Consider the following 115,343-nt stretch of genomic DNA (forward strand, 5'->3'; position numbering starts at 1 on the left):
CTGTTGGAGAAATAGCAGAAAACTTTGCAAGAGTGCGAGCAACCGCTAAAGAGGATGCTTATCAACTTGCGAAGGGGAATGGTGGTTCGGGAGTTAAGGGTACGGGTGAAGCTCTGGGGAATAAAAAAGTAGCAGCAGGAGAAGAGATTATTGCTCAAAGGGTACTGAAAGCAGAACTTGATTTAACACCAAAACTTACACCATACAAATCTTTAAGTAGGGGTCAGCAGAAAAAAATAAAAGAAAAGATTGAAAATCGTACAGTAACAAAAGAAGAATATAAAAGATATCAATGGGATAAAAGATTTTCAAAAAGAAGAGCTGCAGGGGTTAATGAATTTTGGAAGCAAGAAAAGAAAAGAATTTTAGATGGAGAATCTACAACAAGGGATTGGACTAATGAACAGATACAAGAGATTTTAAAAGGAAAAAAACCTCAATACAATGGGAAATCAATAATTGGGCATCATACTTACAATGCTATGAATTATCCACATATATGTAATAGAGGAGAATTAATTTATCCTGTAACTGGCAGGGAACATTTAAAGGGTTGGCATGGCGGAAGCTATAGTAAAAATGCACCTGGTAGACCTGTTAATCCAAACTATTTAGAAGAATTTTAATGGAAAGGAGAATAATAGATGAGTAAAATGGCAATTAAAATAAGCTCTAATGGTTTATTTAGTAAATGTATAGTACCATTAAGAAAGTACACTGGTTTAGGAATTACAGAGATAAAAAATAAAATTGAAAACAAAGATTTTTTTGCCGAAACAGATGCAAATGATATTGATGATATGGAAAATTTAAAAGGATTAGTTGATAACTTGTTGAAGTTAGGTGCGGAAGTAAAAATATTTGATAGCGATGAATACGGTGAAGGAATTTTCGATTACCAAGAAATTTCTTACGGCGAATTTATAAATAATATTGACCGGTTAAAAGAAATTATGGAAGAATTACAGGATTACGATGATGCTTTGTCTGACGAAGTTTAATTGGTCTTAATAATTATTATTTTGAAAATATATGTTAAGAGCTTGTGTTAGTAAAGCAACATAAGCGAGTGATAAAGCTCATGGTTCTAAAATCATAAATACAAAAGCACATAAGAAAAATGGATGAAAAAGAATGTATTTTTGAAGTGGATAGCAAAATATATGGTGTTTGAAAATATATACTCCATGATGGTTATACCATCATGGAGTACTGTGTGCAACGATAGAATAGAAAACGAAGTACGAGCTTAGGCGAGATGACATTAAACACATGGAATGTATATTAAACTAACGAACTCGTACAAACTCGTAAGTTTTAACGTAGTAATTGTCATGACATACAATAGGTGTCATACTGTTATTACAAAACTTACAAATTTAATGCTACTTTAAAGCACTTGATTGTCAGTTAAAGACAACAAGTGCTTTTTTGCGTTTTAGCGTAGAAATTTAAAAGAGCACTATAATTTTATAAGTGCATTAAGTGTTAAATTTTTATTGTTGTTTTATAGACTGTAGTGGCTGTGAACAGTGTACGACGATAGTAGAGGAAAAAATAAAGGGTTGTGTTACTTTTTGAAGTCATCGTAAAGTACGTTTTAACGGATGGACGTTATGCACATGTTATCCGCAAAAAACGGGTAAACGTTACAGGGACTTTAATTGCTGTAACGGGAAGGGGCTCAATATGGGAGAGAAAGTAATTGGTTATGTACGAGTTTCAACAGAAGGACAAGTTGTTTAGTGCAAAATGAAAGTGGTTCTTACGCACTTTTGGTGAATTGCTCTTTTGTGTACTACATTGATATAATAAAAGACAAGGAGTGAACCATGATATACCCTATCCCTTGGTTAAGTCCAGATCCTTTTCTCGAATTGATAGATGTATCTACAAAAGACCGACATCTTCGTTTCACTGTAAAAAGTAATCGTATTTCCGCAAACTGTCCATCTTGTCATTCTATTTCTTCTCGTCGTCATAGTCGTTATACCCGCCTTATACAAGATCTTCCTATTACAGATCAAACCGTCATTCTTCTTATTTTACACAAGTGGTTTTGTGATAATTCTTGTTGTTCTATTAAGGTTTTTACAGAACGATATGAATGGGTAGCCCCCAACGGACGTCGCACACTTCGTGCAGAAAAAGTTTTACGAAAAATTGCATTTTCTACAAGTTGCTTAGCTGGAGAGAAAGTTGCTCGTGCCATCCATCTTCCAATCAGTCATGATGCATGACGATCCATTGTTCGTAAAGCTCACATAGATACAATCGGTAAAATTAGACACTTACTAGCTTTATCATTTTAATCTAGAAGATTCTCCTTTTTAAAAGAAGTAAAGGAAGGGATGGAATAGTTTCGTTTGAGCATCGATAACTATAAGAACTGAATCATGTGTTATATTAAAATTAACGATAAAAATGTTACTTTTGTTTTCAAATAACAGAATATTCAATCTGTTATTTATCAGTTTACAACAAAGGTATTCTTCCTATGGAATATGTATAATTGTGGTAATATTTAGATAAAAGAAGAGTGTCGAGGAGGATGTAGTGTATGAGCACAGGTGTTTTCGCGCATGAAGTAATTATGGAACAACTCCATGATTTGTACCAATTGATGTTATCGCAGCAATTAATAAAAGCGACACAATTAAAAAAAGAAATAGATGAGAAAATAGAACATATTAAGCATGCAGAAGAAAAACAAAATCAGAATGTACTATTATACTATTCTTTGCTAGATTTTAAATACAAACTACTGACTGACAGATTAAGTATTAGAAAAGACAGTTTCGATGTAATTGATTCTATTGATGAAACAAACGATAAGCTTACAGCTTATTACTATCACTCTTTCAAAGGTGAGCATGCTTTAATGTTTAGTGATTATAATGAAGCTAGCAGACAATATGAAGAAGCTGAAAGGTTATTAGAATATATTTCTGATGAGTTAGAACATGCTGAATTTAATCAAAAACTCGCTGTATTACATCACACTTCTAAAATGTTAACATCGATTGAATATGCGAATAAAGCAAAAGAAATTTTTGCAAAACATGCTGGATATGAAGTGAAAGTGGCGTCTTGTGAAAATACATTAGGAACTGCTTGTATATTTTTAAAACAATTCGAACAAGCTGAAGAACACTTGAATCGATCCATCGACATTTTACAAAAACAGAATGAGGAAAAACTAATTTTAGTAGTTAGACATAATTTAGGATTATTATATGCAATGCAAAACTTATCTCCATTAGCGATTCGTCATTTATCTGAAGTTACAGAAAAAAATCCAAATCATTTTAAAGCATTGTTCTTACAAGCACGTGAACATTATAAGCTACAAGAAACAAATATTGCGCAAGAACTGATTGAAAAAGGATTGAAAGTTTGTGATGAAATAGGAAATGAAGAGTATGTGTACCATTTCAATATTTTACGTTTATTAAATGAAAACAAACCTATTGAACTAGTAGAAGAAGAAGTGAAAAAAAGCATTTCTTATTTCAAAAAACAAGGGTTATGGGAGTTTGTTGAAGAATATGGAGAGTTGTTAGCTGTTGCGTTTCGTAAATTACATAATCATGAAAAAGTTAGTGATTACTTCAATGTATGTTACGAAGCGAAACAACAAATAATTAGTAAAGGAGCATTAAAATGATGAAAAAATTTGTATTCGCAACGTTAGGATTGGTAATGGCTTTAGCGATTGGGTGGAATAACGAAGGTGATACACAACATGCTCTGCAAAAAGAAGAAATCATACAGTACTCGCATGCTGATCATTTTTAATTGATATAACAAAAGAGTGATTATTTGAACTGCACTTCAATTGTTAGATATAGCTAATAATTGGGGTGCAGTTTATTTATTAAGGGGATTTTTAGGACGAATCTTTATTTTAAAATAGATATTATCAATGTTCACTATGAATTTCTGCAAATAACGGCGTGTAAGTATAGAAAGCAACAGTTCTACCGAGCGTTAGCCCGACTTTAGGATGTTTCAGCAAAGTTCGAATCATTCCAGCGCTTTCACAGCTTTTAGAATCCATTTTTGAAAACTGCTTCGATGCAAAAAGAATATGCCAGTCCCAAGATTTTAAATCTGGTTCACTGAGTATTTGTTGGAGGATACTTTGAACACCTAGTGCTATCAACTGTCCAGCAACAAGTGTTACATACTGAAAGCTCGAATAGAGATCAATGCTGGCCATAATCGTAATAGAAAGCGTCAGCGTAGCGAGGTGCTCATGATGATTGATATAATGCCTCATCAGCAAGCTCCTAAGCGGTCGCATTAAATGATAAAAACTGTCGTTTATGGATTGTTGTGAAATCGTTTACATATGTTCCTATTTTCTTGGTACCCAATCTCATTCTAAAAAACAAAGTTTCATTTTTAACAACAGGAAACATTTTTAGTGCTAGAATTAAGGGACAATCAGTCTAAAGAAGATGGAGATATTGATTTTTGATTATGCTCGTGTTAATACAGAAGAATATAGACTATCTCATGAAGGAAATTACTGAAATAACGGATTCAACAAAACAACATTGTATGGATACTTAGAGAAGGCTTGAATATGAAATGGATTACAGTCGTAATTTGCTATTTTGTGATTTATGACCGAGCATATATTGAGTGATGTGAAAGCTATGCATAGGATGAAAAAGGGACAAAGTGATTTGCAAAATTAGAAAGAGTACATCTACTGAGTGTTTGAGTCTGTAGCATAAAATAAGGGTCTGTTAGGAATCTAGTATTCTCTAGGTTATACTTCATATATTTGTACCAGAACCAATAGGAGAGAAGAGATGAGATGAAGATGAAGATAGAAATCATTAAGAAGAAAGTTTTATTTGCTGAATTAGAACCATTAGGGAAAATTATTTTAGGCAATATTTTTCTAGGGCTAGCTTACGCGAAATGGATGAAGCCAAATGGGATTATTAATGGTGGTGTTACTAGTATTGCGATGATATTAGAAAAGGTAACAAGTATTCGAATTTTCTATTTGACGATAGGAGTCACCGTACTACTTTTAGTTTTTTGTTGGATATTTTTAGGGAGAGAGAATTTTTTGAAATCCATTATTAGCAGTATTTGTTTCAATATATTTTTTACACTTTTTTATTTGTTACAGTGGGATATTCAAGTTAATCTAGTGGTCGATTTTTTATTAGCAAGTTTGTTTATTGCAGTTGGTTACTACTATTGTATTTCATCAAATGCTTCTACTGTTGGGATAGATGTTATTGCATTGGCTATAAACAAAAAACATCCTGAATTTAGTATTGCTCGAGGCATTCGCTATATAAATTTTATCGTGCTAGCTTTAGGGTTAGTAACTTATGGGGTCAAATCAGTAGTAGTGGGTATATGCTTCAGCCTAGTAAATTCTTATATACTAGACCTTTTTTTAAGGAAGAATATCAAACAGAAAATATGAATAGCACAAGATTAGGAATGCAGGGAAAAAGCTTTTAGATGAAGGAGTGTTTTATAAGGTCATTATTGGAGTGATTTCTAATAGGAAAGTGTACATATCGCTAGCAAGCTAAGAAAACACATTCCACATTAAAATGAAAAAAACGCTATTCTTTCTATTAGAATTACAAGGAAGGATGGTGCTTTTTGGTTTCGGTGCAAAAACTTCAAGATACACGCAAGTAACTAGGAATATAAGGAACACGATGACTATTATATACGGTCAAATAACCAAAAAGTGACATTTAAATAATGTTCACAACGTATCGATTTCTACGATTATACAAGAGACTTTAAAATATATGAATGTGAAGATTATTCAGGTTGTCCATTCAAAGAGAAAAGTACAAAAGCGAAGGAAAATCGTCAAGTACACTACAACCTAGTATATGAGGAATGAAAAGTAAAACGAAAAGTCTTTGGTCTAAGAGATTCTCCAATAAATGATATATTAAAAACAGAAGCAATGAAAGTTTAGAGAAAGAAATTAAAAGTATAACGGATCAAAAAAGGTGTAATATTATTAGTTTATTTTTATATGTTAGCAGGAGATGATAAGTGGATCAAACCTGACAGAATGATAGTGTGTTTTTTAGAAAAAGCACTTCACAGAAGAGTTAAAATTGAAGAAGCTCAAAGTATCTTAGAAAAGGTTACTCACATATTTATGAAAAAATATCCAAATATCACCCGTATATTTTGAATTATTATATATAGAATTGAAAAACAATAATGGTCATTAAACAAACATGAGGATTTATGGATATATTTCGTATCTCTTAGAGAGTTTTGTATAAATACTCAAAAGTAAAATCTCATGTTCCCATAGTCAAACCTTCTGTTGAGTAGTAGTTCCGTTCATCGTATATACCGTTTTATATAATGTGAATGAAAACGAAAGAAAAAGAGTACATCATGGTTCACTCCATTTCATTTATTATATCAATGTAGCACACAAAAGAGCAACTCACCAAAAGTGTAGAAGAACCACTTTCATTTTGCAATAAACAAGATGGTTTCGCCTAATTTAAACTTTATATAAACTACTTGTAATGGCTCATATAGAGCAATGGATTTAATCTCATGAGAGAATGATGAAGAGGAGTATTGAGGGATTTTTATATTACACTTAGAATGTAAAAATCTATTCAAGAAAACTGTTGAGACATTGGGAAAACTATTTGATGATAGAGAACATATCCCGTATGATGTAATTGGAATTATGATTGTTAACATTGTTAATAAAATGCAAGAACTCATTGAACAAGTTTAAAGGATGCTTAACAACAGTGAGGCATTGCTTATTTTTTTGAATGAATTTTTTAGGAAACATAGAAAAGTATTTTGATGAAATATATGCTTATCTGTTAGATGGAAAAAGTATTGTTAATCGTGAGAAAACATATGTGGATGAAATAGCAGACACCCTATTTATGTATTTTGACAGAAAGAGATTTTTAATGTTATTTTTTGGAATGGGAAGTATTTACAAGTGAAGTGAGTGTTAATTCTATCCGTTGGATTTAGATTATCCTGTTTATCTATCGATTAAAGATCTCGAAAAAGCTCTTCTAAAGTAATACCTAATCCATTTGTTATTTTTGCTAAGCTTTCTATTGTAACGTTTTTTTCGCCACGTTCAATAGCACCTATGTGGTTAGTATGTATATTTGATAATTCTCCTAACCGCTCTTGGCTTAAATTTTGTTCTTTTCTTAAAAGGCGAATGCGTTCTCCTAATTTTTTGATGAGTTCCATATTTTCAACACCTTATCAACGTATAACTAATTTTTTTTATTATAACATTTATGAGTGTGGTAAGCATTCTATTTGTGACTGAAATGAGGAGAGTGCTAATTTATTTGATTGCTTCATTATATAAATATTTCTTTTATTAACGTTGTATAGATACTTAAATGTTGATATCTTAGTAAATTTGCATTAGTATTAACAAGGATATATAACTGACAAAAAAGTCGTGATTTATGTCAAAAGCGCTTTTTTTGTCTTTTTTTGTTTTCAAATGGATGGAATAACACCCTATTTTGTATGACTGAAAAGGTTTTTTTGTTAGTTGTTAAAAGAAAATGGAATGGGATACAATAAAATATACAAGAAGATACGTATCAAATTCTGTATAGGAGGAAAGAAAGATGCCGATTTATCGCAAGGGTGAGTTTTTTAATGGTCCTGGTGGTTTCGCAGCTGGCGCTCGTATGGCAAGAGTTTTAGATGCAAATGGAGAAGAATATCGAGTGGAACATACTTGGTCGAATGAAATTTGCCCAGATGCAGCTGCAACATATATAAATAACATATGCCCAGCAGCTCCTGATACAGTGATTGTTCAAGATGTTCGTACATTAGATATAGAAAGAGATACACGATTAGGACCAATTGACGCATTCGTTTTTGGTTTTCCATGTAATGATTTTAGTATCGTAGGAGAACAAAGAGGAATAGAGGGTGACTATGGTCCGCTGTATAGCTACGGTATCCGTGTATTAATACATCATCAACCACAATGGTTTATTGCCGAAAATGTTAGCGGATTACAAAGTGCAAATGATGGTGGTGCATTTGTTCAAATCTTACGTGAAATGCAAGAGGCTGGGTATACAATTACACCACACTTATATAAATTTGAAGAATATGGTGTTCCACAAGCAAGACATCGTATCATTATTGTTGGAATTAGAAATGATATGAATGTTGAATATCGAGTACCTGCACCAACTCATGGTCCAGGTAGAGAACATCCATATGTTACAGCTTCACAAGCGTTAGAAGATATTCCAGAAGATGCTCCGAATCATGAATTTACAAGACATCAGCAGAGGGTAATTGATATGCTAAATCATATTCCACCGGGTGAAAATGCTTGGTATGAGGGAATTCCAGAACATCTTCGTTTAAATGTAAGAGGTGCAAGATTAAGCCAGATTTATAAGCGATTACATCCTCATTTACCTTCTTATACGATTACAGGAAGCGGAGGAGGAGGTACTCATGGCTATCATTGGGATGAGCCTCGTGCATTAACAAATCGTGAACGAGCTAGAATACAGACATTCCCAGATGATTTCGTATTCTCAGGTGGAAAAGAGAAAGTTCGTCAGCAAATCGGAATGGCTGTACCTCCAAAAGCGGCGAAAGTCATTGTAGAATCTGTATTAAAGACAATGGCTAGTATCGAGTATGAATATACGCAACCGAAATGGGATATAAATGTGTTATTAGGGCAACAAGAAGTGCCAGTGCTTGTATAAATATAATAAAAGAAGAGGTTCTTCTTTTAAAAGGAACGACCTCTTCTTCTATTAGTCTAGAGTGATTGCTCGATGTAATGCTGAAAATGTAGTATATCCTTTATTGTTAACTGCACGTAAAAATAATGATACTCGTTCTTCTTTTGATAGATTCTTTTCCATGCAATAATCTAAAAATCCTAATAAAGTTTTGGCGTTCATGATGAATCCTTTTACTTCCCGACCAGCAATGTGATTTTTTGTTTTCTCGGTAATTTTCTTCAAGTTTTTCTCTCCACCAATTTGGTCAGCGGCAATGTAACCGAAAAAGCCTACATTTCTACCTGCGTAACCTTCATAGTTTGGGATGTATTCACTTGCCATATGAGAAGCCAGATTTGATGGGAGAGAGAATTTACTACTGCGGTAATTTTTAGCATCGATTAACCCCAATCCATCTTGTCCATATAATAAAATAATTTCAATTTCTGTTTGGTCACCTGTTGTAGATTTTGGACGCATGATGACTTGAAATCCTAATTCTTTTAAAATCTCTCCAGTCTTATCTTCAAATGCATGGTTATCTTCTTCAGATAGATATGCTTCATAAAAGTCTTCGTTTGAGAAGGAGTAACCTTGTTCTTCTAATTTTTCTTCAATAATTGATAAAGCATCATTTGGATTAAATCCTGCCACTTCAAGTAATTCTATTGCTCTGTCTTTATTATTCTCGGATAGAACAGATAGTTCTGATAAAGCTTCTTGAATAAGGAGTGTGCGTTTTCCTCTGTTTGTAGCAGGTTTTTTATCATGAAAACGTGTTGCTTTGTAGCTCTCTATATCCAATCCATTATTTTCTGCCATTCTTTCTAAAGAGAATTGATAACGGTTGTTAAAAGGATAACGATTATCGTATTCCTTTATTTTATTTGCTGCTTCTATAGCATTTGAAGGATTCGTACGTAAACATTCTCCACGAATGTATTCTACTAATCTCGTGTAGTCGCAAAGTAGCATAAATGTATGCGCTACATCTGAATGAGAAACTTCAAAATCACGAGCAGCGCTGTCAGAACGACTGCGATGTTCATATTGCTCAGCAATATTGATCTTTATATTTCTTTTTTCGTGTGCATTTGCCTTGCGAAATTGAAGAATACGCTGTGTAACCACATCTAATTGATTGTCGTTCGATGCGGTTAGTACAAAATATGTTATTTCTTCCTTTGTTACATAATAGTCTAAGGCAATTTGGTTGGTTAACTTAATCAGGAATCGAGCCGGCCGAATTTTAAAATGGGAGCAAAATTTTGGTCTGAAACCTGATTCCATAAAATAAGCATTTGGGATTTGTAACGTAAGAATTTGCTTAGATATATTTTCAAATACATTTTTTCGATTGAGTAATGCTTTACCTACTTTAGTAGGTACTAAATATCCATTTTCATTTATGTATACATAAGCGAATGTTTTTAACATAGCTACCCATGTGCGCCCACCTGAACCATCATTACTAATAGTAGGTGCTTTTAGTCCTTTATTGCCTAATACTTCTTCATATTTTTTATGAAGTTCTCGATTTCCTTTCCAAGGATTTTGAAAATCGTTTGTTGCTTCTTGGAGTGCACTAAGTGCTAATGCATGAAATTTTGGGTCTCTCTCTGGGCGAGTAATAAACCATACTTTTCGTTCTGCCATTACTGTTCCTCCTGTTTCTTGATGGAATCCAATATACGCTCTCTAGTACTTGTTGATTGCTAATGTCTATTGCAGGGATATCCTTCATTACTACGAAGTATCCTTTTAAGGTTAGAATAAGTTTTTTTCATTTTCTAATGTTGAGGCTACACTCTCTTCTGTTGATAACAGGGCAAGAACTTCTGTAATTTTGATGACATCTTGGTCGAATAACTTATCTAAAGAAGGAGCATTCCTGTTAGAAGATTTTTCGGAGACTTGAACAAAAAGGCCCCTCTTGGTATGATGCGGGGTGTCAAATCTGCAGAATTGACATCCAATTTGTTAACCAAGGAGGACTCCATATGAATTTTAAACAAAACCAGAAAATAAATCAAGTCACTGAGAAAATGCTTGTTGGAGGAATCGGTATTGCGAAGCGGTCACATTTCGCTTGCTTTGTAGATGATCGTGAACGAATGCTCCAAAAATCATTTTCAGTTTCTCAATCTCTTGAAGGTTTTGAGTTGTTCTATCAACGTCTCCTAACGGTTATGAAAAAACAGAAGTTTACTGGCCATTACTGATTTAATCCCGCTGATTTTCATGAAGAACGCGGTATTCCTTTGGTTATAGCAAATCCTATGCAGATCAAACGGTCAAAAGAATTAGATGACAATCTACTAATTAAAAATGATCGCAAAGATGCATTCGTGATCGTTCGCTGTATTAAGGATGGACGTTTTAATTACCCTCGTATCTTGAAGGACATGGGAGCTGAACTTCGTGTTGGTAAACATGTAGAAGAAAACTATCAGAATTTGAAATTGGAGGAGGGGGTACCTCCCTCCTCCAATTTCAAATTTCCGCATGACAAATAGATCTGATGATTTTCTTTTTTCGCAAGGTCTATTATGATATACTAGTTTCACATGATTACGAATGTGTTGAAGCGGTTTCGTAATCATAAGATATGTTGTGTGTAATAAGATGAAAAGCCACTTTCAATACCTTATTCACACATGCGATGGATGCAACTTTATGACATTTGTTATAAGGTTGCATTTTTAATTTATCATAGTAATCTACGAAATGATTGTTTCCAAATCGTCGTTGGCGAATCATATTTTGTATTGTAAAACACAGTATTTTGCGTAAATGACGATGGCCACGCTTTTTGATTTTATCCCTGTAAAATAACGTGCCCGATTGAAAACGGCTTATATCAATGCCTGCGTAAACATTCAATTGCTTATGATTATCAAATCGGCTTATATCACCCATTTCTCCGATCAAACGAACGGCTGGATTTTCACCTATGTAAGGATGCTTATTAATATTTGATATTCGTTTCGCCTTCTGAAAGCTTAACCATCCTTCCAATTCATGTTTGTCATTGTCTCAAAATAGCTAGGTATCTTTTCGCATAATCTTTTAATTGTTCACACTGAATAGCATTTTTATCAACAACTGGATAGGACTCTTGTGTAGCTTCTATTAACTGAATTGTTGTTTTAGGAGCTAATTTTTTATCTGTATTGACGAGTAGTCGATTTCGAATAACGGTTTTAGAGAGATGTTTGACACAATCCGCATGAGGAAATAGCTGTAAAATATCTAAAAATAGCTCGGACTTTTGTGTGAAAAGCGATTCCAGCTCTGGAAAAGTCAGCTGTAGTAGCCTATGCATTCGGCTTCAAATCACCTTCAATTCTTCATTTGGTGGTGAAGTGAGTTTGGGCCAAACGGTGGGTATTACTCTTAACCGTTTTATGCATGCGCATAGAAATTGTTTAAAGCTTCGACTCGAGTGGATTTAATAGACAGTATGAAAACCATAATCATTCATAAACCGCTCTAATTGCCTAGAATATACCCTCGTCGCTTCAAATACGATGGCTGGAGCTTGACCATCACCATCACTTCGTACCAAAGTAACGATCTGTTCATATAACTTTTGGAGATGTGTTTGATTATGTAGGATTTCCCCCTCAAAAATGCAAGATTGCGCTGAGCTATAAATAACCATATAACTTTTCCATATACTGACATCGAAAGCAATTACACTTTGCATAAGCATACTTCCTGTTTTTTGTGCGAATTCGAGGCTCTAGGGCTGTCCTGACCTATTCTTCACGTCTGCTAATCTTAGTATGTTTTAAGTGGAAAAATATTGGGATTGATTGGTATAATTCAAATAAGATATTTACAAAGAACTATATTACATCAGGAGGGCAAAATGGGAATTGAAAGACTACAAGAAGAAATAGTGACAGAAGAAATAGAAAATTTAAGATCCTTAGTAAGGTCAGTTAAAAAAGAAGCAAGTATTTTTTTATTAGAAAATAAATATGGGCAAGGAAATTTGTTAAGCCAAACAATATTTCAAATTGCCGCATTAATAGAGAACTTACCAGAGAAAAAATCAATTATTGAAGATTTGGTAAATGTTAAACAATATTCCTCCATGGTTCATGAAGAAACGTTTATAAATTTAGCAGAAAAATATAAAATAGATATGCATTTCGATGAACCGTTAAAGCTTATTGTTACAAAATGTTATTGTAGTTTACCTTTGGAAAAATTTAATAAAATGTGTGTGATAGCAAGTGTAAATAAAGAAAAGCAATATGAAGTATTACGAGGGAAAATGATTGAAAAAACTCTAGAATTTGATGAACAAGATAAAAGGGATATAGAAACGGCAATGGGAAATCTGGTTGAAGCAGGAAGAAACTACATTATCAATTTGGAGAAAGTCAATGATGATATTATTATGACTGCGCATTTTGAAACTAGAACAAGAACATTTACTACTATTAAATCAGGGAAAACGATTGCAACCATTAATGTTAAGCCGACAACAAGGGCGTCAGCAAAATATAACATTAAAGAAAATCGTATTTCATTAAGATATGGCACATCCAATAAAATTAGAAATGCGATGTTGGAATCATTTGGACAAGTTTTCTTTAAAGATAATAATCATTTTAAAGGTGATAGTTATCAGATATATAAATTGGATGATGTGAAGAATGATGATTTTTCAATACGTATTGACGAGGAACTACAAGACAAGGTTTTATCAGCTAACATTATAGAAGAAACGTTAAAGTTTAATTTAGAAGATAATGAGGTAGTATTAGTTGTAAAGTCAAAAGATGTAGAGGAGACATTGGAGCTTTTATCTAATGAGCATGTTCAATTAAAAGCTCAGCCTAGGGAAAGTGTAGTTATCCAAATCAAAATAAAAGACGGTGAACAACAAGATAAAATAAAAACGTTAAAAGTAAAAATTTCAAGCAATAGTAAAATTCATTTTGACCCACGTTATACAGAAATTGTTCATAAATGTCTTCAGAACTGGGGGATAGAGATTGGAAGTTAAAGAGAAAGAGCTATTAAAAAAAGTATTGACGTATTTGGATAAAAATGTTCATTATATCATGGATCATAAAGAGTATGATTTGATAGAGAGTAGCTTAAGGGATAAATGGTTTATTGCTTTAACAATGACAAGTACAACATGTCCTATCTGTGAGGATTTGTGTCATCTTGCGTTTGATGAAGATGATGATTTTGTGGTTTGTCCGAATACGCATGAAATAATTGATATTACGGATGAACAACGTTTTAAATATAGATTTAAGTTAGATGAATTTTTGTGCGAATTGCAAAAAGAATGGAAGATTGAAAGAAGAGAAGGTTCATGGAAAAGCTTCTCTTCTATTGGTTCAACAAGCTACAAAGAAGATAAATGGTTGATAATGTTTGGATTAGGAAACGAAAAAGTGAATAGTATTAGAAACATTATGGAACTTCGAACACATTTTCCACAAGACTATATTTTACTAATTGTTAATGAATTTTTAAGTTACGAAGAACCTCAAAAGCAAATATTAAATAATATGGGTGTGTTTTTAGCGTCTTGGGAAGAGTCATTAGAGTCAACATTCAATCATATTTACAGTGAACAAGATCAGGTTTTATTACTAACTAAGGGTATTTTAAGTGCGGGTGCAAGCAAGGATACGGAAATTGTTATGTCAGCACTGAAACATGCTGCTACAACTGCACAAGGAACAGAATTTGAAAGGCAAGTATATAATGTTATTCGTCAATTATTTCAAATTGCAATGCCCTTTGGTAGTAAATACACAGGGTTTGGAATTCCAGATGGCGTCATAAGCGAAGGGAAAAGCAATCCATTTCCTGTCATGTTTTATGATTGTAAGTCTTTTAAAGGGGAAGATTATCGTCATAAGTCAGAGATACCAATGCAAGTAAATTACTATGAGGATTTTTTAGAGAATTTTTTTTCAAAAGAACATGCATATCGAAATACAGGGTTTATTATTTTTGCTAATAAATATTCCGATGACGCACAAAGTAGTATCATAGGTTCTCCACATTGGCAATACGTACGTGAGAAGTGTACAGTATTTTTTATGAATGTGAAAGCTTTGGAAAAAGCAGATGAGATGGCTAAAAATTTTTTTGTACAAAGTGGTTTTAATAGTTTCGACTTTTTTCAGGTGTGTTTCGAAAACAGAACTGAATTATTTAATGACAGAGAAACTGAACAATATTATCAACAGATATTTAAGGACTCTCTTTATAGTAATCTTCGTTTTATAGACGATGTAAGAATAGAGTTGGCACTGATAACAGGTATTGTGAATGCAATAAATAATTTAAATAATAAAGATGGTTTGAGTAAAGATTTAAAAATAGTTATAAAGAATTCTATGCATGAGAAGAAGAAGATGCGTGTACACAAACCCGTGATATCTGTATTTTTGTCAGAATTTATAGAAATGATGAATACTAATGAGTTAATAAATAAGTTTCATCCACTATCCATATTGCTAGTCATGAACCGTTTCGATGATGATTTACGTAGTGCAGTAGGCGAAGCTAAGTATGATGAAACATTAGATGAGGTACAAAATAAAATAGAAGAGTCATTAGTTTAAGTTTTTTGAATTAGATGAATACTATAAGCTTAGGGGAGAAAATTACAGTGTTTTGTGATAAGTTAAATGCTCTCTATACGTTTAAAGTGTTTAATATCACATTATTCAAAAAACAAATTGGGTTGTACACTTGAAATGAGATTCACTGTGACATAGCGTTATAGAAATAATAAGGTTTTGTGCGTTTATATCTATATATAATAATTTAAAAAATAATAAGAAATGAAAGAAAAAGTAACTTGGAGGAATTCAAATGCCAATCTACAATAAACTAGTACGCGATCGCATTCCAGAAATTATCGGAAATAATGGAAAAACATTCACAACAAGAATGCTTGATGAACAAGAATACATAGAAGAAGTGTGTAAAAAAACGCAAGAAGAGTTAGCGGAGTATGTGGAGGCGGAGAGTAAAGAGCATAAAGTAGAGGAGTTAGCGGATTTATTAGAGCTTGTAAATGCGTTAGCGCAGCATGAGGGTGTAACGCTTGAAGACGTGGAGAAAGTGCGTAAACAAAAAGCGGAAAAGCGCGGTGGTTTTAGGGAGAGAATCTTTTTAGTTGAGGTACATGATGACTAATGTTCAGCTTGTTACAAACAATTTGATTCAAAAGTTAGAGCGTTATATGGAAGATGCTAAGGCGATCTACATTTTGACGTCATTTGTGATGAAATCTGGTGTTGAAGTATTAACTGAAGCGTTGCAAAAAGCAGCAGAAAAGAATGTGGATATTAAGGTTTGTACAGGAGATTATTTATATATTACACAGCCTGATGCTTTGGAAAAGCTTTATCATATCCATCCGAATATCGAGATTCGTTTGTGGAAGAGTGCAGGGAAGTCGTTTCATCCGAAAGCTTATTTGTTCGAGCATGAAAGTGATGGAGTGATGATTGTTGGTTCTTCTAATATGTCTCGCTCAGCATTAACAAGTGGTGTGGAATGGAGTTTGCTTGTGAAAGAGAGTGTTGGAAAAGAAGCTTTTTCAGAAGCAATTAATCAATTTTTACATATTCATATGAATGAGGCTACTCAATCCGTTAATTTAGAAACAATTAAACAATATCGCCAAGAATATGAAGAGTTCCATCAAACACATTCTAACTTAGTTCGAACATGGACAAAGCAAGAAGAGATTGAGATGATGATTCCTTCTGGGCAAGAGGGATATGAGATAAAATCAGGGGCACAAATCGAGGTCGAGCCAACTGCGCCATATGAAACGAAAATTGCACCACGTTTTGCGCAAGTTCCTGCTTTAGAGCAATTAGAAAATACGCTTGAAGAGGGGTATAACAAAGCGATGATTGTTATGGCAACAGGGCTTGGAAAAACGTATTTAGCTGCTTTTTTCGCTAAACGTTTTAAAAGAGTGCTATTTGTTGCACATTTAGAAGAAATATTGAACCAAGCAGAGCAATCTTTTCAACGTGTGATACGTGATAAGACAACAGGAATTTATAATGGTAAGAGAAAAGAAGGAGAGAAGGATGTTGTTTTTGCGTCTATTCAAACATTGAGTAGAAAGCGTCATTTAGAAAACTTTTCTCCAGATGATTTTGATCTCATTATTGTGGATGAATTCCACCATGCGGCAGCAAATAGTTATCAAAAGGTGCTAGATTATTTTAATCCCAACTTTTTACTTGGGATAACAGCTACGCCAGATCGTAATGATTTCCGTGATATTTATTCGATTTGTGATGGAAACGTTGCGTATCGCATTGATTTTATGGAAGCGATTCAGCGTGGCTGGTTATCTCCGTTTCACTATTATGGTGTGTATGATGATACGGACTATTCCCAAGTGCGCTGGATTGGAAATAAGTATGATCGTGAAGAGTTAGCCGAGGTACAGTTAAAAGAAGAGTTAGCTGACAAGATTTTAGAAGCATGGAAGAAGTATAAGAAAACGAGAACAATTGTATTTTGTTCTAGCATTAGGCAAGCAGTCTTTCTATCTACATATTTTAATCAAAACGGTTACAATACTATTTCGCTTCACTCTGAAACGAAGGATATTTCAAGAGAAGATGCGATTAAGAGGCTGGACCGTAACACGCTAGATGCAATTTTCACGGTTGATTTGTTTAATGAAGGTGTAGACATTCCGTCTGTTGATACATTACTATTTGTACGCCCAACAGAATCGTTAACAATTTTCACACAGCAAATTGGACGTGGATTAAGGTTGCATGAACAAAAAGAGCATTGTGTGGTTATCGATCTAATTGCTAATTATCGAAATGCGGATGTGAAAATGCAGATGCTTCGTGTAGAAGGATTAGCGAAAAAAGATGGAACTCAACCTATTTTGCCAGAGGGTTGTGTCATAGAGTTTGAGCTAGAAGCAAAACAGCTATTAGATGAACTTGTCAAAAAGAGAATGCCGCGAAAAGAAAAGTTATTACATAGTTATCAAACGGTAAAAATGGAATTAGGGCGTAGACCAACATATTTAGAATTGCATAAGCTTGGTACAGAAGAGAGTAAAGAGTATCGCCAAGAATTTAAATCTTATGTTGGCTTTTTAGCGTGGGCTAATGAATTAACAGCACAAGAAAAAGAAGTGTTTATACGTTATGAAGCGTGGTTACAAGAAGTAGAGAAAACAGGAATGGCTAAAAGTTATAAAATGTTGCTGCTATCAACAATGTTACAACGTGGAAAAGAGAAATGGTACCATCCGATATCGCCAAAAGAAGTTGCACCATTTTTCCATCATTACTTAATGGAGAAAGAATATCGCAAGCGTATTGATTTTAGTGATAAACAAGCGCAACGTATGTGGGAATATGATGCAGAAAAGGTTAGTAAATTAATTGCAACAATGCCGATGACGAAATGGAGCGGTAGTTCAAAAGGATTGTTATCTTTTGATGGAAGTGTGTTTTCTATAAACATGGATATTCAAAAAGAAGATGAGCATCTTTTATTTGAATGGACGAAAGAGATTTGTGAGTATCGTCTTCATACTTATTTTGAGAGGAAAACGGTCATATCGAAATAGGCGTGGGTATTTTTTTTAAGATGGATATAGAAGAAATCATTTAGAGTACTGGTATACCACAAATTTCCTTTGCTAACAAAGGAAGAAGGGCAATATTTAAAGGGAGAAATGAAGAATATATAGTGATGAAAAGGCATCCTCAATTTAAAATGTACCCTATAGAATAGACATTTTGAAAAAAGTCTGTTCTATAGGGTCATAGCCATCAACTTAAGAAAACGAATAAAATAATGAAATTAGGACACCCTTTCATGCAGTACTGCATGAAAGGGTGTTTTAATTTATGACTATAAACAATGACACACCAGTTGAGGAGTTACGCATGCTTGGTGAAGAATTTCGAAATAAATTCTCTATTCATCACCTACAAGAGCTTGCGTATCAAACAGGTATGATTCAACGAAAACGAAAATTTTAGGTACAGAACCTTGTATCACTCTGTGTATTTTTAGGACAAACAATCAGTTCCGAGTCTTTAGTTAGTCTTTGTACAAAATGAAATGAGGCCACCGGTACATGCACCTCAGCGGATGCACTTAATAAGCGTTGGAACGAGAGAACTGTAACTTTTCTCAAAGAGTTATTTCTATATGTCTTCCAGCAAAAAAATTGGCCCACACAATCGCTAGCCAGTCGCTTTACACGAATTCGCATTTTGGATTCGACATCTTTTCAGCTCCCGTCTTCCTATGCGAAAGTTTTTAAAGGATTTGGCGGTGGAGGATCTGAATCAGGTGTAAAAATTCAATTGGAATACGAACTACTATCGGGAGAATTTTTAGGAATGACCGCAGACCATGCAACTAGCAACGATGCAAAATATGGACAAGAACGCACGAAAACTCTGCAAGCTCAAGACCTCGTACTTCGCGATCTTGGGTATCATGATATTGGTGATTTAGAGAATATCGCACAGTGCAAAGCTTACTATATATCTAGGATTCGTTGGAATACGCAAGTGTACCAAAAAGGAGAAGCTGGAAATTGGATTTTATTACATATAGAATCCTTAACGAAGAATTTAGAAGAAGGAGAAACGCTAGAATTGCCAGAGGTATATATCGGATTAAAGTACAAGCATCGAACTCGCCTTCTCTTATATCGTTTAAAGCAGAATGAATGGGAGAAGCGCTTGGAACATCATGAAAAAATGAAAAAGAAAATGCCAAAGTCTGCGAACAAAGTAAATCTATTAGTTACCAACACTTCGTCAGAGAAACTGCCAGCCACAGAGGTGTATGCTTTTTATTCATTACGATGGCAAATAGAAATTCTATTTAAAACATGGAAATCTATATTTCGTATTCATGTAAGTAAAAGAATAAAACTAGAACGATTTCAATGTCATTTGTATGGCCAACTCTTGCGTTTATGTTTAGTCGCAAGCGTTACTTATCAAATGCGAAGGCTTTTATGGGAGAAACAGGGAAAAGAAATGAGTGAGTTGAAATGTGCTTATATGGTGTAGATTTATCTAAAAAAAATACACGCCGCACTTTTTTTAAGTTGATGGTTATGCACATAGGGGCGTTTTTTGACTGGATAACTACATTTTATGCATTGGATCCTGGTGTAAATGTAGATTGAGAAATATGATCTCAATCTACATTTTGTTTTAACTCCTTTATCGTGTATTAAATATTAAGTTCATGATGTAGCTCGTTATGAAATGTTTTAACAATAAGTTTATATCCCTCACCGTAATCCCTCAAAAATAATACTTCCCACTTTGTAAGTCATTCAAATTGAGTTATAATCAACTTGTTTAATATTTTAATTAATCTAAATTTTCTAAAACATTTTTATTAAACAGGGGGAAGGTGATGAATGATGCAAAAGGAGAGAGGGACCGATTACACAGTAGAGGTGACGGCTGATGTTTTGATGAATATATTAGATCATTCATCGGATGAGATTTATGTTTTAGATAAGGATACGCGTATTGTTTATGTGAATAAAGTTTGCGAAAGACATTATGGGTTAAAGCCGAGTGAAGTAATCGGACGGCTGAATGAGGAATTTGTGTTGAATAACTATTGGAAGCCGTCCATTGTTCCGATTGTTTTTAAAGAAAAGAAGCCTGTAACGATTAAGCAAACGACTTATATTGGCGGGGAGTTAATTACAACAGCTATACCTATTTTGAATAAGGAAAATGAAATTGAGCTTGTTGTGACGACAGCTCGTGAGCAAAATTATAAAACAATTATCATGGCCCCAGTAGAGCAAGAAATGGAGCATTCACATGATGACAATTTATTTGGACAAACGATCCTTACAAATAATGAAAAAATGAAAAACTTAATCAAATTTTGTGAGAAGGTTGCTTCTACGGATACGACGGTGTTGATTCAAGGGGAGTCAGGAACGGGAAAGGGGGTATTGGCGAATTATATTCATCAAATGAGCAAGCGGAGAAAAGGACCGTTTTTAACTGTCAATTGTGCGGCTATCCCGGAAGAACTTTTGGAGTCCGAGCTATTTGGATATTCTAAAGGGGCATTTACAGGAGCGAAAAGAAGCGGACAAGTGGGACTTTTTGAAACGGCTAATCATGGGACAATTTTTTTAGATGAAATTGGCGAAATTTCTTTGAAAGTTCAAGCAAAGATTTTACAAGTGATTCAAGAGCGACAATTTATTCCTGTCGGAGGAAGAAATCTAAAAAAAGTAGATGTTCGTATTATTGCTGCGACGAATCAAAATTTGTATGAAATGGTGCAACAGAAACAGTTTAGAGAGGATTTATACTACCGGCTTAATGTTATTGATATAAAGTTACCACCATTAAGGGAACGAATGGAAGATGCGATTTCTTTAACATATTATTTTTTAAATAAATTTAATAAAAAATATCAAGTGAATCGCATTGTTTCGCAAGATGTGCTCGATATGATTAGTAGATATTTGTGGCCTGGAAATGTGCGACAGCTTGAAAATGTAATCGAACGATTAGTGGTGACAAGCGACTCTGTTATTCAATCATCTGATTTACCGGAAATGATTCTTCAGGCTGCTGAGACGAAACAGTTTTATTCGCGCCCAACTGCATTAGATGCGGCAATAAGGGAATTGGAAGAGCAAATGGTAGTCAACTCGTATAAGAAGTTTGGAAGTACAAGGAAGGTAGCTGCTGATTTATCAATCAGTCAGACGAGAGCTTCTAAATTAATACGTAAATATTGTAAAGATGCGATGTAGGTGCTAAAGAGGCAATGCTTTCAAGCATTGCCTCTTTTCGTTTTACTAGTAAAGTGAATCGAAAATAACTCGTGTGAGTTTCATTCACTTCGTTTTTTATAAGAAGAATTTGAAAGAATAGCAGAATGATAGGTTGAATAATGAAATGAAATTTGGCATGTATTTTGCATTAAAAAAGATACATATTCGCAAAAAACAAAAATGAAAGGGGTTTCAATTATGGCGTTCAATAAAGTGCAAAACGCTACTACCCGAACATTTGAAAGAGTGCTTCCGTATGATTTGTATACAAATCCAGAAGTTGTAAGAGAAGAAAAAGATAAGATTTTTTCGACATCATGGCAACTTGTTGGTCATGTGAGTCAGGTGGAAAATGCAGGTAGTTTCTTCACGACAGAAGTAGCGGGGGAACCCATTCTTGTCATTCGAGGTAAGGATGAGATTGTGCGAGCATTTTATAATGTTTGTCCGCACCGGGCAACGAAGTTAGAAAAAAATGAGGCAGGGCAGAAGAAAATTTTACAATGTGGGTATCATGGCTGGAGTTTTCATTTAGACGGTAAATTGAATCGGGCTCCTAATTTTAAAGGGGATGATCAGGCTTGTGTCGCGAGTGCTTGTTTACGTTCGGTACGAATGGAAATTGCAGAATCATTAATTTTTGTAAACTTAGATGATAACGCTGCCCCTCTTATGGAATCGTATGGTGACTTTTTTGAGAAATTAAGTAAATTTTCGTTTCTTAGTGAATTGAAGAAAACGCATGATAAAAAACGAGTCATTAAGGCAAATTGGAAGGCTTTTATTGATAATTATTTGGAATGTGATCACTGCCATACTGCACATCCGAGTTTTGTGGCGACATTGGATATGAAGGATTATCAAATTATTACGTGTGAGAATTATTCTGTTCAAGGTTCGATGGTAAAGCCGAACAAAAATTACGGGTCTGTGAATTTAAATGAGGCGGAAATGCAAGGAGGCAGCTTCTATTGGTTATGGCCAAATCTTATGATTACAATTTATCCTGGTCCTGGCAATATGGCGACGATTCAAATGATTCCGATTGATCATGAGACGACATTAGGCGTGTATACGTACTATTTTAGAGATGAAAATTTAACACAAGAGGAAAAGGATTTAGTTGCTTTTGCAGAACAAGTGAGAAATGAAGATGTCGAGCTTGTCGAACTGGAGCAAGTTGGCTTTCGTTCTCGTGCATTTCAAAAAGGAATTTACTCTTCATCTGAACAAGCCGTTGTGCAGTTTCATGAAATGGTGTTAGAGGCTTTAGAAAAATAATGTTTAATGGTTGGGGGAGAAGGAGAATTGAAAAAGCATTTGTTCATTAACGGAAAACAAATGGAGACAAAGGAGTATGCTCCACTTTACTCACCGTATACAAGGAAGAAGATTGCAGAAGTTGCGGTGGCAAGTCGGGAGCAGGTGAAGCAAGCTATTACGGTAGCTGATGAAGCAAAGTCTGTCATAGCCAATATGCCGGCATATCAACGAGCTGAGATTTTAGAAAATGTTGTTAACTTATTGAAGGAACAAGTAAATCAAGCAGCTGAAATGATTGCGCAAGAAGCGGCGAAACCAATTGTCTTTGCGAAAGCGGAAGTAGTACGTACCATTGAGACATATAAGTTTGCGGCTGAAGAGGCGAAAAGAATTCATGGGGAAACCATTCCGTTTGATGCGGCATCTGGAGGGGGCGGTAGATTCGGGTATACGGTTCGAAAACCGATTGGTGTGATTGGAGCGATTACCCCGTTTAATTTTCCTATGAATTTAGTTGCTCATAAGGTAGGGCCCGCTATTGCGGCAGGTAATACGATTGTGTTGAAACCAGCTTCTCAAACCCCTTTGTCCGCTTTATTTATTGCTGAGTTGTTCCAACAAGCGGGATTGCCAGATGGTGTATTCAATGTTGTGACAGGGGCGGGAAGAACGGTAGGAGACGCAATTGTAGAGGATGACAGGGTCAGTATGGTTACTTTTACTGGAAGTCCTAGTGTAGGAATTGGAATTCGCAATAAAGCTGGATTGAAACGCACAACATTGGAGCTTGGTTCCAATGCGGCCGTTATTATTGACCGGGGTGTAAATATTGATAGTATCATAGAGCGCTGCGTTATGGGGGCATTCTCTAATCAAGGGCAAGTATGTATTTCACTGCAAAGAGCATATGTTCATGAAGAAGTATACGAAGAGTTTGTTACAAAGTTTGTAGAAGCAACGAAAAGACTAAAGCTAGGCGATCCGCTTGATTCAGAAACAGATATTTCTGCTTTGATTTCACCAGAAGATACGGATCGTTCTCTAAGCTGGATTGAAGAAGGAAAACAAAAAAATGCTAAGGTTGCGATAGGTGGAAATATGCAAGGAACAGTACTTGAGCCAACGGTTATGTTGGATGTTGCACCGGAATTAAAGGTGTCTTGTCAGGAAGTATTTGCTCCTATTGTGTTAGTAAATAAGGTAGCATCTGTAGATGAGGCTATTTCTTATGTGAATGATTCGCGTTATGGGCTCCAGGCAGGAATTTATACAGAAAACGTAACACATGCTTTGAAAGCAGCGGAAGCATTGCACGTGGGGGCAGTTATGATTAACGATGTTCCAACATTCCGCGTTGATCATATGCCTTACGGTGGTGTGAAAGAAAGTGGTACAGGAAGAGAAGGAATAAAGTATGCCGTTGAAGAAATGACAGAATTGAAATTAATTGTTTGGAATCAAAACGAATGCGGTAGTTAATTTAAGGGGAAGAAGGGTTTTTCATGAAAACATTGAAAGTAGCTGTTATTGCTGGAGACGGAATTGGTCCTGAGGTAATGGATGAAGGTGTGAAAGTACTGCAAACAATTGCAAATGTAAGTCAGCAATTTAAGTTTGAATTTACGTATTTTCCATGGGGGTGCGAATTTTATTCCAAGCATGGAAAAATGATGGATGATGATGGGATTGAACAACTTAAGGCATTTGATGCGATTTATTTAGGTGCTGTAGGATTTCCTGGAGTACCTGATTATATCTCGCTTTGGGATTTGCTTTTGAGAATTCGTCAAAGTTTCGATCAATATGTAAATATACGTCCTGTCACTTTATTAAAAGGTGCTCCTTGCCCGTTAAAAGATGTAAAGCGTGAAGATATTGATATGCTCTTTATTCGGGAAAATAGTGAAGGAGAGTATGCGGGTGCCGGCGATTGGTTATATAAAGGGAAAGAACATGAGGTCGTTTTACAAAATAGTGTGTTTTCTCGTAAAGGAACGGAGCGCATTATTCGTTATGCATTTGAAATAGCTCGAAAGGAAAGGAAATCTTTAACGAGCATTAGTAAAGGAAATGCCCTGAATTATTCAATGGTTTTTTGGGATCAAATTTTTGAAGAGATTAGTAAAGAATATCCGGATGTGAAAACAGCTTCTTATTTAGTAGATGCAGCTGCAATGTTGATGATTAAAGAGCCGCACCGGTTTGAAGTTGTTGTGACATCGAACTTATTTGGTGATATTTTAACGGACTTAGGGGCGGCTCTTGCCGGTGGTTTAGGCTTGGCAGCAGGAGCGAATATTAATCCTGAAAGACAGTATCCATCGATGTTTGAGCCAATTCATGGTTCGGCGCCCGATATTGCAGGGCAACAAATCGCCAATCCTTTGGCGGCAATATGGTCAGCAAGCCAAATGCTCGATTTTTTCGGATATGAATCTTACGGAAAATTAGTATTAGATGCATTGGAACAGACTTTGGTAGAAGGGAAAGTTTTGACACCAGATATGGGGGGAACTGCTTCTACATCAGATGTTGGAAAACGTATAGTGGAGATTTTAACATCTCTTATTCTTACCCAAACGCATGAAAGAGTGTAAGTAGAGAGGGATGCTTCCATACTCGGCAGGGGATATGAAAAATTTCTTGCCGAGTTTATGTCATTCTTTTTATAGAAAGACAATGAATCTATTGAATGTATTTTTAAAAGCGCTTTCAAATGAGTGTTCGTAAATCACGTTGTATTTTATCCTGCCATTTATAACACATAATGTTTGAAATAGATAAGAAAAACTGCTTGTAATCGCCAACTATTAATGGGGGCGGACGGATGGAAGGTTCACTTTATTATTTATCCCGCTATTTTAGGGCAGTAAGACTCCCGCCTCAAGATTCAGAGAGAAGTAAGGAAGATAGGGGGGAGTAGGGCTGCCCGTAACCGTAACAGCCCGATTGGTGAGGGCTCATAATCAGTGGGGATGAAGAACCCCCCAATGATTAAAGTTTCACTTTATTTTTTCATGAAATTCACAGTATGAAGAGAATAAATAACTAGAAAGAGTCTTGTCCATTTTGAAGAGGAGGAGCTTTTCATGAAGAAAGTGTTCGTTTGGATATTAGGATTGCTTCCTGTTATTGGTTCATTCACTGTTGTAAACAGAGTGAAGCCATATGTATTTGGTTTACCTTTCATTGTATTTTGGGCGGCTGCCTGGCTAGTTTTAACTTCTGTCTGTTTATATGTGATGAGCATTATTCAAGATCGGCAGGAGGAGGGGAAGCTTGATGAATAGTGCTATATTTATATTGATAGGCACTTTTTTACTTACCTTTTATTTAGGAATGCATGCTCGTAAAGGGCGAGAAATGCAGCTGGAACAATGGGCGGTAGGGAATCGGAATTTTGGTTCTGTTATTATGTTTGTGTTAATGGCTGGCGAAATTTTTACGACGTATGTATTTCTTGGTGGAAGCGGTGGGGCTTATCGAATGGGAGGGCCGATTATTTATATTTTTAACGCATTTTGTTATATTGTCCCATTTTGGATTCTTCCCCCCATTTGGCGCTATGCAAAGAAACATACACTTCTTACGCAGTCTGACTTTTTTGCGAAAAAATATAATAGCAAACCTCTAGGTTTATTAGTAGCGGTCGTTGGGATTGTTTCCATGATTCCTTATATCGTTTTACAGTTAAAGGGGCTTAAGATTATTGTATCGGAAGCTTCATATGGTATGGTTTCCCCTAATTTAGCCGTTTGGATTGGCATGATTGCCGTCACTATATTCGTTTCACTGTCCGGTATACACGGTTCAGCATCCACAGCCATCTTAAAAGATATTCTCCTGCTTATTGTCATTTTATTTTTAGGTATTTATTTACCTTATCATTATTACGGCGGTATTAAGCCAATGTTTGAAACATTAGATGCAACTAAACCGGAGTTCTTACTGATTCCGAAAGAAGGGTACAGTATATCGTGGTATATTTCTACTTGTATTACGATCGGGTTAGGACAATATATGTGGCCACAATGTTTCGGGGCTAGTTTATCATCAAAGGATGAGCGGACATTGCGAAAAAATGCTGCTATTTTACCGCTGTACCAAATTATATTAGTGTTCATCTTATTTATTGGCTTCACAGCCCTGTTACAAATTCCAAACTTACAAGGGGCAGATACCGATTTGGCGTTATTTAAAATTGCAAAAGCAACCTTTGATCCGTGGGTAGTCGGAGTAATCGGAGCGGCAGGTATTTTAACAGCACTTGTTCCATGCTCTATGTTATTACTGACAGCATCAACCATTTTGTCAAAGAATATTTATAGGACAATGAGACCAAATACAACGGATGCACAAATTGGACGATTAACTCGTATATTTGTTCCGATTGTTGCACTAATCGCTGTATTTTTTACGTTTTATGGTGGAAGCAGCATTATTGCATTGTTGATCATGGCTTATAGCTTTGTATTACAATTATTTCCACCTCTGTTTTGTAGCTTATGGAAAAGGAATCCGATTAATAGAGTAGGTGCTTTTGCAGGGATTATAGCTGGCGTCATTGTCGTTGCATATATCACTATAAAACAAGCGACGATGGGAACATTCTTTCCGCAAGCTCCGCAGTTTATAAAAGACATTGATGTCGGCATAGCGGCTCTTGTAGTGAACATAGTAATCATGTTTGTTGTCAGCGTTGTTACAAATAAAGGAAAGGAAAAACTAGAGCCTGAGATTACGTTGCAAAAAACAGTATAGATTCTTAAAGAAGAAACCCGGCTGAAAGAAACGATATGTTTTCAGTTGGGTTAGATTTTTTTATGAGAGTACATGATTAAGAACATAAAAAATGAAACCTCTCTGTAAGTGTCGAATATTCCTCGCTTTCTATTTAAAAATAATTCCCCAATACTAATCTTTAATGCGAATGAAAATTAAGATATGTGCATTTTTTGAATTTTCACTACAAACATAGAAGTGTTAAGAAAAAATAAAGGGATTAAGGGGAAAGGTGGAAATGCAGCATGAAGATTAAACAGTTTATGAGTGTTTGTTTTGCCGCTAGTTTTACAGTAGGTTTTGTAAGTGGTAGCGCGACGGAAGTAAAAGAGGATAAGGTATACGAAGTTGGGATACAGGAAAAACACAAAATGTTGAGCTGAAATTGGAAAGTGCGGAATTTGTCTTACCAGAACAATTTACGAAGTAAACACATGATAGAATCTTTAACAATCAAATCGATGAGCAAGGGCTGTTAAATTACTTTAAAGCTTTAAAAACAGCATTCCAAAAACATGTGAAATTTGGAACGAAGGTAATATCCAAAAATGGAGATAAAGCGCCAGTTGAATGAAAAGCAAAACCAATTATATTGAACGATTTGAGATCTAAAGTTCAAAGTGATGAGAAATATCATTGAATGAAAACGGATTCTTACAATGTGGCGGTTCTCTTATTAAGGGGAAGCAGTAGAAAGAAATGTAGTCTCTTATATCAAGCTTTATAAAGTAGAGGTCTGTGAAATTCATTATTATTCCGAAACTACAAACATTTTAGAATTTGTTCAATATTGAACGATTTGTTTGCAAAATCTTGTGCTATGATTAACCTGTAATTGAAATGTAGCCCTTACATTTGGGACAAGTATTGGTTATAGCGGTGTAGATAAAAGTTGTTAGATGGACGCATTGAAATTCTAAAATATGAAAGGAAGATCGCATATGAAAGCAGTAGTGGTTAATAAAAACAGCAAAGCAAACATTGAAGTTATCGAAAAAGAATTACGTCCGTTACGCGCAGGCGAAGCGTTAGTAGATGTAGAATATTGCGGAGTTTGTCATACTGACTTACACGTTGCAAATCATGACTTTGGTAACACAGATGGTCGTATTCTTGGACACGAGGGCATAGGAATTGTAACGAAAATTGCAGATGATGTTACTTCGCTTCAGGTTGGTGACCGTGTAAGTATCGCATGGATGTTCCAATCTTGTGGTCGTTGTGAATATTGCGTAACTGGTAGAGAAACATTTTGTCGTGAAGTTAAGAATGCGGGTTATACAGTAGATGGCGGTATGGCTGAACAATGTATCGTTACTGCTGATTATGCGGTAAAAGTACCAGAAGGATTAGATCCTGCTCAAGCATCATCTATCACATGTGCCGGTGTAACTACATATAAAGCGATTAAAGTATCCGATATTAAACCTGGCCAATCTATCGTAATCTACGGTTGTGGTGGATTAGGTAACCTTGCTGTCCAATATGCGAAACATGTATTTGGTGCAAAGGTTATTGCAGTAGATATCAATGACGACAAATTAGCATTGGCTAAAAAGGTTGGTGCTGATATGACAATCAATCCAACTACTCAAGGACTTGCTGATAAGATAATTCAAGAGGCATTTGGTGGTGCTTATGCTGCTGTAGTAACAGCAGTTTCTAAAGTGGCCTTCAACTCAGCAGTTGATGCAGTCCGTGCTTGCGGTAAAGTCGTTGCGGTAGGTTTACCAGTAGAAACTATGGATTTAAGCATTCCACGACTTGTGTTAGATGGAATTGAAGTAGTAGGTTCTTTAGTTGGTACTCGTAAGGACTTAGAAGAAGCATTTATGTTCGGTGCAGAAGGCAAAGTAGTGCCGGTTGTTCAAACTTGTTCATTAGATGAAGTACAAGATGTATTCGAAGAAATGGAGCAAGGTAAGATTCAAGGTCGTATGGTAATCGATTTTAAACAGCATAAGTAATTGCTAGTGTAAACAAATTTATTTTGTTTTCACGATTGTTGGTGCGGTTCTCTTAGTAAATATGAAAATGGGATCAGTCCAGTATGAAATGAAGTCACTAAAAACTCCATTTGGTTTCACTTGGCTAGATATTCGCCGATTCAATCGACGAATATCTAGCCCCTTTATTTTATAATAGAGAGAGTAAATAAATGAGCAATCTAATTACAACATACGTTATATTCTTTGGATAAATCACTACACTGAAGATAAGAGATCACATCTTTTTCTCTTATTTTCTCCGAATACCAATCGTTCTTCCAGCTTGTTTCGGTGGTTGTAAACTTTTATGCGATTCGCCAAGTTTTTCAATACGTGTGTAAATCTCAGGCGGGAAAGGGGCAGGGCGGCCTTTGTTCATATCTATCCCCATCAACATTTGTTCACTCGTTGCAAGTGGCTCTCCTTGTTCGTTTTCCATTGTGAAAAAGATATGCAATCGTTTTGTGTCATAATCTAACAGCTGGATTTTGACTTGTAGGGCTTGTCCTTCATATGCCTCAGCTAGATAGCAAAGGTGTGTTTCTAATGTGTAAATGGAATATTGATGTTTATCACGAAAATCAGCATGGATTCCTAATTCGATCATAAATTGATCTACAGCCATACTGAAGACGACGGCATAGGCCGCATCTGTCATATGCCCATTATAGTCGATCCAATCTTTTTGGACGTTTTCTTTTAAGAGTGGGTTTTCAATTTGAGGCAATTGATTTTCTCCTTTCCTGTTAGAGCTTTCCGCTTAAGTTTGCTCCTGGCCAATATTTCTCAAGTAATTGGATCAGTTCGATTAAGAATTCATCACGACGTTGTTCTAGTTCTGTTATGGAATGTCCAGTCGTTTGTGCTTCACATCCTGCAATGACTTGATTGGTCAGGTCGGTAGTTAGTTTTGGTGCGACTAATTTCGTCCATGGCAGTTGTAAGGCTGGACCAAATTGTTTCAGCATATGTCTCATTCCTTGTTCACCACCTGCAAGATGAAGGGTTAGAAACGGTCCCATAAGTGCCCAGCGCAATCCTGGGCCATAGATAATCGCGGCGTCCACTTCTTCTGTTGTGGCAACACCATCATTGATAAGATGTAGTGCTTCGCGCCATATTGCTTCCATAAGACGGTCAGCCACATGACCTTCCACTTCTGTTGAAATGACAAGTGGCTTCATATTAATAGATTGATAAAATTGCTCTGCAACTTTTATCGTTTCAGGAGAAGTATTTTTTCCGCCAACTAATTCTACGAGTGGAATTAAATAAACGGGATTGAATGGATGTGCAACAATGACGCGCTCAGGTCGTTGGCAATCTTCCTGTAACGTACTTGGTTTTAGTCCGGAAGTACTTGAGGCAATAATTGCTTCCGGTTTAGCGAAACGGTCAATTTCAGCTAAAACATTTCTTTTTAACGCTTCTCGCTCAGGGACATTTTCTTGAATTAAATCAGCATCTGCTACGGCTTTTGCCAAATCTGGTTCGAACGTGAGTCTATCTTTAGAAGCTCCTTTTGCTAATCCTTGTTTTTCAAGCGCAGGCCAAGCATTCTCTATACTCTGTCTTATACGTATTTCTGCATGTTCTGCTACGTCAGTTGCAACGACATCATAGCCTTGTGATAGAAAACGAGAAATCCATCCATTTCCAATAACACCTGTCCCAACAACGGTTACTTTTTTAATCATATTTGAGCTCAAATTATTCCGCCTTTCCATAAGGATTTCTTAATCCTAGATGTTTCCGTGCTTCTTCTGGTGTCATTGGTGTAGCACCTAATCCGCTCATGGTCGTGACAACGCGGTCTACTAACTGTGCATTTGTTGCAAACACACCTTTATCTAAATAAAGGTTATCCTCCAGTCCTACGCGAACATTTCCGCCTAGAAGGATGGATTGAATCGCCATTGGCATTTGCATCCGTCCAATTCCAAATGCTGACCAGTGAGCATTTTCAGGAAGTTTATCGCGCATATACAGCATTGTTTCTGTATCCGCTTCTGCTCCCCATGGGATTCCGAGGCAAAATTGGAACATCGGATCACCATCGATAAGACCTTCCTCCATTAACTGTTTCGCAAAGCGAACATGACCGGTATCAAAGCACTCTAGTTCAGGCTTCACACCGCTTTTCTGAATGAGGAGCGCTTGCTTGCGTAGCCAATCTGTTGGACTGACGTAAAGTTGGTCGCCAAAATTTAGACTTCCGCAATCTAATGTACAGATTTCAGGTAATAGAGCTTCTACAGGCTCATGACGCTCTTCCGGTGTTTGCATGTCCGTTCCAGGACCGCCCATTGTCGGATCCTCTTGGCTTGGAATCCAATCGCCGCCTCCGCCAGCTGTAATATTTAAAATAACATCTGTATCGGATTCTCGAATTCTTTCCACTACTTCTCTAAATAAAGTAAGATCATGACTCAGCGCTCCCGTTTTTGGATTACGTACATGGATATGGGCGATTGTGGCACCGGCCTTCGCAGCTTCAATGGATGCTTGTGCGATTTCTTTTGGGGTAACTGGTACGTGTGAGCTTTTTTTCGTCGTTTCTCCAGCTCCTGTTACTGCACATGTTACGATTACATTTTGATTCATGTTATCTCCTCCTTTTTTCATCCTGTACGAACGGGCACTTATAAATTGAGAGAAGCGAAAGTGCCTAACCCGTTCAATGAACCATGAGTGAGAATACCGATGGTTCATTCATTTTTTGAATCCCTTTCATTTTAAAACTAATAATTCAAAATAGAAAGACATTTCTTATAATAACGATATCTTAAACGGATATTATTTTTCAAACAATTCAACTTAAGTTTTATTCTGTAAAAGAATGAAGGGAACGACAAAAATTTGCTTATGCCTAGATTTAGAAAAAATGTAATCTTGCTTGTTCCTTTGATATGTAACAAGGGATATGAAAATACGGTAAAATATTGGTAATGTATGAAGGGGAATAGGAGGGAAATTTCCTCGATTCTTGTACTTTCTTCCTTGATTGTCAAGTCGTTTCAATGTGGTTGTTAACTGTACTGGATTTCCGACATTAGTATTTATACGTTTCGTTGTTTAGCGAGTTTTTCAATTGGTTACATGACAGTCAGTTTTACCTTTATACCACCGACGTTGACTATTGCTAGTTCTTTAGGTTTCAAGTACAGGGGCATTCTTATGGATTGGAGGAAAGAGAATGAAAATTGTATGTATAGGAGATAGTTTGACAGAGGGATTGGGTGTTGAGAAAGAAAAATCTTGGCCCATGGTTTTAGCGGAGTTAGGAACATTTGAAGTCATAAATAGAGGGATTTCTGGTGATACAACAGCGGGCATGCTCGGCCGTTTTTATCATGAAGTTATCAATGCTCAGGCTACACATTGTATCATTATGGGGGGGCATAATGATTTATGGTGGGATATGCCGATCAATATGATGTTAGGTAATATATACAGTATGGTAAAACAGTCACTTCATCATAATGTTACACCGATTATCGGAATTCCTATTCCGCTCCATATGGAAGGGATCGACCGTCAAAGCGTTGGGGAACCCGTCGCTGGTTATCAAGTGTTTCAGAATAAGCAATCTCAATTTATTCGTGATGTAAAACATATGGCGAGAGAAAACGGATGGAATGATATCGATTTTTATCGTCTGTACATGAATGAAAGAGAGGATGTGAATTCTTCTTATTTTGCAAAGACGGACGGCATTCATCCGAATGAAGATGGGCACCGAGATATGGCGGAGTTTGTATGGGAAGAGTTTAGGAAATGGTATCCATCTTATTTGTTTTGATGAACCTAAGGGGCTCACTATATGATAAGAATCCTTTCTAAGTCCCTGCCATACATAAATCATTAAAAAGAAACAAAATCAAAAATAAAGCGACTACAAGCCTTTCTTCGAAGAATAGTAGTTGTGAAAAAATATACAATTATCCCGCCAAACTTCCTCGTTGATTCCTATATACATGATGGAACGATTCGTTACATATGTTTCATTAAGGAATGGAGGAATAGAAATGGCAGTGTATCGCCTTATGTGGCGGAGGAATTGAGCGAGTGGATGGCGGATTTATCGGAGGAGCTTGTGTTAAAGGCACTCCAGATTGCTTTTGAAAATAATAAACGAACGATTGCTGATGTGAAGGGGATTTTGTGAGAGTGGCATGGAAAGGGCTATACAAAGCTGAGTGAAGTAGAAGAAGCGGAAGCTGAAGAGAAAGTATGAAGGAAAAGGTTACTTGTGATCATCGATTACTTACAGCTGATTACAGGAGATTTAAATTATAGAGGAAATCGGTTTCAAGAAATGAGTGAAATCTCTCGTAAACTAAAAGGGATGGCACGTGATTTAAATGTGTGTATAATCGCACTGTCACAATTGTCCCGTGAAGTAGAATCCCGGCAAGAAAACGACCGTTTTTATGTGACTTAAGGGAGACAGGGAAAATTGAACAAGATGTGGACTTGATTATGCTGATGTACCGAGAAGATCCTTACAATAAGGAAACGGAGCATAAAGATATGACAGAAATTCAAAGCGCAAAGCATCGAAATGGACCTGTTGGAGGGATAAAGCTGCGGTTTTTGAAGGAGTATGGGAAGTTTATATATGAGGAATAAATGAAGGTGAAGAGTAAACAGGGATAAGGAAACTTTTGAATGAAATATCATTAAAAATAGCTTTCAATCATTTATAAATTGGTTCTATAAGTTTAGATTGTTCACCACTTATAGAACCAATTTTCTTTTTATAACACACCGCTCTTCAAAATCGAGTTTTATGATAGTATCCGTATATCACGAGCCGAAGAAAGAAAACGAAATAGGAGGATGAGTACGATGAAAAAATGATAAGTTTCATCTTTTTAAGTATAGTGCTAGTTAGTTTTATTTTTTTTGTTAATTGGCATTTATCTTATGTATTTTGATAGGGCGGTATTTGAGTGTGATTAGTATGGGAACAAAGGAACATTTGTAGTGGGAAATCACTTTATTGACGAGCAAAGTAATGTTCATGTACAAGGCTTATTATATGAGACCTACCGTTATGTTTTTGAATCGTTATTTTTCCACCATACGATTGTTTCTTCAATACCGGAATGAATATCATATGATGGTTTCCAGTTTAGTTCATATTTTAAACGTGTAACATTTACGCCGATAAATAAAGGTTCATCTTTTGAAAAAGGAATTGCACCTAACTTAATTAAATGTTCTTTATTCATTTTGTTTGCGATTATATTCGCAATTTCTTTAATTTGAATAGAGTGGCCAGAAGCTATGTTAACAGTGCCTGTAATTTGAGAATGTAATAGTGATACAAGGGCGTTAGCAACATCGCTTACATGGAGGAAATCTCGAGATTGTTCTCCGTGTGTACATAAAGCTTCTTTGTTTTTTAATAAGGAAGTAATAATGTGAGAAATAAGGCGATTCCCCTGTTCATGAGGGCCGTATAAATGGAAAATTCGGCTCCAACATACACTGAGATTTGTTTGCTTAGCGTATGATTGTAACCAAGAATGTAATGCATTTTTGCATAAAGAATAAGGGTTTTTATAACATAGAAGTTTAGAATCTTCATATAATACACCGTTTATCCATTGATATTCTGCACCTGTGCCAGCAACGACAATTCTTTGGCCACCACAATATGAGAAATGTTGGATTAATGTAATACTAGATTGTAACCAATAAAAATTGTTAATAGATTCATAACATTTTGGTGGTACAGCCTCCCAAGCTAAAAGAACAAGATGACTCGGTTGAAGATGGAATATGAGTTTTTTTATTTCTTCATCACAAAGTAAATTTACTTTGTGCCAATGACAAATAAGTTGCTGAGGTGGTTTATTTTTATTGTAAGTTGCGTGAACTTCATAGCCCATTTGTACAAGGAAATGTACTACATATTTACCAATCCAACCATTCCCACCCGTTACAAGGACTTTTTTCATGATTTAATCACTTCAACTTTAGGAATTGCCACAACAAACTTCCCACCCCATTCCTTTATAAATGAGCATTCTTTCATAATCTCTTCTTTTAAATTCCACGGTAATATGAAAATATAATCTGGTTTTGTGCGTATGATTTCTTCTATTGATTTTACGGGGATGCGAGTCCCTGGCAAAAATAGATTTTGTTTATAAGGGTTTTTATCGACAGTATAAGGAAGAAATTCTTTCCCGATGCCGCAATAATTTAATAGAGTATTCCCTTTCGCGGGGGCACCATAACCGATAATTTGTTTATTTAAAGAGTGTACGTCAATAAAAAATTTTAAAATATCCATTTTTAATTGTTTCACTTCTTTAGCGAAAAGAAGATAGGAATCTAGTTTATCTAAACCGTAATCCATTTCTTTTTGCATAATATTTGATACGTTTTCACTTATTTTTGTATCTCTGTTGATATGCTGTATAAATAAACGTAATGAACCACCATGTGTGGGGAGTTCCTCTGCATCTATAATTTGCAAGTTATGGTGAGAGAAGATCTTTTGAAGACATATGAGTGAAAAATAGGAGAAGTGTTCGTGATAAATTGTGTCAAATTGTTTTAAAGATATGAGATTTAATAAGTGTGGGAATTCAATCGTTATACTGCCATTTGGCTTCAATAAAGTTTTTAAACCGGCGATAAAATCGTGTAAATGAGGGACGTGAGCTAATACGTTATTTGCAATAATTAAATCAGCTTGGGAATTTTCGTCTGTTAATTGTTTTGCTACATTGTTGCTAAAGAATTCTATTTTAGTTGGGATTCCTTTTTGAATGGCAATATTGGCAACATTTTTTGCAGGTTCAATCCCTAAACTTGGAATATTTTCTTTTTGAAAATATTGGAGTAAGTATCCATCATTGCTTGCAATTTCAATGACTTGTGAGTCTTTAGTTAATTTGAATCGTCCCATTGCCATTTCTACGTATTGTTTCGCATGCAATAGCCAACTTGAGGAGTAAGAGCTAAAGTATAAATAATCATGAAAAATATTTTGTGGGGATTCGAATTCATCTAGTTGGACAAGTAAACAATTATGACAAACGAACGTATGCAATGGATAGAAAGATTCCATTTTGTGTGCATGTTCTGAGGTTATAAATGAATTTGCGAGGGGGGAAACACCTAAATCTAAAAAAGTGTACTTTAGTAATGTGTGACAAAAGCGACATTTTTTCTGATTCATTGTATAGCCTCCCTATAATTTTTTAAATGCATCTATTTGATCGTTTGTAAAGGATTCTATGTTTTCACCACATGCATATTTTTTGTACCATTCGACGGTCCAAGAAATAGAGTCTTCTATCGGTAGTTTTGGAGACCAACCAAGTTCAGACATCGCCTTTGTACTATCAAGTGTTAAGATGGGGGCTTCATAAGGTTGTAGAGTAGTAGGGAGCAGTATGTTTAATGGTTTATCCCAAAGCTTAATTACAGATTGAATAAGTTCATGAACTGTTATGTGAGTTTGATTATTTGGCCCAAAATTCCAAGCATCAATATATTGATCATTATCCCAAAGCTTCTCTGCTAAAAGGATATATCCGTGTAGAGGATCTAATACATGCTGCCAGGGACGAATTGCATGAGGATTTCTAATGTTTAATGTTGCACCATGTAAATAGGAACGAATAATATCTGGAAGTAATCGGTCTTCTGCCCAGTCTCCGCCACCAATTACGTTTCCGGCTCTTACAGAGGCAAGTTTGGGGGAATACTCAAAGAAAGACTTTTGATAGGAAAGTGCTACTAATTCAGCGCAAGCCTTACTAGCGCTATAGGGATCATGCCCACCTAACCGATCGCTCTCTTTAAATGCTCGATTGCCTGTCCCGTCGTTTTCATAACACTTATCACTAGTAACATTAATCATAACCTGTACGCTGTCAACATGTTTTGCGGCTTCTAATACGTGCGCTGTACCTAAAACATTTACTTTAAATGTATCAATTGGATTTTTGTATGAAGCAGTGACAATCGGCTGTGCCGCTAGGTGAAAAATAATATTTGGTTTATTTTGTTTTATGACTTGTAATAAAGAATCGTAATCTGTAATATCCCCTGTAAATGAACGGCATTTTTTCATAGCGTTCGATTGTTCGAATAAATATGGTGTTGAGGAGGGAGGAGAAGAGTAGCCGGTTATTTCTGCGCCTAAAGAATGTAAAAAAAGTGTTAGCCAAGTTCCTTTAAAGCCAGTGTGCCCAGTAATAAATACTTTTTTCTTATGCCAAAAATTTGAAGAGTGCATTTTACCAAACCTTCCATGGAGCATAGTTACTTTCCCACAACTCTACTAATTTTTTCTTATCACGAAGTGTGTCCATCGGATGCCAAAAGCCTGTATGTCGATATGCTTCGAGTTCATTTTTAGCAGCTAACTGTACGAGAGTATCGGTTTCAAATACAGATGTATCATCTTTAATATAGTTGAAAACATCTGTATTTAAAACGAAGAACCCCCCGTTTATCCAGTTCCCATCTCCTAGTGGTTTTTCTTTAAAAGCTGAGACAGATGTGCCATTCATAATGAGAGAACCGAATCTACCAGGAGGTTGCACTGCAGTTACGGTGGCGATTTTTCCGTGCTTTTTATGAAATTCAGCAAGTTTTTTTAAATTTACATTACTTAATCCATCGCCGTAAGTGAGGAAAAAAGAATCCTCGTCTATATATTTTTGTATTCTTTTTACCCGCCCAGCAGTTTGAGTGTTTTCTCCCGTATCAATGAGTGTAATCTGCCATGGTTCTATATGATGAAAATGATTCGTAATGGTATTATCTTTTAAATGAATTGTGAAATCAGACATGTGTAAATTGTAATTCAGAAAAAATTCTTTAATAGCATAGCCTTTATATCCTAAACAAATAATAAACTCAGTAATTCCATAATAATGAAATAAACGCATAATATGCCAGAGAATGGGCTTTGTGCCAATTTCAATCATCGGCTTTGGTTTCAAATGTGTTTCTTCACCAATTCGAGTACCATATCCACCAGCAAGAATTACAGCTTTCATATCTGAAATCCCCCAGTTTAAAAGGTATTTTTTAATGGCCATATCAACAATTATTATATGAAGTGATAACAGGTCTATGAATAAAACACATGATAATTTGCATGAAAAAAGTAACCAAAATTGGTTACTGAAAACAAGGAAGTTGTATGACATCCCTGGAAAACAATCTGCAATAATAACATATGGCTTTACGGAGAGTTTTATAACGAAAAATATTTAATCTTCTCATAATGGACAAAACGGTTGCTTATATATGGTAGTAAAGAATCGTTTAGGAGGGGGATATTATTGCAACTTTAATCTCTCACTTTTATAATGAAGAATACTTGCTACCTTGGTGGTTAATGCATCATAAACAGATCTTTAATCATGGGATTTTAATTAATAGGGGTTCTACAGATCGATCGGTAGAAATGTGTAAAATATTTGCACCAGACTGGGAAGTGAGAACTTCAAAGGTACCTGAGTTTGATGCAGAACAAGTTGATAATGAAGTTATGGATATTGAAAGTGAAGTGAACGGTTGGAAGATGACTTTAAACACTACAGAATTTCTTTGTTGTCAAAATAAAACAAGCTTCTTTCATTCATTAAATGAGCTGCAAAAAAGAATGTATGCGATTCGAATGATTTTAATGGTGGATCCTTTAAATAATTATTATTCTAATCCAAGGTATTCTAAACCTCTAGTGAAACAGAGGTTTCATGGATATTTTCCACATGATCCATATCTTACCAAGAGTTGGAGATTAATTCATAACTATAAAAAGGGATACTATACACCAGGGAGGCATTCATCCGCTTATCCATTTGAATTGTATACCTTGCCCGCCCTTGTGCTAAAGTTTTATTTTAGTCCATGGAATGATCAAATAAAAAAAAGAAAGTTGCAAATTGCCCCGACTCTTTCGCAGCGTTGGAGTGCCTTAAAAACTTCCTATGGAACAACTTTAGAAGAATTGGAGTCAAAATTTATCGGTGTTGCAGCACACACACAAGACCTTCGTCTAAATCCAGTATATCAAGAAGTATTTTCTCAAAAATAGGGTGAATCGTATACAGGAGGATTGACATGAACGAAAATAATGTTAAAAAAATCTTATTTATTCGATCAGGAACTCCTTTTTATTTCCCAGCACTAGAAACAGCAATTTTTAATAGTCTACAAAGGGCAAGTAGCAATGTAATGATGGTACATATAGAGAAAGCAATAAAAACAGCAGTACGGACAAAGCCGGATTTTATTTTGGTATTGCATGGTTTAAGAGAAGAGTTTAATCAAATCATCCCTGAATTAAAGAAATTGGGCTTTACGACAGGAATTTGGTTGACAGATGATCCCTATTATATGGATTTAACCCAAAATATTGTTCCATATTATGACTACATATTTACTCAGGATTTAAATTGTATTAAATTTTATAGGAGCAGGGGATGTAAAAATGTTTTTTATCTCCCTTTAGCAGCGGATCATAACGTATATAAACCCGATTTTAAAGATAAGTCTAATCATTATGAAATTAGTTTTATTGGTACAGCGTTTAAAAATAGAATTGAATTCATTGACTCAATTTCTGAATATTTAGTTTGTAAGAACTTGAAAATTGTAGGATTTGGTTGGGAAAAATTGAAGAGTTATAAAATCTTGAAAGATAAGATAAAACTCTTGCCACTTGGTAAATATGAAGATGCGTTACAATATTATGTATCTACTAAAATTAATATTAATTTGCACCGTTCACCATATGATAAGGACATGAATAGTAATGCAGCAAATATTGCTGCATATTCAGTAAATAATAGAACATTTGAAATTAATTCCTCAGGTTCTTTTCAGTTAACTGATATACGTCCAGATATAGCGAAGCACTATATACCAAGTGTTGAAATAGAAACTTTTTGTAATCCACAAGAGTTTATAGAAAAAGCGGAATATTATTTAGAAAATGTAAAAGAGAGGAAGCAAATAGCGAAAAATGGGCTGATTAGAACTTTAAAACATCACACATATGATAAACGTGTCATACAATTATTAAACTATATTAATGAAATTGATAAGTATCCAAAGAAATAGGAGAGGGGTCACATAAATTCTAATAACGATTTGAATGATCGTCATGTTGTATTTTTCAGCTTAAGTGTATATCTTTTAAAAGGATATACCAAGTTCTTTTATTTAGATAATTACTTGAAACTTGAATTGGAAAGACATGATTTATGCCCCATTCCAACTCATGTATCTCATTTTCAAGTCCTGTTGGATAGAGTAAAAGTATCTTAAAGTTATTTTTAACAATATTTGATAAAATTAATTGTAACTCTAACGTTTCAGTCAAATCTCCGCCCCATCTAACAAATAAAATAGATTGAGAATTTTGCATTCTTTTGTAAAAATTATCAATCCTTCGATCTAATTTTTGTTTGAAATCTTGGTATGTGATAAACCAATCTTTATTTGAGATGATAGGGAAATCATGATAGGATGTTACGTTATATTTGATGTCTTTTACAATGTGAGAATAAACAGGTTGTATTACGCCATCATGAAAAAGAACATTTTTATCTGGCAATGCATGCATATTTTTCAAGTCCATAAAGTCTATAAAGTTATTTTTTAGTAATTTATTAATAGAAGAAAGGTCTGGAGACACAAACCAATCTAGAGGACCAGCATATTTACGTAGCCCATATTTTCTTAGATGGATAGCAGTATAACAATTGTTCCCTAGACTAATAACATCATCATATATCCCTTGAGCTCCTTTAATTTCCAATACAATCATCCTTTTCTTTATACAAATTAAAAGGTATTTGTATAACAGCTTAAAATAATGTATCCTCATTACATATATTTTTTGAGAAATGTAATATAAAAAATATTTATTTTATAGAATTAGGAAATCGTTTCCTCACGAATAATATATGTATGTATAAATATGAATGTGAAAATAGTTTAAAAAGATTTATACAACTTTAGGTTTGTTAGATATAGAATACAAGTTTCTATATTTAGATATATTCAAATAAGACTTCAACATAATTATTTTTTTAAACGGTATGTTGAAGTGAATTTGTATATTCTTGAGTGATATCAAGAATATCAAATGGTGAATATTTGGTATACCGATGTGCTTTCCTACCATTTTTTGATAGGTCTTCGAACAATCTGACAAGAATGGGAATCATGTCTCGACAGGATGTGAACAGCACATCGCGTATACTTGGAAAATAAATATATGTAATATATGTTGCCTTATATTTATTCACTGGTCTCTTTATGTTTCTTCTCCCAAATGAGCCTCCGCATTTTATAAGTTATACTGGCAATAAGACATAATGCAATCAACTGCCCGTACAAATGGCACTGGAATCGTTCGAGTTTTATCTTTTTAACCGCATGAATACCCAAAATAGATTTCTATGTTTTAAACGTTCACATTTTTGTTTAAAGTTCTTCTATTATCTTGTTGCAAACGCTTACTTGTTTGTGTATAATGAAGTCAAACTTAAAGGATTGTTACTGTTCGGCAGGCAAAACCTAAATTGATTCGAAGACTACTATTGCTATGTAGTTTTGGGGAATCAGTTTAGGTTTTTTTTATTATTTGTGATCACATTAGAAATAAAAAGAGGCGAACAAAATGAAAATCCATAAAATTTTAAATAATAATGTTGTTTGTACGATAAAAGAGAATAATAGTGAAATTATATTGATGGGTAGAGGTTTAGGATTTCAGAAAAAAGTGGGGGATACAATTGATGAATCTAAAATAGAAAAAACATTCGTTTTAGAAACAAAAGAAGTATCTGAGAAGCTTGCTACGTTATTAACTGAGATTCCTGTAGAGCATTTAGAAGTGACAGAGCAAATTGTACAATTAGCGAAAACTATTTTGCCGAGCCGTTTAAGCGAGTATATTTATCTTACATTAACAGATCACCTTAGCTTTGTGTTCACGCGGCATAAAGAAGGGATTGAGCTGAAAAATGCACTTCTTTGGGAAATCAAAAAGTTTTATCAAACAGAGTTTGAAATTGGTTTACGAGCTTTAGAGATTATTGAAAAAGAAACAGGTATTAGGCTTTCAGAGGATGAGGCTGGTTCGATTGCACTTCATTTAGTAAATGCTCAGCAAGGGGAACCAGAAATGCAGCAAACAGTAACAATGACAAAAATTGTTCAAGATATTTTAAATATTGTGAAGTATCATTATAAGATGGATTTAGATGAAAATTCATTTAACTATAGCCGATTTGTCACTCACTTACGATATTTTGCTCAACGTTTACTTCAGCATGAATCAAGCTCAAATGAAGATGACTTTTTATTTGAGCAAGTCAAACAAAAGTACAACGAAGCTTATCGTTGTACAGAGAAAATAGAAGAGTATTTACGTAGTAGACATAACACTCTTCTTTCGAAAGATGAAAAAATGTATGTAACGCTTCATATCCACCGTGTAACGAAGCGGGAATCAATTTGAATAAAATATAGGATTGTTACTGATTAGCAGGCAAAACCTAAATTAATTTCCATTTGCATGAAAATAATTTTGTGCAGGTGGGGATTAGTTTAGGTTTTTATTTTTAGAATGACTGAAAAAGGGAGGCGTGCATGCGATGAAATACGAACAATTAGCAAAAGATATTCTTAAAAATGTTGGTGGAACCGAAAATATAAATAGTGTGGTTCACTGTATTACCCGCCTAAGATTTCAATTAAAAGATGAGGGAAAAGCAAATACAGAAGTGCTGAAAAATATGGATGATGTTGTTACCGTTATGAAAAGCGGCGGACAGTATCAAGTTGTAATTGGCAATCATGTTGCTGATGTGTATAAAGCGGTTGTCACGGTTGGAGGCTTTCAGACGAAAGAGGATGAAAATATTGATGACCAAAAGAAAAGTAGTTTTATAGATATTGTTTCTAGTATTTTTACACCTGTTTTAAGTGTACTAGCCGCAACAGGGATGATTAAAGGTTTTAATGCGCTTATTTTAGCATTAGGCTGGTTAAGTCAAGAATCAGGAACTTATCAAATCTTAAATGCAGTTGGAGATTCATTATTTTACTTCTTCCCAATCTTTCTAGGTTATACAGCGAGTAAAAAGTTTCATGGTGCACCATTTATTGGGATGGCAATTGGCGGTGCGCTTGTTTATCCAGCTTTAGCTGGTTTAACAGCCGGGAAACCGCTTTATACATTATTTGCAGGGACAATGTTTGAATCACCTATTCATATTACTTTTTTAGGTATACCTGTTATTTTAATGAATTATGCGTCATCTGTTATTCCGATTATTTTAGCTACTTATTTTGCCGCTAAAGTAGAAAAAGAGTTAAAGAAAGTCATTCCAGATGTTGTGAAAACATTTTTAGTGCCATTTTTCACATTGCTGATTATTGTACCGATTACCTTTCTTGTCATTGGACCAATTGCAACATGGGCAGGTCAATTTTTAGGACAAGCTACACTATGGGCGTATCATTTAAGTCCGTTAGTCGCAGGTATTTTCCTTGGAGCGTTTTGGCAATTGTTTGTTATCTTTGGTCTTCATTGGGGTATTGTACCAATTGGATTTAATAATTTAGCAGTACATGGTGAAGATCCAATATTAGCTCTTATATTCGCTGCTTCTTTTGCACAAATTGGTGCTGTTCTTGGTGTTTGGATAAAAACAAATGAGAAGAAATTGAAAGAACTTAGTATGCCCGCTTTTATTTCTGGTATTTTCGGGATTACAGAGCCAGCTATTTATGGGATTACACTTCCGCAGAAAAAACCTTTCGTTATAAGTTGTATCGCTGGTGGTATTGGCGGAGGAATTCTTGGTGTATTTGGTACAAAGGCGTATATGGCAGGTGGCCTTGGAATATTTCAAATTCCAACATTTGTTAGTTCAAAAACAGGCATTACAGCGGGATTATGGGGATCTATTATTGCGATGATTGTTGCATTTGTATTAGGATTTGTACTTACTTACTTGTTTGGTGTAAAGAAAAAGGGACAATCTGTTCAAGTAAATCCTGACCAGACAAAACCATCTCAGCACGAGGAAGTTCATGCTACTATGAATAGTGAAGTCATTGTGAGTCCTTTTTATGGAGAAGTAAAACCGTTAAAAGATATTGAAGATGCAGCGTTTGCCTCAGGCGTTCTTGGGAAAGGGGTAGCGATTGAACCTTCAGAAGGAAAATTATTTTCACCAGTTTCTGGTACAGTTTCCGCACTTTTTCCAACGAATCATGCCTTAGGAATTACGACGGAAACAGGGGCGGAGCTTCTAATTCATATCGGGATGGATACTGTGAAACTAGATGGGGAATTTTTCTCTTCTCATATTGCACAAGGAGATCATGTTGAAAAAGGACAATTATTGATTGAATTTAACATAGCTGAAATTCAAGACGCAGGCTATATTGTGACAACACCAGTTGTTGTTACAAATCATGATCAATATAACGTAATGATAAAAGAGAAGGGTCAGGTGACACCTGAAGAATCTGTAATCGAACTAGAAGTGAAATGATTTTTGAAATTTCATATTGTTTAAAACGAGGGAAGACATATTGCATGCCCTTCCTTCGTTAATTATTATATAAAGGAGTTTTCATATATGGCTAAAGTTACGTTTCCAAAAGGTTTTTTATGGGGTGGGGCAATGGCTGCTAACCAAGCTGAAGGAGCATATTTAGAAGATGGAAAAGGATTAACAACAGTGGATCTCCTTCCAACTGGTGAAAAACGTTGGGATATTATGAAAGGAAATATCCAATCCTTTACACCGATGGAAGGAGAATTTTATCCATCGCATGAAGCAATTGATTTTTACCATCGTTATAAAGAAGATATTGCTCTGTTTGCAGAAATGGGATTTAAAGCGTTACGCGTTTCGATTGCGTGGACACGTATTTTTCCAAATGGTGACGAGAAACAGCCAAATGAAACAGGTTTGCAGTTTTATGATAATTTGTTTGACGAATTATTGAAATATGGAATTGAGCCGGTCGTGACAATGGCTCATTTTGATGTACCTGTTCATTTAGTCGAAACATATGGAAGCTGGAGAAATCGAAAGCTTATCCATTTCTTTGAAACATATGCAAAAACGATTTTTAAACGATATAAAGATAAAGTGAAATATTGGATGACGTTTAATGAAATTAATATGCTACTGCATTTACCTTTCGTTGGTGCTGGTTTAACTTTTAAAGAAGGCGAAAATAAAAAACAAATTCAATATCAAGCAGCACATCATCAGCTTGTGGCAAGTGCTTTAGCAGTGAAAGCGTGCCATGAAATAATACCGGATGCTAAAATTGGTTGTATGCTTGCAGCAGGAGCGACGTATCCATATACATGCAATCCAGATGATGTTTTACGAGCGATGGAACAAGATAGAGAATCATTCTTTTTCATTGATGTACAAGCAAGAGGTGAATATCCTGGATATGCGAAGCGATTCTTTAAAGATAATCACTTAGAGATTGAAATGGAAAAAGAAGATGAAGAGATTTTAAAAGCATATACAGTGGATTATATTGGATTTAGCTACTATGCTAGCCGAGCAGCAAGTACAGACCCTGAAGTATTAAAGGGCATTACAAGTGGAAATGTATTTGGCTCTGTTGAAAATCCGTATCTTGAAAAATCAGAATGGGGCTGGACAATTGATCCAAAAGGGTTCCGTATTACAGCAAATCAACTGTACGATCGTTATCAGAAACCGCTGTTTGTTGTGGAAAATGGTCTAGGTGCAATTGACACATTACATGCTGAAGAAGAGATTAACGATGAGTATCGCATCGATTATTTACGAAAACATATGATTGAACTTTCAGAGGCAATCCAAGATGGGGTAGAGGTTATTGGATATACAAGCTGGGGCCCAATTGACCTTGTCAGCGCTTCAACAGGTGAGATGAAGAAACGGTATGGATATATTTATGTTGATAAAGATAATGAAGGAAAAGGATCATTAAAAAGATTCAAAAAGAAAAGTTTTGATTGGTATAAACAAGTCATTGCAACAAACGGTGAAAGTTTAAACGCTTAAATCGTAAGAAAACCTGTGCCAAAAGGTCGTACAAAAGGCTCTTTTGGTGACAGGTTTTTCTTTTTTACACTATATGAATGATGCACGCTTCATTATCTGCGCTTCGATATGAGATGTTGACCAATCGAAAAAAGGGCGTACATATCATTCTACTATTCTAGTTCCATTTATAAACATTTGATATAATGTTATATTGATATTATATATGTATGATTTACATTTTTAAATTTACATAATCGTTCATTACTCATGAAAGAAAAGAGGTACAAAATAATGGGTACGAAAAAGACTGTAGCGATATCCACACTTGCTTTAGCGATGATTACGGGAGTTGATACGACTCATGCTCAAGCGGATGAACCTGCTCAAATACAGGATTCTATTAAACCAAGTGTAGATGAGAAAGTTTCTGAATGGAAACAAGCGAAGCAAAATGTGAAAGATAAAGTCTCTGAATTGAAACAGGAAAAGCAAAGTATAGAAAACAAAGTGGATGAATGGAAACAAGAAAAGCAAAATATAAAAGACAAAGTCTCTGAATTGAAACAGGAAAAGCAAAATATAGAAAACAAAGTAGATGAATGGAAACAGAAAAAACAAAATATAGAAGAGAAAGTAGGGGAAATCAAGCAGGCGAAGCAAAATGTGAAAGACAAGGTTTCTGAATTGAGACAGGAAAAGCAAAATATAGAAGAGAAAATCCCTGAATTGAAAGAAATCAAACAAAATGTGGAAGAGAAAATAGAGGCATTTAAGCAGTTAAAGCAAACGGCAGAAAAAAAAGTGACGGAACTGAAACAAGTAAAGCAAAATGTAAACGAGCAAGTGTCTGAATTAAAACAGTTTGTTAAACAGATGGAAGAGAAAGTGAACGAGCTAAAACAAATGAAACAAGCGATAGAAAATAAAATCGCTGAATGGAAACAGACGAAGCAGCCTGGAGTAGAAGATAAAGTCTCTGAATGGGGACAGGAAAAGCAAAATATAGAGAATAAAATCGCTGCATTAACAGAGGCAAAGCAAAATGTAGAAAAGCAAGTCTCTGAACTAGCGCAGAAGAAACAAGCGAAAGAGGAGAATCGCATTACCTTTTTTTAAGCCGAAAACTGAAAATAGAGAACTTCCTAACGCCGGAGCGAGCGAATCTCATACAATGCCTTTAGGGGTGCTATCGATTTTAGGTGGAATTCTATTACTAGTGCGAAATAAAATGAAAAAAGTATTGTAAGCAACATATAAGAAAAAGAGTAGTTTCAAAAAATGAAAACTGTTCTTTTTTGTCTGTTTACTGTAAAGCGCTTTCGTTTTAATGTAGTTAATAACAATACGCTTTCAAATATATCATAACGGAAAGGGATATGGAACGCGACAGGAATTTTCTATGAATTCATCTAATGATGTAAACATGTGAAGAATGATTTAGGAAAACAACAAAACGAATAAGGGTGGAATAGCAAATGAAAAAAATTATAAATAAGCCGGAAACACTCGTCATGGAGATGTGCAATGGGATGGTCATGGCACATCCAGAACTTGAGTTATTAAAAAAGTATAAAGTAATTAAGAAAAAAGAAATGAATGAAAATAAAGTTACATTAATTAGTGGTGGCGGAAGTGGCCATGAACCAGCTCATGCTGGATTAGTTGGAAAAGGAATGCTAGATGCGGCAGTGTGCGGAGATGTGTTTGCTTCCCCTTCACAAATTCAAGTGTATCAGGCCATTAAAGCAACAGCGAGCAAAAAAGGTACGCTCCTTATTATTAAAAACTACAGCGGCGATATTATGAATTTTAAAAATGGTGCTCACTTAGCTACTGAGGATGGCATTCGAGTCGAATATGTTCGCGTAGATGATGATATTGCGGTAGAAGATAGCCTTTATACAGTTGGTCGCCGCGGTGTTGCTGGAGTCATACTTGTACATAAAATTGCCGGTGCAGCAGCAGAAGAAGGTATGGATTTAATGCAGGTCAAAGCTATAGCGGAAAAAGCAGTGGCGAATGTTCGTACAATTGGTATGGCGCTCACTTCTTGTACGGTTCCAGCTAGTGGTTCACCTACTTTCAAATTAGGTGAAGATGAGATGGAATACGGGGTTGGTATTCACGGAGAGCCAGGAAGAAAACGTGAAAAAGTTATGAGCGCAGATGAGCTAGCAATGCGCATGACAAATGATCTTTTGAAAGATTTAGAGCTAGACGAAGAGACTGAAATTGCTGTTTTAGTGAACGGTTTTGGCGGTACACCGCTTCAAGAATTGTATGTATTTAACAATGCAGTTACGAGAGAACTAAGTAAACGAAACATACGAATCAATAGAACGTTTGTTGGTAACTATATGACAAGTATTGATATGGCTGGGCTTTCTTTAACTATTATGAAATTGGATAAAGAGCTAAAGACATTGTTATCGAAAGAGTGTTATACGCCAGCGTTTCAAGTAGATGGTCTAGTGGAGAGGGTAGAATATATGCCTCTAGAGGAAGAGGAAGAAAAACAAGTTTCGTTTGAAGTAGAAACAGCGGAGAAACATGCGATAATTCAGAATGAGGTGCTTACGATAGACAATATGGTGTATCTTGTTGATAAAATGAGTGAAGTCATTATTCAAAATGAAATACCATTTTGTGAATTAGATACGCATGCGGGCGACGGAGATTTTGGAATGAGCGTTGCGAAAGGATTCAAGCAATTGAAACGTGAATGGAGCTCGATTTTGAAACAAGAGCCTTTCAATATTGGAACATTTCTAGATGCGTGCTCTATGGTCATTATGGAACATTGCGGCGGTGCTTCTGGTCCAATTTGGGGCGGGGCTTTTCGGGCTGCGAGTAAGGCTGCCGGAGAGCAAACAGAATTAACAGTTGGAGAAATGGCCAACATATTAGAAGCTTCCTTAAAGGGTATACAATGGATTGGAGAGCGCTCTTTCGGACGAGGAGCTGAGGTAGGCGATAAAACACTTGTGGATGCATTTGCACCTTGTGTACAGTCTTGGTTAGACAGTGCTACAAATGGTGTAGACTTTAAAACGGCTTTTGAAAAAGGAGCAGAGGCTGCAGTGAAGGGGGCGGAATATACAAAAGAAATCGTTGCTCGAATGGGTCGTGCTGGTACAGTTGGAGAACGCAGCTTAGGATATCCAGATGCCGGTGCCTATGCATTAGGAGTAATCTTTACGGAGCTTTCTCGTGCTTTAAGATCATAATATAAAAGATTGTCTAAAACATGTATGAATTGCTTATATGTTATGTTCCAATTTTAATTTTCGTGTAATAATAAAGATAAGAAATGCAAAAATATGATAGGAGAGTGTCAGTTATGATTGTAACAACAACAAATGAAATTCAAGGGAAAGAAATTATCGAGTATATTGATATCGTAAATGGTGAAGCGATTATGGGGGCAAATGTTGTCCGTGATTTGTTTGCTTCTGTTCGTGATGTTGTCGGTGGTCGTTCTGGGGCGTATGAGAGCAAGTTAAAAGAAGCGCGTGATGTTGCGATGGCAGAAATGAAAGAGCTGGCAAAACGAAAAGGTGCCAATGCAATTGTTGGTGTTGATGTAGATTACGAAGTTGTTCGTGATGGAATGTTAATGGTTGCGGTAAGTGGTACAGCGGTACGTATATAATAGAAAAAAGGAGGTCCCCTTATAGTAGGCAGCATTTGCTTACTATAAGGGGATTTTTCTTTTAAAAAATCAATTGTTTTTGTATTTAGATAATTTAATATAAATGGAATATACTGTAGACATAAAGGTGTAATATTACTTGTTCGATTAGTAAATAGAGAAGGGGATTGGAGAGAGTACAGTGTATTTTAAGAAATTTGTAGGTATCAGTATGGTAGCGGTGCTTACACTTGGGGGATGAGCGCTTGCAAATCATTAGAAAGTACAAAGGAAGTCAAACAAGAAAGCGCTTCGAAGGGGCAGAAAGAAGAAAAGAATCAAAAGAGTAAAAGTTATGAGATGACATTAGAAAGTGCAGAGTATACTTTACCTGAACGAGATTCAACACCTCTTAATGGACGAGTTCTGAAAGGGAAGGTAGGTATTAAAAATATAGGGAAAGAAGCGTTGAGATTCTCTCCAGACGATTTTGCTCTATATGTCAAAAATGAAAGCGTATTCGAAATATGGTGAGGATAGACTTTCTTTTGATGTGGTAGATCCAGGTAGAAAAGTATCTGGGGCTATATATTTTGATGTGAAAGAACTTGCAAATAAGGAAAAAGGATTGGAACGCCCTGCTAAAGCGTTAGAAGCTTACTTAAACGCAGGTTTTTACGATAAAGACGTAGATAAAATGAAAGACCTTACAGGTGAAGATGAAGAAAACTCCGATGATTAAAGTTTCACTTTATACAAATTAAGAAAAAAGAAGCAATGCTCAAAAGCGTTGCTTCTTTTCTTCTGTTAAGCAGATTGTCTTTTTACTTTTTCAAGTAAGCGAGCTAATATGTGGGCACGATAAGATTCTAGTTTTCTACCTTCATACGTGCGAATACCTAATTTTTTCAGTTCTTTTACGTACCAACCTTTACTTCCGAAATGCATAGTATCTCTCCCCTTCAAGTTATTTTTTATATTGCTTCTGATTTTTGGAGCGGGACATAGATGAAGGAAGTGAATTTCGTGTAAAATAGTTAACTTTGTTTCAAAAGACATATATACTAAAGGTAGTATATAACGAGGTGGACAGACGTGATTATAGAGAAGCACGAAATTCAAATTGACCAAATTACGAGCGGAAAGGTAAATATTTTTACCTTTTACCGAAATAGAAAGCAAATTGATGATCCGTTTTTAAAATTACAAGAACCATCGCTAACAGCTAACTACTTTTTCCATTTTCATTTGGACGTAGAAGGCTTAAGCATGTTGCAGGAAGAATTTCCAGGCATATATCCGTACGACGGGAATGGAACCATTCACGACTGGACGGAGAAAATGAAACAAGAGTTAACGCGCCAAATTCAAACTGGACAGTGGAATAGACGCGTGCGTATTGGAAATCGTATTCTTGATGTGGTATTTACGTGGTGTGATGAAGAGGTTGAATAAAAAAGAAGCGGAATTACGCTTCTTTTTTAGCGCTGGAATAAAATAAGCTTTCCTGCAGAAGATGTGCAGCGATGTGTTTTTTCATACAATCCTTTTTCTCGTAAGATAGCTTCTCCTTTTAATTTTGCTTCTTTTTCTGTTGCGGCCTCGAACGATTCATCTAATGCTTTAGAACCATCTTTTTCAAAGGCTGTTAGAACGTATACTCCCATGAAAATCCCCCTCCGATTTAAAATCAGAATCTTATAATTATTTTGTCATAAAACGGTAGAATATGCAAAGAAATATATGACATAGCGTGTTACAATAAAGTGAAACTTTTGAAACATAGAAAGGGTCGTTTGTTAGTGAAACAAATAAAGTTTATACATGCAGCTGATTTGCATTTAGATAGCCCGTTTAAAGGTATGGAAATGAGTGTACCAACCTCTATTTGGGAAAGAATGAAGCAAAGTACATTTCGATCATTTGAACGGATCATTGATAAAGCCATTCAAGAGCGCGTTGATTTTGTATTGCTTGCTGGTGATTTATATGATGCGGATACGAGAAGTTTACGCGCACAAGTATTTGTAAGAGAGCAGATGAAACGACTTGCGCAGTATGACATTTCGGTATATATCATTCATGGTAATCATGATCATTTAGGAGGAAGCTGGGCGGCGATTGAGTTTCCAGACAATGTTCATATATTTACTGAGCCATATGTGGAAGAAAAGTCATTTTACAAAGATGGAGAACTTCTTGCTTCTATTTATGGTTTTAGTTATTTACAGCAGGCAGTAACAGATAATATGACAGCGCAGTATACGAAAATGAGCGATGCACCATTTCATATTGGGCTGCTTCACGGCAGTGTAGAAGGGGATGCAGAGCATAACCGTTATGCACCATTTCAAATTCGTGAACTGAAAGAAAAAGAATTTCATTATTGGGCACTTGGCCATATACATAAGCGTGAGATATTGGTAGAGAACCCACCTATCATTTATCCAGGGAATATACAAGGGCGTCACCGAAAGGAAGCGGGTGAAAAGGGTGCATATCTTGTGGAAATGACAGAGCAAGAGACAAGGTGTTCGTTTTTTCACACAGCGGATGTTATTTGGGAAGAGATTGAACTTTCAATTGAGGGACTTGATACTGTTGATGATTTTATGAAGGCTGCTTCAGAAGTGTTGCAGAAACAGCGAAAAGTTGAAGAAGGAATTTTTTTAACTGTTATTTTGACAGGACAAGGTCCGTTGTCTTCGTATTTACGTGATGAAAAACGTGTTGAAGAGATTTTTCATATTTTAAGTGCTGGAGAAGAGCGCAAAGATTTTGTTTATGTGATGAAGTGGAAAAATGAGACAGCTTCCTTTGCAGAAATCCAGCAGTTAAAGGAAGAAAATCATTTTGTTGGGAGCGTATTGCAAGAGTTAGAATCTTTTACAAACATGGATACAATCCTTCAAACGATTTGGACATCGCCTGTTGCCCGTAATGTCATTGAGCCGTTTTCAGATGAGGAACAAGCAGAGATTCAAAAGGAAGCAGAAAATATTATATTAGAGCAATTATTCCAGCAAGAGAGGGATACAAAATGAGAATTGAAAAACTCCATATTTATGGCTATGGAAAACTAGAAAATGTAGAAATGGATCTTTCCTTGTTGACGGTGTTATATGGTGAAAATGAAGCGGGAAAATCAACGATTCGTTCGTTTATAAAAAGCATTTTATTTGGCTTTAAGATGAGGGGACAAAAGCGTTATGAACCGAAAGAAGGCGGTAAGTATGGCGGAGCAATTACTGTGATGACGAAGCAGTATGGTCGGCTAAAAATCGAACGCCTTCCGAAAACAGCAAGCGGGGAAGTAACCGTTTATTTTGAAGATGGAAAAATGGGTGGAGAAGAAGTGTTACAAGCTATCACAAAGGGGATGAATGAGCAGTTATTCGACTCTGTTTTTTCATTTGATATGCACGGTTTACAAAATATTCATCAGCTCGGCGAAGCGGAAATTGGAAACTATTTATTTTCAGCAAGTGCGGTTGGAAGCGATGCGTTATTGCGACTGGATAGAAAGCTAGAAAAAGAAATGGATCAGCGCTTTAAACCAAATGGTCGTAAGCCTGAGATTAATGCATCACTGCAAGAGATGAAGAAACTGAAAGAGAATTTGAATGAGTGGCAAGGAAAGATTGGTGCGTATGAAAAACATGTGAAGCAGCTCAAGGAGAGTGAAGAGAAACTTGTTCAAATTCGCCATGAAAAAGAGCGAGCAGAGCAGCGCAAGCAAGATTATGAAATATTGTCAGCACTTCAGCCACTTATGATTGAAAAACGAACTTACGAAATGGTACTAAAAGAGCAGCTGGGGCATTTTCCTGTTTCGGGTATAGCGCGCTATGAATCGATAAAAGCAAAACTTGAACCGCTTCATATACAGCTAGATACACTTCAAGAAAAGATGGACATGGCACAATCGAAAATGAAATCGCTGCAAATAGATGATGCGCTTTTGCGAAAAGAAAGTGATATCGAAGCACTTCGCATGCAGCACATATCATATGAAAATGCACGTCAAGAAATGCGAGAGATGACGAGCCGTATTCAAAATATAAGAGAGGAAATAGAAGAATTACAACATCAAATTGGTGCTAGTTTTGAAGAAGAAAGTGTACGCTCTTTTGATACAAGTCTTGCGGTAAAAGAATTGATTACACAAACGATTCAAAAAGCGAGAGAATTAGAAGTGCGAAAACAGGAGTTAGATCGAAACTTTCAAGTAACGCAGGAGCAATTAGAAGAACAAGAAGAACATATCGCATACATTCGAAAACAAATGTTGTCAGAGGAAGAAAGACAAGCGCTTATGGAGAAAGAAAAATCATTTCAAGGTGGAATCCATATAAGTGCAGAACGTATGCAGCGTAAATATGAAGAAAGAACAAGAGGCACGTTTGAGAAGAAAAAGCGCTGGCAGAAAATTTGTTTTCTATTATTACTAATGAATATAGGGGTTTTACTAACGAGTGTATTTTTAGATAATCGAACTTTGTTATTTACAAGCGTCATTTTCTTTGTATTGATTGTACTGGCATTTGTTTTATATAAAGACCCAGCTTCAGACCGCTTGCAAGAAGAACTGTTAACACTTCAGCAAAACAGTGAGGGGCGGCAAAGTGAAGAAGTTATGTCCATTCGTTATAAGTTAGAAAAAGATGAAGAAATGCGCAAAGTATTTGAGCGAGAAGCTTATAAATTGCAGCAAATAGAAAGAAGCTATGAAAAAATTGTGTCGGCATATGAAGATTGGGAAAGAGATACGTTTCGTGTAGGGGAGCAAGTAGAGGGGTATAAAAAACGTTATCATTTCCCAACCTTTTATACGCATGCGCATCTATTGCCGGCATTTGAGCGAATGGAAAAGATGCAACAATTGTACCGAGAATTAGGAAAGCAGCTTGAGCGAAAAGATGTATTATATGAAATGATTTCGCAATTTGAACATAAACTAGAACATGTTTTGGCAGGAACAGATTTTGATGCACTTCTGAAAATCACTCATCGTATTCAGCAGGAAAAAGAAAAAGTGCAAGAACTGAAACAGTGGCGAGAGAAGCTTGCGGAGTGGCAGGAAGAACATGCAGCCTTACAGCACCAAATGAAGCAGCTTCAATCTGAAAGAGATGGATTATGGAACATGGCGGGAGTTCAGGATGAGGAATCATTTTTAGAAGCAGGGATGCAAGCAGAAAAACGTGAAGATGCAGAGAAACAATTACAGCGCCTCTTACCACAAATTGATATGTTAAAGCAGCGTTTAACATATTTATCTTTAGAAGAGAACTATCAAGTAGATGGTTATGAAGACAAATTAAGAGAAGAAAGGCAGCATATACAAACACTTCTGTCGCAAGAAAAAGAACAAACGGAGCGCATTGCAGAGTGCCGCGTAGAAATTGCAAATTTAGAAAAAGGTAATACGTATGGGGATTTATTACATGAATGGGAAATGAAAAAGTCGCATGTACGGGAACAAGTGAAAAAGTGGGCGGCATATGCGGCAGCCAAATCGGTGTTAACGAAAACGAAGCAATATTATCATGAAGTGCACCTTCCGCGCATTTTACAAAAGGCGGAGGAGTATTTTGTTTACTTAACAGGTGAGAAATATAACAAAATCTTTTCACCGTCAGCAACAGAGCCATTTATCGTTCAGCGCAGTGATGGACTTCGTTTTTACAGTTATGAGCTTAGTCAAGCAACGGCGGAGCAACTCTATTTATCACTACGTTTTGCGCTTGCTCATACGTTTGAACATCATTATCCATTTATTATCGATGATAGCTTTGTTCATTTTGACGCGGTTCGGACAGAGCGGACAATCGCGTTAATGAAAGAGATTGCAAAGAAGAGACAAGTCATCTTCTTTACATGCCATGCTCACTTATTATCGTTCTTTACGGAAAAACAGATGATAAAATTAACGCCAGAGCGTAAAGAAAATAGGGTGTAGTGTGCTATACTAAAAGTACTTAAGTTGGTGGAGGAATCAGGATGAAAAAGAAAATTGCAGAATATGAAGTTGGTGAACAAGTCGATCTTTTCTTGCTTATTAAGACAGCAACAAAAGGAATCGCAAGTAACGGGAAGCCGTTTTTAACAGTAATCTTGCAAGACCAAAGCGGAGATATTGAAGCAAAGCTATGGGATGTATCACCGGAAGTGGAGAGACAATATACAGCGGAAACAATTGTAAAAGTAGCTGGTGATATTCAAAATTATAAAGGACGTATCCAGCTTCGTGTTAAGCAAATCCGTGTTGCAAATCCGAATGAAGTAACAGATATCTCAGACTTTGTTGAAAAAGCACCAGTGAAAAAAGAAGATATGGTGGAAAAAATTACGCAGTACATATTTGAAATGAGAAATCCGAACATTCAGCGTCTAACAAGACATTTATTAAATAAGCATCAAAATGATTTCTTAGATTATCCAGCAGCGACGAAAAATCATCATGAGTTCGTATCAGGACTTGCTTACCATGTTGTATCTATGCTGGATTTGGCGAAAGCAATTTCGACGCTGTATCCATCTTTAGATAAAGATTTACTCTATGCAGGTGTCATCTTGCATGACCTTGGTAAAGTTATCGAGTTATCAGGTCCAATTTCGACAACATATACATTAGAAGGAAACTTACTCGGTCATATTTCAATTATGGTGAACGAAATTGGAAAAGCAGCAGAAGAGTTGAAAATTGAGGGAGAAGAAGTATTAATCCTTCAGCACATCGTCTTATCTCATCATGGAAAAGCAGAGTGGGGAAGCCCCAAACCACCATTAGTAAAAGAAGCGGAAATTTTACACTACATCGATAATTTAGATGCAAAAATGAACATGATGGACCGCGCTCTTGGACGCACAAAACCAGGCGAATACACAGAACGCGTCTTTGCGCTTGATAACCGTTCGTTCTATAAACCGAAGTTCCAAACGTATTATGACAAGTAATGTTAGTTAATAATTACATTTACTTGCCCACGTGATTTTAAAAAGGGATTATATTGGTTTACGGCAGTTTTCTCTATAGATTTAGTTAGATGTAAATAAATCTATAGAGGAATGCCCGAACCATTCCGATACATACTTACAGATTTGCATCATTTTGTAATAGATGTATAGCGTGGTTGTGTTTTAACCCGTACAATGTGATGGGGCTAAAACTTTTACTTTATCTCCTCCTTCTTCCTATTTATTTATGAGCGAAAAGATATGAGAAAATACTTTCATAATACTTAGAAGTTTGAAACTGCTAAACTTAGTATAAACATCAAAAATGGCTTGCACACATTCAAATGACGAAAATCGTTGCATTTGATTATAAACATATAAACAATGTTGTTGGTATTGACTTAGGAATCAACTTTCTTGTTACCACTTTTCCCTTCAAAAATTTTTGTATGCCCCCTACAAACTCTAATTGATTACCATAACGTTTATGAATGTAGCTCTTCATATATTCTTCCCAACTCTTACCTTCACCTGTAATAAGTAATACTTTTTTATTTTCCAATTCCGACAGCGTAAACCACCGCTTTTTCTCAGCAATCAGTGGTTTTATACCAAAGGGAACGAAGAATAAAGCCTTAAAGATCCGTTGCTTATTATGAGTTGATTGCGAATCTTTTATTATATGCAGGTGCTTTGAGAGTATCTAACGTATAATTATGGTTTACAATTTTCTCAATTGGCCTTTCGTGCTTATGGGAAAATCTGAATATATAAAATATTTATAAGAAGGAAAACGAATTGCTTTAAGTTCATCAGGAAAGGCTCGTTATGTGGATTCGTATAAACACTACATATAAACTACTCATTGCTCTAGGTAAACTACTGAATAACTCCATACAAACTCCAGATAGTGTCTATAGAATAAAAAATATCAAGGAGGTTAGAAAAAATGAATTTTATAAAACGCGCAATTCTAAGTATGAAAAAACGAAAGGGAACGTCATTCATTTTGTTAGGTGTCTTTTTAATTGTTACAAATTTAGTGTTGGCAGGATTTACAATTCAAAACGCATCAAAAAAGGCAGCCGAATCAGCAAGAAAAAAACTGGGCACAGATGTCACTTTGAGTTTTGATTATGATAAGGCAGAAAAAGCAAGGGGAACTGGAGGAATGCCTCATCCACCAAACCTCAATGCAAAATTAGCAAGTCAATTAGGAAAATCTCAATATGTAAAAGACTACAATTATACAGCAACTACGCTCGGCATTCCGGATGGTTTTAAATTAGTAGGATCTTTAGAAGAACAGGAAGGACCTACAGAGAAGAAGAGTATAAAAGGAGACGTAGATTGGAACTCTTCTTTTGTCATAGAAGCAATTCGTAAGATTTCTCTAGAAGAAAGTTTTAAAAATGGAAAAAGTAAAATTATTGATGGGAAACCTATTACAGAAAAGATGATAGATCAGAATGTCATTTTGATGGAAAAACGTTTAGCAGAACAAAATAAATTGAAAATAGGAGATAAGGTTAAAATTCGATCAGGCGAAGATAAGAAGAAATCTCTTGAAGCTGAAATTATTGGTATTTATGAAACAGAGAAGCAGGCATCAATAATAGGTGGAAGTGTCTCACCTATGATGGAGCCAGCTAATAAAATATATATGCCACACTCTACTTTAAAAAAATTAGAAGCAGGGCAAAAGGCCAGTAGCTCCGTGATGCAAGCTGTGTATTATTTGAAAGACCCAAAAGACATTGATGCATTTAGACAAGAAGCAAAACAATCGGATATTGATTTTAATTATTTTAAGTTAGATGCAAATGACGCTTTGTACAAAAAAATGATAAATCCTATTGAAAATATTTCTTCTATCTCTCAAATGATTATCTATATTGTATCTATTGCGAGTGCTATTATTTTGGGGTTAATTATTATGTTATCGATTAAAGCACGTCGTAAGGAAATGGGGATTCTATTGTCTATTGGAGAGAAAAAATGGAAACTAATAGCGCAGTTCATAGTAGAAGTAGCATGTGTTGCTATTTTAGCATTTGGATTATCCATAACAACAGGATCTAAAGTTTCGCAATTAATGGGAGATATTTTGCTCTCAAATGAAATCGCTACAGCAAGCGGAGAAGAAGATGAAAATGATAAGACAATATTTGTTGGAGCTGATGGTTCTGTACAAGAGACCAAAAAAGCAGACCCAGTTGATAAAATTGATGTAAGTGTAACAGGAGAGGATTTAGGGAAAATGGGGGGGATTGGATTAACTATTGCTATATTAGCAACTATACTTCCAGCCTTATCAATTCTACGTTTAAACCCGAAACAAATCCTGTTAAAAGATGAATAAGGAGGCTCAGCATGGAGACAATTTTACTATTTAAGAACTTAACTTATTATTATGAAAGTGACGAAAAAAGAGTAACGATATTAGATAATGTTACTTTTTCTTTTCAAGCAGGGCATTTTTACACAATCTTAGGGCCGTCTGGATCTGGTAAAACCACAGCGCTTAGTTTAGGCTGTGGTTTGGATACACCAAAAAGTGGCTATGTACTATATAGGGGGAGGGACATTCAAAAGATTGGTTTGGATCGATACCGTAATCAATATGTATCCGTGATTTTTCAATCCTATAACTTACTTACCTATATGACCGCTCTTCAAAATGTACTAACGGCAATGGAAATTACAGGTGTTAAGGTGCAAAATAAAAGGAAAAGGGCATTAGAATTGTTAGAAAAGGTAGGCCTTACAGAAGCAGAGGTGAATCGTAATGTTCTGCAATTAAGTGGTGGACAACAGCAACGCGTAGCAATTGCTCGAGCACTATCTTGCAATGTAGAGTTACTTATTGCTGATGAACCAACAGGGAACCTTGATGAAGAGACAGCACAAGAAGTGATTCGATTGTTTCAAGAGCTTGCTCATCAAGAGAATAAATGTGTTATTGTTGTAACACATTCACGAGAAGTGGCAGAACAATCGGATCGAACCATTTACTTACGCCAGAAGAGATTAGTAGTAAAAGATATTAATAATCCTTAAAAAATAGGGAGCTGTCCCAAAAGCGGTTATTTTTTTGATTTTCTTCCTCAAACGAGCGTTTTTTCTGCCTGTTTGAGGAAGTTGTGGGCTATGGCAATCATCCAAAACTCAACCGTTCCTTAATTTGTTGGAATGTATGCTGGATATTTTGTTGAAGTTTCTCTTCTATAAATTATCTGTTGCTTTTCTCCATACGAAAGAATATTTATCTTTCATTCGTTCTGAACAAATGCGATTAATCGTTCGAAAATCCGGCATTTGTTGCCTAGATCGCTACACCATTGGTAAGTGTTCTCGTAATGATTTGGCAATATCGCGGCAAGAATAGATTTTTTGCGTATATGCATAGAGAATCACTTTTGTCATCATTTTCGGGTGGTAGGAACTACGGCCACCCCCTTGATAACGAGAAAAGAATAGATCATCATTGACTTGTTCTACCATCTCATGGATGACCCTGACTATATGATCTTCGGGAATTAAATCGCTATAATCCATTGGTAGCATCAGTTGCCACAGGTTATAATGAATGAAAGTAGCTGAATGGTTACTCATAAAAAAAGAAGGGCTATCCCATAAGCCGGTTTCACCGACTTATGGGATAGCCCCATTTTTTACATATTGGAATGTTAATGAAAAATTGCACCCCATTTTCTATATTGCTTATAGAATACGTGATACCTAGCGTTTCGAAAATTTGTTTGACGATATAAAGACCTAAACCACTCCCTCCCGTATTTCGACTTCTTGATTTTTCAACCCGATAAAATGGTTTGAAGAGATGTTGTATATCCTCTTCTTTAATCTTTACACCTGTATTGATGACCTGCATTTGAATTTGATTTTGTTTAGCGTTGCTGGATAATTTTATATAAACTTTCTCTTTAGGTGGTGAATACATCACTGCATTATGAATAATATTTTTACAGGCTTTTTCTAAGAGAACAGGATCTGTAAAAATAAACTCGGTAAAATCAATTTGCTTTTTAATTTGAATGTCCTTTTGAGAAGCAAAAAATCCGAGATCTTTAGTAATTCTATCTATTAATTTTGATAGCTTTACTTCTTTTAATTGTGGTTTAAAGGTGTGTTGTTCTAATTTTGCCATACTTAAAATTTCGTGAACCAATCGCTCCAGATTTTCAATAATTTGATGATTTTTCTGTAAGTATTGGTTACGATCTTGATACGGGCCAATATTATATATCATTCCTTCTACGTATCCTTTCATAACCGTTAGCGGAGTCTTTAATTCATGTGCTACCGTAGCAAAAAATTCTCTTCGTTTTGCTTCTACTTCTTTTTCTTTTTCAATATCGCTTTTTAATTGCTGATTTGCTCTTTTTAGGTTGAGCATAGCCTGCTGTAAATTAATGGACATATCGTTCAAACTATTAGATAATTCCCCTAATTCATCTGTGGAACGAACTTCTATTTTTTCTGAAAAATCTAATTTCGCCATTTTTTGTGCACCTTCATTAATATAAATGAGAGGCTTTGTAATTAACCTTGAATAGAAATAAGCACTTCCTATACCAATCACAAGTACAATGATACTAATATAGGGAAGAAAACGTACCAAGACCTGTGATGCTTCATCAATAGGTTGAAATGTTGCGAATACCATAAGTATTAAGTTAGCATCTTGGAATTGAATGGGTACCGTAACATCATATAAATTACGAGTGGTATCTGAGCTACCTATGGGTCTTACTTTTTCAATAATGATTGTTTGGCTATCTTTTGGAAAGGAAGGAAATGAAGGAGAATAAATAACTACACCTTCTTTATTTTGAAGATAAATCAATACGTTATTTTTTTCTGCATATTCATCAAGAAGTGGCAAAGCATCTTGAAACGCAAGGTTTTTAGATTTACCAATAATTTCTTCTATCCCTGTTTGAAGCTGGTCTGTTTTGTATTGCTCATAAAATGTAGGGAGAAAGAAGTATAAAGTTAAATAAATTAAGGCGGCAAAAGTTAACAAAATAAGAGATGTAGTTATAAAAAGCTTATAGGTAATCTTCTTCATCTTCATAATTTTTACCATCTTACCCATCGATTTTATAACCAATGCCTTTTACTGTTTTAATGTAGGGCGTATTTAATTTTTTTCGTATGTTTTTAATGTGTGTATCAATGATACGAGTTTCTCCATAAGGTTCATATCCCCAAACCCTTTCTACGATGTTTTCTCTGGTGATGACTTTTCTCTTATTTTTTAGTAGTAGTTGTAGAATTTCAAATTCTTTTGCTGTTAAAGAAATTTCCACTTTATTTACATATACCTTATATGTATCACAATCGACATGTATTTCTTTAAAAGATAAATGATTATCTGTACGCTCGCCATAGCTTCTTCTCAGTACTGCTTCGACTCGCCTGATGAAAACATGAAAAGAAAAAGGTTTTGTAATATAATCATCTATACCAAGATCGAACCCCTTCATTTGGTCTTGTTCTTCTTCTAAGGCCGTTAGTAAAATAATTGGTATATTTGACTGGTTTCGAATTATATTGGCAACTTCAAATCCATTGAGATTTGGCATCATCACATCTAAAAGAATTAAATCAAAGGGGTGTTTATTAAATTGTTTCATGCCCTCTAGTCCATCTGATGCAACTGTAACAATATACTGTTGCGTTATTAAAAATTGCTTAATTAGTTCTTGAATTTCTTCATCATCTTCTATTACAAGAATATGATAATTCATTATAATATCACCTCTTGTATTCAGTATATCCGTAGTATCTGTAGTTTGATATGGAATAGGAGAATGGAAAGAACTTTATATCTGTGAGATTTACACCCATTCTTCTTTAAAAGGTGACACAGGAGGATTTGAACCTTTGTTATTTCGTGGGTGTTTCTCTGAATAGCTTGATACAAAAAAGATAGATGTTTGTTTTGTGCAAGTGCGGAAAAATGCAAAAGGTTACAGCGAACAGTGCAGAGGCTAACAGTTCAACTTTTTAAAGGGAATAGATAACGCATCGCGTACACAATCGCTTTCCGCTGTAAATGATGTGGGCATGATAAAGCAAGCGATTTATCATGCTTAAATCAATCAGTGATCACTAAATATCCGATTCCATCACCTAATTTCTAAATTCGAAGTAACAATCACCCTTTTTTGCTTATAACAGTCAGCGAAAATATAAAATAGGCACGCCGCATTTATGACCTTTATAACTGAGTTAGTCAAAGTAGAAACTCCATTCCTGTTTTCAGCATCATAAAAAATAAAATTCTACTACTTAATTAAAATGATAGATCCTTCCCCCTTTTTTTAACAATCTTGAAAATCAGACAGAGAAAAGAAATCTCAATCTTTTTATCAACGCATATATAAATATATTCTCACATATTCAGAAGTAATGACAGTTTGAAAATTCCCTTTTTCAAATGTAAAAAAGACCTCCAAATTGACTTTTTCACTCTGAAGTAAGTTGAAAGAGCGAATTACGAGAGTTAGTGACCAATTCAGATCATTTCCCTTTTTACATCAAGAAATAGATAAGATGCTGTAAGAATATGAGCCGTCTGAATATCATATAATTTATCCCGCTATTTTAGGGCAGCCCGATTGGTGAGGGCTCATAATCAGTGGGGGATGAAGAAAACCCCCACTGATTAAAGTTTCACTTTATGATTTCCTTTGTGTCCGTGATTCGAAGGTGATGGAATGTTAAAGGTTGTAGCGCGCTCTCTACTAGACGCCCCTTGTTCATTCATATAATGGAGTACGTCTAGTTGATACTAAAAAATGTATGATGTATAGCTTCTTTAAACGCTTTTTCTCCATGAAATGGATACGATTGAATCTATGTTCGAAAGACAGGGGAGGCTGGTAGAATTTGTAATATTTTTCGGCTTTCTTTGCCATTCAAATAACGTTTTCCGGTTTTTATTTTCTCTTCAACTGTAAATTTACTTATAAGAAAAAACACCCCAATGGTTAGACTGTGTCTAACCATTGGGGTGCACTCCACATTTGGGAGTTCCAAATGAGGGGAAAAGGAAAAATGTTTAAAACTTGTTGAGGGGATGATGATATCTTCTCATAAAAACATTGTGTAGAACACTACAAAACTTTCCTTTTACAAAAGAAAAAATAAAATGTATTCTATTCATTTACTGTGATAAAATCTAAGTTCGCATATAGGTTATTTAAAATCAACAATTAAGATATCTAATTGAGAATGGGATGGATAAGTCATACGATTTAAGTCAATTTAAAGGAAAAAAGTAAAACTACAGTTTAGAGTCATGTAAATGATATAGTCATAAAAATCTCCTTCCTCTCATACAGTGAAATTAACAAGGCTTGTCTAAAAGAAAGGAAGGAAGAAAAGTGGAAACTTTACCATGGTGGATTTATCTTGTTATTATTGGGATTGTTGTAAGTGGCTATATGGTTTTATATACTTCCAAAAAAGAGCAAGAAATAGATAATGAATTCATCGAAAAAGAAGGCGAAGTATATATGAAGCGTTTAGAAGAAGAGCGTGAGAGACGTAATCAAGAAAGTGATAAGGATTCTGTGTTACTATAAGCGTAAGTGGATAACGAATAGGTTATCCACTTTTTTCATGAGCCTAAAAGATGCAAGATATTCGGTGAAATCAGACAGAAAAAGATGTGAATTTTTTATGGACTAGCTATACTATAAAGATAGAGAGGAAGGTAGAACGAAAATGGAATTTCATGAACAAAAAATTTTACCAGCAGTAAGGCAAATTAAAGATTTAGAAAAGCTTGTGCATAGTTCTTATGAGTATATTGTCATTTTAGATATTCATATTGGACAATTGAAAAGTGTTGTGAAACTAGCGAAGCAATATGAGAAAAAGGTATTTTTACATGTTGATTTAATTCATGGATTGCAAAGCGATGGTCATGCGACAGAGTTTTTATGTCAAGAGTATAAGCCGTACGGGCTTTTATCGACGAAGGCAAGTGTGATTATGAAGGCGAAGCAAAAAGGCGTTGTAGCAATTCAGCGCATCTTTTTAATCGATTCAAGTGCGATGGAAAAAAGCTGTCATTTGTTAGGAAAAACAAAACCGGATTATATCGAAGTGCTTCCAGGGGCTTTAACAGATGTGATTGCAGAAGTAAGAGACCGCACCGGAATCCCGATTTTAGCCGGTGGTTTTATTCGTACAGTAGCTGATGTGGAAAGAGCTTTAGAGGCTGGTGCGACAGCGATCACAACATCGAAAAAAGAACTATGGAAACATTTCCAAAAAAAGTGACGAAAATGTGAAAGAAATTGATTGACACCGCTTTCATTTGCAGTTAACATTATAAATAAGTTAATAAACGTGACGGAGAAAAGAAGAGATCCACATTTTATTGTTTCTATATTTTTATATAGAGGCATGTAGGCTGTGGATTTTTTCTTTTGAAAAAACGAATGGCCATTCATTTTCTCTCCTTCACATTGTAAGTGTTTAATTTGATTGTGGAGGGATTTTATGTCAGCATTTTTAGGAGAGTTAATAGGGACAGCGTTATTAATCGTTCTTGGTGGCGGTGTTTGTGCTGGTGTAAGTTTAAAGAAATCGTTTGCTAAGGATTCTGGCTGGATTGTAATTACAATGGGGTGGGGCTTAGCCGTTGCAGTAGCAGCATATGCTGTTGGATCTATTAGTGGAGCACATTTGAACCCTGCCTTAACAATAGGACTAGCGTTTAAGGGAACGTTCCCATGGAGCGATGTTCCAGGATATATCGTAGCACAAATGATTGGGGCAATAATCGGTGCTGTTATCGTATATTTACATTACTTACCACATTGGAAAGAAACGGAAGATCCAGGGGCAAAGTTAGGTGTGTTTGCAACAGGACCAGCAATTCCAAACACATTTGCAAACCTTCTAAGTGAAATGATTGGTACATTCGTTTTAGTATTTGGTATATTAGCAATTGGTGCAAATAAATTTGCAGATGGCTTAAACCCATTTATCGTAGGATTCTTAATTGTAAGTATTGGTTTATCATTAGGTGGAACAACGGGATATGCGATTAACCCAGCGCGTGATTTGGGACCTCGTATTGCACATTTCTTTCTTCCAATTGCAGGAAAAGGCGGATCGAATTGGAAGTATGCATGGATTCCAGTTGTAGGCCCGATTTTAGGCGGATCACTTGCAGGTGTATTTCATCAAGTTGTATTTGAAGAAAAGCAAAATGCAGCACTTATATATGTGGTGATTGCAACGGTTATTATACTAGCACTTTCTTATATAGCAGGTAAAAAGAATAGAAACGATACAAATAGTAGAAAAGTAGCATAAGGGGGAAGTAAATATGGAAACATATATTCTTTCATTAGATCAAGGTACAACAAGTTCACGTGCCATTCTGTTTAATAAAAAAGGAGAAATTGTTCATTCTGCTCAAAAAGAATTTACACAATATTTTCCAAAGCCAGGTTGGGTAGAACATAATGCACAAGAGATTTGGGGGTCCATTCTAGCGGTTATCGCAACTTGCTTAAGTGAAGCGGATGTGAAGCCAGAACAAATCGCTGGTATTGGGATTACAAACCAACGTGAAACAGCAGTTGTTTGGGAGAAAGCAACCGGGAAACCAGTTTATAATGCAATTGTATGGCAATCTCGTCAAACAGCTGAAATTTGTGAAGAGTTAAAAGAAAAAGGCTATGGCGATATGGTTCGCGAAAAAACAGGTCTTTTAATTGATGCATATTTCTCAGGTACGAAAGTAAAGTGGATTTTAGATAACGTTGAAGGTGCAAGAGAAAAAGCAGAGCGCGGTGAATTATTATTCGGTACAATTGATACATGGCTTGTATGGAAATTGTCTGGTGGTAAAGCACACGTAACAGATTATTCAAATGCATCACGCACATTAATGTTCAATATTCATGACTTAAAATGGGATGATGAATTATTAGAAATACTAACAGTACCAAAGAGCATGTTACCAGAAGTACGTCCATCATCTGAAGTATACGGTCATACAGTTGATTATCATTTCTTCTCTCAAAATGTACCGATTGCTGGTGTGGCAGGTGACCAACAAGCAGCGTTATTTGGGCAAGCGTGCTTCAGTGAAGGGATGGCGAAAAACACATACGGAACAGGTTGCTTCATGTTAATGAATACAGGTGAAACAGCAGTTAACTCTAATCACGGTCTATTAACAACAATTGCGTGGGGGTTAAATGGTAAAGTAAATTATGCATTAGAAGGAAGTATTTTCGTAGCTGGTTCAGCAATCCAGTGGTTACGAGATGGCATGCGTATGGTTAATGATGCAAGTGAGAGTGAGGAGTATGCATCACGCGTGGAATCAACGGACGGTGTATACGTTGTACCAGCATTTGTAGGACTTGGAACGCCGTATTGGGACAGTGAAGTACGCGGAGCTGTGTTTGGTGTAACGCGCGGTACAACGAAAGAGCACTTCATTCGTGCAACATTAGAATCATTAGGATATCAAACAAGAGATGTATTATGTGCAATGGAAGCAGATTCTGGCATTGAGTTGAAAACGTTACGCGTTGATGGCGGTGCAGTGAAAAATAACTTCTTAATGCAGTTCCAAAGCGATATGTTACAGGTTCCTGTAGAGCGTCCAATGATTAGTGAAACGACAGCTTTAGGGGCTGCATATTTAGCAGGTCTAGCTGTTGGATATTGGGAAAGTCAAGAAGAAATTAAAGCGCAGTGGGATATGGATCGAAGCTTTACACCAGAAATGGAGAAAGAAAGAAGCGAAGAGCTCTATTCTGGATGGAAAAAAGCAATTGAAGCAACAAAAGCTTTTAAATAATCATAAACAGTGTTATAATGATGGTAAGTTAATAATTCGGTAGGAGATATGGAGAGACCATGACACGCTATAGAGCGATTTCTATAGTGGTGTTTGTGGTCTCTTTTTTTCGTATCAAAGGGAGGAATTACCATGAATTTTTCAAGTAAACAACGTAAAGACGTATTAAAAGAAGTTCATAAACAAGAGTTAGATTTAATTGTAATTGGTGGTGGTATTACCGGTTCTGGTATCGCATTAGATGCTGTAACGCGCGGACTATCAACAGTTGTGTTCGAAATGCAAGACTTTGCAGCAGGAACATCAAGCCGCTCAACAAAACTTGTACATGGCGGTTTACGTTATTTAAAACAATTTGAAGTGAAGATGGTAGCAGAAGTAGGGAAAGAGCGTGCAATTGTATATGAGAACGGTCCCCATGTAACAACACCTGAGTGGATGCTACTTCCATTCCATAAGGGCGGTACATTTGGTGCATTTACAACATCAATCGGTCTTCGCGTATATGACTTCTTAGCGGGAGTAAAACGAAGCGAACGTAGAAAAATGTTTAGCCGTGAGGAAACAATGAAGAAAGAACCACTTGTAAAACAAGAAGGGTTAAAAGGCGGCGGTTACTACGTAGAGTATCGTACAGATGATGCTCGTTTAACAATCGAAGTCATGAAAGAAGCGATTGAGCATGGTGCAAAAGCTGTTAACTATGCAAAAGTAGACGGTTTCTTATATAAAGACGGAAAAGTATGCGGTGTACGTGTTATTGATTTATTAGATGGAAAAGTATATGAGGTTTACGGCAAGAAAATTGTAAACGCAGCGGGTCCTTGGGTAGATACACTTCGTGAAAAAGATAATTCGAAAAAAGGAAAAGTATTACAATTATCAAAAGGTGTTCACTTAGTTATCGACCAAAAACGTTTTCCGCTTGGCCAAGCGATTTATTTTGATACACCAGATGGACGTATGGTCTTCGCGATTCCACGTGGTAATAAAACATACGTTGGTACAACGGATACATTCTATGATAAAGATGCAGCGGTACCAAAAATGACAACAGAAGATCGTGCATATATTATTAAAGCGATTAATTACATGTTCCCAACTGTGAAAATTACAGAAAAAGATATTGAATCAAGCTGGGCTGGTGTTCGTCCGTTAATTTATGAAGAAGGTAAGAGTGCATCTGAAATTTCTCGTAAAGATGAAATTTGGACTTCTGATTCAGGGCTAATTACAATCGCTGGTGGTAAGCTAACTGGATATCGTAAAATGGCAGAAATGGTTGTTGACTATGTTGGATCTTTAATGCAAAAAGAAGGTCACAGTGCATTACCAAAAACAAAAACAAAACATATGCCAATCTCTGGTGGACATGTAGGTGGTTCTGAAAGATTACCAGCGTTCATTTCGAAAAAAGCAGGAGAAGGTACGAAATACGGTTTAACAACTGAGCAAGCAGAAGCATTTGCGAAATTCTACGGCTCTAACGTTGATATTCTCTTTAACTTAGCAAAAGATTTAAAAGAGGAAGCAAAAGAATACAACATGCCGTTAGACGTCCTTGTACCGCTTGTATACGCGATGGACTATGAAATGACAGTAAAACCTGTCGACTTCTTTGTACGTCGCAGAGGAGCTGTATTCTTCAATATCCACTGGGTGTATGACTGGAAAGAATCTGTCATTGCATACATGGCAGCAAAACTAGGCTGGACAAATGAAGAAAAAGCAAAATATACAGCAGAATTAAATCAAGCATTAAAAGATGCTACCGTGCCTGTAGATGAACAAGAACAAGTAGCATTAGCAAAATAAGCAAATAGTGATAAAAAGCGCTTAGAAGGAGGAAATAACCCCTTTAGGCGCTTTTTGGTTCTATTGAGAAATTTTGTTAAGGTTAAGTGATGCCAACAAAAAATTGTACATTTTACGCGATTGTTAGTAGTCCCTGTAATTTCTTACTTCAGAGCGTCTCCGCATAAATTAAATGTTTAGAGCGGGTATACAAAAAAATCCATTATATTTCAAAAGAAATAAAATTTTTTTATACTTTTTACTGTTTTTTTGTTATAATAGCATACGGGTTAGGGGAAGAGTTTGCATCTTCCCGTGTGTTTTTTATCTGCATCTAGCTTTTTGCTGGATGCTTTTTTTTAAGTGGAGGAAACGACTGAAGTATGAAAAAAAAACTGCCAGGCTTACCTGGCAGTTTTTTTATTATTTTTTCTCTTTTTCTGCTTTTGGAGTTTCGAAGATATCTTTTAAGTCTTTATCTTCAATCTTCACATCCGCTTTTTTCACTTCTTTATTTTGGAATTCGTTTAAGAATTGTGGATCTTGTAATTTCTGCTGAGCAATTTCTTTCTTGATTGCTGCTTTTTCTTCTTTGAATGGTTTTGCATCTTTAATGTCTGTTACTTTAATAATATGGTAACCGAAGCTAGATTTTACAGGTTCGCTTACTTCATCTTTTTTCATTTTGAAAGCAGCATCTTCAAATTCTTTTACAAGAGTACCTGGTTTTAACTCCCCTAGGTCGCCGCCTTTCTCTTTTGATCCTGGATCTTCAGAGTATTGTTTCGCTAAATCTTCAAAAGATTTACCTTGTCCAAGCTCTTCTTTCACTTTTTTCGCAGTTTCTTCATCTTTTACAAGAATATGTTTTGCAAATACACGTTTATCACGGTATTTCTTCTTTGCTTCCTCGTCAGTGATAGATTTTTCAATAGCTTTCTCTTGAGCTAATTGAGCACGTACGCTTGTTTTTAATGTTTCTTCTTTAATACCTTGTTGTTTTAACAGTGTATCAAATTGATCGCCGTATTGCTTTTTAAATTCGTCGTATTTTTTATCAACGTCTTTGTCATCAACTTTGTAGTTTTTAATAAATACTTTTTCAACAATCATGTTGCGTAAAACTTGTTTACCACCTTGTTGCTTCAGTGATGCGTAAAGTTCATCTTTCGTTACGTCACCGGCTTTAGAGGTTGCAATTTTATCAGATGATCCACATGCTGATAAGGCAATTACACTTGTTGCTGCTAAGGCAAGCATAGCTTTCTTCATTCAATAAACACTCCTACTATTATGTATTTTCCATTTATCCTGCACAAATGAACAACCGTACACTTGTGCAAAAGAGCCAAAGTTAAGCTTCACTGATTTACCGCCTTTTTACGATGTAAAAAAGCATACTTCACAGTGCTTACTGAGGCTGAGGATAAAGATTGGCCGCAGATAATCTTTTTATAGTATAGGCAATATGTACAAAATTTAATATATCATATTTTGAGGTCTTTTCCTATTGATAAAGAAAAATTGCCTATTTGTTTAAGGAAATTGTCAGATTCGTAAGGGGTACCACTTTTGGGCACATGTGCATATAAAGAAAGGAGGAGGCGGATGAAGAATGAATTCTATGCTTATTTTATTACTTGTACTGTTTATTTTATTAGTTATAGTAGGTATAATTTGTTTATAGAGGAAAAAAGTGAGGAAGGGACTTCCCTTCCTCACTTTCAATGAAATATAATTTCTATATAACTAGAAATTAATAGAATCGTAATGCATACATTCATAATCCGAAACACACCTGGTTGGCGGCTCTCGGATATTTGTTTTTGAACACAAAGTGTATGTGTCATGAAATTTGTATAGAATAGAACAATAAGTGCAAATGTGACAAAAACGATTTCTATAAGAGTCACGAGGAGATACCTCCTTTTGGCCAAAATACATATACTTTTATATATTGTATCATACGATATTTTGTTCGTGTTATAAAATTCAGAAATAGAAGACATTGGTTGGAAAGTGAGGGAGAAAATGGACGTTGTAAAAAGACTAGAACAAGCTGAATATTATGTAGAACTTCTTTTTCGAATGATTGATGAAGATAAGTGTCCATTTTATTCTTTAATTATAAAGAAAAAAGCACGTAAAAAGGATGTTGAACGTATACTTAATCTTTGTGAAGGATTGAACAATCAATACGTAGAAGAGAAAAAGGAAGGTTTACTTTTATTTGATGCTCTCTTAGATCAATTCGAAAAAGCACTTCCACATCAGCTCGAAGTAACTGAAACTGCGGAAGCGCTTTTAAAACAAGGATTATTTCAGCCGCTTATGGAAGAATTTTTACGCATCATAGCGAAAAGATAATTCGGCTTATTTTTTAACTAATTTTTGTTCCTGCTCTGTAAAATTTTCTTCAATGTTTTCTAATGATTTCTCAAAAATATCAATAAAGTCTTGTCCGTAAATATTTCTTAAAATCGCAATTAATTCGATATTTTCCGGGAATTTCCCGTAAAAATTGCGAAGGGCAAGTGCGCCGTTAAAGACAGAGTTATTTTCAGGGTTATACTCCTCCATTAATTTCAGCAGCAATTCTTCCCCTTTTTCTGTAATTTCAATATACGTATTTCGTTTATCATCTTCTTTTTTAGAAAATACGAGATAGCCGCGTTCTTCGAGCTTTTTAGAAAAGTTAAATGCTGTGGATACGTGCATAACTCCAAACTTAGCAATCTCTGAAATAGAAGCTCCTTCTAAATGATACGCAATAGATAAAATATGATGCTCATTGATGTTTAAATCATAAGGTTTAATCCACTGTTGCCAATCTTTCTCTACAGATTTCCATAATGCCTTCGATAACTGAGCAATGCGTTGACTAAAGATCATTGCTTCTTTTATCGAATAGTCTTTTTCTCCACTTTTCATTTACTCACCCACTTTAACATTCTTCATTAGTATCTATTATGCCAGTAAAATAAAAATTAATAAAGTGTTTTTGTGAGAATTGTTAAAATTTTTCGGAAAAGTTTGTGTATGTGCAAATCATGCATAAAAGTAGAAGGAGTTTCAAAGGGAGAATTGCGGTATCATCTTACGTGGTAAGAGCTAACAGATATTGTAAATGCATAAAAACACGACATATCTATTTGATATGTCGCGTGAGATTCAACTGATATACAAAATATTTGTTATATGCAAAAAACTACACAGGTAATATGTTTTACGCTTTTTCTGGAACGGCTTGTTGTAATTTTTCAATCGATCTTTGAATATCTAAAATTTCTTGCTCGATATGACGTTTGTTATGTGAAATATCTTGTTTCCAAGAAGAAAGCGTATCTTGCATATCCTCTTTTAATTCTTGAAAGACTTCTTTTCCTTCTGAAGCTGTTTCAACAATTTGGCGTTTTAATAACTTTGTATCAGCAGTAATATCAGCTAGCGTCTTTTTAATATCGCTGCCTTTTTCTTTTAGTTTGCTGCGCATATCTTTACCAGAAGAAGGAGTGGAAAAGAGAACAGCTAGTCCAGCGACAGCTCCGCCACAAATAACACCTGTTAGAAAGGATTTAGCTTTTGACATAAAAGGAAACCTCCTTATTTTTTGTTCCTATTCATGATGTACAAAAGTATGCATATGCTTAAGACAAGGGGGGAGAAAAGTGAAAATCATGACGACTCTTTGTTTTATCATAAGTCTTTTCTTTCTTGTACGTGCTATGCATTTACTTTTATTTGTAAAGCAAAAAAGATCATATCCTCCAGCATTTTGGGTGAAAAAACAAGCCATGCAATATATGTCGTTTGGAGGAATTGGCTTGCTATGTACCTTTATGTTTTATGTCTTTTTCTAACCTTAATTATTTTACACTATTTGCAATGGTACTTGCGATATTTTGTAATGTTTCCATTGTATATTCATTTTGATGTGACTTCCAAACAGCACCGAAACCATCGTTGTCACCGTAGCGTGGAATTAAATGAAGGTGAAAGTGGAATACAGTTTGTCCAGCTTTTTCACCATTATTGTTTAATAAATTGAAGCCAACTGGATTAAATTCTTCCTTAATCGCATTTGCAATTTTAGGTACAGCAGCAAAAATGTGCGATGCAATTTCTGGTGTTAACGAAAAGATATCCTGCTTGTGTACTTTCGGAATAACAAGTGTATGTCCTTTTGTTACTTGGCTAATATCTAAAAACGCAAGTACATGCTCATCTTCATATACTTTTGAGCATGGAATTTGTCCGTCAATGATTTTACAAAAAATACAATGATCCGCTGTATGATTCATTTGTTTCATCCTTTCAAGTAGTCTTAGCCGTATTTTACCATAATTACATACGAGAACAAACACGAAAAACAGGAAGCTGACTCAGCTTCCTGTTTTCTGAAGAGGGATTGAAAAAGCATTGTTTATAATTTACCTTTCGCAGACACCTCATTTATTTAAGAAATGCATGGTAATTCGGCTAAAGTTTCTGCCGTAGACACCCCATTTACGAAGAAATGTAATTGCAATCTTGACTTAAATGAAATTGTTTATTTTATAAAACAGTACAGACTCTCCTCGAGACACCCCGTTTCTAAAATAAAACATACAATCTGGATCGTGTAAATTTTCGTTGTCCATGATGGACACCCCATTTCATGATGATTTTTACCTTCATCAATTGGTGGTTGCTTTTTCAATATGTTCCTTCTTCACTCATTATCATGTCCCGTTTTACAAAAGATATGTGAAGAAAAGAAAAATTTTTTTGCAGAAATCGAGACTATGTAGGATGTTGTGATTTTTGGTAAGATGAATATAGAACAATTCTTAGGAAAGAGAATAACTATAACGAAGAAAGTGGTGTCGTATGAACGAGTTACTACGTGTAGAAAATGTTACAGGAGGGTACACGAAACGACCTGTTTTGAAAGATGTTTCGTTCTCTGTTCAAAAAGGTGAATTAGTTGGTTTAATTGGTTTAAATGGGGCAGGGAAAAGTACGACGATCAAACATATTATCGGCTTAATGGAGCCGAAAAAAGGTGCGATTACAATTCATGGGAAAACGATTCAGGAAGATATGACGGCATATCGCTCTAGTTTTTCGTTTATTCCAGAAACACCTGTATTATATGATGAGTTAACGTTAGAGGAGCATTTAAAGTTAACGGCGATGGCGTATGGGATAGAGGAAAAACAATATGAAGAGCGCATCAAAAAACTGTTAAAAGAATTTCGCATGAATAACCGTTTAAAATGGTTCCCATCTCACTTTTCAAAAGGGATGAAACAAAAGGTTATGATTATGAGCGCATTTCTTGTTGAGCCGTCACTTTATATTGTCGATGAACCGTTCGTTGGACTCGATCCTTTAGCGATTCAATCGCTGCTTCAAATGATGGACAAGATGAAAAAGAGCGGTGCGGGTATTTTAATGAGTACACATATTTTAGCGACAGCTGAGCGTTATTGTGATTCTTTTATTATTTTGCATCAAGGGGAAGTAAGGGCGAAAGGAACGTTATCAGAGCTTCAAACACAATTCAATATGCCAGGTGCAACGCTAGATGATATTTATATTGCGCTAACAAAGGAAGAAGACTATGAATAATGCGGCATTATGGAAAGAGCGATTTAGACATTTTTTAAAGGAAGTTCGTACATATAGTAAGTATGTTTTTAATGATCATCTTAAGTTTATTTTTGTATTTATTATTGGAGCAGGTGCATTTTACTACCAGAAATGGCTAGAAACATTAACGCCGTCATTTGAGACTGCAATTGTGATGGGGATTGTGCTTGGATTTGTGCTGACAGTAGGATCGATTCAAACGCTGTTAAAAGAAGCGGATCTTGTGTATTTGCTTCCGGTGGAGGAAAAACTAAAAACGTACTTTACGAAAGCATTCTTCTTTACATTTATGATGCATCTTTATGTCATTGCAATTGTAGCAGCCGCTCTTGCGCCGTTATATTTTCAGCAAATGAAACAAACGGGCGGGACTTACATATGGATTGTAGCCATACTTCTATTAGTGAAAGCGTGGAATTTATTTGTCACATGGGAAAAGTCTTTTTTAACAGATCAAAATATGCAGCGAGCGGATTGGTTCATTCGTTTTATATGTAACAGCTTGTTCGTGTATTTTCTTATTGAGCATATTTCGCTTATTTCTGTTGGAATCGTGTTAGCTGTCATGGCGATCTATCTACTAATGATTCATCAAATGGTAAAGAGAAAACCAATGAATTGGGAGTATTTAATTGCTGAAGAAGGTAAGAAAATGATGCTCCTGTATCGTATTGCGAATATGTTTGTCGATGTTCCCGCGCTGAAAGAACGAGTAGCGCGCCGCAAATGGCTTGATTTTGTTCTTTCTATCATCGGTGAAAAACGTACATATCTTTACTTATATACGCGTACATTTTTAAGATCAGGCAACTATTTTGGTTTGTATATTCGTTTGCTGGCAATTGGCGGAATTCTTCTTTACTTTATTCCGTTTTTATACGGGCGTTTCATCGTAAGTATTGTTTTTTTATATTTAATCGGTTATCAGCTACTCAGTCTTTGGAAACATCATCGCTTAAAAATTTGGCTGGACTTATATCCGGTAGGGATAGAAGAGAAGAAAAGAGATTTTCTGAGCCTACTGCGCATGATTTTATGTATCGGCAGCGTTCTATTTACGATTCTCTTCGCCTTTGCTACAAAAGATATAATCATGACTTGCGTTTTATTTGGCGTTAACATCGCCTTTAGCATTGTTTTTGTCAATCAATACAGTGCAAAGCGCATTAAGCGATTAAGCTGAAAGGAAGGAAAATATGACTGCATATGAAGATAAGGTCATAAAAGAATTGCAACAGTGGAAACATGCGATGTTGAAAGATTCATCTATGATGGCGCGTTTTTCAAAAAAAGTGCAGACAAAAGTTCAGCAGTTCATTCCTGAAAAAGTGCAACGTATATTAACAGAAACAATTAAAAAGATGGTACAGGGAATTAGCACTGGATCAAACTTCATCAAACCGAAGTTAAAAGAAACAGATTGGTCTTTGCAAAGAAGAGATGAAGAAGTTGTAAAGAAACTGGATGAGTATAAAAAAATTGCTGCGGCAGAAGGAGCGGGCACAGGTGCAGGTGGTTTTTTCTTAGGGCTTGCTGATTTTCCGCTTCTACTTAGCATTAAAATTAAATTTTTATTTGATGCGGCGACGATTTATGGATTTGATACGAACAAAGAAGAAGAACGTCTCTTTATCCTCCATGTATTTCAGCTTGCTTTTTCAAGTGATGAGCATCGAAAAGATATATGGAAAGCAATTGAAACGTGGGATACGAAAAAAGAAAATCAGATGAACTGGGAGAAGTTTCAAACAGAATATCGCGATTATATCGACCTAGCAAAAATGCTTCAGCTCCTCCCGGTCATCGGCGCCCCAGTAGGAGCATACGCAAACTATCAACTGCTTGGGCGGCTCGGAGAAGTGACGATGAATTGTTATCGTTTCCGTCTTTTGCAGGATATTTGAGGAACCCCCTTTGGTGAAAGGGGGGTTCGTAGTGCTAAGGTGGCGAAATTTGTCGACTGGTCGATATCTTGTGTCGAATCGCCGATAAATTTTTTCTTGCTTTTTATTCACTTGAGGCATAAAGTGATAGTAACGAAAGGAAGTGAGCCATATTGAGAAAGAGTACACTCAGTTCACTAATCTGGTTTCGTATTGCTCGATTTACACATCAAAGTAATTTATTATCGAATGAGTTTTTAAAACAGTTCCATATTACAGCCGCTTAGTTCGATGTATTAAATCAGGTTTCTATTTATCAGCCGCTCATGCAAAGTCAACTGGCTACGAAAGTAACGGTGTCAGAAGGCGGAATTTCCCGTATGCTCACTCGACTTGAGCAAGAGAGGTATATACAGCGTAAGCAGGGTTGGAAGACGAACCTTATGAAACGTTTGGAGAAAAATTATCATTACCGCTATTCTTAGAGCCAAAACGTGCAGAAATAGAAAAATTAGTTCGCCCAATTGATACAGTGAGAAATACGAAGGAATTTATGAAAGAGTAAAAGGATTATCGTTTTTGATTTCTTTAGAAGATAGAAAGCCCCCTTTGGCTATTTGGCCAAAGGGGGCTTTATGTTAAACGGTATAACAAATAAGTATTGTATAAGGTAATGCTAACATCATAATCATTTTTTAGGAAAGTGTGAAAAAATACTTATTTTACCTTGTTTTGATCAATTAGAATATATTAAAATAATAAGATGATATATGTTTTATAGATTTTTAGAGTTGGAGTGATAAAATGCAGCCATTGGAAAATGAAATTCATCCTGATATGGTGAAAGTTTGGAAAATTCATGCTTTAATTGGAGCAGGTGTACTAACAGCAATTGTTCTGGCTTATCTCTTTTTTATGATTAAATTTCATTGGTGGGGCTGGCTTTTTGGTGTGCTATTTATTGGATCGTTCATCTATGCACCACTCGATTATTTTGTATTCCCACAGTTGCGGCAGCGATATCATAGTTATCAGTTAAATGAAGAAGAGATTGAAATTCAGCATGGCATGTTTATTGTAAAGCGTGTGTTAGTTCCAATGATACGCGTTCAGCATGTAACGATTGAACAAGGGCCGATTATGAGAAAACATGGCTTAGCAGAACTGCAAATTTCAACTGCTGCTACGGCTCATAAAATACCTGGGTTAACGATGAGGGAAGCGGAGCGCTTAAAACGTCAAATTTCAGAACTGGCAAAGGTGAGTGATGAGGATGTATAAGAGGCAGCATCCAATCACGATTTTATCAGAATTAAAAATCTCACATCTACTACCAGGAATCATTCCTTTAATCAGTTTGAAAGGAAAATTTCCCTTTTGGTATATGGTTCCAATTGCAGTGTTTGTTGGGACAATTATTTTTTCAGTTATACATTGGTATTACAAAGTGTACGGGGTGAAAGATCACGTACTACATATTAAACACGGAATGTTTGTTAAAAAAGAGAGTTATTTAAATAAAGATCGTGTACAAACGATTCATACAAGTTCACATATTTTATATCAATTGTTAGGTTTAACAAAGCTCAAAATTGAAGCAGCAGGCGGAGGGGAAGAACCGGAAGTAAGTTTAGCTGGTATTACGACTCAGGAAGCAAAAGAACTGATTGCTCTTTTAAATGCGGAAACCTCTACAAAAAGAATAGATGTAGTTGTGCAAGAGGAAGCGAATTCATCTGAGTATAAGCTCACATGGAAGGAAATTATTTTCGCTTCGATCACTTCTGGTGAATTTGGACTCGTATTTTCTATCCTATTGTTTATTTTTTCAAAGATGCATGATTACGCTCCGGAATGGATGGTTGACAAGCTAAAAAAATATGTAATGGGTTTTGATTTCTCTATTTCTATTTGGATATACGGTGCGGTAGTGTTATTTGTTTTATCGTGGATTTTATCAACAATTCGTTATGCTCTGAAGCATGCGAATTTTACAATTGTTCGAAATAGAAATGAAATACGAGTTTCACAAGGACTTCTTGAAAAAAAGGAAGTTGTTTTGAAGACGCATCGTATTCAAGGCATTACAGTAAAAGAAACATTGCTGCGCGAATGGTTAGGATATTGTTCCATTCATGCAGAAGTCATTCAAAATGTTGAAAAGGAGGAGACGAGTGTAACGCTTCATCCCCTCATGAAAAAGGCGCATGTATCAGGTTTATTAGAACATTTAGAACTTCCTTATCGATTGGAAACAAATGTAATAAAGCTTCCAAAGGCTGCATTAAGAAGATACTTGATAGGTTGGTGGATTGTTTTTCTCGTTGTTACAATTCCGATTGCAGGTGCATCGATCTATTTTGAGAAATATTTCGCACTTCTCACATTCATTCCTTTATTTGCTCTTTTTACATGGCTAGGCTATAGATCGTTCACGGCTGGTGGATATGCACTGGATGATGAGCAGTTGACGATTGTATCGAGAACGATTGGAAAACATACAGGATTAATACGCAGAAGACATATACAATCATTTTCTAAGACGCAAACGTTCTTTCAGCGGAAAGATCAATTATGCTCGATGACATTTACGGTGGCTTCATCAGTAGGCGGACATCATTATAAGTTAGAGCATACGACGATGAAAGATGCGGAAGCGATGCAAGATTGGTTTAAGAAATCGAAAAAGATCACCCTTTCGTGAGGGTGATCTTTTTCGATTTTTTTGTCGAAGAGTCGATATGTTGGGCGAAAGTGCTGATATAATTTCATGTACTGCGTCTCTCTTCGTTGTATTGCGGTTTATCTAGATTTTTACCCTTGTACTTGAAATGTCGTTACAAAAGATGGTTTAGAAAAGATGCTTTTTTGCGGCTCTGCATTTGCTTGTGTCGGGCGTTTTTTATGCGCGTGTTCAAAGGATCTAGATTCTGTCCAGTCTTTAAAGTTTTGCTCAGTGTCCCACATTGTCATAATGACATATGTATCGTTACTTAATGGACGAAGAACGCGAATTGCTTGGAAACCAGGTTCATTTTCAATCAGCCCGGCGCGATTTTTGAAACGATTTTCAAAAACAGGACGACCTTCATCTGTAACAGAAATATTGTTACAAACGATAAAACCAGCTTGTCCTTTTAATTCCCCGACGGCATCGAGCACATCATATTGAAGTGCTCCTTCTACCGTTTCTTCTATATTTTCTTTATAAAACATATCTTTTTCATTACTTTTAGCGATAAAATGTGGTTCTTCTAGAGGGGTTTCGTATGAAATTATGGCTTTCATTTTTGGGCCTCCTTCATTAAGTTTGTTTTTATTATAGCAACTCTTACTAAAAACTTCGAAGAATATATACATAAAGGAGAGCCTTTTTCAAATAATAAATGTACCATCATTTGGAAAGAAGGACGAAGTATGAAGAAAATAAAGTGGACTGTAATAAGCGGCATAGCAGTGTTTATAGTTGCAATCGTAATCTATAAACTTATTGTGTTAGCTGGTGGCTATATGATGGATGAAAAGCAGTTGGTTTTCCACTCTTCATCACGTATCGTTGATCAGAAAGGAAAAGAAATTACAAAATTATATATAGAAAATCGAGAACTTGTGCCAATTGAGCAAATCCCAAAGCATGTGCAGCAAGCATTTCTTGCAGTAGAAGATGCACGGTTTTATGAACATCACGGCATTGATTATCCTTCTATTTTTAGGGCGGTGTATCGGGATCTTTTAGCAAGAGAGAAAGTGCAAGGAGGTAGTACGATTACGCAGCAACTCGTCAAAAATGTATTTTTAACGCATGAAAAAACATTTGTACGTAAGTTGAAAGAAGTTGCGATAGCACTGCAAATCGAGCAAAAATATACAAAACAGCAAATTCTTGAAATGTATATGAACCATATTTACTTTGGTCATGGTGCATACGGAATTCAATCTGCAGCCAAAATGTACTTTAATAAAAATGTAGAGGACTTAACTGTCGAAGAGGGAGCGATGTTAGCTGGGCTTTTGAAAGCACCAAGCGGATATTCTCCGTTTTTACATCCGAAAAAGAGTAAGGAGCGCCGTGATTTAGTTTTGTCTCTCATGCATAATCAAGGGTATATAACAGCAGAGGAAAGCGTTCGTTATCAAGGGAAAACCATTGCGCTATATAAAAATCTAGATAAACAGGAACTCGCCTATATGCCTTATGTCGATATGGTCGTGGATGAAGCAGCACGTCTATATGGCTTGTCACATCAAGAAGTCCTCCGCGGCGGTTATACGTTTGTTGTTTCCATGGATGAAAATATGCAAAAGGTTGCTTATGATCAGTTTCAAGATGAAAAAAATTTCCCAGGGGGAGACAAAAATGTGCAAGGCGCTTTTTTATTAATGGATAATCAGACGGGAGGAATTAAGGCCGCGATTGGCGGAAGAGAATATGTTCCAAGAGGTTTTAATCGAGTATTTGCAAAGCGTCAGCCAGGGTCTGTTTTAAAGCCCCTTCTTGTATATGCGCCAGCACTGGAAACAAAAAAGTACAATCCGTATTCTTTATTAACAAATGAAAGAACTGCGTTTAAAGGATATGTACCGCGAAATTATAATCATCAATATTCAAAGGAAGTAACGATGTATGATGCGCTCTTGCAGTCAGCGAATGTTCCTGCAGTTTCTTTACTGCATGAACTTGGAGTAGAAGAAGGGAAGCAATATTTGGAGAAGGGAAATATTCACATTGCTGATTCAGGTTTAAGCGCCGCTCTTGGTGGATTAAAAGAAGGGGTTTCTCCGTTTGAAATTGTGAAGATGTATCGTGCGTTTCTAGCAAATGGAAAAATTATTGAGCCACATGTCATTGAAAAAGTATTTGATCGACAGGGGAAAATGATTGGAGAGTCCCAAAAAGAAGAAACGAAAATTTTCTCAAAGCAAACTGCGTGGTATATGACAAAAATGTTAGAAGGGGTTGTAGAGGAAGGAACAGCAAGGGCAGGAGTGTATAAAGGGGCACTAGCTGGAAAGACAGGGACGACTTCGCTTTCCAACCAACGTGAGGGTGTAAGGGATATTTGGTTTGTTGGATATACGCCAAGTTTAGTAGGTGCGGTATGGATGGGATATGATCGTACAGATAAAAAACATACGTTATATGGTGGAAGTGAGTCTGCTACCGAGCTATTTAAAAAGATTTTAATGAAAGCTCATGTGCAGGACAAAGAAAAGTTTAAGCGACCAAAAGGAGTTGCGACGATTAGTAAGCCCATTCATTTAAGTAAAATTGAACATTTAGAAGCAAAACTATCTTTTCATCCGTTTGGCTTATTCATTGCAAAATTAAGCTGGAAACCTCTTCCTGATAAAAGGGTGATGTACAGAATTTATCAAATAGAAAATGGAGTTCATACGCATATTGGAACGGTTAAAGGTACGGGCGAATATGATGTGAAATTTATTAATATATTTGCAAAACCGAGCTTTTACGTTGTTCCATATAACTCGCAAACAAATCGGGAAGGAGAAAAGACAAAAGTAGCTAAACCGTAGTTTTTGCTTGTGATATAATAAGAATGTTTCGAAAATATCAAGCGTTTTTACGAACATTTGTGTCAATTTCATGAACAACATACATAATGTTATGCATTTTGTTTTTACAAGCTGTATAGTAAAAAAAGATAATTATCGAATAGGATTCGTTTGAAGTGTTCGTGAGGAAGGGAGAAAGGGTTTTGGTAAGAAATATAAATGAGACGTTTTTAAAAGCATGTAAAGGGGAACGAACCGATTATGTACCGGCGTGGTATATGAGACAAGCAGGGCGTTCTCAACCAGAATATAGAAAGATTAAAGAAAAGTATTCTTTATTTGAAATTACACACAACCCGGAGCTTTGTGCCTATGTAACAAAACTTCCAGTTGATCAATACAATGTCGATGCGGCGATTCTATATAAAGATATTATGTCACCGCTTCCAGCAATTGGTGTTGATGTAGAAATAAAATCTGGAATTGGACCAGTAATCGAGAATCCAATTCGTTCTATGCAAGATGTAGAGAAGCTTGGTGAAATTCATCCAGAAGAAGATGTACCATATATATTAGATACCATTCGATTGTTAACAGCAGAAATGTTGGATGTTCCGCTTATCGGTTTTTCAGGTGCACCATTTACATTAGCAAGTTATATGATTGAAGGCGGTCCGTCTCGCAACTACCATAAAACAAAAGCGTTTATGTATGCAGAACCAAAAGCTTGGTTTGCATTAATGGATAAGCTTTCAGATATGGTCATTGCGTATTTGAAAGCACAAATTCAGGCTGGGGCAAAGGCAGTACAAGTGTTTGATTCTTGGGTTGGTACAGTGAATGTAGCAGATTATCGCATATTTATTAAACCAGCAATGGAGCGTATTTTTGCACAGGTTCGTGAAATGAACGTACCGATGATCATGCACGGTGTTGGAGCAGGTCACTTAGCAAACGAATGGAATGACTTGCCGCTTGATGTAGTAGGATTAGATTGGCGCTTGTCAATTGAAGAGGCGCGTACGCGCGGTATTCATAAAGCAGTACAAGGTAATATGGATCCTTCGCTATTACTTGCACCATGGAATGTCATTGAAGAGCATGTAAAAGGCATTTTAGACCAAGGAATGAAACAACCTGGCTATGTCTTTAATTTAGGTCACGGTGTATTTCCAGAGGTGAATCCTGATACGTTAAAACGTTTAACAGCGTTTATTCATGAATATTCGAAAGAGCAGTTAGCGAAGTAAAGGAGAATTAGGGGTATGAAAAAGAAAATTGGTTTGCTTGTTATGGCATACGGAACACCATATAAAGAAGAGGATATTGAACGTTACTATACGCATATTCGTAGAGGACGAAAGCCAAGTCCTGAAATGTTACAGGATTTAACAGAGCGTTATCGTGCGATTGGTGGTATTTCTCCTTTAGCTGCTATTACATTAGAACAAGCGAAAAGACTAGAACAGCGTTTAAATGAAATGCAGGATGATGTGGAATTTCATATGTATCTTGGGTTAAAGCATATTGAGCCTTTTATTGAAGATGCTGTACAAGCTATGCATCGTGATGGAATAAAAGAGGCGATTGCTCTTGTTCTTGCCCCTCATTATTCTACTTTTAGCGTGAAATCTTATATTGGACGAGCACAAGAAGAAGCAGCGAAATGTGAAGATTTAACGATTCATGGCATTGAGAGCTGGTATAAAGAGCCGAAATTTATTCAGTATTGGGTAGATGCGGTGAAAAGCATATATGACGGCATGCCAGAAGAAGAACGTGAAAAAGCAGTTTTAATTGTATCTGCGCATAGTTTACCGGAAAAAATTATCGCATTAGGCGACCCATATCCAGAGCAATTAAGTGAAACGGCAGAATATATTGCTCGTGGTGCAGAAGTTCCAAATTACGCGGTTGGTTGGCAAAGTGCCGGCAACACACCTGATCCATGGATTGGACCAGATGTGCAAGATTTAACGAAGGAGCTGTATGAAAAGTACGGTTACACTTCATTTGTATATGCACCAGTTGGTTTTGTAGCGGAGCATTTGGAAGTATTATATGACAATGATATTGAATGTAAAATCGTTACAGATGAAATCGGGGCGAAATATTATCGCCCAGAGATGCCAAACGCATCGGAAGCATTTATCGATTGTTTAGCGGACGTTGTGCTTAAAAAACAAGAAGAAGTATTGTAATACTACAAGCGAGAAAGGAGGGACTGTTTTGAAAAAAAGAGTGGTTATCATTGGTGGTGGAATTGCGGGATTGACAGCAGCGTATTACTTGCAAAAAGAAATTCGTGAACAAGGGTTGCAGATTGATATGTTGTTAATAGAAGCGTCAGGTAAGGTTGGCGGGAAAATTCAAACCGTTCGAAAAGAAGGATTTACAATTGAACGCGGCCCAGATTCTTTCCTCGAAAGAAAAGAAAGTGCAGCTCGATTGGTGAAAGAAGTCGGTTTAGGAGACGAGCTTGTAAATAATAAAGCAGGTCAGTCATTTGTTCTTGTGAACAATCAATTGCACAAAATTCCGAGCGGATCTATGATGGGAATTCCGACACAAATTACGCCGTTTCTATTTTCAGGATTGTTTTCTCCGATTGGTAAATTAAGGGCTAGTTTTGATTTTGTACTTCCGCGTTCAAAACCAGTTTCGGATCAATCACTAGGCCAATTTTTTCGGCGTCGTTTCGGAAATGAAGTGGTTGAAAATTTAATTGAACCATTGCTCGCTGGTATTTATGCAGGGGATATTGATCAAATGAGTTTGATGGCAACATTCCCAAAAGTTTATCAAATAGAGCAGAAGTACCGCAGTATTTCGCTTGGTATGCGTGCGTTAGCACCAAAACGAACAAAAGATGTGAAACCAAAAGGGATGTTTCTAACATTAAAAACAGGCTTAGAGTCGTTAGTTGAGGCAATAGAAGAAAAACTTGATACGAATACAGTGATGAAGGGAACGCGCGTTGAAAAAGTGAAAAAGCTGGGCGATGGCTATGAAATCACTCTTAGCAACGGAAAAGAAATAGAGGCAGATGCAGTTATCATTGCAGCTCCGCATAAAGGATTGCCATCTATGTTCGGGCAGTATAAAGAGTTCCGCTTCTTCCGCAATATTCCGGCAACCTCTGTAGCGAATGTCGCACTAGCTTTTCCGAAAGAAGCCATTAAGCGCGATATTGATGGAACTGGATTTGTCGTATCAAGAAATAGTGATTTTTCCATTACAGCTTGCACGTGGGCACATAAAAAGTGGCCACATACAACGCCGGATGGGAAAGTATTGTTGCGCTGCTATGTAGGGCGTCCTGGCGATGAAGCCATTGTAGAACAAACAGATGAAGAAATAATTCAATTTGTATTAGAAGATTTACAAAAAACAATGGATATAGTAGAGAGGCCAGACTTTACTGTCGTGAGCCGCTGGAAAGATGCTATGCCGCAATATACAGTTGGACATAAAAAAAGAATGAAAAAACTAACAGCATTTCTAAAACAAGAACTACCAGGCATATATTTAGCTGGTAGCTCCTATGCTGGCTCTGGTCTTCCAGATTGCATTGATCAAGGTGAGGCGGCTGTAAAATATGTATTATCTTATTTAGAAGAACGCAATAAAACAAAATTAATCGCGCAATAATAATGAAAACAGGAGATCGGTGTCTCCTGTTTTTTTTGGTGTTCAAGCAACGGGTATATAGGAATATATAAATTCAACTCGCTATCGTTCTTTTCCACCATCGGAAAGATCAATTCGGATTTTACTTTTATTTTTAAAAATAAAAAAGGAGTTTTTTCGTAGTAGAGCGAATAAAAGTATTTTCAAAGTATTAGGAGGTATAAAAGATGCGAAATGTAGTGATTGACACAGAGTGGAACCGAGAGGATCCCTCTTACATTCGGAAAAGGCTAGGGGAATACAATATAAAGCATCTGTCAGAAAAAGATATGAACTTCATTGGCGAAGATTTTTGTTTTAAAATTAAAGATGAAGAAGGGAACATCCTTGGCGGCATTTCAGGAAATACTAAAATGCAAAGTCTTGTCATTCAATTTCTTTGGATTGATGAAAGCCTTCAGGGGAAAGGGTTTGGCAAAAAGCTTATCAAAAAGGCTGAAAAATTCGCTGTGGAGAAGAAATGTCGAATAATCAAGGTAGATACGTTTAGTTTTCAAGCTCCTGATTTTTATAAAAACTTAGGTTTCGAGGTTTATGGCACAGTAGAAGATTTCCCCGAAGGACATAACCATTATTTTTTATTTAAAAAATTATAATAGTAATGGTGGACTGTTCAATTCGGACGGTCTTTTTTTATCTACTTAAGTTAATTTTTTGTAAAGTTTGTCGTATGATCGTTCTTTATAAAGAATGATTTGTTATGATAATACATGCCGTTAGGACAAAAGAAGTAAGGAGAGGAAGATGGCGGTGAAGAAAGTAATCGGTATCGTTTTATCATTTATACTGTTTATTTCATTTACAGGAACGATAGTGAAAGCGGAAGAAACGAATTCGTTATCAGTGCTTGATGCGATTCAACAGTTTCAGCAGCATGGTAAAAGTAAAGGGGTAGTAGAAGGATATATTGTTGGATATACACAAAGTCCGTCAAAGTATACGAGAGATCCAGCGAAGTTTGGAGATACAAATGTAGCAATTGCAGATTCTCCAGATGAGACCAATCCGGAGAAGGGTATGCCTGTTCAGTTGCCAAAAGGGGACGTAAGAGCAGCAGTGAATGTGAAAGATCATCCTGAAAATGTTGGGAAGAAAGTTCAATTGACAGGTACATTAGAGTTATATTTTAGTAGTCCTGGTTTAAAAGCAGTAACAGCGTACAAGTTTCCAGGAGAATTAGAAAATCGTGTAAGCAAAGTCACTGCGTCACCGAATGGGAGAGAAGTGGAAAAGGGAACGCTTGTTACATTAACGACGAGGACAGAAGGGGCGACGATCTATTATACGCTAGATGGATCAGAGCCTACGAATCAAAGTATTCGTTATTATGAACCGATTGTTTTACAAGAAGATACGGTGATTCAGGCAATTGGGGTAAAGGAAGGGAGTGAGTCTTCACCAGTTGCTACGTTTTCGTTTACAGTGGTAAAAGGTGAGAAAGTACACATTCATGATATTCAAGGGAAAGCGCATATTTCTCCTTATAAAGGGAAAAAAGTGCGCAATGTAGAAGGGATAGTCACTGCGTTAGATAAATATGGTTTTTATATGCAAGATGCACAGCCTGATGACGACCCAGCTACTTCAGAAGGAATTTACGTGTATCAGAAAGATGCTGATGTGAAAGTGGGAGACGTTGTCCAAGTAGATGGACAAGTGGAGGAGCATGTTGGAGCTGGATATGCGGAACGATTTGAAACAGATTTAACTACGACAGAAATTAAGGCAACTCGCGCAACCATAAAGGCGAGTCATGTGCCACTTCCAGAAGCAGTTGTGCTAGGGGAGCATGGCGTGAAGATTCCAGATGAAATCATTGATAATGATGCATTCGGTGTTTTTGATCCGCAGGAAGATGCGATTGATTTTTATGAAAGCTTAGAAGGTATGCGAGTTACACTTCCAACACCAAAAGTGGTTGCACCGCAGAAGCATGGGAATTTATATGTAACGATTGCAAATGGTAGCAATAAAGTGGTAACGAAATATGGAACGCCGCTTTTAAGTGAGACGCAACTCAATCCAGAACGCTTATCTTTAAAAGTACCTCGTAACTATGTAGCAAAAGTTGGTGATACTTTTAACGGTGATATAACAGGAGTAGTAGGTTATGATTATAGCGCATACCGCATTTCGCCAGTGACGGAATTACCATCTGTGATAGACGGAGGGTTTAAACAAGTGGGAGCAAAGATTCAGCCTCGGCTTGGGAGAGTAACAGTCGCTACATATAACATGGAAAACTTTTCTGCAAATCAAAAGGAAACATCTGATGAAAAAGTAAAAGCGCTCGCGTATTCGATTAAATATAATTTAAAAATGCCGGATATTATTGGTGTGCAAGAGATGCAAGATAATAATGGAACAATAAATGATGGCACAACAGATGCTTCATTAAGTGCAAAACGTATAATTGATGCGGTGCAAGCAATCCATGGTCCAAAGTATGAATATGTAGAAGTAGCGCCTCTAAACAATCAAGATGGAGGAGCGCCGGGAGCGAATATTCGCGTCGGTTTTTTCTATAATTCATCGCGCGTAAAACTAGCGGATCAACCAAAATTGTTAGAGACAAATCCGACACGCATTGGGCAGGACAATCCGTTATTTGAAAGCACCCGTAAACCATTAGCCGCTGAATTTACATTCCAAGGTCAACATCTAGTTGTTATTTCTAATCATTTAAACTCAAAAATAGGTGATGCACCGCCATTTGGAAGCATACAACCACTGGTATGGAAAAGCGAAGAAAAACGAGTACAGCTGGCCCAAGAAGTGAATCGTTTTGTGAAAGGAATTCAAAAACGAGATGCGAACGCACCTGTTGTTGTAGTAGGGGATATGAACGATTTTGAATTCTCTAAACCACTGCAAGCGCTAAAAGGCGACACATTACAAAATATGTTAGAAACTGTTTCAAAAGAAAATCGGTACACATATATTCATGAAGGGAATGCACAAGTACTAGATCACATCTTAGTGACAAATAATATTGCAAATCATACAATTGTAGATCCAGTACACTTAAATACAAATATGATGAAGGAGCACGGCCGCGTCAGCGATCATGACCCGGTGCTTGCGCAAATTGATTTGAAAAAAGCCCGTTCAGTTTAGACGGGTTTTTTTACGTAGTGCGGTGACGAAATTTGTCGACTGGTCGATATCTTGTGTCGAAACGCCGATAAAATTGATTTTGCGCCGATATATTTCATTTTGCGCCGATAACTAGGTAAGAATCGCTGATATATTTTAATTTTGTGCTTATGATGTAATTTTTAACGTTTGTTTGCAGCGCATTCTTTTTTGCAATTTACGTGTATATTTCTTTTTATCTTTTCTTGTTCCTTTTATATACATAAATAAACTAACGATTCCAAACAATGTATATTGCAGAGTAAGAATGTACGGAGACATTCCTTGCAGTGGTTGTTTCGGATCATATAGATGAATAGGTGCTCCTCCAATGGTAGGAAAAATAATATTTAAAATAACATAGGGAAGTGAACTTACAGTGAATGGAAATAAAATCGCCATGTAATCTTTTTGCGACCACATAGAGGCAGCTAGACCTAACACAGCCATGAAACCAGCAAATAAAAAATTAATCCCAATGTATACAGAGATATAAGTGATCGGAGAATCATAATACAATGATGCAAACATGCCATTTGTATTGATTAAATTATTTGTTACGGATGGTACACCATCTGGTATTGTGAGCTTACAAAGTAATAAAGAAAGTAAGAACGGAAAAATGTAAAGGAATCCACCACAAAAAAAGGTAACGATATATTTTGTGTATAAATACGAAAGAAAGGAAACTTCTTTACTTATAAAAGACTTAAATTCTTCTAATCTATCAGCGTTATAACTTGTGCTAAAAGGTAAAGTAGCGATAATGGGCATTAACAATAAATAAACATCCATTTCATTATCACGAAATCCAATCCACTTATAGGATGTTGTTAATAATTCGTCTGGTACAGAATTAATATATTGTAAAACGTAGTAATAGTGATATATAAAAAGAAGAACGAACATACTGCATAAAAAACACATCGAGAGCGGATTTAAAAAAGCTTGTTTAATTTGTAAGCGAAGTGCACGAATCATGATTGAGAAACCCCCACTGATTAAAGTTCCACTTTATCTTTCATTTTTTGATAAGAGTAATACTTGATTGTAAAGAATATACTTATTTTCTATATTACTATTAATTGTAAAGATTTTCTTGTTTTTTTATCAATAATTGGAATGTTATTTGTAAAATAGAGTTGATAATCCTGAAAGGGGAAATGGAGTATGAAAAAAGTATCATCTAAAATATCTAAAGCTGAGTTAGAAATTATGAAAGTACTTTGGTTGAATTCTCCGCAAACGGCAAATGAAATCATTGAGAAGCTAGAGTCAAAAATAGATTGGAAGCCAAAGACAATTCGAACATTTATTAATCGGCTCGTTCAAAAGGAATCAGTTTCGTATCATTAAGATAAAGGGCATATGTATGCGTTACGATCCATTAGTATCACAGTTGCAAGTCGAAACAAAATCGTTACTGAATCGTTTTTGTGGTGCAGCGTTCAAACCGTTACTTGTAAATTTTTTAAAAGAAGAGAAACTTTCTTCAGAAGATATTCATGAATTGAAACGCATTTTGGATGAACAGACAGAAGAAAATGAGCAGGAAGGTAGATCGTAATGATAGATACATTCGTACATATTTACCTTTCGCGCTTCTTTGACTGGATAATTGAAACATCACTTATGGCGAGTATATTAGTCGGTATCATCTTATGTGTCAAAATTGTACTCAAGGATAGGCTAACGCTTAGGTGGCAATATGTATTATGGATGATTGTAGTAGTGAGACTTCTTTTACCATAGTCACCAGATAGCTCTTATAACATATTTTTACCTTTTCACTTCCGTCCATTTTTTGATACACTATGACTATTATAAGCAAGGTTTCATTTATGACTGGAATTTTTGATACGGGGAATAACTAAAAAAGAGAACTTGTATATACTGGAAGACTGTGATAATATCAAATGTGTACAAATTGACTATATTATCCATTTGGTCATTTTTGGAGGTGAAGATGTGGCAATAGATCGAAAACGTTCTATTATTGAGGCTGCAACAAAATCTTTTTCAGCGTTTGGTTATAAGGCAACGACAATGGATCAAGTTGCGAAATTGGCTAATGTTGGAAAAGGGACAATTTATACTTTTTTCAAAAATAAAGAAGAATTATTTGGTGAAATTATTTCGAATTTAATTGCAGAAATGAAGGAAGTTGCAAAAGAATCCATTCGTCCAGATATTTCATTCTTTGAAAATGTACATAGAGCATTATACAGCATCTTAGAATTTAGAAAAGAGCATCAGCTTATGATTAAGCTGATCCAAGAAGAACGAGATATGGGAACGAAAGAAGTACAAGAAGTGATGCAGCAAGTAGATACAGAAATTGTATCCTTTATTCAAGCCTATTTGGAATTTGCAATCGAGAAAGGTGAAATCAGTAAATGCGATCCAGAAATTACAGCGTTTATTATGCTTAGACTATATGTATCACTTATTTTCGATTGGGAAAAAAATCATGAGCCACTAGAAAAAGAAAGAATTGCAGAGTTATTTGAACTATATTTATTAAAAGGATTGTCAAACTAAGATAATCTTTTTTTTGTTTCAGTAGGAATGATTCTGTAGCATGACGGTTAAGTGAAGTATGTTCTATACTCATATATATTGCATAAGATGTTCAAGAGAAAGAAAGAAGGGCGGGGAGTTTTATCATATATTTGCAATATGAAATTGGGGAGATAGAAGGACTTTGTAATCAGCTCATGGCTATTTTTAGAACAATAGGAGAAGCTTTATATTATGCGAAGCAACATGATGCAGTTTGTATCCTTTTAAAAGATGTGCAAACTCGAAATTCCGTTGACTTTCATAAGAGCCCGTATTTTTCAAAAATCAATATTGACTCTTATTTGGATGTAGATGAATGTAGGGCGTTATTTTACAAGAAAAATATTTTAGTGAAGCGGCATCAACCGGATATGGATGAGACTTTTAAGCATATGATTACTTGTAGGCGGTTTCTTCAACGACATATATTACGAGATGAAAGTAGGGAGACAGGACAATTTATTGCGAAATCTTTACCCTTTGCGAAACATATACAAAAATTAGCTAGCTGCACGATTGGTCTTATGTCTTTTTACCCGAGATGGAGAGCGATTCAGCTTAGAATTGAAGGAGATTTAGTTCATTTACCTGTGGAAGGATTCGACTTAGCGGCTCATACAGAAAATCAACTTCAACAAATAATCAATACAATTGCAAGTACAGCGGATTTATCGGCTGTTTATATTGCTTCTGGTGTTCAAGAGGAAAAGTATCATCGCATTGTAGCTCGTATAAAAGAACATTTTCCTCATTTAGTCATAGTCAGAAAGCAAGATGTTTTACAAACGTACCCTGGCTTGCAGAAGGAGTTAGATGCATTGTGTTTAGAGGAACAAGCATTAGTCGACTGGTTAGTTTGTATCGGTGCGCCTCTTTTTGCTGGACCTCATGCCTCCTCATTTAGTTATTTAGCAGGATATATGCGCCATTATCGAGGGTTTGATAAAGAAACGACATATTTATGGCCAGAGTATCAACCATATTGGGATCAATGGTTTCCTCGTTTGTAGAGAAGATGAGTATATAAAAATAGTGCCATATGTATAAGTTTCATATACAATGGCACTATTTTTTTGGTCGTATGTGTGAGTTATATGTTACTCCCTGCATATTTTCTTTGTAGTTCCTCTTTCTTATCGAATACATCTTGGAACTTATTGTCATATCCTTTCGGAAATAGGACACCTAAACCATATGAATGGGAAAATTCAAGATAAGGATGCTGTTTTTTTAATGTCTCCCATAACTTATATACGCCAAAATCACGATCCAACACGGCAATATCATGAAATAAGACGGCACCATTTTTAGAGACTTTCGGCAACCATGTTTCAAAATCATGTGAAACAGCTTCAAATGTATGATAACCATCAATGTGCAATACATCTATACTTTCATCCTCAAATAAATGTAAAGCATCATCAAATGTGGAACGGATTAAGCGTCCTATTGTTGGATAACAATGGTTTGTTACATAACTAACCATTTCAAACACATTCTCTCCGTATGGTCCGCTATGTAAATCACCTTTCCAAGTGTCAACAGCAAAACATTCGGCGGAAAGTTGTTCATCTTTTATTCCTTGGCAAAAGCTGTAAAAAGAAGAACCATAATGTGTTCCTAATTCCACTACCTTTTTCGGTTTCATAAATCGAATGAAGTCGTATGCAAAGTGGTTGTGTCCTACCCAAGCAGAAGATAATCGAATAGACGGATGTACGTAATCAACATCAAATACCGGATTATGATATACCCATTGCATATACAGTTCCCCCCTGAAATTTGGTTCATAATGTAAATATATGTATGTCCTTCAAGGATAGAACGATTTTCGTAGTCATTAACAATTTGAATCGGTTATTAGGGTTTTCTCTAACCGTTCTTTCTGATGGAGATGATGTGCAAAGTGCATATACACAAGTTGAAACCATTCTGTTGCACATAAGTGACCAAGTCCAGGATGAGCCACTGTATGATGGGACGGAATAGAAGAGAGCTTTAGCTGAGTCTTTTTCATCTTGTCGATAAGCTGTAATAATCCTTGTTTTAGATTTTCTTTGTTTGTCGGGTTTTCTGGTGTATATCCAGGACGATTCGGTATTTTGATTTGAATAGGAGGGAAGGCTCCCATTTTATATACGTCTTCCCCCATTTCTGTTTTTTTACCACTGATTATAGCTGAACCAGTTGCACACTGTTCTATTGCATGTAATTGCATATTGGAAGCTGTAAGTAAGTGATAATACATTTGTCCAAGCGACCATTCTTCTTCAGAAGGCTTTCGTCTCAGTTGTTCCAATGAGTATTTGTTTAATTCATTGATGTAATACAGTGCTAATGTTTCAAACTTCTCTGCTAACATGTGAGCTGTCACAACTTGATTCCTCTGTAACTCAATTAATATAGCGAGTAAACGATCTGTTCGGTTCATGATAATCATCCTATTTCTATTTATTCTGTTTATAGCAAGTGTTCGAAAAGTCCACTTATTTTTTCTGCAAATATATACTTTTTCTTATGAATAATATTAATATAGTAAAATCATAAGAACTCATATTGCAGTTTCCAATAATATACTATATAATTTACTAAAGAAAACGTTTTCATACAAAGGGGGAGAATTTCGTGTCAACGATTGAGGACGTGGCGAAATTAGCGGGATTATCAAGAACAACGGTTTCTCGGGTGATTAATAATCATCCGTACGTATCAGATGAGAAGAAAAAGCGAGTTCAATTAGCGATGAAGCATTTAGGCTTCGTACCTAATTCGGCAGCAAGAAGACTTCGAAAACAAAAAACGGAGACAATTGCAGTTCTCGTTCCAAGAATTACAAATCCTTTTTTCAGTAGATTTATTGAAGCAATTGAGATTGCTGCTTCTGAACATAAATATAAACTGATTATTTGTCAAACAAGATACTTACCAGAAAAAGAGATGGAATACTTACAACTGTTATCAACAAAACAAGTAGATGGCATTATTCTATGTTCCCTTGAGAACTCATGGGAAGATGTGGAGCCATATTTACAACACGGTCCAATTGTGTTATGTAATGAATATATTGAAGAAGCAAATATTCCAACGGTTAAATTTGATCATGCTCAAGGAGCATATATTGCGGCAAAACATGTATTAGAGCAAGGGTATCGCAATCTTATTTTCTGCCGTGGCAATGAAACAAAGGTAATTAGCCAACAACGAAAAATGGGATTTTTACGTGCAGTTACTGAGCAGGGGAAACATGTAGAAGGAATTGATTTTATTGAAAACGTTTTCTCGTGGGGAGATGGGAAAAGACTCTTTCATGATGTATTAAAGGACAAAAAAAATCCTACCGCTATTTTGGCAGGAGGCGATGAGGTTGCAGCTGGCATTATTTCAGAGGCGAAACGCCATAACTGGAGTATTCCAGATAACCTAGCTGTAATTGGTTTTGATAATCAAATTTTATCAAAAATTACAGAGCCTGGTATTACGACAATGGAACAACCAATCGATGACATGGCTCGAAAAGTTATAGATTTAATGATAGATAAAATCCATACAAAAAATTATCGCAAAAAAGAACTATATGAGTTTGAGCTGGAACTCTTGGTGAAAGGTTCAACGATGAAAGATGCGATGTTACTAGCCTAGTAGACAATGTCTGCTAGGTTTTTTATGTGTATACACGATTATTCTTCGTGAACACAGTCATCGCATTTATTATGGTATGCTTCGTGTTGCTCATCAATTTCCTTTCCGCAATGCGCACAAGTTTTTGTTGGCAAATTTCTGAAAAATTCCATTGGTTGATCAATCATGAAAATCCCTCCATTTCTTAATAATATTGTATTAGTACAAAAATAAAAAGTCAACAACTGTTTTATAACAAAATGAAAAATAATGAAAAAGTTTAGGAAATGGATTATAGTTAACAATGTAGAATGTAAGTGAAATCTTTCTCAATATAGAAAGAAAGCATGCATTTCTATCGGTTTTTGAAAGGATGGATACATATGAAGGTGACTGTTGTTGGCTTTTGGGGCGGCTTTCCAGAAGCGGGAGAAGCGACATCGGGGTATTTGTTTGAACACGATGGTTTTCGTTTACTTGTTGACTGTGGCAGTGGTGTATTAGCACAGCTTCAAAAATATATAGCACCATCTGATATAGATGCAGTTTTATTGTCGCATTATCATCATGATCATGTTGCGGATATTGGGGTATTACAATATGCAAGGTTAATTACAAATGCGACAAAAGGGCAATTACCACAATTGCCAATCTATGGGCATGGTTTTGATGTACAAGGATTTGCGTCCTTAACGCATGAGCCGCATACGAAAGGAATTGTCTATCATCCAGAGGAAACATTGCAAATTGGACCGTTCTCCATTTCATTCTTAAAAACAGTACATCCTGTTACGTGCTATGCAATGCGCATTGCGGCGGGAGATAAAGTTGTTGTATATAGTGCGGACTCTAGTTATATTCCTGAATTTATTCCATTTACAAAGGATGCGGATTTATTTATTTGCGAATGCAATATGTATGCGCATCAAGAGGCTGCAAAAGCAGGGCATATGAATAGTATAGAAGCCGCAAACATAGCAAAGCATGCTAATGTAAAAAAATTAGTATTAACGCATTTGCCCCATACAGGAAATCCAGCTGATTTAGTAGAAGAAGCAAAACAAATTTTTAGTGGCTCTATTGCATTAGCGCATAGTGGCTATACTTGGAATTCATGAGGTGAGAACATGTTATTTATTGATAATAAAGGAATTACAGATCCTACGATTAATTTAGCAATTGAAGAATATTGCGTGAAAAATTTAGATATTAATGAAACATATTTGCTGTTTTACATTAATGAACCTTCCATCATTATTGGGAAAAACCAAAATACAGTCGAAGAAATTAATGCAGATTATGTGAAAGAGAAAGGGATCCATGTTGTGCGCCGTTTATCAGGTGGCGGGGCTGTGTACCATGATTTAGGAAACTTAAACTTTAGTTTTATTACAAAAGATGACGGGGATAGTTTTCATAACTTTAAAAAATTCACAGAGCCCGTTACGAAAGCACTTGGTAAATTAGGTGTGAATGCAGAACTTAGTGGACGTAACGATATTTTAGCTGAGGGACGAAAAATTTCAGGTAACGCTCAATTTTCAACGAGAGGTCGTATGTTCAGTCACGGTACATTATTATTTGATTCTGAAATCGATCACGTTGTATCTGCATTAAAAGTGAAAATGGACAAAATTCAATCAAAAGGAATTAAATCGATTCGCAGCCGTGTAGCTAATATTACGGAATTTTTAAATGAAAAGATGACAACAGAAGAATTTAAACAGCTTCTTCTTGAGACAATCTTTGAAGGAGAAAAGGAAATTCCAACATATGAGTTAACAGAAGAAGATTGGAAAGAAATTTATAAAATTTCTGAAGAGCGCTACCGCAATTGGGACTGGAACTACGGAAAGTCACCGAAGTTCAATTTACAACATTCACACCGTTTCCCAGTTGGACAGGTTGATGTTCGATTAGAAGTGAAAAAAGGAACAGTAACAGAGTGTAAAATATATGGTGACTTCTTTGGTGCACTCGATGTTCATGATATTGAAGAGCGTTTAACAGGTGTTCAGTTTGATAAGGAAGCCTTTGCTGCAGCGTTAGAAGACGTAGATGTAAAACGCTACTTTGGGAATATAACGAAAGAAGATTTCTTAGCATTGTTCTTTTAATAGTGAACTGCTCTCCTAAATTGGGAGAGCAGTTTTCATGTCGTTATTTGTCGTACCGTCGATATCCTGTGTCGAATGGCCGATATATTTTAAATTGCGCCGATATATGTTGAGAAACGATCGATATATTTCAAAAATCGCTGATAAAATTTCATGCACCATTATTGTTTCACCTCAATTCATTACGAAATACGCTGTAACTGAAATGGGTAAGATTCTTTTATGTTTTTGTAAAAAAGCGGTAGATGCGGTAAGGCGCATGGATTGTAAAAATGAATGAACCTTCATTTCGCTCGTACCTACTGGTAGTAGTGATTTACGCTGCTACTTTATATGCGAGTATTTGAATGTTACTTGATACCCTAATTTTCTTTTAATATAATGTATTTAGAATTTTTAAATTTTCAAAATTTTATAAAGGTGGGGGTTATGTGAATCTCGTTCAATCTTTAGCTGAGACAGCCGTAAAGAAAGGGGAGAAACCAGCTTATATATTTATGGATGAGTCGGTCTCGTATGACCAATTAAATAAAATGGTCACAAAGTTTTCTAGTAATTTAGCAAAAATGGGCATCACAAAAGGGGATCATGTTGCATTAGCTGTTGGGAATTCACCACATTTTTTAATCGGGTTATATGGGGTCATGAAAACAGGAGCAACCGTTGTTCCGGTTAACCCAATATATACCGCAGATGAAATGCATTACATTTTACAAAATGGAGACGTAAAAACAATCATCATACTCGACATCCTTCTACCGATTATACAATCTCTTACAACAAGACTTCCTTCTCTCGAACATATTATCATATGTGAAACCTCATCAGATTTTCAACTTACAGACAACGAAAAAGTGAAAACGTTTACTAGTTTGGTGGAAACTGGAGATATATCTTATGAAGGTCCACTATTACATGAAGAAGACGTTGCGGTTATTTTATACACTTCAGGAACAACGGGACAACCAAAAGGTGCTATGTTAACGCATAAGAATTTATATAGTAATGCGAGAGACGTTGCGACATATTTACAATATACAGAAGATGACCGTGTTGTGGCGGCGTTACCGATGTTCCATGTGTTTTGTTTAACCGTTGCGATTCATGCACCGATTATAAATGGGGCAATCATTTTAATGTTACCAAAGTTTAGTCCAAAAGAAGTATTTCGCATTTGTCGCACATATAAACCAACAATATTTGCCGGTGTACCAACGATGTACAATTATTTATATTTATATGAAGGAGCAAGTGCAGAAGATATGCACTCACTCAGACTTTGCATATCTGGTGGTGCATCTATGCCTGTTGCTCTTTTGGAGAATTTTGAAAAACGTTTTCGTGTCATTGTTTCAGAAGGATACGGACTATCAGAAGCATCGCCAGTGACGTGTTTTAATCCATTGGATCGGCCGCGAAAACCAGGATCGATTGGAACGAATATTTGGCATGTTGAAAATAAAGTAGTAAATGAGCTTGGTGAGGAAGTACCTGTTGGAGAAGTCGGAGAACTGATTGTTCGCGGTCCGAACGTGATGAAAGGGTATTATAAAGCTCCAGAAGATACAGCAGCAGTGCTTCGTGAAGGGTGGCTATATACAGGTGATCTAGCAAAAATGGATGAAGAAGGTTACTTCTATATTGTGGATCGTAAAAAAGATATCATCCTTGTCGGTGGATATAACGTATATCCCCGGGAAGTAGAAGAAGTATTATATAAACATGAGGAAGTGGCTGAAGTAATCGTAATAGGTGTTCCGGATGAAAGTTTAGGAGAAGCTGTATGTGCTTATGTTGTTCCAAAACATGACAGGGTACGAGAAGAAGAGCTCATTCATTATTGTTCGTTGCACCTTGCAAAATATAAGGTTCCCAAAAAGATAGAATTTTTGAAGGAATTACCGAAAAACACCACGGGAAAACTATTAAGAAGAGCTTTGAGAGAAAAGGCAATGCAAGTATAAAGTAAAAAACAACACTGAGTTTGTCAGTGTTGTTTTTTACTTTACTTCTTCTCTACTAGTTTTTTATTTTTCCAATCTAATACAAATGATTTATTAAATGTTTTTTGATCTACATCTTTTATATTATTTCCAACCCAGTTACCAGTTCCGAATGTAAAGCCAGGGCGAAGTGTATAATCGTCAGCATGCTTTGTATAAGCAACTTGGATAGAAGACTGTTCTGTATCTTTTTCTGAAATGACAACAGCAATCATGCCTGGAGAGAAACCGCTATTTGTGAGAGCTGGAAGGTCATTCATTGGGACTAGATTGCCTCGTGCATCTGTTTCATGAGGATACGTACGAGAATACATAAATAATTGGTTTCCATATAAAGCATGGTAAGAATCGCGAGTGTAAATGCCCCAGTTTTGATTATTATATCCATTAAAGAATACGTTCCATTTTACATGTTTATTTGTTTGATCAATTAAGTTTGTTTTATAGCTTGTTTGTTTATAACTGACGGAATCAGACCAAGTTACTTGACCTGTTGCTCCAGATTCGCCACTAGGGCCGCTTGGTGTTACAGAGGCTTTGATAGAGCCGCCAAGTTGATAAGAAACGCTTGATGTGACAGTCGTTTCTTCCACTGCATTTGTCGGTGCTACATGAAAGAATCGCGACGTATTATCTTGTAAATTCATTGCAATATCATATTGTGATGGATAGCGCAATGTGACACTTGCCCCTGGAATTGGATATCCATCAACAGGTGCGTCACTAAGAGTTGGGTTTGCTTTCATAAAGCTACCTGTTGTATTAATAACCGCAATTTGCTTATCAGCACTTGGATCATCAATGAAAGTTACTTTTAATGACATTGTCATATTATCTGCTTGTTCATTATTAAATGTATTGTAGCTTGTATGTGTTTTTGCATTTTGACCGATATCTGTTACAACTTGAGAAGTTGTTTGTGCAGCGACAACCGGTGTGTGCATTGCTAGGGCACTACTTGCCAACACAGCAGATAATGCGAGACATTTTACATATGTTTTAGAACGTTTCATAGAATCACTTCCTATTTTGTCGATATATGTCGTATTTCACATATATCGTAGCATGAAAGTGGAAATGACAGGAGAGAATATGCGAAATTGCATATTGGAAATAAACGAAGGAAATGAAAGAGGAGATGTACACTCTTTCATTTCTATTAATCCTCTTTTAAAATAGAGACATTCCATTTCAAATATTTGACTAAAAGCGAGTATAAATGTTTTAGTGCTTGATAAGATACACCAGCGATGCCTAAGCCAATAAAAAAACCTATCAACACACTATAAACATCTGAAAAATGGATTTGATGAAATCCTTTTGTAAATCCAACTATTACTAGTAGTAGAGGTGATAGTAATAGTAAAGGAGTAGCAACGATGAGTGCAAGAAGAATTGGCGATAGCAAGAGTAATAAGAAGAAAGCTATCATGATACATATAAAGTTTGCCAAACCTAAGCTCATAACAGACAGGATTGCTATTATCATATTTTTGAGGCTGCGTTTTTGATTCGCGTTGTTTATAGCGTATGTAACATTCATTTCTTTCGCGATCGTTTTAGGGTTTCCAAGTTTTTTACAAATCTCTTCTTCAGATTTCCCATCCTGCTTACCGCTAATAAAATGAGTTTCATATTCTAATAGAATATCGTTTTTTTCTGAATTTGGTATGTTTCCTAGGGAAGAGCTAAGTTTGTTTAAAAATTCCTTTTTGTTCACTACAATCACTTTCCTTTATGAAATGATGCATCACAGTTAAGAATTCAATCTGTTTCTTTATGAGAATTTTGAAAATAAGTGGAGAGAACCTTTCGTTGCGAAAGCGATTCGTCCCCCTCTATTTTTTTAAAATGACATGTTTTTTGGAATGATTTATCTAATTATTTCTAAATATACCATCAACTACCATATATTTCGAGGTACTGTATTATTAGTAGTACTATAAATTGATGAGTACTATATGTATGGATTTTGTATCATCATTTAGACATAAGAACAAATGTATGAACCTAAAACTTCTTCGTAGTGACAATATAACAAGTCGGTTTTCCATCTTGTTTCTTTACTAGATAAATCCTGGAATTGTTTTGTGAAATAAAGTAAAAAAACGTCAAGAAAAAAATGGAGCTTTTCTTTATCATAATACATAGAAGGCGGGTGAACAGAAATAGGAAGAAAAAGGGCGAATCAATGATGATTCGCTCTTTTTATACAGAATACGTAACGACAATTTCGGTTAAGACGTTCTCTTTTGATTCGGAAATGGAAATATGATAGTAATAGCTGTTCCTTTCCCAAGTTCACTTTCAATTGAAATCGTACCGTTATGAGCGAGGACAAGTTGCTTTGTAATAGCGAGACCAAGTCCTGTTCCTGCATTATTTTCTTCTGTATTTGTTCCGCGGTAATACCGTTCAAATAATAGTTCTTTTGTTTTTTCATCCATTCCCTTTCCGTTATCTGTAATAGAAAGAGTGAAAGAATCCTTGTTTTTTGCTAGTTTGACGAGGATTTTGGTCGTTTCATTGTTATGTTTTACGGCATTTGCTAATAAATTTTCAATAATGCGCTGGAACCACTTTTCCTCAATCGAATAATAGATTTTATGGGAACTTGGAACAAATTCAATATTTTGATTTTGAAGCGTAGGGTTATTAATAAATTGCAATAAAATCTTTTGAACAAATTGATTAATTTCAACATGTGAATGTTGAGAAGGAAGCACATTGTTTTTTTATTGGTATGTTAAGCTTAAATCATCGATTAATGTAGTCATATATTGTGATTTTTCTTTTATGACATGACCGAACTCTTGAATATCTTGATCAGTCCATTGATATTGGTTAGATTCTAATAAAAGAGAGTAACCGTAAATCGAACTAAGGGGTGTTTTTAAATCATGAGTGAGTCCGGTAATCCATTCTTCGCGTGTTTGTTGAAGTACTTGTCGCATCGCTTCGTTTTTTTTGAGTGTAATTGAAAGATGTTCTAACGCCTTTGTTACATCTTTAAATAAACGGAATGACCATTTTTCTTTACCAGAGCGCCGAAAGCGAATCGGTTTTCCTTTTTTACTAACAGGTTCTTCATATATTCCGCCGGCTATATTTTTGAGCCAACGCATTGTATGTAACAGCGGTTTTCCAAATTTTCTACCGTACCAAATAGAAATAATGACTAAATAGACAAATGTGACAAGAAAAACAACACCGAAAAAGGTAAGGAATTTTTTCGCGATTACATCCTCATCTATTTCAGATGGATTATAATGAGCATTTTTAGTTGTGATTGTAAATAAAGTTTTGTCTTCCGGATTATAAAGAGTTGAAATGTTTTCTTGATGATTCCAAGGCTCTTTTTCAGAAAGTACGGCTTGAATGGCAGAAAGGGGCTTGCCTCGGTTTTCCGGATAAGAAAAAATTTCTTCCCCATCTGCATTAAAAATTTGTAATACAGCATTTGCAGCAGAAAGTTGTTCTTTTTCAGAGTCAGTTAAAGAAAAATTTGCTGTGAATGGTGCATTGTGCTCTTTTTGTAATTTCTGCAACAATTTATTGCTTTGAAGTTGCTCACCATAAATTACAATTGCTTTCTTTTTTCCTAATTCAATATCCCAATAAGTGAATTTATACGGGCTATGTATTTGCTGCCTTAAATATGCGACTAATGATGTTTTTGTGTAGGAATCAGGAACCTCTTTAGGTGTATTATAGTGATATAGTACCTTTCCGTTTTCATCCACAATTTGAAGCCAATCCTCTTTTTTTTGAATCGTTTCTTTTACTTTAGCATTCAATGTAATATGACTGTTTTCGAAAGAAACGTAACTGGAAATTGTTGAATTATCAAATTCTGATACATTTGTTTCGGATAAGGACGAGTTAATCAAAATAGCGAAATATCCGAAGGCAATTACGACAGCAATTAGTAAAGTGAATAAGACAAAAATATGTTGTAGAATAAATTGGATAATTAATCTTTTACTTAAATTCATCGCGATTACCTTCCTGGAATGAATTTATAGCCAAGTCCGCGAACTGTTTTTATATACTGTGGGTTGCTTGGGTTGAATTCGATTTTTTCTCGCAGCTTGCGAATATGGACCATCACGGTATTATCATCTCCGTTATAGGCTGGAGCGCCCCAAACTTTTTCGTATATTTCTTCTTTAGAGAAGACGTAATTCGGATGTTCACAAAAGAAGAGTAAGAGCTGAAATAGCTGAGCGGAGCATTCTACAATATTGCCATCTACTTTTAATTCAGCAGCATGTTTATCGATTTGAAATCTTCCAAATGAATAGATATCGGAAGTTTGTATTGTTTTTGGAGTGTATTTCAAATGTCTGCGCAGCTGTGCTTTCATCCGAGCAACAACTTCAAGCGGATTGAATGGTTTTGTAATATAATCATCTGCTCCATATAAAAATCCAGAGACTTTATCGAGATCAGATGTTTTTGCTGTTAGAAAAAAGATGGGACAATCTGTCTTTTGACGGATAATAGGACAAATATCAAAGCCGGATTGTCCAGGGAGCATTACATCGAGAATCATTAAATCATATGAATGATCTTCAACGAGCAACAAAGCTTCCTCAGCAGAAGTTGCGGTTGTAATATGAGAAAACCCTTCTTTTTGTAGAATTGTAGTTAATAGTTGTAAGATTGCTGATTCATCATCAACAAGTAAAATATTTGCGTTGTACAAAGTAAAATCCCTCCTAGTTTTCACAAAATATCATAACATTTTCTTGAAAGTTATGGGATTTTTAAGGAAATTTTAAGGTTTTCTTAGTTAAGAAATAAGATTTAGATGATATGATAAAAGTAAACATAGGGGAGGAGATGAGTATGAATCCGTTTTATTCGATGCGAGCAAGATATTTTTTGATTGTATTTACACCACTGATTTGGCTGGAGCGCAGCAGTAAGCAATTGCTCGAACATACACTTCATATACAAAATTCTTCTATTATAAATCTACTCATATTTTATATACTCCCAGTGATTTGGCTCTTGTATGAATATAGAAGAAAAGATATTCCATTAAGAGCATTTATTAATAGGCAAGAGACATTTCATGTACTGCAAGTTGTATGGATTACCATTATGCTTTGCCTCTTTAGCTATGGATATTTGATTTTGTATATGTATAGTTTCACGTGGATTACGCCGGATTTTATCATGAATGCTTTACATCAACCAATTATAGAAGAGACCAGCGGATATGTATATCAATTTATAATAGTTGTATTTATTGCACCTATTATAGGTGAATTTGTATTTAGAGGATTTCTTTTTCAGCGTTTTGCAGCAAAATGGGGAACGGGAAAAGGTATGATTGCAGTTGCCCTTTTGTTTGGTTGCATGCATATTGATTTTCTTGGTGCTGCCGTATTTAGCATCGTTCTATCTATTGTATATATTCGCTCGAAAAGCCTACTCATGCCGATTAGTATTCATATGCTAAACAATGCAATTGTACTGATTGCCTCCAAATTTATAAGTAAAGAAGAAGCAATTAGTTTTGCCGACTTTTCCAACTATACAAGTTTTTTTACAGGACTTATGATCTTTATCTTTGGGTTAAATTTTGTTTTATTCTTTTTGTTTATGAACCGTCGTTATATGAATGAAGAACTACCAATTGTAACTTTAAATAAGATGTAAAGGCTCTAGAGCTTTCTGTTTAGGAGAGTTATATGGATGAAAAAGTTCGCAGGGAATATTCTGAAAGAAACAACAAATTCGACATCTATAACAGACATATGTAGTAGAGAAGTTTGTCAGTTAATTAGCCCGGTTATGGATCCGATTGTGTTCCCAGAGTTTTATTTGTTTTCAAGTACGAATCATAAAGAAAGCGCTATATTTCTGCTTATTCTTGTAGGAAGCATAATTGGAGTTGGGCTTGTTTTAGAAGAAATTGTAAAACGAATTTTGCTAAATTATAATAGTAACAATCGAGTAATCTTCAAAAAAATGTTTGAATATGTAGTGACCGCTTGTATATTCTTTTACTTTTTTAAAGCAGTGATTTATTTTGTCATGATGAAACGCGGATAGCGCGATTATGAAGGGAAGATCCCGTATAGAAAGGAATGGATATGTTTATATGAATGAAACAATACAATCAAATAAATTTTTCTATTTAATGATGATAAGTTTGATTGTAATTACGACTATAAATGTGAGCTTTCGTTGGAATGAACCGTACTTTTTTGTTTATTTGGCACTTCATCTATTAGGATTATTATGTATTTGCGGTGGAATGGTAGCGGAAAAAAAGAGTGCAGATTGTGTCAACTATATGTGCATAACGGGTCTTATTCTGTTGTTAACTGTGCAAGGAATTATGAAATATAGTTCTATGAACCTTCATAATTTTAGTTTATTGGTAGATATGATTCCGTAGCGGGAAGAGCCTATGGCAAAAGGATAACTTTTGGCGTAGGCTCTTTGTTTCTATTTGTGTCGAATCGCTGATATAGAGAAGGGATTGAAAATTACATGACAATTCCTTAGATTAGCTTGTTCTATTTTGAGAGAAGCGAACTTACAATAATAATAGACAGGCAGCATAGAGGAGGGAGTACAGTGAGAAAAGTTATTGGATGGTCGCTTTTTTTGTACGTTGGTTTTGCCTTATTTATATACTGGTATTTATTTGGTTGGAACCATGAAATGATTCCAGACATGTATAAAGGCACGAGTGCTGATCCAGCAACCTTTATGAGTGCGAAAGAACTTACATTAAGCCAAGATTTTTCGAGAGTTAAAAATTTGCTGTTTTTTTTATCTGTGCCTCTTGAATGGATGATTTTATTGCTTGTTCTCGTTTTAGGGGTATCAAATAAATTTGAGAAATGGTCAAAAGAAACATCGAAGGTAAAAGTCATACAAATTGCGATTTATTTATTTTATTTATCATTACTTACAACGGCACTTTCATTACCACTGCAATGGTTCGGGCATCAAGTATCTATTGATTATGGTATTTCAACACAAACAACAGCGAGCTGGATACGAGATCACGTTCTTGATTTTTGGATCAACTATGTAATAATGTTTCTGATCGTTTCCGTTTTATTATGGCTGATGAATAAATTCCCGAAGCGTTGGTGGTTAGCAGGCTGGGCATTATCTGTACCATTTACCATCTTTTTAACATTTGTACAGCCTGTTTTAATTGATCCGCTTTATCATGAGTTTTCAACTTTAAAAAATAAAGAGTTAGAAACGAAAATTTTAACGATTGCAGATCAAGCACATATCCCTGCGGAACATGTATATGAAGTGAATATGTCGGAAAAAACAAATGCATTAAATGCATACGTGACAGGGATCGGAAAGAATTCTCGCATTGTATTATGGGATACAACGCTTCAGCAACTAAAAGATAAAGAGATTTTGTTTATTATGGCGCATGAAATAGGACATTATGTCATGAAACATATATATTGGGGCGTAGCCAGTTATATTGTTTTAACATTTATCGGCATGTACTTGATTAGTCGCATTTTAAATCTTTGTTTACGAAAATGGGGAGATACATTGCGAATTTCAAAGCTTGCATGTTTATCCATTCTCCCTTTATTTTTCTTAATTTCCTCTATATTATCTTTTGCCGCAAGTCCGGCGACAAACTATGTATCTCGCATTGAAGAACGTGCGGCGGATCAATATGCATTACATATGACGAAAGATGGTAAGGCAGGAGTAAAAACATTCCAATATTTATCCAAAACAAGCCTTAGTCAAGTAAACCCACCTGCTTTAGTAAAATTTTTCTTATATACACATCCACCTATTTTTGAAAGAATTCATACATTTGAAGAATATGAGAGGCAGAAAAAATAAAGAAGTAGCGGTTTGCTACTTCTTTATTTTTAGTAAATAATTTTTGGTAAAATTTTTCATTGATTTTTCTGCTGATTTTTTCAATAATAAGCTATAAAATTTTAAAAATCTATATATAGAGGAGTAAAGTTGTATTTATGCGTTTTTTACGAAATTTGAAAGTGAAATATAAGTTATTTTTACTTATTTCATTAGTTGTTCTCGGTTTCATTGTGATGAGCTGCGTAGCAATGAACTCGATGAGACAGATGAAACAGAACACAAAGATTGTTGCAGATGATTATCAATATTCTAATGTCTTGTTGGAAAGTATGCTTCGCACACAAAAGGCATTAGAATATAATTTGCTAACATTAATGACGATTTCACAAAGTGAAGAGAGGAAAGAGATTGCCAAAGATATTGAAGATGACCTGAAGAAATATGATTCTTTATTGAAAGAATATGATGATGGCTTTAATTTAAGTAAGCAAGAAGATGAACTGTTTCAAAAGATGAAAAAGGTTGTACCAGATTACAGGAATACATATGAAAGTTTGTTTGAAAAAGAAAAGTTGATACATGATTCACAACATATAAATGAGTTCCGCGAAGAACTCAAACCAAAAGGTGCTGAGTTGGCTCGTTATACAGGGGATTTAGAAAAATATGTTGCAGATTTAGTAGATAAAGTATTCGATGATTCTCAAAATATGGTGGAACAATCTATTACAAGTTTTATCATAACTGTAACTGTTAGTACAATTTTGATCTGTATATTAAGTTATATTATTAGTAGGTTAATCGTCACGCCTTTACAAACTGTAAGTATTATGATGGGAAGAGTAAAAGAAGGCGATTTAACGGTATATGGAGATTATAAAGCGAAAGATGAATTAGGTATATTAGTTAGTGATTTTAATAGTATGATTGAAGGGTTAAGAGAGAATATGAGAGAAGTTGAAAAGAACATTCAACTATTATCGCAGCACTCTCATGCGGTCGTTTCCGCATCAGAAACGTCGCACCAGGCCGCTAAACAAATTATAGTAGATATTGAAGAAGTGGCAAGTGGTGCGGATAGTCAAAAGAAAGCGACGGAACAAACTGCGTGTGCAATGGAAGAATTGACACAAGAGATACAAGGAATCGTGGATATATCTTCATCTGTAAATGAGTTATCTTCTCAATCTGCATTAGAAGCGGATAGAGGAAATCAATTTATGAAGCAGATGATTCGACAAATGGATACCATATATGGTTCTGTCCAGCAAGGTGTGAAACAAGTAGGGAATATGAAAGTCCAATCAGGAGAAATTGTGAAAATTATTGATGTGATACAAGAAATTGCCTCACAGATTAATTTATTAGCATTAAATGCGGCGATCGAGGCTGCACGTGCTGGAGAAAGTGGTAGAGGTTTTGCGGTTGTTGCTGATGAAGTTAGACAGTTAGCGGAGCAGTCTAGTGAATCGGCAAAACAAATTGAACAACTTGTTGGCCAAGTCATGGAAGTAACGAACCATACAGTTGAGATAATGGGGAAAGTAGAAGAGGATGTTCAGCAAGGTACAGAAGTAGCGATGCGTACAGAAGAAGTATTTGGAAAGATTGCAGAAAAGGTTCAACAAGCATCGCTTCAAATTGAAAGTGCTTCTAGATCTACGGATGAAATGGCTGCAAGTAGTGAAGAAATTTCTGCTTCAGCAGAAGAAATGGCTCACATTGCCCAAAGATCATCTGACTGTACCGATATGGTAAAACAATCTATCTTAAAGCAGGAAGAATCAGTCCAAACCATTTCTACTGCAATTGAGCAACTCCATATTATCGCAGGGGGATTGGAGAAAATTGTTTCTCAATTTACCTTACAAAAATAGGGGAAACACTCGTCAGTAGAGGGATCATATGAAGAGAGAAAAAGACATGTTAAGTATGTGAAGCTTAATATGTCTTTTATTCTATATTTTTACAAATAATAATGTATGAAGTATAATTTGATTTAATTTTAAAAATATTTACATTTATTTCTTCGGAAGAAGGAATGCTTAAGGGGGATCTATCTTTTGGTTTCAAAGTATAAAGTAAAAATACAATCATCGATGCCAGCGCTAAAAATGATATTATCCATGTCTATTTTTGGATCAATTGGATTTTTTTCCGTTCAAACGAACTTACCATCTTTTGAATTAGTATTTATACGTTGTATTTGTGCGACAGTGTTTTTAACTTTGTGTTGGATTGTCACCGGTCAGTATAAGGAGGAGAAATGGAATCGGAAAGAAGTGATGCAAATATTAGCATGTGGTATATTTCTCGTTTTTAACTGGGTGTTCTTATTTAAAGCGTTTGAGGTTATGTCGATTACAATCGCTATCTCTGTGTATCATCTTGCTCCTATCATTGTATTAATAATTGGGAGCCTCGTATTTAAGGAGAAATTAACAATATTCGCGATTATTTCCATTGTTATGTGTTTTATTGGAACTGTATTCGTTGCGGGAGTAGATGGGAGTATTTCTATGAGAAAACTCATGTCATCCGGAATGGTCTGGGCTCTTCTAGCAGCTTTATTTTACGCATTTACGACTCTTTTAGGAAAGGGAATTTCACAGACGAGTGCATACACAATGACATTTCTGCAAACCTTTTTAGGAATCTTTCTTTTGTTACCATTTGTTGATTTTCATGCATTTCAAGGACTGACAGAAAAGAATTGGTTGTATATAGCAGCAACGGGCCTTATACATACAGGATTTGTATATTATCTGTTTTTTGATAGTTTAAGAGATTTGCCAACAAGACTCATTTCTGTATTAGTATTTTTAGATCCAGGTGTGGCGATTTTATTAGATACGGTATTTACAGGCTTTAGACCAACAATGCTACAAGTAATCGGGATTATTTTCATTTTTGCTGGAATGGCATTTACGTTTCGAAAATCAGAAGTAGAAACAGCGCTTGAGGAAGAGCATGCGTATTCAAAGTGATAAAAAGTTAGAAATAGAAAGAAGTCTGTCTAAAAAGGATAATTTTCGGATGAGTTTTTTTATTTTTTGTAGAGATAAGGTGTGGGATTTGGCGTTTGGTCGATATCGTATAATTTTGCGTTTTTTGTCTATATCATGAACTTTTCATAGGAGAAGGATAGAGGTGAAATGGTATAGAATATATATTATATAACATCCTTGTAAGAGGTTTCATTAGTCCTTTTTAAAAAGAAGGAGGTATAAAAATAGAAGAAAAAAGGCGAGGATAACGGTTCTTCAAAACAATTTGCACCCGATTTACATTTTTAATATGAATTGCCCCTCTTATAATTGTGAAATCCATAATAATAGATATTAAAGCGTATTTGATTTGTTTATATGATTTGTCAATGAAGCATATGTAGTTATGAATAATCGAATACAATCTATTCTTTTCTTATTGTGTATCAATAGGGAGGAAGGAGAGAGGAAAATGAAGAAAAAAGTATGCCGTGTGATGACTACAGCAGCTATTGTTGGTGGGTTATTGATAAGTGCCGGTACGGCTCCAATTAGAGCGGAAGAGTACCCTGAGATGATTGTGTTTGCGGATGTTCCAGTAGGGCATTGGGCATATGATGATATTATGGATTTAGTTTATCATAAATTTCTTGAAGGGTATGGAAATGGTAAATTTGGTGTAGAAGATTATGTAACACGTGAACAAGTGGCAGCAGTTATATATCGTACACTTCAACTTGAGCACAAAGGACCGTTAAAGAACCCCTATAATGATATTTCTGAACGATCTACAATGTTTCCAAAAGAAATCTTAGCATTGACAGAGCGCGGTATTTTTAAGGGAAATGAAAACGGAAACTTTAGACCGATAGCACCGTTAACACGTGCGGAAATGGCACAGATTCTTACAAGAACATTCGAATTTGAAGTAAAGCGCCAACATACGTTTTATGATGTGCCCGATAATCATTGGGCAAAAGAGGCAATAAGTGCTTTACAATCAAATAAAGTTGTAATTGGAGCTGGAAATGGAAAATTCGAACCAAGCGCATTTGTAACACGTGAGCAATATGCGAAGTTTTTAAATCAAGCTATTATTCATTATCATATAAAAGATGAAGTAGATGCATAAAGAGCTCTTGCATGATTATGAAAAAGTGCAATGATTTTTTATTGTACTTTTTGTTGTATTCATAATATACAATGTAATAAATGGAATTATGGATATTGAAAATGCTAGAAAGAAATATAGCAATGCCCCCTATATATAAAAGTATTTGTGCTGAAAATCATGATATTATATGAGGTTGATTATCAAGTTGATAAATAAAAAATTACATGTAATATAGTTCACAGATTTGTCACGAAGGTGGCAAATTTGTGTCTTGTCTCCTCTGTATCAATTATTTATATTAAAACAAAGTACATATACATAGAGGAGAGAATGTAGTGAATAAGAAATTTTTGAAAGTAGTCGCATCATTAACGATTATGGGGGGAGCTTTATTTAGCACAGAGAGTTTGAATGTAAAAGCTGAAAGTAAGCCGGTTGTATTTCATGATGTACCACAAGATCATTGGGCTTTTGAGGCAATCTCTGATTTAGGAAACGCGGGAATTATTGCGGGATATGGTCATGGTATTTTTGGACTAGGGGATGATGTAACACGTGAACAAGTCGCGGCATTAATTTATCGTAGTATGGAAGGAATTGAAGAGAAAGAGGAATATGAAAATCCATACGGTGATCTTGATGAGCATGGATCAACATTATTTTTGGAAGAAATTTTAGCTTTAACGGAGATGGGCATTTTCCAAGGGGATGAGCAAGGGAATTTTAGACCGAAAGATACGCTAACACGTGCAGAAATGGCCCAAGTTATTGCGACTGCTTTTGATTTAGAGGTGAAAGCTCCGCATAGTTTCAACGATGTTCCAGCAAATTCATGGGCAAAAGATGCAATTAGTGCTGTACAATCCAATCAGATTGCAGCAGGAATTGGACAAGGGAAATTTGCTCCGGAGATGAAGGTAACGCGTGAGCAATATGCACAATTTTTATATAATGCACTTACTAATGAACACGCTGAATAATAAATAAGGAATTGAAAGAAAAGAACCTGTGCCAAAAGGGTGTATAAAAAACCTTTTGATGCAGGTTTTTTCTTTTTATTATCTTGAGTGAATGGAAAATTCCATCATAAAAAAGATTGATTTTTCAAAAAACACCTTCCTTTTCCGGAATTTTGTTATATAATATAAAGAGTAAATATAAATCTGTTATAAGACAGTTTAAAAAAGGAGATGCTAATATGTCAACGCAAACTTCACGAGTGACACTCGCTGGAGAATTATTACCATCGTACAACGAAATTTTGACACCAGAAGCGCTTACTTTTTTGAAAGAGTTGCATGAGAATTTCAATGAACGTCGTATTCAGTTATTGAAGAAACGAGAAGAAAAACAGAAAAGAATTGATGCGGGAGAGTTTCCGAATTTTTTACCAGAAACAGCACATATACGTGCGGGCAATTGGACAATTGCGCCGCTTCCGCGTGATTTAGAAGATCGACGCGTAGAGATTACGGGACCCGTAGATCGAAAGATGATTATTAATGCTTTAAACTCTGGGGCACATCTTTTTATGGCAGATTTTGAAGACTCGAGTTCACCAACATGGAAAAACATAATAGAAGGTCAAATAAACTTAAGAGATGCTGCGAAAGGAACGATTTCATATAAGAGCCCAAGTGGGAAAGAATACCGTCTTGGCGATCAAACAGCTGTACTTATTGTACGTCCGCGCGGTTGGCATTTAGAAGAAAAGCATATGCAAGTTGACGGGAAACGTATGTCAGGAAGTCTTGTAGACTTTGGACTGTACTTTTTCCATAATGCGAAAACTTTAATTGAAAAAGGAAGCGGTCCATATTTTTACTTGCCAAAGATGGAGAGCTATTTAGAGGCTCGTTTATGGAATGATGTATTTGTATTTGCACAGAAGTATGTCGGTATTCCAAATGGCACAATTAAAGCGACGGTACTGCTTGAGACGATCCATGCTGCATTTGAAATGGATGAAATTTTATATGAATTACGTGATCACTCCGCTGGATTAAATTGTGGACGATGGGATTATATCTTTAGCTTTTTAAAATGTTTCCGCAATCATAAAGCATTTTTGCTTCCAGACAGAGCACAAGTTACGATGACAGTACCGTTTATGCGCGCGTATTCTTTGAAAGTCATTCAAACGTGTCACCGCCGAAATGCACCAGCGATGGGGGGGATGGCAGCGCAAATTCCAATTAAAAATAATCCAGAGGCGAATGAAATCGCCTTTGAAAAAGTGCGGGTCGATAAAGAGCGCGAAGCTTTAGATGGGCATGATGGAACTTGGGTTGCTCATCCAGGACTCGTACCAGTTGCGATGGAAGTATTTAATCACATTATGAAAACACCAAATCAAATATTTAGAAAACGGGAGGAACTGCATGTAACAGAAAAAGATTTATTAGAAGTACCTATGGGAACGATTACAGAAGAAGGGCTGCGCATGAATATCAGTGTTGGCATTCAATATATTGCGTCATGGCTAAGTGGACGCGGGGCAGCACCTATTTATAACTTAATGGAAGATGCGGCAACAGCGGAAATATCAAGAGCGCAAGTTTGGCAGTGGATTCGTCATGAGGAGGGGAAACTGAATGACGGTCGTAAAGTTACGTTTGCTTTAGTAGAACAATTGAAGGCGGAAGAACTAGCGAAAATAGAGAAGGAGATTGGAAAAGAATCATTTGAGAAAGGTAGATTTGTAGAAGCGACAAAGTTATTTACTGATTTAGTGCGTAAGGATGAGTTTGAACCATTTTTAACATTACCTGGTTATGAAATTTTATAAAAGAAAAGGGGATGGAAGAAATGAAAAATGAAAGAGTTCAGCAATTGCAAGAGGATTGGGAATTAAATGCACGCTGGAAGGGGATTACGCGTCCTTATTCTGCTGAAGATGTAATTCGTCTTCGCGGGTCAATTGATATTGAACATACATTGGCGCGCCGTGGTGCGGAGAAACTTTGGAACATGCTTCATACAGAAGACTACATTCATGCGCTGGGAGCGTTAACAGGTAACCAAGCGATGCAACAAGTAAAAGCGGGCTTAAAAGCAATTTACTTAAGTGGTTGGCAAGTAGCAGCGGATGCGAATTTATCTGGTCATATGTATCCGGATCAAAGTTTGTATCCGGTAAATAGTGTACCAGCTGTTGTAAAACGGATGAATCAAACGCTTCAGCGCGCAGATCAAATTCAGCATATGGAAGGAAACGGAGGTATCGACTACTTCGTGCCGATTATTGCTGATGC

Annotated in this window: 98 protein-coding genes and 20 pseudogenes (1 of these 118 running past the window's edge); 82 read left to right on the forward strand and 36 right to left on the reverse strand. The window is 35.7% G+C overall.

The window, feature by feature from the left end; all coding sequences use genetic code 11:
- The 5 genes and pseudogenes from MR059_RS10355 to MR059_RS21800 form a co-directional block, all read left to right on the forward strand.
- Positions 1–626 (forward strand): annotated as a pseudogene (locus MR059_RS10355) (hypothetical protein); the annotation flags it as partial.
- A gap of 18 nt (positions 627–644) precedes the next feature.
- The gene (locus tag MR059_RS10360) at positions 645–1,001 is read left to right on the forward strand and encodes a hypothetical protein (protein WP_087094559.1); all 357 of its coding nucleotides are present in this window, start codon (positions 645–647) and stop codon (positions 999–1,001) included.
- A gap of 831 nt (positions 1,002–1,832) precedes the next feature.
- Positions 1,833–2,240 carry a transposase family protein gene (locus MR059_RS10365; protein WP_011983843.1) on the forward strand — a complete coding sequence of 136 codons (408 nt, stop codon included), beginning with the start codon at positions 1,833–1,835 and terminating at the stop codon, positions 2,238–2,240.
- 320 nt (positions 2,241–2,560) lie between these two features.
- Positions 2,561–3,667, forward strand: a complete 1,107-nt coding sequence (locus MR059_RS10370) for a tetratricopeptide repeat protein (RefSeq protein WP_011983844.1) — start codon at positions 2,561–2,563, stop codon at positions 3,665–3,667.
- Positions 3,667–3,798, forward strand: a complete 132-nt coding sequence (locus MR059_RS21800) for a hypothetical protein (RefSeq protein ID WP_269147651.1) — start codon at positions 3,667–3,669, stop codon at positions 3,796–3,798. Before MR059_RS10370 ends, MR059_RS21800 begins: the two co-directional genes overlap by 1 nt.
- Before the next feature lie 129 nt (positions 3,799–3,927).
- Here the strand turns inward: MR059_RS21800 and MR059_RS10375 are convergent.
- Positions 3,928–4,309: pseudogene (locus MR059_RS10375) on the reverse strand (alpha-ketoglutarate transporter); the annotation flags it as partial.
- 519 nt (positions 4,310–4,828) lie between these two features.
- On the opposite strand from MR059_RS10375, the gene MR059_RS10380 reads away from it, so the two are divergent.
- Complete coding sequence (locus tag MR059_RS10380; RefSeq protein WP_011983846.1) at positions 4,829–5,458, forward strand: YitT family protein; 630 nt, start codon at positions 4,829–4,831, stop codon at positions 5,456–5,458.
- 237 nt (positions 5,459–5,695) lie between these two features.
- Positions 5,696–5,893, forward strand: a pseudogene (locus MR059_RS10385) (transposase); the annotation flags it as partial.
- A 1,151-nt stretch (positions 5,894–7,044) separates the two neighbouring features.
- On the opposite strand, the gene MR059_RS10390 reads toward MR059_RS10385, so the two are convergent.
- The gene (locus MR059_RS10390) at positions 7,045–7,254 is read right to left on the reverse strand and encodes a helix-turn-helix domain-containing protein (RefSeq protein ID WP_011983847.1); all 210 of its coding nucleotides are present in this window, start codon (positions 7,252–7,254) and stop codon (positions 7,045–7,047) included.
- A gap of 395 nt (positions 7,255–7,649) precedes the next feature.
- On the opposite strand from MR059_RS10390, the gene MR059_RS10395 reads away from it, so the two are divergent.
- Positions 7,650–8,765, forward strand: a complete 1,116-nt coding sequence (locus MR059_RS10395) for a DNA cytosine methyltransferase (RefSeq protein WP_011983848.1) — start codon at positions 7,650–7,652, stop codon at positions 8,763–8,765.
- A gap of 51 nt (positions 8,766–8,816) precedes the next feature.
- On the opposite strand, the gene MR059_RS10400 is transcribed toward MR059_RS10395, so the two are convergent.
- Entirely contained in the window at positions 8,817–10,442 is a 1,626-nt protein-coding gene (locus MR059_RS10400; RefSeq protein ID WP_011983849.1) for an AlwI family type II restriction endonuclease, read from the reverse strand.
- A 344-nt stretch (positions 10,443–10,786) separates the two neighbouring features.
- Here MR059_RS10400 and MR059_RS22465 point away from each other — a divergent pair.
- Positions 10,787–11,215: pseudogene (locus tag MR059_RS22465) on the forward strand (IS110 family transposase); the annotation flags it as partial.
- Between the two features lie 142 nt (positions 11,216–11,357).
- Here MR059_RS22465 and MR059_RS10410 read toward each other — a convergent pair.
- Positions 11,358–12,495 (reverse strand): annotated as a pseudogene (locus MR059_RS10410) (transposase).
- Positions 12,496–12,660: 165 nt separating this feature from the next.
- On the opposite strand from MR059_RS10410, the gene MR059_RS10415 reads away from it, so the two are divergent.
- From MR059_RS10415 to adhP, 15 genes and pseudogenes are all read left to right on the forward strand, one after another.
- A complete protein-coding gene (locus MR059_RS10415) occupies positions 12,661–13,809 on the forward strand; it encodes a hypothetical protein (RefSeq protein WP_011983850.1) in 1,149 nt (382 codons plus the stop codon).
- Complete coding sequence (locus MR059_RS10420) at positions 13,799–15,397, forward strand: hypothetical protein (protein ID WP_011983851.1); 1,599 nt, start codon at positions 13,799–13,801, stop codon at positions 15,395–15,397. The genes MR059_RS10415 and MR059_RS10420 overlap by 11 nt, the downstream gene beginning before the upstream one ends.
- A 253-nt stretch (positions 15,398–15,650) precedes the next feature.
- Positions 15,651–15,977 carry a nucleoside triphosphate pyrophosphohydrolase gene (locus MR059_RS10425; RefSeq protein WP_011983852.1) on the forward strand — a complete coding sequence of 109 codons (327 nt, stop codon included), beginning with the start codon at positions 15,651–15,653 and terminating at the stop codon, positions 15,975–15,977.
- Positions 15,970–18,408: a DEAD/DEAH box helicase family protein gene (locus tag MR059_RS10430; protein WP_011983853.1), complete on the forward strand. Its 2,439-nt coding sequence runs from the start codon at positions 15,970–15,972 to the stop codon at positions 18,406–18,408. The genes MR059_RS10425 and MR059_RS10430 overlap by 8 nt, the downstream gene beginning before the upstream one ends.
- A gap of 283 nt (positions 18,409–18,691) precedes the next feature.
- Positions 18,692–18,826, forward strand: a complete 135-nt coding sequence (locus tag MR059_RS21805; protein WP_011983854.1) for a hypothetical protein — start codon at positions 18,692–18,694, stop codon at positions 18,824–18,826.
- Positions 18,827–18,940: 114 nt separating this feature from the next.
- Positions 18,941–19,876, forward strand: a pseudogene (locus tag MR059_RS10435) (IS4 family transposase); the annotation flags it as partial.
- 359 nt (positions 19,877–20,235) lie between these two features.
- Positions 20,236–21,609, forward strand: a complete 1,374-nt coding sequence (locus tag MR059_RS10440) for a sigma-54 interaction domain-containing protein (protein WP_011983856.1) — start codon at positions 20,236–20,238, stop codon at positions 21,607–21,609.
- 219 nt (positions 21,610–21,828) lie between these two features.
- Positions 21,829–22,911 (forward strand): aromatic ring-hydroxylating oxygenase subunit alpha, encoded by a 1,083-nt coding sequence (locus tag MR059_RS10445; protein WP_011983857.1) that lies wholly within the window; start codon positions 21,829–21,831, stop codon positions 22,909–22,911.
- A 6-nt stretch (positions 22,912–22,917) separates the two neighbouring features.
- Entirely contained in the window at positions 22,918–24,372 is a 1,455-nt protein-coding gene (locus MR059_RS10450) for an aldehyde dehydrogenase family protein (protein ID WP_011983858.1), read from the forward strand.
- A 23-nt stretch (positions 24,373–24,395) separates the two neighbouring features.
- Positions 24,396–25,490, forward strand: a complete 1,095-nt coding sequence (locus MR059_RS10455) for a tartrate dehydrogenase (RefSeq protein ID WP_011983859.1) — start codon at positions 24,396–24,398, stop codon at positions 25,488–25,490.
- Between the two features lie 492 nt (positions 25,491–25,982).
- Positions 25,983–26,183, forward strand: a complete 201-nt coding sequence (locus MR059_RS10460; protein WP_011983860.1) for a DUF3311 domain-containing protein — start codon at positions 25,983–25,985, stop codon at positions 26,181–26,183.
- Positions 26,176–27,654, forward strand: a complete 1,479-nt coding sequence (locus MR059_RS10465) for a sodium:solute symporter family protein (protein WP_011983861.1) — start codon at positions 26,176–26,178, stop codon at positions 27,652–27,654. Before MR059_RS10460 ends, MR059_RS10465 begins: the two co-directional genes overlap by 8 nt.
- A gap of 266 nt (positions 27,655–27,920) precedes the next feature.
- Positions 27,921–28,058: a hypothetical protein gene (locus tag MR059_RS10470; protein ID WP_237701319.1), complete on the forward strand. Its 138-nt coding sequence runs from the start codon at positions 27,921–27,923 to the stop codon at positions 28,056–28,058.
- Between the two features lie 89 nt (positions 28,059–28,147).
- Positions 28,148–28,249: a DUF5105 domain-containing protein gene (locus tag MR059_RS10475; protein ID WP_235436380.1), complete on the forward strand. Its 102-nt coding sequence runs from the start codon at positions 28,148–28,150 to the stop codon at positions 28,247–28,249.
- A 367-nt stretch (positions 28,250–28,616) separates the two neighbouring features.
- Positions 28,617–29,642, forward strand: a complete 1,026-nt coding sequence (gene adhP, locus MR059_RS10480; protein WP_011983862.1) for an alcohol dehydrogenase AdhP — start codon at positions 28,617–28,619, stop codon at positions 29,640–29,642.
- Positions 29,643–29,913: 271 nt separating this feature from the next.
- On the opposite strand, the gene MR059_RS10485 is transcribed toward adhP, so the two are convergent.
- The 3 genes from MR059_RS10485 to MR059_RS10495 are packed head-to-tail and all read right to left on the reverse strand — an operon-like array spanning position 29,914 to position 32,267.
- Positions 29,914–30,390 carry a thioesterase family protein gene (locus tag MR059_RS10485; protein ID WP_011983863.1) on the reverse strand — a complete coding sequence of 159 codons (477 nt, stop codon included), beginning with the start codon at positions 30,388–30,390 and terminating at the stop codon, positions 29,914–29,916.
- A gap of 19 nt (positions 30,391–30,409) precedes the next feature.
- Positions 30,410–31,390, reverse strand: coding sequence for an L-carnitine dehydrogenase (locus MR059_RS10490; RefSeq protein ID WP_011983864.1), 981 nt, complete (start codon positions 31,388–31,390; stop codon positions 30,410–30,412).
- A complete protein-coding gene (locus MR059_RS10495) occupies positions 31,374–32,267 on the reverse strand; it encodes a beta-keto acid cleavage family enzyme (RefSeq protein ID WP_011983865.1) in 894 nt (297 codons plus the stop codon). Before MR059_RS10495 ends, MR059_RS10490 begins: the two co-directional genes overlap by 17 nt.
- Before the next feature lie 592 nt (positions 32,268–32,859).
- Here MR059_RS10495 and MR059_RS10500 point away from each other — a divergent pair.
- From MR059_RS10500 to MR059_RS10510, 3 genes and pseudogenes are all read left to right on the forward strand, one after another.
- Entirely contained in the window at positions 32,860–33,465 is a 606-nt protein-coding gene (locus MR059_RS10500; RefSeq protein WP_011983866.1) for an SGNH/GDSL hydrolase family protein, read from the forward strand.
- A gap of 171 nt (positions 33,466–33,636) precedes the next feature.
- A pseudogene (locus tag MR059_RS10505) lies at positions 33,637–33,828 on the forward strand (DnaD domain protein); the annotation flags it as partial.
- A gap of 49 nt (positions 33,829–33,877) precedes the next feature.
- A pseudogene (locus MR059_RS10510) lies at positions 33,878–34,295 on the forward strand (DnaB-like helicase C-terminal domain-containing protein); the annotation flags it as partial.
- A 370-nt stretch (positions 34,296–34,665) separates the two neighbouring features.
- Here the strand turns inward: MR059_RS10510 and MR059_RS10515 are convergent.
- The 4 genes and pseudogenes from MR059_RS10515 to rfbF all read right to left on the reverse strand — a co-directional run bounded on the left by MR059_RS10515 (position 34,666) and on the right by rfbF (position 38,698).
- Positions 34,666–35,632 (reverse strand): annotated as a pseudogene (locus MR059_RS10515) (NAD-dependent epimerase/dehydratase family protein).
- Positions 35,629–36,864 (reverse strand): class I SAM-dependent methyltransferase, encoded by a 1,236-nt coding sequence (locus MR059_RS10520; RefSeq protein WP_011983869.1) that lies wholly within the window; start codon positions 36,862–36,864, stop codon positions 35,629–35,631. The pseudogene MR059_RS10515 and the gene MR059_RS10520 overlap by 4 nt, the downstream one beginning before the upstream one ends.
- Before the next feature lie 12 nt (positions 36,865–36,876).
- Complete coding sequence (gene rfbG, locus MR059_RS10525) at positions 36,877–37,929, reverse strand: CDP-glucose 4,6-dehydratase (RefSeq protein ID WP_041809492.1); 1,053 nt, start codon at positions 37,927–37,929, stop codon at positions 36,877–36,879.
- A gap of 1 nt (position 37,930) precedes the next feature.
- Positions 37,931–38,698, reverse strand: a complete 768-nt coding sequence (rfbF, locus tag MR059_RS10530; RefSeq protein ID WP_011983871.1) for a glucose-1-phosphate cytidylyltransferase — start codon at positions 38,696–38,698, stop codon at positions 37,931–37,933.
- A 284-nt stretch (positions 38,699–38,982) separates the two neighbouring features.
- Here rfbF and MR059_RS10535 point away from each other — a divergent pair, with 284 nt between their 5' ends.
- Both MR059_RS10535 and MR059_RS10540 read left to right on the forward strand, forming a co-directional pair.
- Positions 38,983–39,744, forward strand: a complete 762-nt coding sequence (locus tag MR059_RS10535) for a glycosyltransferase family 2 protein (protein WP_087094582.1) — start codon at positions 38,983–38,985, stop codon at positions 39,742–39,744.
- 26 nt (positions 39,745–39,770) lie between these two features.
- Positions 39,771–40,772 carry a CgeB family protein gene (locus tag MR059_RS10540; protein WP_011983873.1) on the forward strand — a complete coding sequence of 334 codons (1,002 nt, stop codon included), beginning with the start codon at positions 39,771–39,773 and terminating at the stop codon, positions 40,770–40,772.
- Positions 40,773–40,827: 55 nt separating this feature from the next.
- Here the strand turns inward: MR059_RS10540 and MR059_RS10545 are convergent, their stop codons facing one another.
- A complete protein-coding gene (locus tag MR059_RS10545; RefSeq protein WP_081428349.1) occupies positions 40,828–41,481 on the reverse strand; it encodes a DUF1796 family putative cysteine peptidase in 654 nt (217 codons plus the stop codon).
- A 353-nt stretch (positions 41,482–41,834) separates the two neighbouring features.
- Positions 41,835–42,116, reverse strand: a pseudogene (locus MR059_RS10550) (IS4 family transposase); the annotation flags it as partial.
- Positions 42,117–42,339: 223 nt separating this feature from the next.
- On the opposite strand from MR059_RS10550, the gene licT reads away from it, so the two are divergent.
- The 8 genes from licT to MR059_RS10590 all read left to right on the forward strand — a co-directional run bounded on the left by licT (position 42,340) and on the right by MR059_RS10590 (position 51,111).
- A complete protein-coding gene (licT, locus tag MR059_RS10555; RefSeq protein ID WP_011983875.1) occupies positions 42,340–43,182 on the forward strand; it encodes a BglG family transcription antiterminator LicT in 843 nt (280 codons plus the stop codon).
- Positions 43,183–43,318: 136 nt separating this feature from the next.
- Positions 43,319–45,229: a beta-glucoside-specific PTS transporter subunit IIABC gene (locus MR059_RS10560; RefSeq protein WP_011983876.1), complete on the forward strand. Its 1,911-nt coding sequence runs from the start codon at positions 43,319–43,321 to the stop codon at positions 45,227–45,229.
- An 87-nt stretch (positions 45,230–45,316) separates the two neighbouring features.
- On the forward strand, positions 45,317–46,756 hold the full coding sequence (locus tag MR059_RS10565) for a 6-phospho-beta-glucosidase (protein WP_011983877.1): 1,440 nt from the start codon (positions 45,317–45,319) through the stop codon (positions 46,754–46,756).
- 273 nt (positions 46,757–47,029) lie between these two features.
- Positions 47,030–47,854 (forward strand): coiled-coil domain-containing protein, encoded by an 825-nt coding sequence (locus MR059_RS10570; protein WP_242161743.1) that lies wholly within the window; start codon positions 47,030–47,032, stop codon positions 47,852–47,854.
- Entirely contained in the window at positions 47,835–47,984 is a 150-nt protein-coding gene (locus tag MR059_RS22000; protein WP_242161762.1) for an LPXTG cell wall anchor domain-containing protein, read from the forward strand. Before MR059_RS10570 ends, MR059_RS22000 begins: the two co-directional genes overlap by 20 nt.
- A gap of 229 nt (positions 47,985–48,213) precedes the next feature.
- Positions 48,214–49,965 carry a dihydroxyacetone kinase subunit DhaK gene (dhaK, locus tag MR059_RS10580; protein ID WP_011983879.1) on the forward strand — a complete coding sequence of 584 codons (1,752 nt, stop codon included), beginning with the start codon at positions 48,214–48,216 and terminating at the stop codon, positions 49,963–49,965.
- Positions 49,966–50,078: 113 nt separating this feature from the next.
- Positions 50,079–50,390, forward strand: coding sequence for a heavy metal-binding domain-containing protein (locus MR059_RS10585; RefSeq protein ID WP_011983880.1), 312 nt, complete (start codon positions 50,079–50,081; stop codon positions 50,388–50,390).
- Positions 50,391–50,868: 478 nt separating this feature from the next.
- On the forward strand, positions 50,869–51,111 hold the full coding sequence (locus tag MR059_RS10590) for a DUF5105 domain-containing protein (RefSeq protein WP_242161744.1): 243 nt from the start codon (positions 50,869–50,871) through the stop codon (positions 51,109–51,111).
- A 65-nt stretch (positions 51,112–51,176) separates the two neighbouring features.
- Here MR059_RS10590 and MR059_RS10595 read toward each other — a convergent pair whose 3' ends face one another.
- On the reverse strand, positions 51,177–51,317 hold the full coding sequence (locus tag MR059_RS10595) for a YflJ family protein (RefSeq protein WP_011983883.1): 141 nt from the start codon (positions 51,315–51,317) through the stop codon (positions 51,177–51,179).
- 147 nt (positions 51,318–51,464) lie between these two features.
- Between MR059_RS10595 and MR059_RS10600 the strand changes: the two genes are divergently transcribed.
- Positions 51,465–51,824: a hypothetical protein gene (locus MR059_RS10600; protein WP_011983884.1), complete on the forward strand. Its 360-nt coding sequence runs from the start codon at positions 51,465–51,467 to the stop codon at positions 51,822–51,824.
- A gap of 26 nt (positions 51,825–51,850) precedes the next feature.
- Here MR059_RS10600 and MR059_RS10605 read toward each other — a convergent pair whose 3' ends face one another.
- A complete protein-coding gene (locus tag MR059_RS10605) occupies positions 51,851–52,036 on the reverse strand; it encodes a YhzD family protein (protein ID WP_011983885.1) in 186 nt (61 codons plus the stop codon).
- 135 nt (positions 52,037–52,171) lie between these two features.
- On the opposite strand from MR059_RS10605, the gene MR059_RS10610 reads away from it, so the two are divergent.
- From MR059_RS10610 to yhaM, 3 genes are read left to right on the forward strand one after another with little or no spacing between them, the layout of a single operon-like run.
- Positions 52,172–53,413 (forward strand): metallophosphoesterase family protein, encoded by a 1,242-nt coding sequence (locus MR059_RS10610; RefSeq protein WP_048722177.1) that lies wholly within the window; start codon positions 52,172–52,174, stop codon positions 53,411–53,413.
- Positions 53,410–56,331, forward strand: coding sequence for an ATP-binding protein (locus tag MR059_RS10615; RefSeq protein ID WP_242161745.1), 2,922 nt, complete (start codon positions 53,410–53,412; stop codon positions 56,329–56,331). Before MR059_RS10610 ends, MR059_RS10615 begins: the two co-directional genes overlap by 4 nt.
- Before the next feature lie 41 nt (positions 56,332–56,372).
- Positions 56,373–57,329: a 3'-5' exoribonuclease YhaM gene (gene yhaM / locus MR059_RS10620; protein ID WP_011983888.1), complete on the forward strand. Its 957-nt coding sequence runs from the start codon at positions 56,373–56,375 to the stop codon at positions 57,327–57,329.
- Positions 57,330–57,331: 2 nt separating this feature from the next.
- Here yhaM and MR059_RS22470 read toward each other — a convergent pair.
- A pseudogene (locus MR059_RS22470) lies at positions 57,332–57,543 on the reverse strand (site-specific integrase); the annotation flags it as partial.
- Between the two features lie 735 nt (positions 57,544–58,278).
- Here MR059_RS22470 and MR059_RS10630 point away from each other — a divergent pair.
- On the forward strand, positions 58,279–59,691 hold the full coding sequence (locus MR059_RS10630) for an ABC transporter permease (protein ID WP_242161746.1): 1,413 nt from the start codon (positions 58,279–58,281) through the stop codon (positions 59,689–59,691).
- A gap of 11 nt (positions 59,692–59,702) precedes the next feature.
- On the forward strand, positions 59,703–60,389 hold the full coding sequence (locus MR059_RS10635; RefSeq protein WP_011983891.1) for an ABC transporter ATP-binding protein: 687 nt from the start codon (positions 59,703–59,705) through the stop codon (positions 60,387–60,389).
- Positions 60,390–60,662: 273 nt separating this feature from the next.
- On the opposite strand, the gene MR059_RS22475 is transcribed toward MR059_RS10635, so the two are convergent.
- From MR059_RS22475 to MR059_RS10655, 5 genes and pseudogenes are all read right to left on the reverse strand, one after another.
- Complete coding sequence (locus MR059_RS22475) at positions 60,663–60,944, reverse strand: transposase (protein ID WP_472926997.1); 282 nt, start codon at positions 60,942–60,944, stop codon at positions 60,663–60,665.
- A gap of 31 nt (positions 60,945–60,975) precedes the next feature.
- Positions 60,976–62,073, reverse strand: a pseudogene (locus MR059_RS10645) (sensor histidine kinase); the annotation flags it as partial.
- 68 nt (positions 62,074–62,141) lie between these two features.
- A pseudogene (locus MR059_RS22270) lies at positions 62,142–62,448 on the reverse strand (two-component sensor histidine kinase); the annotation flags it as partial.
- Positions 62,441–63,106, reverse strand: coding sequence for a response regulator transcription factor (locus MR059_RS10650; protein WP_176371923.1), 666 nt, complete (start codon positions 63,104–63,106; stop codon positions 62,441–62,443). The pseudogene MR059_RS22270 and the gene MR059_RS10650, both read right to left, overlap by 8 nt.
- Positions 63,107–63,123: 17 nt before the next feature.
- Positions 63,124–63,291, reverse strand: a pseudogene (locus MR059_RS10655) (IS4 family transposase); the annotation flags it as partial.
- Between the two features lie 1,453 nt (positions 63,292–64,744).
- Here MR059_RS10655 and MR059_RS10660 point away from each other — a divergent pair.
- The 5 genes from MR059_RS10660 (at position 64,745) to MR059_RS10680 (ending at position 70,011) form a co-directional block, all read left to right on the forward strand.
- Complete coding sequence (locus tag MR059_RS10660) at positions 64,745–64,945, forward strand: sporulation YhaL family protein (protein ID WP_011983896.1); 201 nt, start codon at positions 64,745–64,747, stop codon at positions 64,943–64,945.
- Between the two features lie 142 nt (positions 64,946–65,087).
- Positions 65,088–65,648 (forward strand): glycerol-3-phosphate responsive antiterminator, encoded by a 561-nt coding sequence (locus tag MR059_RS10665; RefSeq protein ID WP_048722192.1) that lies wholly within the window; start codon positions 65,088–65,090, stop codon positions 65,646–65,648.
- Between the two features lie 222 nt (positions 65,649–65,870).
- A complete protein-coding gene (locus MR059_RS10670) occupies positions 65,871–66,692 on the forward strand; it encodes an MIP/aquaporin family protein (RefSeq protein WP_011983898.1) in 822 nt (273 codons plus the stop codon).
- Positions 66,693–66,705: 13 nt separating this feature from the next.
- Positions 66,706–68,196: a glycerol kinase GlpK gene (gene glpK / locus MR059_RS10675; protein WP_011983899.1), complete on the forward strand. Its 1,491-nt coding sequence runs from the start codon at positions 66,706–66,708 to the stop codon at positions 68,194–68,196.
- A gap of 132 nt (positions 68,197–68,328) precedes the next feature.
- Positions 68,329–70,011: a glycerol-3-phosphate dehydrogenase/oxidase gene (locus tag MR059_RS10680; RefSeq protein ID WP_242161748.1), complete on the forward strand. Its 1,683-nt coding sequence runs from the start codon at positions 68,329–68,331 to the stop codon at positions 70,009–70,011.
- 402 nt (positions 70,012–70,413) lie between these two features.
- Here MR059_RS10680 and prsA read toward each other — a convergent pair whose 3' ends face one another.
- Complete coding sequence (gene prsA, locus MR059_RS10685; RefSeq protein WP_011983901.1) at positions 70,414–71,262, reverse strand: peptidylprolyl isomerase PrsA; 849 nt, start codon at positions 71,260–71,262, stop codon at positions 70,414–70,416.
- A gap of 343 nt (positions 71,263–71,605) precedes the next feature.
- Between prsA and MR059_RS22275 the strand changes: the two are divergent.
- Positions 71,606–71,677: pseudogene (locus tag MR059_RS22275) on the forward strand (YjcZ family sporulation protein); the annotation flags it as partial.
- Between the two features lie 37 nt (positions 71,678–71,714).
- On the opposite strand, the gene MR059_RS10690 reads toward MR059_RS22275, so the two are convergent.
- Positions 71,715–71,903 (reverse strand): hypothetical protein, encoded by a 189-nt coding sequence (locus MR059_RS10690; protein WP_041809508.1) that lies wholly within the window; start codon positions 71,901–71,903, stop codon positions 71,715–71,717.
- Between the two features lie 118 nt (positions 71,904–72,021).
- Between MR059_RS10690 and MR059_RS10695 the strand changes: the two genes are divergently transcribed.
- A complete protein-coding gene (locus MR059_RS10695) occupies positions 72,022–72,357 on the forward strand; it encodes a DUF1878 family protein (protein WP_011983902.1) in 336 nt (111 codons plus the stop codon).
- 6 nt (positions 72,358–72,363) lie between these two features.
- Here MR059_RS10695 and MR059_RS10700 read toward each other — a convergent pair whose 3' ends face one another.
- Positions 72,364–72,921 (reverse strand): HTH-type transcriptional regulator Hpr, encoded by a 558-nt coding sequence (locus MR059_RS10700; RefSeq protein ID WP_011983903.1) that lies wholly within the window; start codon positions 72,919–72,921, stop codon positions 72,364–72,366.
- Between the two features lie 295 nt (positions 72,922–73,216).
- A complete protein-coding gene (locus MR059_RS10705; protein WP_011983904.1) occupies positions 73,217–73,579 on the reverse strand; it encodes a YtxH domain-containing protein in 363 nt (120 codons plus the stop codon).
- A 136-nt stretch (positions 73,580–73,715) separates the two neighbouring features.
- Here MR059_RS10705 and MR059_RS22480 point away from each other — a divergent pair, with 136 nt between their 5' ends.
- Positions 73,716–73,850, forward strand: coding sequence for a membrane protein YhzF (locus tag MR059_RS22480; protein ID WP_465038432.1), 135 nt, complete (start codon positions 73,716–73,718; stop codon positions 73,848–73,850).
- 6 nt (positions 73,851–73,856) lie between these two features.
- On the opposite strand, the gene MR059_RS10710 is transcribed toward MR059_RS22480, so the two are convergent.
- Positions 73,857–74,291, reverse strand: a complete 435-nt coding sequence (locus MR059_RS10710; protein ID WP_011983905.1) for an HIT family protein — start codon at positions 74,289–74,291, stop codon at positions 73,857–73,859.
- A gap of 568 nt (positions 74,292–74,859) precedes the next feature.
- On the opposite strand from MR059_RS10710, the gene MR059_RS10715 reads away from it, so the two are divergent.
- The 7 genes and pseudogenes from MR059_RS10715 (at position 74,860) to MR059_RS10745 (ending at position 80,211) form a co-directional block, all read left to right on the forward strand.
- Positions 74,860–75,603: an ABC transporter ATP-binding protein gene (locus MR059_RS10715; RefSeq protein ID WP_048722201.1), complete on the forward strand. Its 744-nt coding sequence runs from the start codon at positions 74,860–74,862 to the stop codon at positions 75,601–75,603.
- Positions 75,596–76,807 carry an ABC transporter permease gene (locus MR059_RS10720; RefSeq protein WP_011983907.1) on the forward strand — a complete coding sequence of 404 codons (1,212 nt, stop codon included), beginning with the start codon at positions 75,596–75,598 and terminating at the stop codon, positions 76,805–76,807. The genes MR059_RS10715 and MR059_RS10720 overlap by 8 nt, the downstream gene beginning before the upstream one ends.
- 13 nt (positions 76,808–76,820) lie before the next feature.
- Positions 76,821–77,528: an EcsC family protein gene (locus tag MR059_RS10725; protein ID WP_011983908.1), complete on the forward strand. Its 708-nt coding sequence runs from the start codon at positions 76,821–76,823 to the stop codon at positions 77,526–77,528.
- Between the two features lie 152 nt (positions 77,529–77,680).
- Positions 77,681–77,968, forward strand: a pseudogene (locus MR059_RS10730) (MarR family winged helix-turn-helix transcriptional regulator); the annotation flags it as partial.
- Positions 77,941–78,072 (forward strand): annotated as a pseudogene (locus MR059_RS10735) (ring-cleaving dioxygenase); the annotation flags it as partial. The pseudogenes MR059_RS10730 and MR059_RS10735, both read left to right, overlap by 28 nt.
- Positions 78,073–78,311: 239 nt before the next feature.
- A complete protein-coding gene (locus tag MR059_RS10740) occupies positions 78,312–78,788 on the forward strand; it encodes a PH domain-containing protein (protein ID WP_011983910.1) in 477 nt (158 codons plus the stop codon).
- Positions 78,781–80,211, forward strand: a complete 1,431-nt coding sequence (locus tag MR059_RS10745; RefSeq protein WP_242161749.1) for a PH domain-containing protein — start codon at positions 78,781–78,783, stop codon at positions 80,209–80,211. The genes MR059_RS10740 and MR059_RS10745 overlap by 8 nt, the downstream gene beginning before the upstream one ends.
- 110 nt (positions 80,212–80,321) lie before the next feature.
- On the opposite strand, the gene MR059_RS10750 is transcribed toward MR059_RS10745, so the two are convergent.
- Entirely contained in the window at positions 80,322–80,795 is a 474-nt protein-coding gene (locus MR059_RS10750; protein ID WP_242161750.1) for an antibiotic biosynthesis monooxygenase family protein, read from the reverse strand.
- Positions 80,796–80,924: 129 nt separating this feature from the next.
- Between MR059_RS10750 and MR059_RS10755 the strand changes: the two genes are divergently transcribed.
- The 6 genes from MR059_RS10755 to MR059_RS10780 all read left to right on the forward strand — a co-directional run bounded on the left by MR059_RS10755 (position 80,925) and on the right by MR059_RS10780 (position 89,828).
- Positions 80,925–83,042: a transglycosylase domain-containing protein gene (locus MR059_RS10755; RefSeq protein WP_048722210.1), complete on the forward strand. Its 2,118-nt coding sequence runs from the start codon at positions 80,925–80,927 to the stop codon at positions 83,040–83,042.
- Between the two features lie 182 nt (positions 83,043–83,224).
- The gene (hemE, locus tag MR059_RS10760) at positions 83,225–84,271 is read left to right on the forward strand and encodes a uroporphyrinogen decarboxylase (RefSeq protein ID WP_041809512.1); all 1,047 of its coding nucleotides are present in this window, start codon (positions 83,225–83,227) and stop codon (positions 84,269–84,271) included.
- Between the two features lie 15 nt (positions 84,272–84,286).
- Positions 84,287–85,222 carry a ferrochelatase gene (gene hemH / locus MR059_RS10765; protein WP_011983915.1) on the forward strand — a complete coding sequence of 312 codons (936 nt, stop codon included), beginning with the start codon at positions 84,287–84,289 and terminating at the stop codon, positions 85,220–85,222.
- Positions 85,223–85,250: 28 nt separating this feature from the next.
- On the forward strand, positions 85,251–86,672 hold the full coding sequence (hemY, locus tag MR059_RS10770) for a protoporphyrinogen oxidase (protein ID WP_087094589.1): 1,422 nt from the start codon (positions 85,251–85,253) through the stop codon (positions 86,670–86,672).
- A 206-nt stretch (positions 86,673–86,878) separates the two neighbouring features.
- A complete protein-coding gene (locus tag MR059_RS10775; protein WP_011983918.1) occupies positions 86,879–87,307 on the forward strand; it encodes a GNAT family N-acetyltransferase in 429 nt (142 codons plus the stop codon).
- A gap of 148 nt (positions 87,308–87,455) precedes the next feature.
- Positions 87,456–89,828, forward strand: a complete 2,373-nt coding sequence (locus tag MR059_RS10780; protein WP_087097952.1) for a DUF6359 domain-containing protein — start codon at positions 87,456–87,458, stop codon at positions 89,826–89,828.
- Positions 89,829–89,975: 147 nt separating this feature from the next.
- Here MR059_RS10780 and MR059_RS10785 read toward each other — a convergent pair whose 3' ends face one another.
- A complete protein-coding gene (locus tag MR059_RS10785; protein WP_011983920.1) occupies positions 89,976–90,827 on the reverse strand; it encodes a membrane protein in 852 nt (283 codons plus the stop codon).
- 189 nt (positions 90,828–91,016) lie between these two features.
- Between MR059_RS10785 and MR059_RS10790 the strand changes: the two are divergent.
- The 4 genes and pseudogenes from MR059_RS10790 (at position 91,017) to MR059_RS10805 (ending at position 93,418) form a co-directional block, all read left to right on the forward strand.
- Positions 91,017–91,413: pseudogene (locus MR059_RS10790) on the forward strand (BlaI/MecI/CopY family transcriptional regulator).
- Positions 91,413–91,595: pseudogene (locus MR059_RS10795) on the forward strand (M56 family metallopeptidase); the annotation flags it as partial. The pseudogenes MR059_RS10790 and MR059_RS10795, both read left to right, overlap by 1 nt.
- Before the next feature lie 219 nt (positions 91,596–91,814).
- Complete coding sequence (locus MR059_RS10800; protein ID WP_011983922.1) at positions 91,815–92,387, forward strand: TetR/AcrR family transcriptional regulator; 573 nt, start codon at positions 91,815–91,817, stop codon at positions 92,385–92,387.
- 131 nt (positions 92,388–92,518) lie between these two features.
- A complete protein-coding gene (locus MR059_RS10805; RefSeq protein WP_087097954.1) occupies positions 92,519–93,418 on the forward strand; it encodes an O-fucosyltransferase family protein in 900 nt (299 codons plus the stop codon).
- A gap of 80 nt (positions 93,419–93,498) precedes the next feature.
- Here the strand turns inward: MR059_RS10805 and MR059_RS10810 are convergent, their stop codons facing one another.
- Positions 93,499–94,170 (reverse strand): class I SAM-dependent methyltransferase, encoded by a 672-nt coding sequence (locus MR059_RS10810; RefSeq protein WP_087094592.1) that lies wholly within the window; start codon positions 94,168–94,170, stop codon positions 93,499–93,501.
- A gap of 78 nt (positions 94,171–94,248) precedes the next feature.
- Positions 94,249–94,782, reverse strand: coding sequence for a DinB family protein (locus tag MR059_RS10815; RefSeq protein ID WP_242161763.1), 534 nt, complete (start codon positions 94,780–94,782; stop codon positions 94,249–94,251).
- Positions 94,783–95,033: 251 nt separating this feature from the next.
- Here MR059_RS10815 and MR059_RS10820 point away from each other — a divergent pair, with 251 nt between their 5' ends.
- A complete protein-coding gene (locus tag MR059_RS10820; RefSeq protein WP_048722235.1) occupies positions 95,034–96,047 on the forward strand; it encodes a LacI family DNA-binding transcriptional regulator in 1,014 nt (337 codons plus the stop codon).
- A 38-nt stretch (positions 96,048–96,085) separates the two neighbouring features.
- Here the strand turns inward: MR059_RS10820 and yhfH are convergent, their stop codons facing one another.
- Positions 96,086–96,214: a protein YhfH gene (gene yhfH / locus MR059_RS10825; protein ID WP_000567010.1), complete on the reverse strand. Its 129-nt coding sequence runs from the start codon at positions 96,212–96,214 to the stop codon at positions 96,086–96,088.
- A 195-nt stretch (positions 96,215–96,409) separates the two neighbouring features.
- Here yhfH and MR059_RS10830 point away from each other — a divergent pair, with 195 nt between their 5' ends.
- The gene (locus MR059_RS10830; RefSeq protein ID WP_242161751.1) at positions 96,410–97,144 is read left to right on the forward strand and encodes an MBL fold metallo-hydrolase; all 735 of its coding nucleotides are present in this window, start codon (positions 96,410–96,412) and stop codon (positions 97,142–97,144) included.
- A 9-nt stretch (positions 97,145–97,153) separates the two neighbouring features.
- The gene (locus MR059_RS10835) at positions 97,154–98,143 is read left to right on the forward strand and encodes a lipoate--protein ligase (RefSeq protein WP_011983928.1); all 990 of its coding nucleotides are present in this window, start codon (positions 97,154–97,156) and stop codon (positions 98,141–98,143) included.
- A 15-nt stretch (positions 98,144–98,158) separates the two neighbouring features.
- Here MR059_RS10835 and MR059_RS10840 read toward each other — a convergent pair whose 3' ends face one another.
- Complete coding sequence (locus MR059_RS10840) at positions 98,159–98,305, reverse strand: hypothetical protein (RefSeq protein WP_242161752.1); 147 nt, start codon at positions 98,303–98,305, stop codon at positions 98,159–98,161.
- Between the two features lie 269 nt (positions 98,306–98,574).
- Here MR059_RS10840 and MR059_RS10845 point away from each other — a divergent pair, with 269 nt between their 5' ends.
- Positions 98,575–100,107, forward strand: a complete 1,533-nt coding sequence (locus MR059_RS10845) for a fatty acid--CoA ligase family protein (RefSeq protein WP_011983929.1) — start codon at positions 98,575–98,577, stop codon at positions 100,105–100,107.
- A 41-nt stretch (positions 100,108–100,148) separates the two neighbouring features.
- On the opposite strand, the gene cytK1 is transcribed toward MR059_RS10845, so the two are convergent.
- The 4 genes and pseudogenes from cytK1 to MR059_RS10865 form a co-directional block, all read right to left on the reverse strand.
- Positions 100,149–101,159: a beta-channel forming cytolysin CytK1 gene (gene cytK1 / locus MR059_RS10850; protein WP_011983930.1), complete on the reverse strand. Its 1,011-nt coding sequence runs from the start codon at positions 101,157–101,159 to the stop codon at positions 100,149–100,151.
- A gap of 146 nt (positions 101,160–101,305) precedes the next feature.
- The gene (locus tag MR059_RS10855) at positions 101,306–101,866 is read right to left on the reverse strand and encodes an HAAS signaling domain-containing protein (RefSeq protein WP_242161753.1); all 561 of its coding nucleotides are present in this window, start codon (positions 101,864–101,866) and stop codon (positions 101,306–101,308) included.
- A gap of 517 nt (positions 101,867–102,383) precedes the next feature.
- A pseudogene (locus MR059_RS10860) lies at positions 102,384–104,141 on the reverse strand (sensor histidine kinase).
- 5 nt (positions 104,142–104,146) lie between these two features.
- Positions 104,147–104,854: a response regulator transcription factor gene (locus tag MR059_RS10865; protein WP_087094598.1), complete on the reverse strand. Its 708-nt coding sequence runs from the start codon at positions 104,852–104,854 to the stop codon at positions 104,147–104,149.
- 143 nt (positions 104,855–104,997) lie between these two features.
- Here MR059_RS10865 and MR059_RS10870 point away from each other — a divergent pair, with 143 nt between their 5' ends.
- The 10 genes from MR059_RS10870 to aceA all read left to right on the forward strand — a co-directional run.
- Positions 104,998–105,816 carry a CPBP family intramembrane glutamic endopeptidase gene (locus tag MR059_RS10870; RefSeq protein ID WP_242161754.1) on the forward strand — a complete coding sequence of 273 codons (819 nt, stop codon included), beginning with the start codon at positions 104,998–105,000 and terminating at the stop codon, positions 105,814–105,816.
- Positions 105,817–105,852: 36 nt separating this feature from the next.
- Positions 105,853–106,212, forward strand: coding sequence for a hypothetical protein (locus MR059_RS10875; RefSeq protein WP_087097960.1), 360 nt, complete (start codon positions 105,853–105,855; stop codon positions 106,210–106,212).
- 49 nt (positions 106,213–106,261) lie between these two features.
- Positions 106,262–106,561, forward strand: a complete 300-nt coding sequence (locus tag MR059_RS10880; protein ID WP_041810252.1) for a hypothetical protein — start codon at positions 106,262–106,264, stop codon at positions 106,559–106,561.
- Between the two features lie 182 nt (positions 106,562–106,743).
- Positions 106,744–108,006, forward strand: a complete 1,263-nt coding sequence (locus MR059_RS10885) for a M48 family metallopeptidase (protein WP_087094601.1) — start codon at positions 106,744–106,746, stop codon at positions 108,004–108,006.
- A 137-nt stretch (positions 108,007–108,143) separates the two neighbouring features.
- A complete protein-coding gene (locus tag MR059_RS10890; RefSeq protein ID WP_242161755.1) occupies positions 108,144–109,865 on the forward strand; it encodes a methyl-accepting chemotaxis protein in 1,722 nt (573 codons plus the stop codon).
- Between the two features lie 222 nt (positions 109,866–110,087).
- Positions 110,088–110,975, forward strand: coding sequence for a DMT family transporter (locus MR059_RS10895; protein WP_041810254.1), 888 nt, complete (start codon positions 110,088–110,090; stop codon positions 110,973–110,975).
- Positions 110,976–111,447: 472 nt separating this feature from the next.
- Complete coding sequence (locus MR059_RS10900; protein WP_048722243.1) at positions 111,448–112,107, forward strand: S-layer homology domain-containing protein; 660 nt, start codon at positions 111,448–111,450, stop codon at positions 112,105–112,107.
- A 317-nt stretch (positions 112,108–112,424) separates the two neighbouring features.
- Positions 112,425–113,069: an S-layer homology domain-containing protein gene (locus tag MR059_RS10905; RefSeq protein WP_011983941.1), complete on the forward strand. Its 645-nt coding sequence runs from the start codon at positions 112,425–112,427 to the stop codon at positions 113,067–113,069.
- A gap of 218 nt (positions 113,070–113,287) precedes the next feature.
- Positions 113,288–114,877 (forward strand): malate synthase A, encoded by a 1,590-nt coding sequence (gene aceB, locus MR059_RS10910; protein WP_011983942.1) that lies wholly within the window; start codon positions 113,288–113,290, stop codon positions 114,875–114,877.
- Positions 114,878–114,897: 20 nt separating this feature from the next.
- Positions 114,898–115,343 carry the 5' portion of an isocitrate lyase gene (aceA, locus tag MR059_RS10915; protein WP_011983943.1) on the forward strand. The gene runs 832 nt beyond the window's last position, so 446 of the gene's 1,278 nt are visible here — the first part of the coding sequence; the start codon lies at positions 114,898–114,900; the stop codon falls past the right edge of the window.

Origin of the sequence: Bacillus cereus group sp. BfR-BA-01522 (genome assembly GCF_022662635.1) — a bacterium.
Lineage (GTDB): Bacteria > Bacillota > Bacilli > Bacillales > Bacillaceae_G > Bacillus_A > Bacillus_A cytotoxicus.

Bases quoted from the DNA above. Each gene is read 5' to 3' on its own strand.
- MR059_RS10360 (WP_087094559.1), top strand. From the start codon at position 645: ATGAGTAAAATGGCAATTAAAATAAGCTCTAATGGTTTATTTAGTAAA.
- MR059_RS10365 (WP_011983843.1), top strand. From the start codon at position 1,833: ATGATATACCCTATCCCTTGGTTAAGTCCAGATCCTTTTCTCGAATTG.
- MR059_RS10370 (WP_011983844.1), top strand. From the start codon at position 2,561: ATGAGCACAGGTGTTTTCGCGCATGAAGTAATTATGGAACAACTCCAT.
- MR059_RS21800 (WP_269147651.1), top strand. From the start codon at position 3,667: ATGAAAAAATTTGTATTCGCAACGTTAGGATTGGTAATGGCTTTAGCG.
- MR059_RS10380 (WP_011983846.1), top strand. From the start codon at position 4,829: ATGAAGATGAAGATAGAAATCATTAAGAAGAAAGTTTTATTTGCTGAA.
- MR059_RS10390 (WP_011983847.1), bottom strand. From the start codon at position 7,254: ATGGAACTCATCAAAAAATTAGGAGAACGCATTCGCCTTTTAAGAAAA.
- MR059_RS10395 (WP_011983848.1), top strand. From the start codon at position 7,650: ATGCCGATTTATCGCAAGGGTGAGTTTTTTAATGGTCCTGGTGGTTTC.
- MR059_RS10400 (WP_011983849.1), bottom strand. From the start codon at position 10,442: ATGGCAGAACGAAAAGTATGGTTTATTACTCGCCCAGAGAGAGACCCA.
- MR059_RS10415 (WP_011983850.1), top strand. From the start codon at position 12,661: ATGGGAATTGAAAGACTACAAGAAGAAATAGTGACAGAAGAAATAGAA.
- MR059_RS10425 (WP_011983852.1), top strand. From the start codon at position 15,651: ATGCCAATCTACAATAAACTAGTACGCGATCGCATTCCAGAAATTATC.
- MR059_RS10430 (WP_011983853.1), top strand. From the start codon at position 15,970: ATGACTAATGTTCAGCTTGTTACAAACAATTTGATTCAAAAGTTAGAG.
- MR059_RS21805 (WP_011983854.1), top strand. From the start codon at position 18,692: ATGACTATAAACAATGACACACCAGTTGAGGAGTTACGCATGCTTGGT.
- MR059_RS10440 (WP_011983856.1), top strand. From the start codon at position 20,236: ATGATGCAAAAGGAGAGAGGGACCGATTACACAGTAGAGGTGACGGCT.
- MR059_RS10445 (WP_011983857.1), top strand. From the start codon at position 21,829: ATGGCGTTCAATAAAGTGCAAAACGCTACTACCCGAACATTTGAAAGA.
- MR059_RS10450 (WP_011983858.1), top strand. From the start codon at position 22,918: ATGGTTGGGGGAGAAGGAGAATTGAAAAAGCATTTGTTCATTAACGGA.
- MR059_RS10455 (WP_011983859.1), top strand. From the start codon at position 24,396: ATGAAAACATTGAAAGTAGCTGTTATTGCTGGAGACGGAATTGGTCCT.
- MR059_RS10460 (WP_011983860.1), top strand. From the start codon at position 25,983: ATGAAGAAAGTGTTCGTTTGGATATTAGGATTGCTTCCTGTTATTGGT.
- MR059_RS10465 (WP_011983861.1), top strand. From the start codon at position 26,176: ATGAATAGTGCTATATTTATATTGATAGGCACTTTTTTACTTACCTTT.
- MR059_RS10470 (WP_237701319.1), top strand. From the start codon at position 27,921: ATGAAGATTAAACAGTTTATGAGTGTTTGTTTTGCCGCTAGTTTTACA.
- adhP (WP_011983862.1), top strand. From the start codon at position 28,617: ATGAAAGCAGTAGTGGTTAATAAAAACAGCAAAGCAAACATTGAAGTT.
- MR059_RS10490 (WP_011983864.1), bottom strand. From the start codon at position 31,390: ATGGAAAGGCGGAATAATTTGAGCTCAAATATGATTAAAAAAGTAACC.
- MR059_RS10495 (WP_011983865.1), bottom strand. From the start codon at position 32,267: ATGAATCAAAATGTAATCGTAACATGTGCAGTAACAGGAGCTGGAGAA.
- MR059_RS10500 (WP_011983866.1), top strand. From the start codon at position 32,860: ATGAAAATTGTATGTATAGGAGATAGTTTGACAGAGGGATTGGGTGTT.
- MR059_RS10520 (WP_011983869.1), bottom strand. From the start codon at position 36,864: ATGAATCAGAAAAAATGTCGCTTTTGTCACACATTACTAAAGTACACT.
- rfbG (WP_041809492.1), bottom strand. From the start codon at position 37,929: ATGCACTCTTCAAATTTTTGGCATAAGAAAAAAGTATTTATTACTGGG.
- rfbF (WP_011983871.1), bottom strand. From the start codon at position 38,698: ATGAAAGCTGTAATTCTTGCTGGTGGATATGGTACTCGAATTGGTGAA.
- MR059_RS10540 (WP_011983873.1), top strand. From the start codon at position 39,771: ATGAACGAAAATAATGTTAAAAAAATCTTATTTATTCGATCAGGAACT.
- MR059_RS10545 (WP_081428349.1), bottom strand. From the start codon at position 41,481: ATGATTGTATTGGAAATTAAAGGAGCTCAAGGGATATATGATGATGTT.
- licT (WP_011983875.1), top strand. From the start codon at position 42,340: ATGAAAATCCATAAAATTTTAAATAATAATGTTGTTTGTACGATAAAA.
- MR059_RS10560 (WP_011983876.1), top strand. From the start codon at position 43,319: ATGAAATACGAACAATTAGCAAAAGATATTCTTAAAAATGTTGGTGGA.
- MR059_RS10565 (WP_011983877.1), top strand. From the start codon at position 45,317: ATGGCTAAAGTTACGTTTCCAAAAGGTTTTTTATGGGGTGGGGCAATG.
- MR059_RS10570 (WP_242161743.1), top strand. From the start codon at position 47,030: ATGGGTACGAAAAAGACTGTAGCGATATCCACACTTGCTTTAGCGATG.
- dhaK (WP_011983879.1), top strand. From the start codon at position 48,214: ATGAAAAAAATTATAAATAAGCCGGAAACACTCGTCATGGAGATGTGC.
- MR059_RS10585 (WP_011983880.1), top strand. From the start codon at position 50,079: ATGATTGTAACAACAACAAATGAAATTCAAGGGAAAGAAATTATCGAG.
- MR059_RS10590 (WP_242161744.1), top strand. From the start codon at position 50,869: ATGTCAAAAATGAAAGCGTATTCGAAATATGGTGAGGATAGACTTTCT.
- MR059_RS10595 (WP_011983883.1), bottom strand. From the start codon at position 51,317: ATGCATTTCGGAAGTAAAGGTTGGTACGTAAAAGAACTGAAAAAATTA.
- MR059_RS10605 (WP_011983885.1), bottom strand. From the start codon at position 52,036: ATGGGAGTATACGTTCTAACAGCCTTTGAAAAAGATGGTTCTAAAGCA.
- MR059_RS10615 (WP_242161745.1), top strand. From the start codon at position 53,410: ATGAGAATTGAAAAACTCCATATTTATGGCTATGGAAAACTAGAAAAT.
- yhaM (WP_011983888.1), top strand. From the start codon at position 56,373: ATGAAAAAGAAAATTGCAGAATATGAAGTTGGTGAACAAGTCGATCTT.
- MR059_RS10630 (WP_242161746.1), top strand. From the start codon at position 58,279: ATGAATTTTATAAAACGCGCAATTCTAAGTATGAAAAAACGAAAGGGA.
- MR059_RS10635 (WP_011983891.1), top strand. From the start codon at position 59,703: ATGGAGACAATTTTACTATTTAAGAACTTAACTTATTATTATGAAAGT.
- MR059_RS22475 (WP_472926997.1), bottom strand. From the start codon at position 60,944: ATGAGTAACCATTCAGCTACTTTCATTCATTATAACCTGTGGCAACTG.
- MR059_RS10665 (WP_048722192.1), top strand. From the start codon at position 65,088: ATGGAATTTCATGAACAAAAAATTTTACCAGCAGTAAGGCAAATTAAA.
- MR059_RS10670 (WP_011983898.1), top strand. From the start codon at position 65,871: ATGTCAGCATTTTTAGGAGAGTTAATAGGGACAGCGTTATTAATCGTT.
- glpK (WP_011983899.1), top strand. From the start codon at position 66,706: ATGGAAACATATATTCTTTCATTAGATCAAGGTACAACAAGTTCACGT.
- MR059_RS10680 (WP_242161748.1), top strand. From the start codon at position 68,329: ATGAATTTTTCAAGTAAACAACGTAAAGACGTATTAAAAGAAGTTCAT.
- prsA (WP_011983901.1), bottom strand. From the start codon at position 71,262: ATGAAGAAAGCTATGCTTGCCTTAGCAGCAACAAGTGTAATTGCCTTA.
- MR059_RS10695 (WP_011983902.1), top strand. From the start codon at position 72,022: ATGGACGTTGTAAAAAGACTAGAACAAGCTGAATATTATGTAGAACTT.
- MR059_RS10700 (WP_011983903.1), bottom strand. From the start codon at position 72,921: ATGAAAAGTGGAGAAAAAGACTATTCGATAAAAGAAGCAATGATCTTT.
- MR059_RS10705 (WP_011983904.1), bottom strand. From the start codon at position 73,579: ATGTCAAAAGCTAAATCCTTTCTAACAGGTGTTATTTGTGGCGGAGCT.
- MR059_RS22480 (WP_465038432.1), top strand. From the start codon at position 73,716: ATGCATTTACTTTTATTTGTAAAGCAAAAAAGATCATATCCTCCAGCA.
- MR059_RS10710 (WP_011983905.1), bottom strand. From the start codon at position 74,291: ATGAATCATACAGCGGATCATTGTATTTTTTGTAAAATCATTGACGGA.
- MR059_RS10715 (WP_048722201.1), top strand. From the start codon at position 74,860: ATGAACGAGTTACTACGTGTAGAAAATGTTACAGGAGGGTACACGAAA.
- MR059_RS10720 (WP_011983907.1), top strand. From the start codon at position 75,596: ATGAATAATGCGGCATTATGGAAAGAGCGATTTAGACATTTTTTAAAG.
- MR059_RS10725 (WP_011983908.1), top strand. From the start codon at position 76,821: ATGACTGCATATGAAGATAAGGTCATAAAAGAATTGCAACAGTGGAAA.
- MR059_RS10740 (WP_011983910.1), top strand. From the start codon at position 78,312: ATGCAGCCATTGGAAAATGAAATTCATCCTGATATGGTGAAAGTTTGG.
- MR059_RS10745 (WP_242161749.1), top strand. From the start codon at position 78,781: ATGTATAAGAGGCAGCATCCAATCACGATTTTATCAGAATTAAAAATC.
- MR059_RS10750 (WP_242161750.1), bottom strand. From the start codon at position 80,795: ATGAAAGCCATAATTTCATACGAAACCCCTCTAGAAGAACCACATTTT.
- MR059_RS10755 (WP_048722210.1), top strand. From the start codon at position 80,925: ATGAAGAAAATAAAGTGGACTGTAATAAGCGGCATAGCAGTGTTTATA.
- hemH (WP_011983915.1), top strand. From the start codon at position 84,287: ATGAAAAAGAAAATTGGTTTGCTTGTTATGGCATACGGAACACCATAT.
- MR059_RS10775 (WP_011983918.1), top strand. From the start codon at position 86,879: ATGCGAAATGTAGTGATTGACACAGAGTGGAACCGAGAGGATCCCTCT.
- MR059_RS10780 (WP_087097952.1), top strand. From the start codon at position 87,456: ATGGCGGTGAAGAAAGTAATCGGTATCGTTTTATCATTTATACTGTTT.
- MR059_RS10785 (WP_011983920.1), bottom strand. From the start codon at position 90,827: ATGATTCGTGCACTTCGCTTACAAATTAAACAAGCTTTTTTAAATCCG.
- MR059_RS10810 (WP_087094592.1), bottom strand. From the start codon at position 94,170: ATGCAATGGGTATATCATAATCCGGTATTTGATGTTGATTACGTACAT.
- yhfH (WP_000567010.1), bottom strand. From the start codon at position 96,214: ATGATTGATCAACCAATGGAATTTTTCAGAAATTTGCCAACAAAAACT.
- MR059_RS10830 (WP_242161751.1), top strand. From the start codon at position 96,410: ATGAAGGTGACTGTTGTTGGCTTTTGGGGCGGCTTTCCAGAAGCGGGA.
- MR059_RS10835 (WP_011983928.1), top strand. From the start codon at position 97,154: ATGTTATTTATTGATAATAAAGGAATTACAGATCCTACGATTAATTTA.
- MR059_RS10840 (WP_242161752.1), bottom strand. From the start codon at position 98,305: ATGGTGCATGAAATTTTATCAGCGATTTTTGAAATATATCGATCGTTT.
- cytK1 (WP_011983930.1), bottom strand. From the start codon at position 101,159: ATGAAACGTTCTAAAACATATGTAAAATGTCTCGCATTATCTGCTGTG.
- MR059_RS10870 (WP_242161754.1), top strand. From the start codon at position 104,998: ATGAATCCGTTTTATTCGATGCGAGCAAGATATTTTTTGATTGTATTT.
- MR059_RS10875 (WP_087097960.1), top strand. From the start codon at position 105,853: ATGAAAAAGTTCGCAGGGAATATTCTGAAAGAAACAACAAATTCGACA.
- MR059_RS10880 (WP_041810252.1), top strand. From the start codon at position 106,262: ATGAATGAAACAATACAATCAAATAAATTTTTCTATTTAATGATGATA.
- MR059_RS10890 (WP_242161755.1), top strand. From the start codon at position 108,144: ATGCGTTTTTTACGAAATTTGAAAGTGAAATATAAGTTATTTTTACTT.
- MR059_RS10895 (WP_041810254.1), top strand. From the start codon at position 110,088: ATGCCAGCGCTAAAAATGATATTATCCATGTCTATTTTTGGATCAATT.
- MR059_RS10900 (WP_048722243.1), top strand. From the start codon at position 111,448: ATGAAGAAAAAAGTATGCCGTGTGATGACTACAGCAGCTATTGTTGGT.
- aceB (WP_011983942.1), top strand. From the start codon at position 113,288: ATGTCAACGCAAACTTCACGAGTGACACTCGCTGGAGAATTATTACCA.